Annotated in this window: 105 protein-coding genes and 1 other RNA gene (2 of these 106 running past the window's edge); 55 read left to right on the forward strand and 51 right to left on the reverse strand. The window is 64.0% G+C overall.

Going from position 1 to position 112,711, the window contains the following annotated elements; genetic code table 11:
* The 7 genes from ROH8110_RS15855 to ROH8110_RS15885 form a co-directional block, all read left to right on the forward strand.
* Positions 1-355, forward strand: the end of a protein-coding gene (locus ROH8110_RS15855) for a Zn-dependent hydrolase (RefSeq protein ID WP_085818730.1). It extends 896 nt beyond the left edge of the window; the window shows 355 of its 1,251 coding nt (coding positions 897-1,251); its start codon lies beyond the left edge, outside the window; the stop codon is at positions 353-355.
* Between the two features lie 97 nt (positions 356-452).
* A complete protein-coding gene (gene hydA / locus ROH8110_RS15860; protein ID WP_085818731.1) occupies positions 453-1,916 on the forward strand; it encodes a dihydropyrimidinase in 1,464 nt (487 codons plus the stop codon).
* A gap of 76 nt (positions 1,917-1,992) precedes the next feature.
* Positions 1,993-2,799: an ABC transporter ATP-binding protein gene (locus ROH8110_RS15865; RefSeq protein ID WP_170156535.1), complete on the forward strand. Its 807-nt coding sequence runs from the start codon at positions 1,993-1,995 to the stop codon at positions 2,797-2,799.
* Between the two features lie 198 nt (positions 2,800-2,997).
* Positions 2,998-3,873 (forward strand): ABC transporter permease, encoded by an 876-nt coding sequence (locus ROH8110_RS15870; RefSeq protein ID WP_085818732.1) that lies wholly within the window; start codon positions 2,998-3,000, stop codon positions 3,871-3,873.
* Positions 3,873-4,718, forward strand: a complete 846-nt coding sequence (locus ROH8110_RS15875) for an ABC transporter permease (protein ID WP_085818733.1) — start codon at positions 3,873-3,875, stop codon at positions 4,716-4,718. Before ROH8110_RS15870 ends, ROH8110_RS15875 begins: the two co-directional genes overlap by 1 nt.
* Before the next feature lie 40 nt (positions 4,719-4,758).
* Positions 4,759-5,751: an ABC transporter substrate-binding protein gene (locus tag ROH8110_RS15880; protein WP_085818734.1), complete on the forward strand. Its 993-nt coding sequence runs from the start codon at positions 4,759-4,761 to the stop codon at positions 5,749-5,751.
* A gap of 296 nt (positions 5,752-6,047) precedes the next feature.
* Positions 6,048-7,538, forward strand: coding sequence for a D-alanyl-D-alanine carboxypeptidase family protein (locus tag ROH8110_RS15885; RefSeq protein WP_085818735.1), 1,491 nt, complete (start codon positions 6,048-6,050; stop codon positions 7,536-7,538).
* Between the two features lie 280 nt (positions 7,539-7,818).
* Here ROH8110_RS15885 and ccoS read toward each other — a convergent pair whose 3' ends face one another.
* From ccoS to ROH8110_RS15910, 5 genes are all read right to left on the reverse strand, one after another.
* Entirely contained in the window at positions 7,819-7,977 is a 159-nt protein-coding gene (gene ccoS / locus ROH8110_RS15890) for a cbb3-type cytochrome oxidase assembly protein CcoS (protein ID WP_085818736.1), read from the reverse strand.
* Positions 7,978-7,981: 4 nt separating this feature from the next.
* The gene (locus tag ROH8110_RS15895) at positions 7,982-10,174 is read right to left on the reverse strand and encodes a heavy metal translocating P-type ATPase (RefSeq protein WP_085818737.1); all 2,193 of its coding nucleotides are present in this window, start codon (positions 10,172-10,174) and stop codon (positions 7,982-7,984) included.
* A gap of 4 nt (positions 10,175-10,178) precedes the next feature.
* Positions 10,179-10,637 carry a FixH family protein gene (locus tag ROH8110_RS15900; protein WP_085818738.1) on the reverse strand — a complete coding sequence of 153 codons (459 nt, stop codon included), beginning with the start codon at positions 10,635-10,637 and terminating at the stop codon, positions 10,179-10,181.
* The gene (gene ccoG / locus ROH8110_RS15905) at positions 10,637-12,100 is read right to left on the reverse strand and encodes a cytochrome c oxidase accessory protein CcoG (RefSeq protein ID WP_085818739.1); all 1,464 of its coding nucleotides are present in this window, start codon (positions 12,098-12,100) and stop codon (positions 10,637-10,639) included. The genes ROH8110_RS15900 and ccoG overlap by 1 nt, the downstream gene beginning before the upstream one ends.
* Before the next feature lie 71 nt (positions 12,101-12,171).
* Positions 12,172-13,059 (reverse strand): LysR family transcriptional regulator, encoded by an 888-nt coding sequence (locus ROH8110_RS15910; protein WP_085818740.1) that lies wholly within the window; start codon positions 13,057-13,059, stop codon positions 12,172-12,174.
* Positions 13,060-13,159: 100 nt separating this feature from the next.
* Between ROH8110_RS15910 and ROH8110_RS18840 the strand changes: the two genes are divergently transcribed.
* A complete protein-coding gene (locus ROH8110_RS18840; RefSeq protein WP_217808220.1) occupies positions 13,160-13,315 on the forward strand; it encodes a hypothetical protein in 156 nt (51 codons plus the stop codon).
* Between the two features lie 242 nt (positions 13,316-13,557).
* On the opposite strand, the gene ccoP is transcribed toward ROH8110_RS18840, so the two are convergent.
* The 4 genes from ccoP to ccoN are packed head-to-tail and all read right to left on the reverse strand — an operon-like array spanning position 13,558 to position 16,988.
* Entirely contained in the window at positions 13,558-14,427 is an 870-nt protein-coding gene (gene ccoP / locus ROH8110_RS15915; RefSeq protein ID WP_085818741.1) for a cytochrome-c oxidase, cbb3-type subunit III, read from the reverse strand.
* A gap of 5 nt (positions 14,428-14,432) precedes the next feature.
* Positions 14,433-14,627: a cbb3-type cytochrome c oxidase subunit 3 gene (locus ROH8110_RS15920; protein ID WP_085819053.1), complete on the reverse strand. Its 195-nt coding sequence runs from the start codon at positions 14,625-14,627 to the stop codon at positions 14,433-14,435.
* A gap of 11 nt (positions 14,628-14,638) precedes the next feature.
* Positions 14,639-15,367: a cytochrome-c oxidase, cbb3-type subunit II gene (gene ccoO, locus ROH8110_RS15925; protein ID WP_085818742.1), complete on the reverse strand. Its 729-nt coding sequence runs from the start codon at positions 15,365-15,367 to the stop codon at positions 14,639-14,641.
* Positions 15,368-15,383: 16 nt separating this feature from the next.
* Positions 15,384-16,988, reverse strand: a complete 1,605-nt coding sequence (gene ccoN, locus ROH8110_RS15930) for a cytochrome-c oxidase, cbb3-type subunit I (protein WP_085819054.1) — start codon at positions 16,986-16,988, stop codon at positions 15,384-15,386.
* A gap of 214 nt (positions 16,989-17,202) precedes the next feature.
* On the opposite strand from ccoN, the gene ROH8110_RS15935 reads away from it, so the two are divergent.
* The gene (locus tag ROH8110_RS15935) at positions 17,203-18,042 is read left to right on the forward strand and encodes a universal stress protein (protein WP_085818743.1); all 840 of its coding nucleotides are present in this window, start codon (positions 17,203-17,205) and stop codon (positions 18,040-18,042) included.
* A 133-nt stretch (positions 18,043-18,175) separates the two neighbouring features.
* On the opposite strand, the gene fnrL is transcribed toward ROH8110_RS15935, so the two are convergent.
* The gene (gene fnrL, locus ROH8110_RS15940; RefSeq protein WP_085818744.1) at positions 18,176-18,922 is read right to left on the reverse strand and encodes a transcriptional regulator FnrL; all 747 of its coding nucleotides are present in this window, start codon (positions 18,920-18,922) and stop codon (positions 18,176-18,178) included.
* Positions 18,923-18,990: 68 nt separating this feature from the next.
* Between fnrL and hemN the strand changes: the two genes are divergently transcribed.
* Entirely contained in the window at positions 18,991-20,346 is a 1,356-nt protein-coding gene (gene hemN / locus ROH8110_RS15945) for an oxygen-independent coproporphyrinogen III oxidase (protein WP_085818745.1), read from the forward strand.
* A gap of 11 nt (positions 20,347-20,357) precedes the next feature.
* On the forward strand, positions 20,358-21,263 hold the full coding sequence (locus tag ROH8110_RS15950) for an endonuclease/exonuclease/phosphatase family protein (RefSeq protein WP_085818746.1): 906 nt from the start codon (positions 20,358-20,360) through the stop codon (positions 21,261-21,263).
* A gap of 29 nt (positions 21,264-21,292) precedes the next feature.
* Here ROH8110_RS15950 and ROH8110_RS15955 read toward each other — a convergent pair whose 3' ends face one another.
* The 5 genes from ROH8110_RS15955 to ROH8110_RS15975 all read right to left on the reverse strand — a co-directional run bounded on the left by ROH8110_RS15955 (position 21,293) and on the right by ROH8110_RS15975 (position 28,454).
* The gene (locus tag ROH8110_RS15955) at positions 21,293-22,882 is read right to left on the reverse strand and encodes an ABC transporter ATP-binding protein (protein WP_085818747.1); all 1,590 of its coding nucleotides are present in this window, start codon (positions 22,880-22,882) and stop codon (positions 21,293-21,295) included.
* Positions 22,879-23,988, reverse strand: coding sequence for an ABC transporter permease (locus tag ROH8110_RS15960; protein ID WP_085818748.1), 1,110 nt, complete (start codon positions 23,986-23,988; stop codon positions 22,879-22,881). Before ROH8110_RS15960 ends, ROH8110_RS15955 begins: the two co-directional genes overlap by 4 nt.
* A 116-nt stretch (positions 23,989-24,104) precedes the next feature.
* The gene (locus ROH8110_RS15965) at positions 24,105-25,199 is read right to left on the reverse strand and encodes a microcin C ABC transporter permease YejB (protein WP_085818749.1); all 1,095 of its coding nucleotides are present in this window, start codon (positions 25,197-25,199) and stop codon (positions 24,105-24,107) included.
* A gap of 47 nt (positions 25,200-25,246) precedes the next feature.
* A complete protein-coding gene (locus ROH8110_RS15970; protein WP_176236626.1) occupies positions 25,247-27,193 on the reverse strand; it encodes an extracellular solute-binding protein in 1,947 nt (648 codons plus the stop codon).
* Positions 27,194-27,374: 181 nt separating this feature from the next.
* Positions 27,375-28,454 carry a c-type cytochrome gene (locus ROH8110_RS15975; protein ID WP_085818750.1) on the reverse strand — a complete coding sequence of 360 codons (1,080 nt, stop codon included), beginning with the start codon at positions 28,452-28,454 and terminating at the stop codon, positions 27,375-27,377.
* 122 nt (positions 28,455-28,576) lie between these two features.
* Here ROH8110_RS15975 and ROH8110_RS15980 point away from each other — a divergent pair, with 122 nt between their 5' ends.
* Complete coding sequence (locus tag ROH8110_RS15980) at positions 28,577-29,410, forward strand: prephenate dehydratase (protein ID WP_085818751.1); 834 nt, start codon at positions 28,577-28,579, stop codon at positions 29,408-29,410.
* Positions 29,411-29,416: 6 nt separating this feature from the next.
* On the opposite strand, the gene ROH8110_RS15985 is transcribed toward ROH8110_RS15980, so the two are convergent.
* Together ROH8110_RS15985 and nudC are read right to left on the reverse strand one after the other, a co-directional pair.
* The gene (locus ROH8110_RS15985) at positions 29,417-29,884 is read right to left on the reverse strand and encodes an SRPBCC family protein (RefSeq protein ID WP_085818752.1); all 468 of its coding nucleotides are present in this window, start codon (positions 29,882-29,884) and stop codon (positions 29,417-29,419) included.
* Between the two features lie 71 nt (positions 29,885-29,955).
* Positions 29,956-30,939 carry an NAD(+) diphosphatase gene (nudC, locus tag ROH8110_RS15990; protein WP_085818753.1) on the reverse strand — a complete coding sequence of 328 codons (984 nt, stop codon included), beginning with the start codon at positions 30,937-30,939 and terminating at the stop codon, positions 29,956-29,958.
* 216 nt (positions 30,940-31,155) lie between these two features.
* Here nudC and ROH8110_RS15995 point away from each other — a divergent pair, with 216 nt between their 5' ends.
* Positions 31,156-33,096: a bifunctional 2',3'-cyclic-nucleotide 2'-phosphodiesterase/3'-nucleotidase gene (locus ROH8110_RS15995; protein WP_170156525.1), complete on the forward strand. Its 1,941-nt coding sequence runs from the start codon at positions 31,156-31,158 to the stop codon at positions 33,094-33,096.
* Positions 33,097-33,134: 38 nt separating this feature from the next.
* Positions 33,135-33,233, forward strand: an RNA gene (ffs, locus tag ROH8110_RS16000) — signal recognition particle sRNA small type.
* Between the two features lie 191 nt (positions 33,234-33,424).
* Here the strand turns inward: ffs and ROH8110_RS18570 are convergent.
* On the reverse strand, positions 33,425-33,928 hold the full coding sequence (locus tag ROH8110_RS18570; protein ID WP_121143719.1) for a protein-tyrosine phosphatase family protein: 504 nt from the start codon (positions 33,926-33,928) through the stop codon (positions 33,425-33,427).
* 242 nt (positions 33,929-34,170) lie between these two features.
* Here ROH8110_RS18570 and ROH8110_RS16010 point away from each other — a divergent pair, with 242 nt between their 5' ends.
* The 3 genes from ROH8110_RS16010 (at position 34,171) to recR (ending at position 37,121) form a co-directional block, all read left to right on the forward strand.
* Complete coding sequence (locus ROH8110_RS16010) at positions 34,171-35,979, forward strand: DNA polymerase III subunit gamma/tau (protein ID WP_085818756.1); 1,809 nt, start codon at positions 34,171-34,173, stop codon at positions 35,977-35,979.
* Between the two features lie 121 nt (positions 35,980-36,100).
* Positions 36,101-36,445, forward strand: coding sequence for a YbaB/EbfC family nucleoid-associated protein (locus tag ROH8110_RS16015; RefSeq protein WP_085819056.1), 345 nt, complete (start codon positions 36,101-36,103; stop codon positions 36,443-36,445).
* 82 nt (positions 36,446-36,527) lie between these two features.
* Positions 36,528-37,121 carry a recombination mediator RecR gene (gene recR, locus ROH8110_RS16020; protein WP_085818757.1) on the forward strand — a complete coding sequence of 198 codons (594 nt, stop codon included), beginning with the start codon at positions 36,528-36,530 and terminating at the stop codon, positions 37,119-37,121.
* Between the two features lie 77 nt (positions 37,122-37,198).
* Here the strand turns inward: recR and ROH8110_RS16025 are convergent, their stop codons facing one another.
* The gene (locus ROH8110_RS16025) at positions 37,199-37,969 is read right to left on the reverse strand and encodes a DUF1013 domain-containing protein (protein WP_085818758.1); all 771 of its coding nucleotides are present in this window, start codon (positions 37,967-37,969) and stop codon (positions 37,199-37,201) included.
* A 133-nt stretch (positions 37,970-38,102) separates the two neighbouring features.
* On the opposite strand from ROH8110_RS16025, the gene ROH8110_RS16030 reads away from it, so the two are divergent.
* Positions 38,103-38,732 (forward strand): ribonuclease T2 family protein, encoded by a 630-nt coding sequence (locus ROH8110_RS16030; protein ID WP_085818759.1) that lies wholly within the window; start codon positions 38,103-38,105, stop codon positions 38,730-38,732.
* A gap of 9 nt (positions 38,733-38,741) precedes the next feature.
* On the opposite strand, the gene ROH8110_RS16035 is transcribed toward ROH8110_RS16030, so the two are convergent.
* The 4 genes from ROH8110_RS16035 to ROH8110_RS16050 are packed head-to-tail and all read right to left on the reverse strand — an operon-like array spanning position 38,742 to position 42,118.
* Positions 38,742-39,293, reverse strand: coding sequence for a hypothetical protein (locus ROH8110_RS16035; RefSeq protein ID WP_147430620.1), 552 nt, complete (start codon positions 39,291-39,293; stop codon positions 38,742-38,744).
* On the reverse strand, positions 39,290-40,387 hold the full coding sequence (locus tag ROH8110_RS16040) for an exo-alpha-sialidase (RefSeq protein ID WP_170156524.1): 1,098 nt from the start codon (positions 40,385-40,387) through the stop codon (positions 39,290-39,292). Before ROH8110_RS16040 ends, ROH8110_RS16035 begins: the two co-directional genes overlap by 4 nt.
* A gap of 34 nt (positions 40,388-40,421) precedes the next feature.
* Positions 40,422-41,405, reverse strand: a complete 984-nt coding sequence (locus tag ROH8110_RS16045) for an NAD(P)H-quinone oxidoreductase (RefSeq protein WP_085818762.1) — start codon at positions 41,403-41,405, stop codon at positions 40,422-40,424.
* A 14-nt stretch (positions 41,406-41,419) separates the two neighbouring features.
* Positions 41,420-42,118 (reverse strand): COQ9 family protein, encoded by a 699-nt coding sequence (locus ROH8110_RS16050; RefSeq protein ID WP_085818763.1) that lies wholly within the window; start codon positions 42,116-42,118, stop codon positions 41,420-41,422.
* Positions 42,119-42,228: 110 nt separating this feature from the next.
* On the opposite strand from ROH8110_RS16050, the gene rpsU reads away from it, so the two are divergent.
* Positions 42,229-42,435: a 30S ribosomal protein S21 gene (gene rpsU / locus ROH8110_RS16055; RefSeq protein ID WP_007818122.1), complete on the forward strand. Its 207-nt coding sequence runs from the start codon at positions 42,229-42,231 to the stop codon at positions 42,433-42,435.
* Positions 42,436-42,653: 218 nt separating this feature from the next.
* Positions 42,654-43,331, forward strand: coding sequence for a hypothetical protein (locus ROH8110_RS16060; protein WP_085818764.1), 678 nt, complete (start codon positions 42,654-42,656; stop codon positions 43,329-43,331).
* Positions 43,332-43,350: 19 nt separating this feature from the next.
* Here the strand turns inward: ROH8110_RS16060 and ROH8110_RS16065 are convergent, their stop codons facing one another.
* A complete protein-coding gene (locus ROH8110_RS16065; RefSeq protein ID WP_085818765.1) occupies positions 43,351-44,385 on the reverse strand; it encodes a succinylglutamate desuccinylase/aspartoacylase family protein in 1,035 nt (344 codons plus the stop codon).
* A 114-nt stretch (positions 44,386-44,499) separates the two neighbouring features.
* Between ROH8110_RS16065 and ROH8110_RS16070 the strand changes: the two genes are divergently transcribed.
* Together ROH8110_RS16070 and ROH8110_RS16075 are read left to right on the forward strand one after the other, a co-directional pair.
* Complete coding sequence (locus ROH8110_RS16070; RefSeq protein ID WP_170156523.1) at positions 44,500-45,363, forward strand: glycosyltransferase family 2 protein; 864 nt, start codon at positions 44,500-44,502, stop codon at positions 45,361-45,363.
* Entirely contained in the window at positions 45,360-46,526 is a 1,167-nt protein-coding gene (locus ROH8110_RS16075) for a rhamnan synthesis F family protein (RefSeq protein ID WP_085818766.1), read from the forward strand. The genes ROH8110_RS16070 and ROH8110_RS16075 overlap by 4 nt, the downstream gene beginning before the upstream one ends.
* A 59-nt stretch (positions 46,527-46,585) precedes the next feature.
* Here ROH8110_RS16075 and ROH8110_RS16080 read toward each other — a convergent pair whose 3' ends face one another.
* Positions 46,586-47,239 (reverse strand): peroxiredoxin, encoded by a 654-nt coding sequence (locus tag ROH8110_RS16080; RefSeq protein WP_085818767.1) that lies wholly within the window; start codon positions 47,237-47,239, stop codon positions 46,586-46,588.
* 130 nt (positions 47,240-47,369) lie between these two features.
* Here ROH8110_RS16080 and ROH8110_RS16085 point away from each other — a divergent pair, with 130 nt between their 5' ends.
* Genes ROH8110_RS16085 through ROH8110_RS16095 form a run of 3 tightly spaced genes read left to right on the forward strand, consistent with a single transcriptional unit; the run spans position 47,370 to position 50,665 of the window.
* Complete coding sequence (locus ROH8110_RS16085; protein WP_085818768.1) at positions 47,370-48,812, forward strand: aldehyde dehydrogenase family protein; 1,443 nt, start codon at positions 47,370-47,372, stop codon at positions 48,810-48,812.
* A 4-nt stretch (positions 48,813-48,816) separates the two neighbouring features.
* Positions 48,817-49,563, forward strand: a complete 747-nt coding sequence (locus ROH8110_RS16090; protein WP_085818769.1) for a glycosyltransferase family 25 protein — start codon at positions 48,817-48,819, stop codon at positions 49,561-49,563.
* A 55-nt stretch (positions 49,564-49,618) separates the two neighbouring features.
* Positions 49,619-50,665 carry a phosphotransferase gene (locus tag ROH8110_RS16095; RefSeq protein ID WP_085818770.1) on the forward strand — a complete coding sequence of 349 codons (1,047 nt, stop codon included), beginning with the start codon at positions 49,619-49,621 and terminating at the stop codon, positions 50,663-50,665.
* Positions 50,666-50,737: 72 nt separating this feature from the next.
* Here the strand turns inward: ROH8110_RS16095 and ROH8110_RS16100 are convergent, their stop codons facing one another.
* The 5 genes from ROH8110_RS16100 to ROH8110_RS16120 form a co-directional block, all read right to left on the reverse strand.
* Positions 50,738-51,481: an enoyl-CoA hydratase/isomerase family protein gene (locus ROH8110_RS16100; protein WP_085818771.1), complete on the reverse strand. Its 744-nt coding sequence runs from the start codon at positions 51,479-51,481 to the stop codon at positions 50,738-50,740.
* Positions 51,474-52,994 (reverse strand): tripartite tricarboxylate transporter permease, encoded by a 1,521-nt coding sequence (locus ROH8110_RS16105; protein WP_085818772.1) that lies wholly within the window; start codon positions 52,992-52,994, stop codon positions 51,474-51,476. The genes ROH8110_RS16100 and ROH8110_RS16105 overlap by 8 nt, the downstream gene beginning before the upstream one ends.
* 12 nt (positions 52,995-53,006) lie before the next feature.
* Positions 53,007-53,585 carry a tripartite tricarboxylate transporter TctB family protein gene (locus tag ROH8110_RS16110; RefSeq protein ID WP_085818773.1) on the reverse strand — a complete coding sequence of 193 codons (579 nt, stop codon included), beginning with the start codon at positions 53,583-53,585 and terminating at the stop codon, positions 53,007-53,009.
* A gap of 9 nt (positions 53,586-53,594) precedes the next feature.
* On the reverse strand, positions 53,595-54,578 hold the full coding sequence (locus ROH8110_RS16115; RefSeq protein WP_085818774.1) for a Bug family tripartite tricarboxylate transporter substrate binding protein: 984 nt from the start codon (positions 54,576-54,578) through the stop codon (positions 53,595-53,597).
* A gap of 70 nt (positions 54,579-54,648) precedes the next feature.
* A complete protein-coding gene (locus ROH8110_RS16120) occupies positions 54,649-55,407 on the reverse strand; it encodes a GntR family transcriptional regulator (protein ID WP_085818775.1) in 759 nt (252 codons plus the stop codon).
* 177 nt (positions 55,408-55,584) lie between these two features.
* Between ROH8110_RS16120 and ROH8110_RS16125 the strand changes: the two genes are divergently transcribed.
* From ROH8110_RS16125 to ROH8110_RS16150, 6 genes are read left to right on the forward strand one after another with little or no spacing between them, the layout of a single operon-like run.
* Positions 55,585-56,358, forward strand: a complete 774-nt coding sequence (locus ROH8110_RS16125; RefSeq protein WP_085818776.1) for an enoyl-CoA hydratase-related protein — start codon at positions 55,585-55,587, stop codon at positions 56,356-56,358.
* A gap of 2 nt (positions 56,359-56,360) precedes the next feature.
* Positions 56,361-57,884, forward strand: a complete 1,524-nt coding sequence (locus ROH8110_RS16130; protein ID WP_085818777.1) for a 3-hydroxyacyl-CoA dehydrogenase — start codon at positions 56,361-56,363, stop codon at positions 57,882-57,884.
* A 55-nt stretch (positions 57,885-57,939) separates the two neighbouring features.
* The gene (locus tag ROH8110_RS16135) at positions 57,940-59,142 is read left to right on the forward strand and encodes an acetyl-CoA C-acyltransferase (protein ID WP_085818778.1); all 1,203 of its coding nucleotides are present in this window, start codon (positions 57,940-57,942) and stop codon (positions 59,140-59,142) included.
* Positions 59,142-60,329: an acyl-CoA dehydrogenase gene (locus ROH8110_RS16140; protein ID WP_085818779.1), complete on the forward strand. Its 1,188-nt coding sequence runs from the start codon at positions 59,142-59,144 to the stop codon at positions 60,327-60,329. The genes ROH8110_RS16135 and ROH8110_RS16140 overlap by 1 nt, the downstream gene beginning before the upstream one ends.
* Before the next feature lie 16 nt (positions 60,330-60,345).
* Positions 60,346-61,749, forward strand: a complete 1,404-nt coding sequence (gene sauS / locus ROH8110_RS16145) for an acylating sulfoacetaldehyde dehydrogenase (RefSeq protein WP_085818780.1) — start codon at positions 60,346-60,348, stop codon at positions 61,747-61,749.
* A gap of 12 nt (positions 61,750-61,761) precedes the next feature.
* The gene (locus tag ROH8110_RS16150; protein ID WP_085818781.1) at positions 61,762-63,861 is read left to right on the forward strand and encodes an acetate--CoA ligase family protein; all 2,100 of its coding nucleotides are present in this window, start codon (positions 61,762-61,764) and stop codon (positions 63,859-63,861) included.
* A 51-nt stretch (positions 63,862-63,912) separates the two neighbouring features.
* Here the strand turns inward: ROH8110_RS16150 and ROH8110_RS16155 are convergent, their stop codons facing one another.
* Complete coding sequence (locus ROH8110_RS16155) at positions 63,913-65,880, reverse strand: metallophosphoesterase family protein (protein WP_085818782.1); 1,968 nt, start codon at positions 65,878-65,880, stop codon at positions 63,913-63,915.
* Positions 65,881-66,314: 434 nt separating this feature from the next.
* Between ROH8110_RS16155 and ROH8110_RS16160 the strand changes: the two genes are divergently transcribed.
* Complete coding sequence (locus ROH8110_RS16160) at positions 66,315-68,270, forward strand: acyltransferase family protein (RefSeq protein WP_085818783.1); 1,956 nt, start codon at positions 66,315-66,317, stop codon at positions 68,268-68,270.
* A 201-nt stretch (positions 68,271-68,471) separates the two neighbouring features.
* On the opposite strand, the gene ROH8110_RS16165 is transcribed toward ROH8110_RS16160, so the two are convergent.
* The gene (locus ROH8110_RS16165) at positions 68,472-69,119 is read right to left on the reverse strand and encodes an RluA family pseudouridine synthase (protein WP_085818784.1); all 648 of its coding nucleotides are present in this window, start codon (positions 69,117-69,119) and stop codon (positions 68,472-68,474) included.
* Between the two features lie 80 nt (positions 69,120-69,199).
* Here ROH8110_RS16165 and msrC point away from each other — a divergent pair, with 80 nt between their 5' ends.
* From msrC to ROH8110_RS16200, 7 genes are all read left to right on the forward strand, one after another.
* Positions 69,200-69,655, forward strand: coding sequence for a free L-methionine (R)-S-oxide reductase MsrC (gene msrC, locus ROH8110_RS16170; protein WP_085818785.1), 456 nt, complete (start codon positions 69,200-69,202; stop codon positions 69,653-69,655).
* A 133-nt stretch (positions 69,656-69,788) separates the two neighbouring features.
* Positions 69,789-70,361: a helix-turn-helix domain-containing protein gene (locus ROH8110_RS16175; protein WP_085818786.1), complete on the forward strand. Its 573-nt coding sequence runs from the start codon at positions 69,789-69,791 to the stop codon at positions 70,359-70,361.
* A gap of 7 nt (positions 70,362-70,368) precedes the next feature.
* Positions 70,369-70,992 (forward strand): LysE family translocator, encoded by a 624-nt coding sequence (locus tag ROH8110_RS16180; protein ID WP_085818787.1) that lies wholly within the window; start codon positions 70,369-70,371, stop codon positions 70,990-70,992.
* Positions 70,992-71,381, forward strand: a complete 390-nt coding sequence (locus ROH8110_RS16185; protein WP_085818788.1) for a GFA family protein — start codon at positions 70,992-70,994, stop codon at positions 71,379-71,381. Before ROH8110_RS16180 ends, ROH8110_RS16185 begins: the two co-directional genes overlap by 1 nt.
* Entirely contained in the window at positions 71,378-71,749 is a 372-nt protein-coding gene (locus ROH8110_RS16190) for a GFA family protein (RefSeq protein ID WP_085818789.1), read from the forward strand. The genes ROH8110_RS16185 and ROH8110_RS16190 overlap by 4 nt, the downstream gene beginning before the upstream one ends.
* Positions 71,750-71,763: 14 nt before the next feature.
* On the forward strand, positions 71,764-74,226 hold the full coding sequence (locus ROH8110_RS16195; RefSeq protein WP_085818790.1) for a GcvT family protein: 2,463 nt from the start codon (positions 71,764-71,766) through the stop codon (positions 74,224-74,226).
* Positions 74,227-74,347: 121 nt separating this feature from the next.
* Positions 74,348-76,795 (forward strand): GcvT family protein, encoded by a 2,448-nt coding sequence (locus ROH8110_RS16200; protein ID WP_085818791.1) that lies wholly within the window; start codon positions 74,348-74,350, stop codon positions 76,793-76,795.
* Positions 76,796-76,831: 36 nt separating this feature from the next.
* On the opposite strand, the gene ROH8110_RS16205 is transcribed toward ROH8110_RS16200, so the two are convergent.
* Positions 76,832-78,004: an acetyl-CoA C-acyltransferase gene (locus ROH8110_RS16205; protein ID WP_085818792.1), complete on the reverse strand. Its 1,173-nt coding sequence runs from the start codon at positions 78,002-78,004 to the stop codon at positions 76,832-76,834.
* A 96-nt stretch (positions 78,005-78,100) separates the two neighbouring features.
* Here ROH8110_RS16205 and ROH8110_RS16210 point away from each other — a divergent pair, with 96 nt between their 5' ends.
* From ROH8110_RS16210 to ROH8110_RS16220, 3 genes are all read left to right on the forward strand, one after another.
* A complete protein-coding gene (locus ROH8110_RS16210; protein WP_085818793.1) occupies positions 78,101-78,439 on the forward strand; it encodes an STAS domain-containing protein in 339 nt (112 codons plus the stop codon).
* A 10-nt stretch (positions 78,440-78,449) separates the two neighbouring features.
* Positions 78,450-78,917, forward strand: a complete 468-nt coding sequence (locus ROH8110_RS16215) for an ATP-binding protein (RefSeq protein ID WP_085818794.1) — start codon at positions 78,450-78,452, stop codon at positions 78,915-78,917.
* 238 nt (positions 78,918-79,155) lie between these two features.
* Positions 79,156-80,733, forward strand: a complete 1,578-nt coding sequence (locus ROH8110_RS16220) for a gamma-glutamyltransferase family protein (RefSeq protein ID WP_085818795.1) — start codon at positions 79,156-79,158, stop codon at positions 80,731-80,733.
* Between the two features lie 46 nt (positions 80,734-80,779).
* Here ROH8110_RS16220 and hspQ read toward each other — a convergent pair whose 3' ends face one another.
* Complete coding sequence (gene hspQ / locus ROH8110_RS16225; protein ID WP_085818796.1) at positions 80,780-81,106, reverse strand: heat shock protein HspQ; 327 nt, start codon at positions 81,104-81,106, stop codon at positions 80,780-80,782.
* 85 nt (positions 81,107-81,191) lie between these two features.
* Here hspQ and ROH8110_RS16230 point away from each other — a divergent pair, with 85 nt between their 5' ends.
* Positions 81,192-82,073 (forward strand): AEC family transporter, encoded by an 882-nt coding sequence (locus ROH8110_RS16230; RefSeq protein WP_085818797.1) that lies wholly within the window; start codon positions 81,192-81,194, stop codon positions 82,071-82,073.
* A 76-nt stretch (positions 82,074-82,149) separates the two neighbouring features.
* Positions 82,150-82,752 (forward strand): transglycosylase SLT domain-containing protein, encoded by a 603-nt coding sequence (locus ROH8110_RS16235; protein ID WP_085819058.1) that lies wholly within the window; start codon positions 82,150-82,152, stop codon positions 82,750-82,752.
* Between the two features lie 59 nt (positions 82,753-82,811).
* Here ROH8110_RS16235 and ROH8110_RS16240 read toward each other — a convergent pair whose 3' ends face one another.
* The 4 genes from ROH8110_RS16240 to ROH8110_RS16255 form a co-directional block, all read right to left on the reverse strand.
* Entirely contained in the window at positions 82,812-83,420 is a 609-nt protein-coding gene (locus ROH8110_RS16240) for a LolA family protein (RefSeq protein ID WP_085818798.1), read from the reverse strand.
* A gap of 181 nt (positions 83,421-83,601) precedes the next feature.
* Entirely contained in the window at positions 83,602-86,511 is a 2,910-nt protein-coding gene (locus ROH8110_RS16245; protein ID WP_085818799.1) for a DNA translocase FtsK, read from the reverse strand.
* Positions 86,512-86,530: 19 nt separating this feature from the next.
* Positions 86,531-87,709, reverse strand: a complete 1,179-nt coding sequence (locus ROH8110_RS16250) for an aminotransferase class I/II-fold pyridoxal phosphate-dependent enzyme (RefSeq protein ID WP_085818800.1) — start codon at positions 87,707-87,709, stop codon at positions 86,531-86,533.
* Between the two features lie 209 nt (positions 87,710-87,918).
* A complete protein-coding gene (locus tag ROH8110_RS16255; protein WP_085818801.1) occupies positions 87,919-89,253 on the reverse strand; it encodes an amidase in 1,335 nt (444 codons plus the stop codon).
* Between the two features lie 57 nt (positions 89,254-89,310).
* Here ROH8110_RS16255 and ROH8110_RS16260 point away from each other — a divergent pair, with 57 nt between their 5' ends.
* Complete coding sequence (locus ROH8110_RS16260) at positions 89,311-90,564, forward strand: UbiH/UbiF/VisC/COQ6 family ubiquinone biosynthesis hydroxylase (protein WP_085818802.1); 1,254 nt, start codon at positions 89,311-89,313, stop codon at positions 90,562-90,564.
* A gap of 140 nt (positions 90,565-90,704) precedes the next feature.
* On the opposite strand, the gene rsmD is transcribed toward ROH8110_RS16260, so the two are convergent.
* The gene (rsmD, locus tag ROH8110_RS16265) at positions 90,705-91,265 is read right to left on the reverse strand and encodes a 16S rRNA (guanine(966)-N(2))-methyltransferase RsmD (RefSeq protein WP_085818803.1); all 561 of its coding nucleotides are present in this window, start codon (positions 91,263-91,265) and stop codon (positions 90,705-90,707) included.
* Positions 91,262-92,473 carry an NAD(P)/FAD-dependent oxidoreductase gene (locus ROH8110_RS16270; RefSeq protein WP_085818804.1) on the reverse strand — a complete coding sequence of 404 codons (1,212 nt, stop codon included), beginning with the start codon at positions 92,471-92,473 and terminating at the stop codon, positions 91,262-91,264. Before ROH8110_RS16270 ends, rsmD begins: the two co-directional genes overlap by 4 nt.
* Positions 92,474-92,563: 90 nt before the next feature.
* On the opposite strand from ROH8110_RS16270, the gene ROH8110_RS16275 reads away from it, so the two are divergent.
* Positions 92,564-93,052, forward strand: a complete 489-nt coding sequence (locus tag ROH8110_RS16275; RefSeq protein ID WP_085818805.1) for a peroxiredoxin — start codon at positions 92,564-92,566, stop codon at positions 93,050-93,052.
* 79 nt (positions 93,053-93,131) lie between these two features.
* Here ROH8110_RS16275 and ROH8110_RS16280 read toward each other — a convergent pair whose 3' ends face one another.
* From ROH8110_RS16280 to ROH8110_RS16295, 4 genes are read right to left on the reverse strand one after another with little or no spacing between them, the layout of a single operon-like run.
* Positions 93,132-93,434: a 4a-hydroxytetrahydrobiopterin dehydratase gene (locus ROH8110_RS16280; protein ID WP_085818806.1), complete on the reverse strand. Its 303-nt coding sequence runs from the start codon at positions 93,432-93,434 to the stop codon at positions 93,132-93,134.
* Positions 93,431-94,618: a GNAT family N-acetyltransferase gene (locus tag ROH8110_RS16285; protein ID WP_085818807.1), complete on the reverse strand. Its 1,188-nt coding sequence runs from the start codon at positions 94,616-94,618 to the stop codon at positions 93,431-93,433. The genes ROH8110_RS16280 and ROH8110_RS16285 overlap by 4 nt, the downstream gene beginning before the upstream one ends.
* A gap of 52 nt (positions 94,619-94,670) precedes the next feature.
* A complete protein-coding gene (locus ROH8110_RS16290; RefSeq protein WP_085818808.1) occupies positions 94,671-95,438 on the reverse strand; it encodes a glycerophosphodiester phosphodiesterase family protein in 768 nt (255 codons plus the stop codon).
* On the reverse strand, positions 95,435-95,896 hold the full coding sequence (locus tag ROH8110_RS16295; protein ID WP_085818809.1) for a RidA family protein: 462 nt from the start codon (positions 95,894-95,896) through the stop codon (positions 95,435-95,437). The genes ROH8110_RS16290 and ROH8110_RS16295 overlap by 4 nt, the downstream gene beginning before the upstream one ends.
* Before the next feature lie 226 nt (positions 95,897-96,122).
* Between ROH8110_RS16295 and ROH8110_RS16300 the strand changes: the two genes are divergently transcribed.
* Together ROH8110_RS16300 and ROH8110_RS16305 are read left to right on the forward strand one after the other, a co-directional pair.
* Positions 96,123-96,896, forward strand: a complete 774-nt coding sequence (locus ROH8110_RS16300) for an MlaA family lipoprotein (protein ID WP_245962882.1) — start codon at positions 96,123-96,125, stop codon at positions 96,894-96,896.
* The gene (locus ROH8110_RS16305; RefSeq protein WP_085818810.1) at positions 96,886-97,491 is read left to right on the forward strand and encodes an MlaC/ttg2D family ABC transporter substrate-binding protein; all 606 of its coding nucleotides are present in this window, start codon (positions 96,886-96,888) and stop codon (positions 97,489-97,491) included. The genes ROH8110_RS16300 and ROH8110_RS16305 overlap by 11 nt, the downstream gene beginning before the upstream one ends.
* A gap of 143 nt (positions 97,492-97,634) precedes the next feature.
* Here ROH8110_RS16305 and ROH8110_RS16310 read toward each other — a convergent pair whose 3' ends face one another.
* Positions 97,635-99,797: a transglycosylase domain-containing protein gene (locus ROH8110_RS16310; protein ID WP_085818811.1), complete on the reverse strand. Its 2,163-nt coding sequence runs from the start codon at positions 99,795-99,797 to the stop codon at positions 97,635-97,637.
* A gap of 254 nt (positions 99,798-100,051) precedes the next feature.
* Here ROH8110_RS16310 and ROH8110_RS16315 point away from each other — a divergent pair, with 254 nt between their 5' ends.
* Together ROH8110_RS16315 and ROH8110_RS16320 are read left to right on the forward strand one after the other, a co-directional pair.
* Positions 100,052-100,390 carry a P-II family nitrogen regulator gene (locus ROH8110_RS16315; protein WP_085818812.1) on the forward strand — a complete coding sequence of 113 codons (339 nt, stop codon included), beginning with the start codon at positions 100,052-100,054 and terminating at the stop codon, positions 100,388-100,390.
* 20 nt (positions 100,391-100,410) lie between these two features.
* A complete protein-coding gene (locus tag ROH8110_RS16320) occupies positions 100,411-101,739 on the forward strand; it encodes an ammonium transporter AmtB (RefSeq protein WP_370738120.1) in 1,329 nt (442 codons plus the stop codon).
* Positions 101,740-101,810: 71 nt separating this feature from the next.
* On the opposite strand, the gene ROH8110_RS16325 is transcribed toward ROH8110_RS16320, so the two are convergent.
* The gene (locus tag ROH8110_RS16325) at positions 101,811-102,188 is read right to left on the reverse strand and encodes a rhodanese-like domain-containing protein (protein ID WP_085818813.1); all 378 of its coding nucleotides are present in this window, start codon (positions 102,186-102,188) and stop codon (positions 101,811-101,813) included.
* A 30-nt stretch (positions 102,189-102,218) separates the two neighbouring features.
* Positions 102,219-103,118: an MBL fold metallo-hydrolase gene (locus tag ROH8110_RS16330; RefSeq protein ID WP_121143718.1), complete on the reverse strand. Its 900-nt coding sequence runs from the start codon at positions 103,116-103,118 to the stop codon at positions 102,219-102,221.
* 148 nt (positions 103,119-103,266) lie between these two features.
* Here ROH8110_RS16330 and mutL point away from each other — a divergent pair, with 148 nt between their 5' ends.
* Both mutL and ROH8110_RS16340 read left to right on the forward strand, forming a co-directional pair.
* The gene (gene mutL, locus ROH8110_RS16335) at positions 103,267-105,135 is read left to right on the forward strand and encodes a DNA mismatch repair endonuclease MutL (RefSeq protein WP_085818815.1); all 1,869 of its coding nucleotides are present in this window, start codon (positions 103,267-103,269) and stop codon (positions 105,133-105,135) included.
* Positions 105,132-106,301 carry a DNA recombination protein RmuC gene (locus tag ROH8110_RS16340; protein ID WP_085818816.1) on the forward strand — a complete coding sequence of 390 codons (1,170 nt, stop codon included), beginning with the start codon at positions 105,132-105,134 and terminating at the stop codon, positions 106,299-106,301. Before mutL ends, ROH8110_RS16340 begins: the two co-directional genes overlap by 4 nt.
* 99 nt (positions 106,302-106,400) lie before the next feature.
* Here ROH8110_RS16340 and ROH8110_RS16345 read toward each other — a convergent pair whose 3' ends face one another.
* Genes ROH8110_RS16345 through ilvD form a run of 4 tightly spaced genes read right to left on the reverse strand, consistent with a single transcriptional unit; the run spans position 106,401 to position 110,041 of the window.
* Positions 106,401-106,778 (reverse strand): hypothetical protein, encoded by a 378-nt coding sequence (locus ROH8110_RS16345; RefSeq protein ID WP_085819061.1) that lies wholly within the window; start codon positions 106,776-106,778, stop codon positions 106,401-106,403.
* A gap of 11 nt (positions 106,779-106,789) precedes the next feature.
* Complete coding sequence (locus tag ROH8110_RS16350; RefSeq protein WP_085818817.1) at positions 106,790-107,563, reverse strand: DUF6478 family protein; 774 nt, start codon at positions 107,561-107,563, stop codon at positions 106,790-106,792.
* Positions 107,564-107,622: 59 nt separating this feature from the next.
* On the reverse strand, positions 107,623-108,237 hold the full coding sequence (locus tag ROH8110_RS16355; RefSeq protein WP_245962881.1) for a hypothetical protein: 615 nt from the start codon (positions 108,235-108,237) through the stop codon (positions 107,623-107,625).
* 46 nt (positions 108,238-108,283) lie between these two features.
* Positions 108,284-110,041 carry a dihydroxy-acid dehydratase gene (gene ilvD / locus ROH8110_RS16360; protein WP_085818819.1) on the reverse strand — a complete coding sequence of 586 codons (1,758 nt, stop codon included), beginning with the start codon at positions 110,039-110,041 and terminating at the stop codon, positions 108,284-108,286.
* 178 nt (positions 110,042-110,219) lie between these two features.
* Between ilvD and ROH8110_RS16365 the strand changes: the two genes are divergently transcribed.
* The 3 genes in view from ROH8110_RS16365 to ROH8110_RS16375 are tightly spaced (at most 60 nt apart) and all read left to right on the forward strand, a layout consistent with a single transcriptional unit that may run on beyond the window.
* On the forward strand, positions 110,220-111,107 hold the full coding sequence (locus tag ROH8110_RS16365; RefSeq protein WP_085818820.1) for a CPBP family intramembrane glutamic endopeptidase: 888 nt from the start codon (positions 110,220-110,222) through the stop codon (positions 111,105-111,107).
* Between the two features lie 60 nt (positions 111,108-111,167).
* Positions 111,168-112,157, forward strand: coding sequence for an acetyl-CoA carboxylase, carboxyltransferase subunit beta (gene accD, locus ROH8110_RS16370; RefSeq protein WP_085819062.1), 990 nt, complete (start codon positions 111,168-111,170; stop codon positions 112,155-112,157).
* Positions 112,154-112,711, forward strand: partial view of a bifunctional folylpolyglutamate synthase/dihydrofolate synthase gene (locus ROH8110_RS16375; protein ID WP_085818821.1) — the 5' portion only. The gene runs 717 nt beyond the window's last position; 558 of the gene's 1,275 nt are visible here — the first part of the coding sequence; the start codon lies at positions 112,154-112,156; the stop codon falls past the right edge of the window. Before accD ends, ROH8110_RS16375 begins: the two co-directional genes overlap by 4 nt.

Genomic DNA, 112,711 nt, shown 5'->3' on the forward strand with positions numbered 1-112,711 from the left:
CGAGGACATGGTGACGCGCATGAAAGAGGCCGCGCAGGCGATCTGCGCCGATATGGGCTGCGAGGTGGAATTCGAGAAGGCCGGCGGGTTCGACCCGGTGGAGTTCGATCCGGGCTGCGTCAAGGCGGTGCGCGACGCCGCCGAACGGCTGGGCTATTCGCATCGCGACCTGGTGTCGGGCGCGGGCCATGACGCCTGCTGGATCAACCGCGTCGCCCCCACGGCGATGGTGATGTGCCCCTGCGTTGACGGGCTGAGCCATAACGAGGCCGAGGAGATCAGCAAGGACTGGGCGACCGCCGGGGCGGATGTGCTGATGCATGCGGTGGTCGAGACCGCCGGGATCGTGGACTAGGGGGCGCTGCCCCCGTCGCCGCAAGCGGCGACTCCCCCGGGATATTTATGAACAGAAGAAGCGCCGGGGCCGGAAAAGACAGACAGGGAGACATGACATGACCACCAAAGTCATCAAGAACGGCACCGTCTGCACGGCGGACCGCACGTGGAAGGCCGATGTGCTGATCGAAGGCGAGACGATCAGGCAGATCGGCGAGGACCTGAAGGGCGATGAATATATCGACGCCGAGGGCGCCTATGTGATCCCCGGCGGGATCGATCCGCATACCCATCTGGAAATGCCCTTCATGGGCACCACCGCGGCCGAGACATTCGAGACCGGCACATGGGCCGCGGCCTGTGGCGGCACCACGATGCTGATCGATTTCTGCCTGCCGGGGGCGGATGGATCGATCAAGAACGCGATCAACGAATGGCACCGCAAATCCGCGCCCCAGATCTGCAGCGACATCGGCTATCACATGGCGGTCACCGGCTGGAACGAGAAGATCTTCGAAGAGATGAAAGACGCCGTCGAGATGGGCGTCAACTCGTTCAAACATTTCATGGCCTACAAGGGCGCACTGATGATCGAGGATGACGAGATGTTCGCCAGCTTCAAGCGCTGCAAGGAGCTGGGCGCGCTGCCGATGGTTCATGCCGAGAACGGCGACCTGGTGGCCGACATGCAGGCGCAGATGCTGGAGCGCGGGATCACCGGCCCCGAAGGCCATGCCTATTCGCGCCCTCCCGAATTCGAGGGCGAGGCGGCCAACCGCGCCATCACCATCGCCGATGCCGCCGGCGTGCCGCTTTATATCGTGCATGTGAGCTGCGAGCAGGCGCATGAGGCGATCCGGCGCGCGCGCCAGAAGGGGATGCGGGTTTACGGCGAGCCCTTGATCCAGTTCCTGACGCTCGACGAGAGCGAGTATTTCAACAAGGACTGGGATCACGCCGCACGCCGCGTGATGAGCCCGCCTTTCCGCTCCAAGGATCATCAGGACGGGCTTTGGGCCGGGCTTCAGGCGGGCAGCCTTCAGGTGGTGGCGACCGATCACGCGGCGTTCAGCACCGAGCAGAAGCGCATGGGCGTCGATGATTTCACCAAGATCCCCAACGGCTCGAACGGCCTTGAGGAGCGGCTCGCGGTGCTCTGGACGCAAGGGGTCGAAACCGGGCGGCTGACGCCCAATGAATTCGTCGCCGCGACCTCGACCAATGTCGCCAAGATCCTGAACATCTATCCCAAGAAGGGCGCCATCGTGGAGGGCGCGGATGCCGATATCGTGGTGTGGGACCCCAAGATCAGCAAGACGATCAGCGCGGGCAACCACCATTCCATCCTTGATTACAACGTCTTCGAGGGGTTCGAGGTGAGCGCGCAGGCGCGTTACACGATCAGCCGCGGCGAAGTGATCTGGGCCTGGGGACAGAACAGCCAGCCACAGCCCGGCCGCGGCCGCTTCGTGCCGCGCCCCGCCTTCCCTTCGGCGCATAAGGCGCTGAGCCGCTGGAAGGAGTTGACCTCGCCCAAGCAGATCCACCGCGATCCGATGAATATTCCGGCAGGAATCTGAAAAAAATCGCGCCGTGCCCGTATGATAGCGGGCGCGGCCATTGACATGAGAAAGCCAGCACGGCGCAATGGCGGCGATGCAAGCGGGGGAACACCGATTGACCAGCGACCGAGTGATCAGCGCCAAGGACCTGTCCCTGACATTCCAGACCAATGACGGGCCTGTCCATGCGCTCAAGGATGTGAACCTGGACGTCGAAAAGGGCGATTTCGTCAGTTTCATCGGCCCATCGGGCTGTGGCAAGACCACCTTCCTGCGCTGCATGGCGGATCTTGAGCATCCCACGGGTGGCAGCATCACCGTCAACGGCGCAAGCGCACAGGAGGCACGCCGGGCGCGCGCCTATGGCTATGTGTTCCAGGCGGCGGGGCTTTATCCCTGGCGCAGCATCGGCGGCAATATCCGCCTGCCCCTCGAGATCATGGGCTACAGCAAATCCGAACAGGACCGGCGGGTGCGCGAGGTGCTGGAACTGGTGGACCTGGCCGGATTCGAGAAGAAATTCCCCTGGCAATTGTCGGGAGGCATGCAGCAGCGCGCCAGCATCGCCCGCGCGCTGGCCTTCGATGCGGATATCCTGCTGATGGACGAACCCTTCGGCGCTCTCGATGAAATCGTGCGCGATCACCTCAACGAGCAGCTTCTGAGCCTGTGGGAGAGAACCCACAAGACGATCTGCTTCGTCACCCACTCGATCCCCGAGGCGGTTTATCTGAGCACGAGGATCGTGGTCATGAGCCCGCGGCCGGGCCGCATTACCGACGTGATCGAAAGCCCCCTGCCACGCGAGCGCCCACTGGAAATCCGCGACACGCCCGAATTCATCGAAATCGCCCATCGCGTCCGCGACGGGCTGCGCGCGGGGCATGGCGATGAGGTTTGAGGCACATCCCGAACACGAAGCCCCCGCCTGTATGACGGGGCGGGGGGCTTTCACCGTTCACGGTCATCGGCTCTCCAGCCTGTACCGCGCCATGAGGAAAACACGAAAGCCTTTCATCGTTCTTAAAATACTCACATCCGGCCGCCAGATCCTGGCGCTGCATTCGAGTATTTTCGGAACAGTGAAGGCAGGGAGGGCATGATGCGCAATCTCGTGCCCGTCCTGACCGTTGTCTGCGCCCTCTTCGCGATCTGGTATGCTGCGGCGGTGTGGCTGAATGCGCCCTGGGCCTATAACAAGGCCGAACGGGCCGGGACCGAGCTGGCATTCACCGAACTGGTGGCCGACACCTGGAGCCAGGAAAAACCCAAGCTGCCCGCGCCCCACCAGGTCGGCGCCGAAATCTGGAACACGACCGGCGCGATGGTGGCCTCGGGGCGCGGATTTTCCAAGCGCTCGCTGATCTTTCACAGCTGGGTCACATTCAGCGCCACGGCGCTTGGCTTCCTTCTGGGCACGGGGCTCGGGATCGCGCTGGCCATCGGCATCGTCTATAACCGCACCATGGACATGAGCGTCATGCCCTGGGTGATCGCCAGCCAGACGATCCCGATCCTGGCCATCGCGCCGATGATCATCGTGGTGCTCAACGCGGTGGGCATATCGGGGCTGCTGCCAAAGGCGATGATCTCGATGTATCTGTCGTTCTTCCCGGTCGTCGTGGGCATGGTGAAGGGGCTGCGCAGCCCCGGACCGATGCAGCTCGACCAGATGCGCACCTGGAACGCGACGCCTGCGCAGACCTTCTGGAAGCTGCGGCTGCCCTCCTCGATGCCTTACCTCTTCACCTCGCTCAAGATCGGCATGGCCGCAAGCCTGGTCGGCGCCATCGTGGGCGAATTGCCGACCGGCGCGGTGGCGGGGCTCGGCGCGCGGCTGCTGGCCGGGAGCTATTACGGACAGACCGTCCAGATATGGAGCGCCTTGATCATGGCCGCGACGCTGGCGGCCGTCCTGGTCGGGCTGATCGGGGTGATCCAGCGGATCGTTCTCAAGCGGATGGGGATGGCGTGATGGGCTGGCTGGCAGTTGGATTGGGGGCGTGGATCGGCGGCTGGTGGCTGAATCACGTGCTTTCGCACCGGCCCGCCACGCGGCTGACGCGCCTTGCGGTGCCGGTGATCTTCGGGCTGAGCATCGTGGTGATCTGGGAATCGCTGGTGCGCGGGCTCGAGATCTCTCCGGTGCTGCTGCCCCCGCCCACGCAGATCGCCGCGACCTTCGTCGCCAAGACCCACATCCTGTGGGAGGATTTCGTTCAGACCGTCATCAAGGGCGCGCTGACCGGCTATGTCATGGGATGCGGCGGCGCCTTCCTGATCGCGGTGGCGATCGACCGGTTTCCGTTCCTGCAACGGGGGCTCTTGCCGGTGGGCAATTTCGTGGCCGCGCTGCCGATCATCGGCATGGCGCCGATCCTGGTCATGTGGTTCGGCTTCGACTGGCAGTCCAAGGCGGCGGTGGTGGTGGTCATGGTGTTCTTTCCGATGCTGGTGAACACCGTGCAGGGCCTTCAGGATACCGACGCGATGCAGCGCGACCTCATGCGCACCTATGGCGCGGGCTACTGGACCACGCTGCTCAAGCTGCGGCTGCCGGCGGCGATGCCGTTCATCTTCAACGGGCTCAAGATCGCCTCGACACTGGCCCTGATCGGGGCGATCGTGGCAGAGTTCTTCGGCTCGCCCATCAAGGGCATGGGGTTTCGCATCTCCACATCGGTGGGGCAGCTCGCGCTCGACCTGGTCTGGGCCGAGATCGTCGTCGCCGCGATCGCGGGATCGGCCTTCTACGGCGGGGTTGCCCTGCTGGAGAAAGCGGTGACATTCTGGCACCCGTCGCAACGGGGTCGGGCATGAGAAGAACCACAAGAACCAAACACAACACGGGAGAAATGACATGAAGACATTCGCAACGACGATGGGCCTTGCCGTGGCGGGGCTCTGTGCGGGGATGGCGCAGGCCGCCGACGACCTGACGCTGCAGCTGAAATGGGTCACGCAGGCGCAGTTCGCCGGTTACTACGTCGCCCAGGACAAGGGGTTCTACGACGAGGAAGACCTGAACGTCACGATCAAGCCGGGCGGCCCCGACATCGCCCCGACACAGGTGATCGCCGGTGGCGGCGCGGATGTGACCGTGGAATGGATGCCCGCGGCGCTTTCGGCGCGCGAAAAGGGCCTGCCGCTGGTCAATATCGCCCAGCCCTTCAAGAGCTCTGGCATGATGCTGACCTGTCTCAAGAGCACCGGCGTGACCGGCCCCGAGGATTTCCCCGGCCGCACCCTTGGTGTCTGGTTCTTTGGCAATGAATTTCCCTTCCTCAGCTGGATGAGCCAGCTTGGCATTCCCACGAACGGCGGCGATGACGGGGTGACCGTCCTGAAGCAGGGGTTCAATGTCGACCCGCTTCTGCAGGGCCAGGCCGACTGCATCTCGACCATGACCTATAACGAATACTGGCAGGTGATCGACGCGGGCATCACGCCCGAGGAACTGATCACCTTCAAATACGAGGATCAGGGCGTCGCGACGCTGGAAGACGGGCTCTACGTGCTCGAAGACAAGCTGGACGACCCCGCCGAGGTGGACAAGCTGGCGCGCTTCGTGCGGGCCTCGATGAAAGGCTGGAAATGGGCCGAGGAGAACCCCGAAGAGGCAGCGATGATCGTGCTCGACAATGACGCGACCGGCGCACAGACCGAAAAGCACCAGGTCCGCATGATGACCGAAATCGCCAAGCTGACCGCGGGCTCCAACGGCGCGCTCGACCCGGCCGATTTCGAACGTACGGTCGAATCGCTCCTGTCGGGAGGCGAAAGCCCGGTGATCACCAAGCATCCCGGCGACGGGGCCTGGACCCATGAGATTTCCGACGCGGCCCTGAACTGACCGGCGACCGGGCCGGCAACTGAGCGGTCCCATCGGGCGGGGCGCGTGCCACATGCATGCGCCCCGTTTCGCGTTTGAGCGGGCATGCCTTTGGGCGTGCACCCGCTGCCTCATTTCCGCCACAATGGCCCATGTAGCGGTTAGCCGCAGATCAACCGCGAGATGTTGAAGAATGAAGTAAAACCCTTTGTAAAATGGACACTTTCCTAGAATTGGCCTCTGTGCTAGACTTAACCTCATAAGTAATGAAGCCAGTCGGATAACCGGCGGCGCGAGAGGCAGAAAAGAGTAGTTCCATGAAGGCTTGGAGCAAGCAGCAGATCCGCTGGGGTCTGATGGCATTCGCGACATTCTGGATGCTGGTCGTTGTCCCGCTGAGCGCGGCCGCAGCCCCCTATGCAGCGATGGTGATGGATGCACGATCCGGCGAGGTGGTTCACGCCCGCAACGCCGATACCCGCCTGCACCCCGCCTCGCTGACCAAGATGATGACGCTCTATATTGTGTTCGAGGCCGTCGAGAACGGCGAGATCGACCTCGACACGATGGTGACGATATCGCAGCACGCCGCCAGCGAACCGCCCAGCAAGCTCGGGTTGCGCGCCGGTCAGAAGATCCAGCTGCGCTATCTCATCCGCGCGGCGGCGGTGAAATCCGCCAATGACGCCGCAACCGCCCTTGGCGAAGCGATCGAGGGTTCCGAGGCGAGCTTTGCGCGCCGCATGAACCGCACCGCCAAGGCAATGGGCATGACGCGCACCACCTTCAAGAACGCCCACGGGCTGACCGAAAGCGGCCACCTGTCGACGGCGCGGGACATGACCATCCTGGGGCGGCACGTGTTCTACGACTATCCCGACTATTACAACCTGTTCTCGCGCATCACCGCCGATGCCGGCGGGCGCACGGTCTATCACACCAACCGCAAGCTGCTGCGCAGCTACCGCGGCGCCGATGGCATCAAGACGGGCTATACCCGCGCCGCCGGCTTCAACCTTGTCGCGAGCGCCGAGCGCGGCGGCAAGCGGGTCATCGCCACGGTGTTCGGCGGCCAGTCGACGGCCTCCCGCAACGCGAAGGTGGCCGAATTGCTGGACCTCGGCTTCAACCGCACCCCGACCCGCGTGGCCCTGCACCGCCCCCAACCCCCGGCCTATATGGGCAAGGTCTCCAACGGCGCGCCCGGCGCTTACGGCAAGACCGTGCGCCTCGCAACCGCCGCCGCCGTGAAACGCAGCCTGCGCCCGCAGGCACGCCGCCTGGCCGAAGAGGCCCCGGTTCTGCTGGCAGCGAAGGACGACATCGAACAGGCGGTGCTGGCCGCACAACAGGCCAGCCCGGCGGTCAGCCCCGTTGCAAAACCTGCTGTCGAAGCCGCCGCGCGGAACGACTCGCAGCTCGCCCAGGGCGCAGCGGCGGCGACCCCGCGCCTGCCCCGCGTCAATCCCGAGCCGCGCCCCGCCGATCTGGTGCTGGCCAGCGCGCAGGAACCGGCCAGCGATCCCATCCAGGAGGTCGTGACCCGCGTCTCCACATCGGGCGGGCGCAACTGGGGGATCAATGTCGGGCGCTATCCCAGCGAATACCAGGCCCGCAAGATCCTCTTGCAGACCGCTCTCAACGAGATCACCACGCTTGACGGATCGCTGCGCAAGGTGGTCAAGCGCCCCACCGGCTTTGACGCAAATTTCATGGGCATGAGCCGCGAGACCGCGGATCTGGCCTGTCGGCGGCTGCAGGCCAAGAAGGTCACCTGTTTCATGATCGAGCCAGGCGGCGGCGCCTGACGCCACGCGGAAGCACGGGGGCGCTGCCCCCGTCGCCGCAAGCGGCGACTCCCCCGGGATATTTCTGAACAGAAGACGGGGCGGGATTGGACCAGCCCGCCCCTGACCGGCGTGCCGGCCTTCTCCTGTTGCGGTCATCGGCGTCCCCGCCTGTACCGCCCGGTCATGATGGCGGCAAAAGGTTCAGGAACCGTTACTTCTTCTGTTTGAAAATATCCTGGGGGTGAGGCCGAAGGCCGAGGGGGCAAGGCCCCCTGCCCCGCCTGCGGCTGGCGCAGCTTCAGGGTTTGGGGTGGTCGTCGTATTCGTCGCTCAGGATGCGGCGTGAATCGCCCTCGGGATCATCATACTGGTTGCTTCTGACCGTGTAGACGAAGAACGCCAGCCCAAGTCCCCCCATGAACAGGGAAATCGGAATCAGATAGGCAAGGATGGTCATGAAGTCACCTGAGGCGCAAAGCGTTCAGCGACACCGTAATGGAACTTGCGGACATGGCCAAGGCCGCAATCAGCGGCGTCGCGAAACCGGCGATGGCCAGCGGCACGGCGACGACGTTGTAGACTGTGGCGATGTTGAAATTCTCGCGGATACGGCGGGTTGCGGACCGCGCGGTATCGCAGGCTGCGGCAATCGGCGACAGGTCGCTGCCGAGAAGCACGATATCCGAGGCGACGCGGGCCGCATCGAGCGCGCTGGCAGGCGAGATCGACACATGCGCCGCCGCGAGCGCGGCGGTGTCGTTGAGCCCGTCGCCCACCATCAGCACCTTCGCGCCCCCGGCGGTGAGGGCCTGGATGCGCTCGGCCTTGTCGGCGGGCAGCGCTTCGGCCATCCAGCGCTCGATGCCAAGCCGGGCGGCGAGCGCCTCGACCGCAGGCGTGGTGTCGCCGGACATGAGGTAAACCGTCTTGCCCGCCTCTTTGAGCGACTCCACCGCCTCGGCGGCGCCCTCGCGCAGCCGGTCGGCAAAGATAAACGCCCTGGGCGCGTCTCCGCCGCCGCGGCTGAGGAATGTGGCGGTCTCGGCCAGCCCATCGGCCCCGGTCCAGCTGGCGCGGCCAAGGCGCACTTCCTGACCCGCATGCATGGCGCTGGTGCCGAAACCGGGCCTTTCGGTCACATCACTGACGCGTGCGGGGGCGAAGCCCGCATCGCGCGCAGCGCGGGTGATCGCCTGCGCCAGCGGATGCGACGAGCCTTCGGCCAGCGCCAGCGCCAGTTCGATGTCGCGCCGCGGCAATTCGGCCATATTGGTCAGTTCCGGTGTCCCGGCCGTCAGCGTGCCGGTCTTGTCGAACACCACGGTATCGACCTCGGCCAGCCGCTCGAGCGCGGTTTCGTGCTTGATCAGCATACCACGGCGAAAGAGCCGACCGCTGGCTGCGGTGGTGACTGCGGGCACCGCAAGGCCCAGCGCACAGGGACAGGTGATGATCAGCACCGCCGCCGCGATATTGAGCGCCGTGCGCACATCGAATGTGTAGAGATACCAGCCCACGAATGCCAATGCGGACAGGATATGCACCCCCGGCGCATAGAGCTTGGCGGCCTTGTCCGCGAGCGATGTGTAGCGCGAGCGCCCGGATTCGGCGATCGCCACAAGGTCGGCCATACGGTGCAGCGATGTATCCGCCCCCACCGCGCTGGCGCGAATCGTGAGCGGTCCGGTCAGGTTGACCTCGCCCGCCGAAACGCCCTGCCCTTCGCCGGCGAAGACCGGCAGCGTCTCGCCGGTCAGAAGCGAGCGGTCGATCTCGGACGTGCCCGCAACGATCTCGCCATCGACGGGCATCCGCCCGCCGGGGCGCACCAGCACGAGGTCGCCCACCGCCAGTTCCGAGATATTGACGGTCTCCTCCTCGCCGTCGCGCAGACGGATCGCGCGCGGCACTTCCAGCGCCGTCAGTTCCTCGGCGGCCGAGCGCGCGATGGCGCGGGTGCGGTGATCGAGATAGCGTCCCGCCAGAAGGAAGAAGGTCAGCGCCAGCGCGGCATCGAAATAGGCATGCGCGCCCGACAGCGCGGTTTCCCAGAGCGAGGTCACCACCGCCAGCACGATCGCCAGCGTGATCGGCACGTCCATGTTGAGCTGCCGGTTGCTGAGCGCCGCCCAGGCATTGCGGAAGAACGGCTGGCCCGAGAAGGCGATCGTCGGCAGGGCGATCGCGGCGGAGAGCCAGTGGAAAAGGTCACGCGTGGCCTCGGCCGCGCCGGACCAGACCGACACCGACAAGAGCATCACGTTCATGCTGGCGAAACCGGCCACCGCCAGCCGCATCAGCAGTTCGCGCCCCGCACGGTCGTTTGCCGTGGCATTGAGCGTGCCGGGATCGAGCTCATGCGCCTCATAGCCAAGCGCCTCGACCAGGGTCTTCATGTCGGCGGCGGTGATATCGGATTCGGCCTCGATGCTGGCGCGCTTGAGCGTGAGGTTCACCCGGGCGGATTTGACGCCGGGATGGGCGTTCAGGGCCTTTTCGACCTTGGAGATACAGGCCGAGCAATGGATCGTGGGCAGCGACAGCGCGATCTGCGCCGACACATGCGCAGCCGCCTCCTCGGCCAGGCGCTCGGCCGAGGGCGCGGCCGCACAGGCCGGGCAGGCCGAGGGGGTGGGGCGCATGTTGCCGCTCATCGGTTCAATCCTTGATCAGAACGACACGCTGGGTAAAGGCGGTGCCATCGGCGGCTCGTGCATCCATGCGGATGTTCCAGTTGCCACCGCCCAGCGGCACGTCGGCCACATAGGCCTTGCCGTTGAAACGGAAATCGGGGCGCACATCATCCGCGATATGGGTGGCGCGCCCGACCGTCGCGTCCAGGGTTCCGACCTCGACGGGATCGCCGAACTGGTTGGTGATCGCCAGCACCAGCTGCCCGTCATGGTGATGCGCCGACACGTTCCAGCCCAGGGCCTCCTGCGCCGCCTTGCGCTCGTTGAAGGTCTGGCTGGCGACGTAGGAGTTCTTGACCTCGAGTCCGGGGAAGGTCTTGATCGCCGAATAGGCCAGCACGAGGTTGACGCTGATGATGACCCCGAACGCCCCCGCAAATATCATCAGCACGTGCTTGCCAGTGAGCTTGCGTTCCTTGCCCATCAATTCCCCCGTCCGTTGAAGACCGTGTCGGTATAGGTGCGCTCGCCGGAGGTTGTCTCCTCGACCCAGAGGCGCACATCGGTGCGCTCGGCGCGTGCGGCGTCGGATTTGGGCGGCGCCACCAGATAGACCCGCGCCAGTTGCGAGGTATCCGCAGGCACAGTGACCGTTTCATCGGTCTCGCCCTCGACCTGAAGGCGGATCGTCGGGTCGCCCTTGACCGTCAGGTGGAACGGGCGTTCCTCGCCATGCTTGTTGCGCAGGCGCACCTCATAGACGTTGCGGATCGAACCATCGGACATGGTGACAAAGGTCGGGTTGCGCACTGGCGCGACCGTCATGTCGATATCGGGCCGGATGAACAGCGCAAAGACCAGACCGAAGCCCACCAGCGACCAGAGCGCCGTATAGAGAATCGTGCGCGGGCGCAGGACGTGCTTGATGATCGGCTTGGGCGCACCCCCGGCGCGCTCTGAAACCTCATCGGTCAGCGCCATGTAGTCGATCAGGCCGCGCGGCTTGCCGATCTTGGCCATGATGTCGTCGCAGGCGTCGATGCACAGCGCGCAGGTGATGCATTCCAGCTGCTGCCCCTCGCGGATGTCGATCCCCACCGGGCAGACATTGACGCAGGCCATGCAGTCGATGCAGTCACCCTGCTCGGCCCCGGCTTTCACCTCGTCCGAGTTCTTGCGCGGCTCGCCGCGCCACTCGCGATAGGCGACGGTCAGCGTGTCCTCGTCCATCATGGCGGCCTGGATACGCGGCCAGGGACAGGCATAGATGCAGATCTGCTCGCGTGCGAAGCCGCCAAAGGCAAAGGTCGTCGCGGTCAGCACGCCGATCGTGGTATAGGCGATCGGATGCGCGTTGAGCGTGAAAAGATCGACCAGCAGCGTCGGCGCATCGGTGAAATAGAACACCCAGGCACCGCCCGTTGCAGCGGCGATCAACAGCCAGGTGACCCATTTGGTCAGCCGCAGCCGCGCCTTGCGGAAATCCAGCTTCTTCTGGCGGTGCAGGCGCAGGCGCGCGTTGCGGTCGCCCTCAATCCAGCGCTCCACCAGAACGAACAGGTCGGTCCACACCGTTTGCGGACAGGCGTAGCCGCACCACACCCGGCCAAGCGCCGAGGTGAACAGGAACAGGCCAAGCCCCGCCATAACCAAAAGGCCGGCGATGAAATAGAACTCATGTGGCCATATCTCGATCCAGAGGAAAAAGAATCGGCGGCTGCCAAGATCGATCAGCACCGCCTGATCGGGCAGATTCGGCCCACGGTCCCACCGGATCCACGGGGTGACATAATAGATTCCCAAGGTGAAGATCATGATGATCCACTTCAGGTTTCTGAATTTTCCATAGACTTTCTTGGGAAAGACCGGTTCGCGGGATGCATACAGGCTGGGTGCAGCGTCTGGCTGGGTTTGAGACAACGGAATCACTCCGGTATTCGCGTTCATTGACAAGGCTGTTGTTTCAGGCGAGGCAGGAAAGAGCCTTGATTTGCATCAAATTCTGACTCTTAAAGTGATCAATTTACAAGCGCCATATCCGCGGCTTGGCGCCGCAACCACCCGACGAACGCCTTGGCTTTAGGGCGCAGCGGGCCAGGTGCCGTGACAATGTGATAGGCGGTATCCTCGGGTTCCTCGAACAACAGGCACAGCCGTCCGGCGGCGATATCGTCCGCGACCCACTGGCGCACCGTCAGCGAGACCCCCTGCCCCTGGCGCACCCCTTCAAGCAGGAGGTTCCCCGGCACCTGCGTCAGCCCTCCGATCCGCACCGAAGCCAGCCCCTTCCGGCTCAGCCAGTCGGTCGATTCCGATGTGCCGTATTCCTGCACCCATGGCAGGTCCAACAGGTCGGCGGGCGTGGTGATCTCGCGCCCGGCCACCAGGCTCGGCGCAGCCACCACCACGAGCGGCGACAGGAACAGGCATTCGACCTCGACTCCCGGCCAGTCGCCCAGCCCGTGGCGGATCGCGATATCGATGCCTCCCGGCTCCAGCGGCACGCGGTCGGGGGTTGGGTTGATCATCACGTCCACATCCGGGTGCCGGTTGCGGAAATCCAGCAGCCGGGGCATCAGCCATTGCGCGGCAAAGCCCGGCGTCGTCGATATCTGAAGCGGCCGGTCGGCATCCGCGCCGGTCAGCGCGTCGATGGTGCGCGCAATGCTGCCGAACCCCGCCTTGAGGGAATCGGCAAGATTGCGCCCGGCATCCGTCAGCCGCAGCGCCCGGCCCGAGCGATCCACCAGCGACACGCCCATATGCACCTCGAGCGCCTTGACCTGCTGGCTGATCGCCGCGTGACTGACATTGAGCGCCGCACCCGCCGCGCTGGCCGAGCCGGTCTCGGCCAGGGCCGCGAAGGCCCGCAGCGCAGTCAGCGGGGGCATTGAAAGCCAATCCATCGTGTAATCCAAGCTTACAGGTTTCAAACATTCCTGAGTCGCATAATGGCAGCCTAAAGCGCATATTCACAGCACAAAACGCCCATCACAGGAGGCCACCATGTTCAGCGTATTCGCAAAATCTTTCATGACTGCAACCCGCAACAACCTTGCGCCGCGCCCCGACACGCCCAGCCACTGGCCACAGGGTGAACGGTTCGACAACCGCGCCCGCGCCGAGTTCGAGGCCCATCGCGAAGCCCGCAGGCGCGACTGAACCCTGGCCCGCAACATGGCCGCGTAACGTCAAGAAGCAGCGGCGGGGCCGCTGCGCTTGCGCCTCGTGCAAGCCGGTGAACTCGGGGGAAGGGGTGTGTTGCGCGGTAGACATGCGGGGGCGTCCCGCTTTAGATAGTTGGCACCGGCCCTCCCAGGAAACGCGCGAACAGGACGGAAGAGCCAGTGCCTAGCCCGCGGACGGCACGCCGCCCGCGGGTGTTCTTTATGCCGGTCGGGCGATCATTCGCCGCCCCCGAGCTGGTGGACATAGGTCGCCACGGCGCGGATCTTGGCTTCGGTCAGCTGTGCGCCGCCCATCGGGGGCATCACACCGAAGCGCGAGTTGATCACCGTCTCCTTGACCGTGTCGTAATCACCGCCATAGAGCCAGATGGCGTCGGTCAGGTTGGGCGCGCCCTGATAGATGTCGCCCGTGCCGTCATCGCCATGACAGACCGCGCAGTTGTCCGTGAAGACCTCCTCGCCAGCTGCAACCAGCGAAGCGTCCTGCGGATCATAGGTGGGCGACAGCGACATGACATAGTTCACGACCTGCTCGATCTGCGGCTCTTCCAGAATCTCGCCGAAGGCGGGCATCTCGGAGTAACGCGCATCCGGGTCATCCTCGTTCCGGATGCCGTGGCTGACGGTGTAATGGATATCTTCCATCGTGCCGCCCCAGAGCCATGCGTCATCCTGAAGGTTCGGATACCCTTTGGCGCCAGCCGCGCCCGAGCCGTGACACTGGGCACACCAGGTCTTGAACACGGCCGCGCCGGCCGAACGGGCATAACCGGCCAGTTCGGGATCGCTCGCGATCGCATTCAGGTCTGCCGAAGCCAGCCGGGCGTTGATCTCGGCATTGGCGGCCTCGGCTGTGGCGATCTCTTCTGCCACATTGGCCCGTGTGGACCAGCCCAGGTAGCCCTTGGTCGCACCCTGAACCATCGGCCACGCCGGATAGGCGATCGTGTACCAGATGCCCCAGATGATACAGGCGTAAAAGATCCACAGCCACCACGCCGGAAGGGGGTTGTTATACTCCTGGATCCCGTCCCATTCGTGGCCGGTCGTTTCGACCTTTGTCTTCTTGTTGGGTTGTTTTGCCATGTCAGTCACGCCTCCTTGGCGTCGGCTACGCCGCGCTGAGCGGGTTTGTCTTCATGCCGGAAGGGGATCCCGGACGGATCTTCGTAGGTCTTGGTGGATCCGGGTCGGAAGACCCAGATCACCATGCCGACGAAGAACGTGAACAGGAACAGCAGCATCCAGCTGTCGGCAAAAGCGCGAAGAAAGGTGTAGGTTTCCATCATGCCCTCCCTTACCGGCTCGCCACTGGCGTGAATGTCGAGAAGTCGACCAGCGTGCCCAGCATCTGCAGATAGGCGATGAGCGCGTCGGCTTCCGAGATTCCCGGCTGCCCGTCGAAGTTGCGCACGTTCACCTTGTCGCCGTAACGCTCGATCAGCCCGTCATAGTCGCCGAACGGATCGATCTGCGCCTCGAAATCGGCCGCCGCGTTCTCGATCATCTCCTCGGAGTAAGGCACACCGATCAGACGGTGGGTCTTGAGAAGATCCTCGATATGGGTCGGCTCGATCATCCGGTTTTCCAGGAAACCGTATTTCGGCATGACCGATTCCGGCACCACGGATTGCGGATTGCGCATGTGGTCCACATGCCACTCGTCCGAGTAGCGCCCACCGACGCGGGCAAGGTCAGGCCCTGTCCGCTTGGAGCCCCACTGGAACGGGTGGTCATACTGCGATTCCGCCGCGAGGCTGTAGTGGCCGTAACGTTCGACCTCGTCGCGCATGGGGCGGATCATCTGGCTGTGGCAGACATAGCAGCCTTCACGCACATAGATGTCGCGACCGGTCAGCTCCAGCGGGGTGTAGGGGCGCATGCCCTCTACATCCTCGATGGTGTTTTCCAGCCAGAACAGCGGTGCGATCTGCACAATGCCGCCAATCGTGACCACCAGGAAGGCAAAGATCGACAGAAGCGTGATGTTCTTCTCGAGGATCTTGTGTTTTTCAAGAATTGCCATTGGGTCAGTCCCTTTCTTATTCGGCCGGGACAACGGAGTTGGTGGCTTCGACAGCCGGGCTCCGTTTGACGGTCATGAACAGGTTGTAGCACATGATGATTGCGCCGGTGATGAAGAGCACCCCACCAAGACCCCGCACGACATACATCGGGAATTTGGCGGCCACGGTGTCGGCAAAGGCGTTCACGAGGAAGCCGTTCGCATCCACTTCGCGCCACATCAGGCCCTCCATGATGCCGGTCACCCACATGGATGCGGCGTAGAGGATGATGCCGATGGTCGCGAGCCAGAAGTGCCAGCTGACCAGCGAGAGCGAGTAGAGCCGCTCACGGTTCCACAGACGCGGCACCAGGAAGTAGAGCGCCCCGAAAGTGATCATGCCGTTCCAGCCAAGTGCGCCGGAGTGGACGTGACCGATGGTCCAGTCGGTATAGTGCGACAGCGAGTTCACCGCGCGGATCGACATCATCGGACCCTCGAAGGTGGACATCCCGTAGAAACCCACGGAAATCACCATCATCCGGATGATCGGATCGGTGCGCAGCTTGTCCCATGCCCCCGACAGGGTCATCAGGCCGTTGATCATCCCGCCCCAGGAGGGCATCCAGAGAACGATCGAGAACACCATGCCCAGCGTCGAGGCCCAGTCGGGCAGCGCCGTGTAGTGCAGGTGGTGCGGACCGGCCCAGATATAGATGAAGATCAGCGCCCAGAAGTGAACGATCGACAGCTTGTAGCTGTAGATCGGGCGTTCGGCCTGCTTGGGCACGAAATAGTACATCATCCCCAGGAAGCCTGCGGTCAGGAAGAAGCCCACGGCGTTATGGCCATACCACCACTGGGTCATGGCATCCTGCACACCGCTGAACACCTGCACCGATTTCGAACCGAAGATCGAGACAGGAATGCTGAGGTTGTTCACGATATGCAGCATCGCGATGGTCAGGATGAAGCTCAGGTAGAACCAGTTGGCCACGTAGATGTGGCGCTCCTTGCGCCTGACGATGGTGCCCAGGAACACGGCCAGGTAGGCCACCCAGACGATGGTCAGCCACCAGTCGACATACCACTCGGGCTCGGCGTATTCCTTGGACTGGGTCGCACCCAGCAGATAGCCGGTCGCCGCCAGGACGATGACCATCTGATAACCCCAGAAGACGAACCATGCGAGGTTGCCGCCCCAGAGCCGCGCCGCCGATGTCCGCTGCACCACGTAGAAGGATGTTGCGATCAGGGCGTTGCCGCCGAACGCGAAGATCACCGCGCTGGTGTGAAGAGGACGCAGCCGCCCGAAGTTCAGATAGCCCTGCGCCCACTCGAAGTTGAGCGTCGGAAAGGCCAACTGAAAGGCGATGAACGTGCCGACAAGGAAGCCCACGACCCCCCAAAGCGCCGTGGCGACCACCCCGGCGCGTACAACCCCGTCCATGTATTGGCCGGACAGGTCCACAGCGGGTACCGGCTCACCGGTCTTCCGCAATGTCCAGATAAACAGGCCTGCCGCGGCAAGCGCCACGGTCAGCGCATTGACCAGATAGGCCAGATCGCGCGCATAGTTGGCAGCAATCAACGCAAGCAGCGTGATCACCCCCAGCACGATCAACTTTAGATAGTTCGTCATGTTGCGTCCCTTCGTCTCCATTACAGCACCCATAGCAAAAAACGTCACAAGATTCGCAGGGCGCGTCTAGACATTTTGTTAATGGTCACAGGTGCGATGAACCGCCTTGATCTGTATCAAAACTCCGGCATCGTTTTTTTGATGCGCATCAAGGCATCGCCCTGCCGGTTACGCGTAGGTTATGATGCGAAGACATTTGAAAAGGAAATGCGACATGTCCTACAATTGCCTGTTTTCCGCCGTTACGGACGAAGATCTTGTCGAGGATGTCATCGCGCATGCGCTCGCGATGGCCAAGGCGCATGACGCTCATCTCGACGTGCTCTGCCTTGGCGTCGACCGCAGCCAGACCGGTTATTACTATGCCGGCGCCAGCGCCGTCGTCCTGCAAGAGACGATCACCCGCGCCCACGAAGAATCCGAAGCGATCGAAGCGCGCGTGAACAAGCTGCTCGAAGGTTCGGGTATCCGCTGGGCCAGCGAAGGCGGCGTCGCTCAGTTGGCCGACATGGGGCGCCACATTGCGGCGCGTGCGCGATTCTCCGACATGGCGATTCTCGCCCAGCCCTATGGCGAGGGGCGCGGCGCCGAACTCGAACCAGTGACCGAATCGGCCCTGTTCGAAGGCCATGTCCCGGCGCTGATCGTGCCCGCGGGCGCGGCGCCCGCGCCGATGCCGAAACGGGTGATGATCGGCTGGAACGAAAGCGCCGAGGCCCTGAGCGCCGTGCGCGCGGCCATGCCGCTTCTGGCTTCGGCCGACAGTGTGCATGTGGTGGTCATCGACCCGCCCCAGCACGGCCCCAACCGCTCGGATCCCGGCGGCCAGGTCTCGCAATTCTTGGCGCGCCACGGCGTGCAGGTGGAAATCGACGTGCTCTCCAAGACCATGCCGCGCGTCTCGGATGTGCTGATGCGCCACGCTTCGGACATGGATGCCGACATGATCGTGATGGGTGCCTACGGGCATTCGCGCTTTCGCGAGGCGGTGTTCGGCGGCGCGACGCGCTACATGCTGGAACAGGCCGGGCTGCCGGTCTTCATGGCTCACTGACCGCACGCGGCGTCCCTGTCCGGCCTTGTTCAAGGTGGGGACCGGCAGGGACCATGCTGCGTCAATGAAAAGGGCCTCGCGCAAGCGGGGCCCTTGGTCGTTCAGCCGGTTGTCGTCTCCGGGTTTCGCCGGATCAGGCCAGCATCCCTCCGTCGCTGTCATCGCCCGCCTCGTCCAAGAGGCGGTTGAAATCGGGCACCGTCACATGGCGCTTGCCCTCCAGCACGATCACCCCGTCACGCTTGAGCGCCGAAATCTGGCGGCTGACCGTTTCCAGCGTCAGGCCCAGGTAATCGGCCATCGCCTCCCGCGTCAGCGGCAGGATGAATACCATCGGCCCACGCCGCCCCGCCACGTTCAGCGCCGCGTCGCGCCGGGCGATGATCGACAGCAGGCTCGCGATCTTCTCGCGCGCCGTCTTGCGGCCCAGCACCAGCATCCATTCACGCGCGGCATCCAGCTCGTCCAGCGTCATTTCCAGCAGCCGCTGCGCGATGTGGGGCGTGCGGCTCATCATGTCCTCGAAAGGCTGCTTTCTGAAACAGCACATCACCATGTCGCTGGTCGCCACCACGTCATAGGCGGCGGTCTGACGCCCCGGACGGCCCACGAAATCGCTGGGCAGCAACAGGCCCACCATCTGCGTGCGCCCGTCTTCCATCGTCTGCGTCAGCGTCGCGATGCCCGACACGACCGAGCCCACGAAATCCATCTTGTCGCCTGCCCAGACCACGGTCTGACCCGCCTCGAAACTGCGGTAATACTTGATCTGGTCAAGCAGTTCCAACTCGTCAGCCTCACAGCGCGCGCATACGGCGCGATGCCGGATCGGGCAGTCGCCGCATTCGCGGGGGATGGCCTGTGTCTCAGGGTCGAGCATTATTGCGTCCGTAGCGATGTTGATCTGAATCAAGGTTGCGTTGTCCGCGCTACCATATCGCTTGGATCATGGCTATGAAAGCACAACTCGCTAAGCTGGGTCTCTTTGACGCGAGGGTTCCGCGCTATACCAGTTATCCGACCGCGCCGCATTTCGGCGGCGGCGTCGATTCGTCGCTGTTCGCGCGCTGGATATCCCTTGTGCCTCGGGGCGCTGAAATCTCTCTTTATGTCCATGTGCCCTTCTGCCGGCGGCTCTGCTGGTTCTGCGCCTGCCGCACGCAGGGCACCCAAAGCGATCGCCCCGTCGCCGCCTATGTCGACACCCTCAAATCCGAGCTCGACCTGCTCGCGCGCAACCTGCCCGAAGGCGTGCGCCTGTCGCGCCTGCACTGGGGCGGCGGCACGCCGACGCTGTTGCAACCGGATATGATCGAAGACCTCGCGCAGGCCATCAAGCAGGTCGTGCCCTTCACCGACCGCACCGAATTCTCCGTCGAGATCGACCCCAACGAGATCGACGCACCCCGCCTCGATGCGCTCGCATCGGCGGGCATGAACCGCGCGTCGGTCGGCGTCCAGGATTTCAACGAGGATATCCAGCGGTCCATCGGCCGCCTGCAGGGTTACGAGGTAACCCGCTGGGCCGTGGATGAAATCCGCGCCCGTGGCGTTGCAAGCCTCAATGCCGACATCCTTTACGGCCTGCCCCACCAAAGCAAGGCGCGCATCACCGAAAGCGTGCAGAAGCTCCTCTCGCTCAATCCCGACCGCGTCGCGCTTTATGGCTATGCCCATGTGCCTTGGATGGCCAAGCGCCAGCAGATGCTGCCCTCCGACGCCCTGCCCACCCCCGAAGAACGGCTCGAGCTGTTCGACACCGCGCGCCGGCTGTTCTTATGGGACAACTACGCCGAAATCGGCATCGACCATTTCGCCACCAAGGATGACGGGCTCAACATCGCCCTCAAGACCGGTCGGCTGCGGCGCAATTTCCAGGGCTACACCGACGATACCGCCGACGTGCTGATCGGCCTTGGCGCCTCGTCTATCTCGCGCTTCCCTCAGGGTTATGCGCAGAACGATCCCGGCACCGGCGCCCATACCGCCGCGATACGCGACGGGCGCTTCTCCACCTCGCGCGGGCATGTGTTCTCATCCGAGGATCGCCTGCGGGGCCGGATGATCGAACAGCTGATGTGCGAATTCCGAATCGATACGCCCGACCTTTGCCGGCGACTCGACATTTCCGCACAACAGGTTCACCGGATACTTCAGGCCAGCGCGGCGCAGTTCGGCGGGCTTCTGCAACTCGATGACCAGGGGCTTCGCGTCCCCCACGAGGCGCGCCCCCTGACCCGGATGATCGCGCGCAGCATCGACGCCTACGCGCTCAGCAAGGCAGGCCACAGCTCGGCCATCTGAAAGGGGCGGCGATGCGCATCGCCAGTTTCAACCTGCAACGCCTGCGCCTGCGCGACGGGCGCCTGAGCGGCGCGCGCGACGGCGACACGCCCGAAACCGGCGGCCCCGCGCTCGCGCGCCGCGACCGGGCGCTGAGCGCACAGGTCATCCGCGATCTCGACGCCGATCTCGTGGTCCTGCAGGAAGTGTTCGACCAGGCCACGCTCGATCATTTCCACGACAAGCTGCTCTTGCCCCTTGGCCTGCCCGCCTATCGGCATCGCAGCTGCCTGCCCGGCAATGACGGAAGCGGCTATGACCTTGCGCTGCTGGCGCGCCGCGCGCCGCTCGAGGTGGTCAGCAATGCCGCGCTGCGCCCGGCCGATCTTGGCCTGCACGCGCCCGAAGGCACCGCCGCCGACCTGCCCATCTTCCGCCGGGACTGCCTGCGCGTCGAACTGCCCGGCCTCACGCTCTTCGCCGTGCATTTCAAAGCCCCCTATCCGGACCCGGACACCGCCTTTCGCATCCGCGCCCTCGAAGCCGAGGCCACCCGCCGCCTGATCGCGCGCCGCTTCGCCGATCCCGACAGCGCCATGTGGCTGATCCTGGGCGATCTCAACGATCCCTGGCAGGCCGCCGGTCCCCCCGCCACCGCGCCGATCCGGCCACCCTTTTCCGTCGATCTGCTTGAACGCCTCGCACCCGCCGAGCGCTGGACCCGCCACGACCCCTGGTCAAACAGCTATGGCCGCCCCGACGCGATGCTCGCCAGCCCCGCGCTGGCGCGGGCCTGTCCTGCGGTACGCCCCGAGATCCACCGCCAGGGCCTTGGCCGCGAGGCCACGCGCGCACCGATCCATCTCTCCGGCACCGGGCAACACCGCCCTCATGCCAGCGATCACGCCGCATTGCTTGTCGACCTGCCCGGCCTCTGATGTAAGGCTCTTCGCCCGGCGCGCGCCGCTCAGGCGCCCACGTCCAGCGCCGCCTGCAACAGGGTCCTTGCATATTCGGTCTGCGGCGCCTCGAACAGATCGCGCGCGCTGCCGTATTCGACGATATCGCCCTGCTTCATCACCGCGACCCGATGGCTCATGGCGCGCACCACCGCCAGGTCATGGCTGATGAACAGATAGGCCAGCCCGTATTTCACCTGAAGACGCCGCAGCAGATCCACGATCTGCACCTGCACCGTCATGTCGAGCGCCGATGTCGGTTCGTCCAGCACCACCATCTTCGGGCGCAGGATCATGGCCCGCGCAATGGCGATCCGCTGGCGCTGCCCGCCCGAGAACTCATGCGGGTAACGATCCATCATCACCGGATCCAGATCGACCTCGTCCATCACCTCGGCCACAAGGTCGCGCGGCTTGCGCCCCTCCGGGTTGCCATGCACGCCCAGACCCTCGGCGATGATCTGTTCACAGGTCATGCGCGGCGAAAGGCTGCCATAGGGGTCCTGAAACACGATCTGCATGTCGCGCCGCCGCTTGCGCAAGCGCCGCGTCGACCAGCCGTTCACATCCTCGCCGTCAAAGGTGATTCCCCCTTGGGACTGGATCAGCCGCATGATCGCCAGCGCCAGCGTGGTCTTGCCGGACCCGCTTTCGCCCACGATCCCCAGGGTCTCTCCCGCGCGCACTTCGATGCTCGCCGCGTTCACCGCCTTCACATGGCCCACGGTCTTGCGCAGGAACCCCTTTTCAATCGGGAACCACACCCGCAGATCATTGGTGCTGACCACGGGTTTCGCACCCTCCGGCACCGGATCGGGCACCCCCGAGGGACGCGCCGCCAACAGCTTGCGGGTATAGTCATGGCGCGGATTGTCGAAAATCTCGCGGGTCGGGCCGCTTTCCACGATGCGCCCGTCCTTCATCACGCAGACCCGGTCGGCGATACGGCTCACCACGTTGAGGTCGTGGGTGATGAACAACAGGCCCATCCCCTCCTCGCGCTTGAGTTCCGCAAGCAGCTCCAGGATCTGCGCCTGGATGGTGACATCCAGCGCCGTCGTCGGCTCATCCGCGATCAGGATGCCAGGCTTGTTGGCCAGCGCCATCGCGATCATCACCCGCTGGCGCTGCCCGCCGCTCAATTGGTGGGGATAGGCGGTCAGCCGGCTGGCCGCGTCGCGGATGCCGACCCGCTCCAGCAGCGCGACGATCCGCTCGCGCGCCGCCTCGCCGCTCAGCCCCTGGTGCAGTGCCAGGCTCTCGGTGATCTGTTTCTCCAGCGTATGCAGCGGGTTGAGGCTCGTCATCGGCTCCTGAAAGATAAAGCTGATATCGTTGCCCCGGACCTGTCGCAGGCGCTTGGCGGGCGCGCCGATCAGCTCCTGGCCGTCAAAGGTGACACTGCCCTCCACCTCGGCCGACCCGCCCAGCAGCGACACGGTGCTCAGCGCCGTCACCGATTTGCCCGAGCCGCTCTCACCGACCAGGGCCACGGTCTCGCCCTGCTCCACAGTGAACGAGACGCCATGCACCGCCTGCAGGATCTGCCCGTCCTGGCGAAAACCCACCTTCAGATCCCTGACCGTCAGCTTGCTCATTGAAAGGTCTTTCTGGGATCGAACGCGTCGCGCACGCCTTCAAAGATGAAGACCAGCAGCGACAGCATGATGGCAAAGGCGAAGAATGCGGTGAAGGCCAGCCAGGGCGCCTGCAGGTTCTGCTTGGCCTGCAATGTCAGCTCGCCAAGGCTCGGCGCGCTCGACGGCAGCCCGAAGCCCAGGAAATCCAGCCCCGCCAGCAGTGAAATCGTGCCGGTGATGACAAAGGGCAGCATGGTCAGCGTCGCCACCATCGCATTGGGCAGCATGTGGCGGAACATGATCGTGAGGTTCCCCACCCCCAGCGCCTTCGCCGCGCGCACATATTCCAGGTTACGCGCGCGCAGGAACTCGGCCCGCACCACCCCCACCAGCGCCATCCAGCCGAACAGCACGGTGATCACCACCAAGAGCCAGAAACTGCGCGGCAGGATGGCGAACAGGATGATGATCACGTAGATCTGTGGCGTCGAGGCCCAGATCTCGATGATCCGCTGAAAGATCAGGTCCAGCCGCCCGCCGAAATAGCCCTGCAGCGCGCCCGCGAAAATCCCGATCACCGAAGACAGCGCGGTGACGATCAGCGTGAACATCACCGACAGGCGAAAACCATAGATCACCCGCGCCAGCACGTCGCGCTTGGTATCGTCGGTGCCCAGCCAGTTCTGCGCATTGGGCGGCAGGGGGGCCGCGCCGGGACGATCGACCGTGGTGTCGTAACTATAGGGGATCGGCGGCCAGATCATCCATCCCGCCTCGATCGCCTCGCCCTCCACGATCCCGTCCTCGGCATCCTCGATCACCGCCTCGGGATCGTCGAAACAGATATCCAGGCCCCCCGACGCGATCAGGCATTGCACCTCGATATCGCGATAGATCGCCTCGGTCTCGAAATCGCCGCCAAAGGCGGTCTCGGGATAGAACTTGAACACCGGCACATGATAGGCGCCGCGATACTGCACCAGGATCGGCTTATCGTTGGCCACGACCTCGGCGAACAGCGTGATCACGAAGATCACCGAGAAAATCAGCAAGGACCAGAACGCCCGCCGGTTGCGCTTGAAATTGCGCCAGCGGCGCTGGTTGAGCGGCGACAATGTCAGCATCCCCGCCCCCGGCCTTCATCTTGCCGCAAGTACTCCGGGGGAGTCGCCGCCTGCGGCGACGGGGGCAGCGCCCCCTTGCCTGCCCGGCGGGCCATGCGCGCGCATCCTTGCATCGCTCAGCCCTCCCGCTTCTCGAAATCGATGCGCGGATCGACCAGCACATACATGAGATCGCTCAGGATATTCACCACGAGGCCGATCAGCCCGAACAGGAACAGCGTGCCGAACATCACCGGGTAATCGCGCCCCACCGCCGCCTCGAAACCAAGCCGCCCCAGCCCGTCGAGCGAAAAGATCGTCTCGATCAGGACCGAGCCGCCAAAGAACACGCCGATGAACACCGTCGGAAAACCCGCGATCACGATCAGCATCGCGTTGCGGAACACATGCCCGTAAAGCACCCGCTTCTCGCTCAGCCCCTTGGCGCGGGCGGTCATCACATATTGCTTCTTGATCTCGTCCAGAAAGCTGTTCTTGGTCAGCAGCGTCAGCGTCGCAAAGGCCGAAATCGTCGATGCCGCGACCGGCAGCGCGATATGCCAGAAGTAATCCGCGATCTTGCCCGCCACGCTCAGCTGCTCCCAATTGTCGGATGTCAGCCCGCGTAGGGGGAAAATCTGCCAATAGCTCCCCCCGGCGAACAGCACCAGCAGCATGATCGCGAACAGGAAGGCCGGAATCGCATAGGCCACGATGATGATCCCGCTGGTCCAGGTGTCGAACGGCCCGCCATCCAGCACCGCCTTGCGGATGCCCAGCGGGATCGAGATCACGTAGGCGATCAGCGTCGACCACAGGCCCAGGCTGATACTCACCGGCATCTTCTCCAGCACCAGGTCAGTCACCTCGACCTTGCGGAAATAGCTCTCTCCGAAATCGAAGCGTATGTAGTTCCACATCATGTTGAGGAACCGCTCCAGCGGCGGCTTGTCCAGCCCGAACTGGCGCTCGAGATCCTTGATCAGCTCCGGCGGAAGGCCCCGCGCGCCGATATAGTCGGAATTACCGCCGCCCTGGGCGGTCATGTCGGTGCCCGCATCGCTGCCCGCGCCCGAAAAGCTCTCGAACACGTCGCCCTGGCCCTGCATGTTGGCGATCACCTGCTCGACCGGCCCGCCCGGCACGAACTGCACCAGCACGAAGTTGATCACCATGATCCCCAGCAATGTGGGCACGATCAAGAGCAGCCTGCGCAGGATATAGGCGCCCATTCAGACGCCCCTTTCCGTGCTTTGCGTGGTCACCGCCCCGGCCCTCGTCACAGCGCGCCCGCCTCCTTGAGCGCCTTGGCCTTGTCCTCGTTGTACCACCAGAAATCCAGCACCCCCAGCGCATAGGGCGGCAGCGTGTCGGGATGCTCGTACATGTCCCAATAGGCCACCCAGTTGCTGTCATTGTACCAGACCGGCACCATGAAGAACTCGTGGCGCAGCGCCCGGTCCAGCGCGGTCAGCGCGGTGCGCTCCTCTTCGCGGGTCTCCGCGTCAAGCGCGGCATCGATGATCGCATCCACCATCGGGCTGGCCAGCCCGGCGGGGTTGAACAGGCTGAACGCCGCCTCCTGGCTGCCGAAACGCTGCATCAGCCCCGTGCCCGCCCCAAGGAAACTGGTGTAGCTGTCAAAGACCAGATCGTAATCGCGGTCCCGGCTGCGCAGCGTGTATTGCGACGGGTCCACCTTTTCCTGGCGCGCGTCGATCCCCATCAGCTTGAGGTTGCTCACGAAACTCTCGACCACCGCGCTCAGCGTCGCAGACCCCGATGACGGGATCGGGAAATCGAGGCTCAGCAGGTCGCCTTGCGCATTGCGCCGCATGCCGTCGTCGCCCACGCTCCAGCCCGCCTCATCCAGAAGCTTCATCGCGCGCCGCAGGTTGCGCCGGTCATTGAGCCGGCTGCCGTCGGATTCATGCGCGCGCCGCGCCGGTTCGCTCAGCATCGCCTCGGGCACCACATCCCCCAGCGATTTCAGCAGCTCCAGCTCCGCGCCCTCGGGCACGCCCTCGGCCTGCAACGGCGTATCCTGCACAAAGGAATGCCGCTGCTTGAACAGCCCGTATTGCAGCGATTCGTTGGTCCATTCAAAATTGAAGGCCAGCGCCACCGCCTCGCGCACGCGCTTGTCCTTCAGCGGCTCGCGCGCCAGGTTGAAGACGATGCCATTGGGTGTGGGCGGCGTGCCGTCGGGCAGCTCCTCCAGCCTGACCCAGCCCTTGTCCACCGCCGGAAACTGGTAACCCGTCGCCCAGGTCTTGGAATTGGTCTCGGCGCGGAACGTGTATTCCCCCGCCTTGAACGCCTCGAAGGCGGCGCTGTCATCGGCGAAATACTCGATCCGGATGCGGTCGAAATTATGCCGCCCCCGGTTGATCGGCAGGTCCTTGCCCCAGTAATCGGGATTGCGCTCATAGACGACGCGCCGGTTCACGTCATAGCTCGCCACCTGGTAGGGGCCGGACCCCGGTGCCGCCTCCAGGCGCGGCTCGTCAAGGCGCGCCTCGTTTTCGTCATACCAGGCCTTCGGGAAAACCGGCGTGCTGCCCACCTGGTCGATCAGCGAGCGGCGCGAAATGCCCTCTGCGAAGGTGAACTTGACCCGGTGATCGTCCAGCGCCTCGGCCCCGGTGATCCGGCGGCTGACCGCCTGCGCATAGGATGGCAGCCCCTGCTCCAGGAACAGGTTGTGCGAAAACACCACGTCATGCGCCGTCACCGGCGTGCCATCGGCAAACCGCGCCTCGGGGCGCATGTTGAAAATGACCCAGGTCTTGCCCTCGTCATATTCCAGGCTCTCCGCCAGCAGGCCATACATCTCGCCGTAGACATCCGCCGGGGCGGGGCCGCCGCTCGCGGGCATCTCGCCCAGCAGGCTTTCATAGACCATCCACGACAGACGACCGGCGCGGCCCTTGCGCGAATAGGGGTTCATCGAATCGAACGTCCCCGGCGCGTAAAGCGAGATTTCCCCGCCCTTGGGCGCATCGGGATTGACGTAGTCGAAATGCTCGTAATCCGCCGGATAGGTCAGATCGCCGTAATAGGAATAGCCATGCGACCGGATCACCTGATCCTTGTCCTGATCCTGCGCCAATGCGCTCTGGGCGCATAGCGCGGCGATCATCAGTCCCATCAGGGCCAGCATCGCCTTGCGCGGGGTGCTCAGGGGCATCGCGCGGGCCTTGGCCCGGCTGCGCTGTCCGGTCATGCCGATCTCCTTGTCAGCCATCATGAGGCGCGGCGCATGCGCCGCATTGCGCAGGCTAATGGACGCGCCCGCCCATGTTCAAGCGCCGATGCGGTGCGGGGCGGCTTTTCACCCCTCACAAATGCGTAAGGCCGCCCACCGGAACCCGGCAGGCGGCCTTTTCATGCGATTGTCTGCGCGCTTACTCGGATGCGGCCTGAATATAGGCGATGAGCGCGGCGCGATCCTCTTCCTTTTTCAACCCGCCATAGGCCATCTTGTTGCCCGGCAGGTATTCCTTCGGATTTTCCAGCCACGCGTTAAGCTCGTCCACCGTCCAGGTGCCGCCCAGCTCTTGCATCGGCTTGGAATAGCGGAAGCCATCGACGCTGCCGATCTCGCGACCAACGACGCCGTAAAGATGCGGACCGACGCCGTTCTTGCCCTCTTCCAGCTTGTGGCAGGCCCGGCAGAAGCGCCATACGCCTTCGCCATCCTCGGGATTGGCGGCAGCGACCATCGCGGCAAAATCCGATCCGTCGCCACCGGCAGCGGCGGCCTCAGTCTCGGTTGCGGCTTCGGCTTCAGCGGGGGCCGCTTCGGCCTCCGGAGCGGCTTCGGCGTTGGCCTCGGGGGCCGCTTCTGCTTCGGCGGGTGCTTCCTCGGTTGCGGCAGCTTCGGCTGTGGCTTCGCCCTCGGCAGGTGCCTCGGCAGCGGCTTCCTCCGTGGAGGCGCCCTCTGCGGCGGCCACCTCGGTCATGTCGCCATCGCTCATGTCCAGATAGGCGATCACGTTCACCCGGTCCTCGGACTTGCCCAGACCGGCAAAGCTCATCGTCGTGCCCGGCGCGAAACCCTGCGGGTTCTCAAGGAAGTGATAGAGGTTCTCGGGCGTCCAGACCTCGACGACCTGTTCAAGCGCCCCCGAATATCCGTAACCCTCGGCGGTATCCACCGTGCGCCCGACGACACCATAAAGATACGGGCCGGTGCTGTTCACACCTTCCTCGAGCTTGTGGCAGGCCTTGCACTTGTTGAACACGCGTTCGCCCTTGCCGGGATCGGCCGAAGCGTAACGTTCGGCAAAGCTGGGGCCTTCCTCGGCCTCAGCCGCGTCACCCTCGTCGCCGCCTGTCTCGATCACATAGCCGGCCTGGTGGTCCTCGCCGTGGCCGCCACCGGTGTGATAGATCAGCTCGGACGCCCAACCGCCCAGCAGAAAGATCAGAAGCGTGCCGCACAGGGCGCCAACGACCTTCGTGAATGTCATCGTATCGAACATGAGCCCGTTTCCCGTTAGTATCTGTCGCGCGGTATCTATCCGCTTCCCCTTGTCCGGCGCAAGGTGTAGTTTGCGCGACCAAACGCCCCGACCTTCGGGTATTCTGACAGGAAAAGCCATCCATGACCAAACGCATTGCCTTCCAGGGCGAGCCCGGAGCCTATTCGCACCAGGCCTGCCACGAAACCTATCCTCACCTGGAAGCAATGCCCTGCCGCACGTTCGAGGATGCCATCGACGCGGTGCGCGAAGGCCGTGCAGAACTGGCCATGCTCCCGGTCGAGAATTCCACCTTCGGGCGAGTCGCGGACATCCACCACCTCCTGCCCGAATCCGGGCTGCACATCATCGCCGAGGCCTTCGTGCGGGTGCATATCAACCTTCTGGCGCTGCCCGGCACCCGCCTTGAATCGGTGAAACGCGCCATGAGCCACACCATGCTGCTGGGCCAGTGCCGCAACTTTCTCAGCCAGCACGACATCCGCCGCGTGACCGGCGCAGACACCGCCGGTTCGGCCCGCCACGTCGCCGAACTCGAGGAACCCGACCTCGCCGCCCTCGCCAGCGAACTCGCCGGCGAGATCTACGGCCTCGACGTGCTGGCCCGCAACATCGAGGACGAGGGCAACAACACCACCCGATTCCTGGTGATGGCGCGCGAACCCGACATGACCCGGCGCGGCGATGACGGCATGATGACCTCTTTCGTCTTCGAGGTGCGCAACATCCCGGCGGCGCTCTACAAGGCGATGGGTGGCTTCGCCACCAATGGGGTGAACATGACCAAGCTCGAAAGCTACATGGTCGACGGCTCCTTCACCGCGACCCGCTTCTATGCCGATATCGAGGGCCATCCTGACGATCCGGGCGTGCGCCGCGCGCTCGACGAGCTGGATTACTTCACCTCCGAGGTGAACCTGCTGGGCGTCTACCCCGCCGATCCCCGGCGCCACTGACGCCGCTCAGGCGGTCCGCTTGAACCGCTCTTCCATGTCGGTGGCATATTCCGTCACGCGCTTGCGCATCCGCCGGGTCAGGTTCTTTCGCGCCAGCTTCATCGACTGCACCATCAACCGCCCCGACAGGGTTTTCGGCTCCATCGACATGGCGATATTGATGCGGGTGCGGTTGCGCGACAGCGCCACCAGGTCGATCACCATTTCCCCGCCGATCGACGGCGCGCGCGAGGCGATGACCAGCCCGTTGGGCGGATCGAGCCGCGTCACCTCGATCTGGACCTTTCGCAGCTTGCCGCGCAGCTTGAAGCTTACGTCCCAGGCCAGATCGGGCGCCAACGCGGTCGGGCTGTTGACGCTCACCACCTCGGCGCCGCGCCGCAGCGCCTGACGCTCGAATCCCGGGAAATCGGTGACCTGCTCGTAAACGAACGCGATCGGTGCCTCGATATCCTCTTGGGCGCTCATCTTCATTCCGGTGACCCTTCTTTCCGGCGCTGGTTACACCCGGCGCGAACTGGTGAGATACGGCGCATATAGTTCCCTCAAACCAGCGTATCCGCAAGCCAGTTGCGCAGCAGGAAATGCGCGATCGCACCCTTGCGGGCGGGGGAAAGGAACGGATGCTCGCCTGCAAAGGCCTGCATGATGTCTTCGCGACTCAACCATAGGGCGTCGTCGATCTCGACCGGGTCGATGATGATCTCGTCGCTCAGCGCCTCGCCCCGGCACCCGATCATCAACGACGCCGGAAACGCCCAGGGCTGGCTGGCAAGATATCCGACCTCTCCGACCCTGACGCCGGTCTCCTCGAGAACCTCGCGCCGCACCGCCGCCTCGATGGTCTCGCCCGGCTCCACGAACCCCGCCAGCAACGAATACATGCCCTCGGGCCAGCCATGCGAGCGCCCCATCAGCACCCGGTTGCCGCGGGTGATCAGCATGATCACCACCGGATCGGTGCGGGGAAAATGCTGCCCGCCGCAGGCGCCGCAGATCCGCGTCCAGCCCGATTGCTCCATGCGGCTTTCCGCGCCGCAACGCGCACAGAAACGATGCGTCCCATGCCAGCCCAGAATGGCCTTGCCGGTCGCCGCCAGCTCGGCATCCCGCACATCGAGCCACGTCATCACCCGCCGCAATTCAGCGAAAACACAGTCCTCGGGCAGGTCGGGATGGCGCTGCTCGCTGAGGTCCACAAACTGCCCCAGCGCAGCATCGTCCAGCCCCTCTGGCACCCAGCCCGAAATGTCGTGGATGAACACCAGCCGCCCCGCGTCGCGCCCCAACAGGACCGGCGGCGCGACCGACTGCATCAGAACCGGATGATCCATCGCCAACCGCACAAGACGGGCCGCGCCCGGCGCGCCCTGCTCCAGCCCGTTGACCAGCGGCTTGCCGCGCCAGCTCACCAGCGTTTCGGCCTTGCCCGCCGCGATCCAGTCGTCCAGCGTCGCCGCATCGCCGCGCAGCTCCGCCGCCCGATCCAGGCCCGATCCCCCGAACGTCACCGTCTCGGCATGTCTCATCGCGCATCTCCCTCGCCCAATCAGGTGCCACGTTCCGCGCATGGCGGCAAGCCTCGGATGCAGGCGCCCGGATAGCGAATTCTCGTTAAAGTTGTTTGCAACACTTCCAAAGCAGTGCATACTCCGGGCGTTGACCAGTTGTTTGTCGCTGCGGCACCCTGCCGCGGTCCTGTCCGAGTTTCACCATGCCCCAGTTCCCAAAACAACGAACTCCAAGTGACCCGACCGTTCAATCACCGGACGGGGCCTGACGCCCCGTCCTCTGCCACCCTGCATCTGCGGCTGCTGGAAACGACCGATCTTCACGGGCACGTCATGCCGTTCGATTACCACTCCGGACAGGACGGCAGGCCGCTCGGCCTGGCGCGCCTTGCCACGCTCATCCGCGAGGCCCGCGCCGAGGCCGACAATTGCCTGCTCTTCGACAATGGCGATTTTCTTCAGGGCACCCCGCTCAGCGACATGACCGGCCAGTCAGATGACTGGGACGGCCCGAACCCCGTGATCGCGGCGATGAACGCGCTGGATTATGACGCCGTCGGACTGGGCAACCATGAATTCAACTTCGGACTGCCCGCCCTTGCCCGCGCGCTGGCATCAGCGCGCTTTCCGGCCACATGCGCCAATGTCGCTGCGCTTGACGGCGTATCGCTCCCCTTCGCGCCCACGCTGATGCTGCAACGCCGCCTCACCGACACCGCCGGGCAGGCGCATGATCTGCGGATCGGCGTGATCGGGCTGGTGCCACCGCAGATCGCTATCTGGGACCGCCACCACCTGCAGGGGCGCCTAAACTGCGCAGGCATCACGCAGACCGCCCGCCGCCTCGTGCCGGGCCTGCGCGCCGCCGGGGCCGACCTGGTAATCGCCCTGGCCCATACCGGCATTGACGACGGCCCCGACCATCCCGGCCTTGAAAACGCCGCCCTGCCGCTCTCACGGGTGCCCGGCATCGACGCGGTGCTGGCCGGTCACAGCCACCGCCTGTTTCCCGGCCCCGATCACGAGGGCATCCCCGGTGTCAGCGCCGAACATGGCAGCCTGAACGGCGTGCCCGCGATCATGGCGGGTTTTGCAGGTTCGCATCTCGGGGTGCTCGACCTCATGCTGACGCATGGCCGCGACGGCTGGCGCATCCGCTCCCATCACGCTGCGCTGCGCCCCCTGCACCCCGGCAGCGGCGCACCGCCCGCCGCCGCCGATCCCGCCGTGGTCCATTCCGTGGCGGGCGCGCATCGCACGACCGTGCAGCTCGTCGATCGCCCGCTTGGCACCACCTCGTCAGCATTGCACACCTACCTTGCCCTTGTGCGCGACGATCCCGCCCTCCGTCTCGTCAACGCCGCCCAGACCGGCGCGCTCGCCCGCGCCGTGGCGGGCACGCCCGACAGCGCCCTGCAGATCCTTTCGGCCACCGCACCTTTCCGCACGGGCGGGCGCGCCGGGCCGCATCACTTCACGGATATTCCCGCCGGCCCTGTGCGGCTTCGCAATGTGGCCGATCTTTATGCCTTTCCCAATACGTTGGTCGGCGCACGCATTACCGGCGCGGACCTCCTGGAATGGCTCGAACGCGCCGCAAGCTGTTTTCACCGCCTGCTGCCGGGGATCGCCGATCAACCGATTGTCGATCCGGTCTCCCCCGGCCACGCCTTTGACGTGATCTCAGGCGTCTCCTATCGCATCGACCTGTCTCAGCCCCCACGCTACGCCCCTGGCGGAGAGATCCTGAATCCCGACTCCCATCGCCTGCGGGAGCTTCGCCACCAGGGGCGCCCCGTCACCAGCGATGACCGCTTCCTCATTGCCACCAATGAATACCGCGCCGCGGGCGGCGGACCTTACCGGGCGCTGCCAGAGGCCGCGATCGTCCATCGCTCCAAGACCCCGGTGCGTGATCTGCTGGCGCGCCATATCCGCAAAGGCACCACGCCGCTGACCTTGCCCTTGTCGCTGTCCTGCGATCCGGGCTGGGCCTTCTGTCCGATGCCGCCGGGCACCAGCGCCCTCGCCCAGACCGGCCCCGGCCTGCGCAACCACCCAGCCGACATCGATGCGCTTGCGGCTACCGACCTTGGCGACACGCCCGATGGCTTTCTCAGCCTGCGCGTGCCGCTCGGCCCCGAAAGCCCCGCCACACGCGCGCCACGCGCCTGACCCCTTGCGAATCCGCTTCAGGACGCCTAGGTAGGCCTCGAGAGGTTGGCGCGGGCAGGCACCTCGCCAACCCGGTCAGGTCCGGAAGGAAGCAGCCGTAACGAGCCACGCTTGGGTCGTTGTCCAACCTCTCACCTTTCCTTTTTCCCCGTCGTTCTGTCATGCCGCCCCATCACGGCGCGATCCTTCTGTACGGATCAGGCGGGCATTTTGTACCGAATGCAACGCACGCCCTGTTCATCCGGTGGGTTTCAGTGCGCGATACCGATGCGATACCGACGTGATCCCGATGCGATACAGATCGCCGTTTTGGTTGTTTACCAATACCTTAGGGCTGATTCGGCCCCTCCGCGGCCCGAAGCGCCCACGCATGCTGCTCCGCCGTCTCGACCGCACATGGCCGGATCGCCCGCAACCGCGCCAGCGCTGCCTCCGGCGCCTCTCCCGCCTCGATCATCAACCGCAGCGCCGCCATCCCCGAGCGCCCACAGCCGCCCAAGCAATGCACCAGCACCCGCCCCCGCCCCTGCAAAGCCGCCAGCGCGGCATGGCTGGCCGCGTGCCAGGCCTCGGTGGCCTCGGGGCCGGGGATGTCCATATCCGTGACCGGCACATGCGCCCAGCGCGTGCCCATGTCCTGAACATCGCCTGCCAGATTGCCCGCCCCGTGTCCGGCCAGCTCCGGCTGCGTGACCATCGAGATCACCAGCGCCGGCTTCCAGTCGCGCAGATGCGCAAGGTCCTCGACGTAATGACCACCGCGCCCCGGCATCGGCGCAATCGCCAGAATCCCGTCCGAGACCTTGAGGGCGTGAATAATGAAACCCGTCATCTTTTCAATACTTTACAGGCGTGTGGCCGCATGAATGATTGCCGCCGCCCATGTCCTCCCCGCTTCCTTACTGCCGTTTCGCGCGTGGGTCGATATCGGCAGGTATCCCTGAAAGCAGCTTTGCCGCAGTGCGCTTCAAAAGCAAGTTGCGCGCATGATGCCGCGTCGCGTCCTTACTGGTGGACGCCCCCCGCCCCCGGCTTTAGGCTGACACGCGACCTTGCGAATCCCAAAGGCCATAAATGACCGACGCTCCCCTTGATGCAGCCGCCCCCGACGCGCCTGCCCGCCCCTATCAGGTTCTGGCCCGGAAATACCGGCCCGAGACCTTCGCCGATCTGGTGGGCCAGGACGCGATGGTGCGCACGCTCAAGAACGCGTTTCTCGCCGACCGGATCGCGCAGGCCTTCATCATGACCGGCATCCGTGGCACCGGCAAGACCACCACCGCCCGGATCATCGCCAAGGGCATGAACTGCATCGGCCCAGACGGCCAGGGCGGCCCCACCACCGAACCCTGCGGCCAATGCGAACACTGCCGCGCGATTATGGAAGGCCGCCATGTGGACGTTCTCGAGATGGACGCCGCTAGCCGCACAGGCGTCGGCGATATCCGGGAAATCATTGATTCCGTTCACTATCGTGCCGCCAGCGCCCGCTACAAGATCTACATCATCGACGAGGTGCACATGCTCTCGACCAGCGCATTTAACGCGCTGCTCAAGACGCTTGAGGAACCCCCCGAGCATGTTAAGTTCATCTTCGCCACCACCGAGATCCGCAAGGTACCGGTGACCGTGCTCAGCCGCTGCCAGCGCTTCGATCTGCGCCGCATCGAACCCGAGTCGATGATCGCCCTACTGCGCCGCATCGCCGATGCCGAAAGCGCCTCCATCAGCGACGACGCCCTCGCGCTCATTACCCGCGCCGCCGAAGGCTCGGCCCGCGATGCCACCTCGCTGCTCGATCAGGCGATTTCCCACGGCGCAGGCGAGACCGGCGCCGACCAGGTGCGCGCCATGCTGGGCCTTGCCGACCGCGGTCGCGTGCTCGACCTTTTCGACCTTATCATGAAGGGCGATCCTGCCGGCGCCCTGACCGAACTTTCCTCCCAATATGCCGGTGGCGCCGATCCGATGGCGGTGATGCGTGACCTTGCCGAAATCACCCACTGGGTCTCGGTGGTCAAGATCACCCCCGAAGCGGCCGAAGATCCCACCATCGGCCCCGACGAGCGCGCCCGTGGCCGCGCGATGGCCGAAGCGCTGCCGATGCGGGTGCTGACGCGCATGTGGCAGATGCTTCTGAAGGCGCTCGACGAGGTGGCCGAGGCCCCCAACGCCATGATGGCCGCTGAAATGGCGGTGATCCGCCTCACCCATGTGGCCGACCTGCCCAGCCCCGAAGAACTCGTGCGCAAGCTGCGCGACACGCCCCCGCCGCCCGCGACGCCGCCCTCCGGCCCAGGTGGCGCGCCCAGCGCAGGCAATGGCGCGGGCACCGCGCAAGGCGGCACCAGCGCCCAGGGAGCGCCCGCTCCCACCCATCGCGGCCCCTCCGGGCCGAGCGCCTCAAGCGGCAACCAGGCGCTCGCCCTCGCCCCCGAACAGGCGCTCGCCCATTACCCCAGCTTCACCCATGTGGTCGAACTGATCCGCGCCAACCGCGACGTGAAACTGCTGGTCGAGGTCGAGGCCCATCTGCGCCTCGCCTCCTATCGTCCGGGCCGGATCGAGTTCCAGCCCACCGCCGACGCGCCCGCCGACCTCGCGCAGCGCCTCGGCGCGGCGCTGCAGCGCTGGACCGGGACGCGGTGGGGCGTCAGTCTGGTCAACGAGGGCGGCGGCGACACCATCGCCGAAACCCGCGACGCCGCCGACACCGCCCTGCGTGACGAAGCCGCCGGCCATCCGCTGGTTCAGGCGGTGCTCGCGGCTTTCCCCAGGGCGAAGATCACCAGCATCCGCACCGAAGAGGAAATCGCCGCCGATGCCGGTGCCGACGCCCTGCCCGAGGTCGAAGACGAATGGGACCCTTTCGAGGAAGACTGAAAAACCGGCAGCAGCGCATAGCGCCTTGCCTGTCGCCGCGAACGACCCGATATGACCTGACGAGACACCACACACCGACATGCCGGGCCACAAGACAGCCCGCCGAGCCAAGGAGACAGCAATGTTCAAAGGATTGGGCCAGATGGGCGACATGGCCAAGATGATGAAGGCCGCCCAGGACATGCAGCAGAAGATGGCCGAGCTGCAGGAAGACATGCACAACATCATCGTCGAGGGCGAATCCGGCGCCGGTCTGGTCAAGGCCAGCTGCACCGCCAAGGGCGAGCTGAAGGGGCTTGATATCGACCCGTCGATCTTCAATTCCGACGACAAGGAAGTCGTCGAAGACCTGATCCTCGCCGCTATCAAGGACGCGCAGGCCAAGGCCAGCGCCCGTGCCCAGGACGAAATGAACAAGCTCACCGAAGGTCTCGGCCTGCCCAAGGATATGAAACTGCCCTTCTGACCCGGCCTTCATCTTGCCCTCAATACTCCGGGGGCGTGGGGGCTGGCCCCCACGCCTGCCGCCAGCCACAGGCGCCTGACGTATGAGTTCCAACCGCGACATCGACGCTCTGATCGACATGATGGCCCGGCTTCCCGGCCTCGGCCCGCGCTCGGCGCGCCGTGCGGTTCTGCACCTGATCGCCAAGCGCGAGATGCAGCTCATGCCGCTGGCGGACCTCATGCACAAGGTCGCCGCCACCGCCCGCGAATGCCTCAATTGCGGCAATCTGGGCACCACCGACATCTGTGATATCTGCCTGTCCGAGAAACGTGCCAACGGCCAGATCTGCGTGGTCGAGGACGTGGCCGATCTCTGGGCGATGGAACGCGGCCATGCCTTCAAGGGGCGCTACCATGTGCTCGGCGGCACGCTGAGCGCGCTCGATCAGATCGGCCCGGAGGACCTGCGCATTCCGCAACTGGTGAACCGAATCGATGCCGAATCCGTCACCGAGGTGATCCTTGCCCTCAATGCCACGGTCGACGGCCAGACCACGGCGCATTACATCGCTGATCAGCTCGAGGGACGGGTGACGCTGAGCTCGCTCGCGCAGGGCGTGCCGATCGGCGGCGAGCTCGATTATCTCGACGACGGCACGATCAGCGCCGCGCTCGCTGCGCGCAAACATCTCTGAAAGCCATCAAAAAACCCGACCACCCCTGGGGGCAGCCGGGTCATGATCCTGGCGTGGCGCGGAACGTGCGTCCGGCCTCAGCGGCGCCCGCCCGTATCGTCGTCATCCTCGTCGTCATCGTCATCCGACCCTGCGGGCAGATTGAAGAAGCTCTCGGCATCCAGCGGCTCTTCCTTCACGCGGCTGGTGTCGGAGCCGCTCAGGCTGAAGGTCTCGAGACCCTCGATCGCGGTCGGGATGCGTGGCTCGTTCTCGGCCTCGAGGCTCTGCTCGGTGCTCAGCAGCTTGCGGCGCTCGTCGTCGCTCATTGCCTCGCCTTCCTTGGCGCGCTTGGCGGCGGCTTTCTGCACGGCGGCATCCAGCTCGGACTGCTTGCAAAGGCCCAGGGCGACCGGGTCGATCGGCTGCATATTCGAGATGTTCCAATGGGTGCGCTCGCGGATCGTCTGGATGGTCGGCTTGGTGGTACCGACCAGCTTGGCGATCTGCGCATCGGCCAGTTCGGGGTGGAACTTCACCAGCCACAGGATCGCATTGGGCCGGTCCTGACGCTTGCTGAGCGGCGTGTAACGCGGGCCGCGACGCTTTTCCTCGCCCACGGCGGCGGGGTTGAACTTCAGCGACAGCCGGTGCGTCGGGTCCTTCTCGGCCGCGTCGATCTCGGACTGGGTCAGCTGATTATTGGCGATCGGGTCGAAGCCCTTCACCCCGGAGGCAACATCGCCATCCGCGATTCCCTGAATCTCCAGTTCATGCAAGCCGCAGAAATCGGCGATCTGCTTGAAACTGAGCGTCGTGTTGTCCACCAGCCAGACGGCGGTGGCCTTTGCCATAAGCGGTTTAGCCATATCTCACGGGCCTCCTTAACGCATATCTTCCCCGTCGCCTGAATCGGCGGCACCTGTCTGAGGTGCGGGTTACCGTTGTCGGGGAACTTGGGCGCTATATAGTGGCCCGCAAAACAAATTGGAAGTCCAAAGAATGCGCGTCCTGATGATCCTCTTCCTGCTCACCGGCATGGCCCGCGCAGATGGCGGACGTGCGGGAGAGTTCGACTACTACGTGCTCGCACTCAGCTGGTCGCCAACCTGGTGTGCACTCGAAGGCGATGCCCGCGGCTCGCCGCAATGCGATGCTGCACGCGATCACGGCTGGGTTCTGCATGGGCTCTGGCCACAATATCATCGCGGCTGGCCGTCGCATTGCCAGACCGCCGAGCGCCCGCCCTCGCGCACCATGACCTCCGCAATGGAGGATATCATGGGCACCCCGGGACTTGCCTGGTATCAGTGGAAGAAGCACGGCGCCTGCTCGGGCCTGTCGGCTCCCGCATATTACGCCCTCTCGCGCGAAGCCTACGCCTCGGTCACGCGCCCCGAAGTGTTTCGCAAGCTGAAAGACCCGGTGAAACTGCCCGCTTCGGTGGTGGAACAGGCGTTTCTCAAGGCCAATCCCGGCCTCGAGCCCGACATGCTGACCGTCACCTGCCGCGCAGGGCGTATCCAGGAGGTCCGCCTCTGCCTTTCAAGAACGCTCGATCCGGTGCCTTGCGGGCGCGACACGGTGCGTGATTGCACGCTTAAGGACGCGCTCCTGGCACCGATCCGATAACGAACGCCTTCAGATCACACGCACGACCAGGACGATCAGCGCGACCGGCACCAGAAGCACATGGGTCACATGATCGAACCAGTTGCTGCTGCCCCATCGCGATAGCCACAATGCCTGCCCCAGCACCGCCACCAGCGGCAGGAACCAGTTGCCCGTCAGGTATCCGTAGACGCAGACCGACAGCACCATCGCCGCCACCGGCAGGGGCGCATAGCCGACCCGGTAGACATCCACAGGCACCACCCCGATCGCGCTGACCAGGAAGGCGACATATAGCAGCAGGAACACCAGGATCTCGAACGTTGCGAAAGGCACCACCGGCGCGCCCAGTTCTGCCGCCATCTGCCGCAGCGCGATCGCCGGCAGCATCACCCCGAACGGGGCCAACAGCGCCACGAACCCCCGCAGTATCATCGTGTTGCGCGCGACCAGAACCAACAGGCCGCCAATGGCCCCGCCGATCCAGACCGACAGCGGCGGCGAAACCACCCATCCCAGAATGGCGAAAGCCACCCAGCCGAGGAGGGTCGCCATGCCAAGCCCTGCCAGAACACCGCTCATCGTGCTGCCACCCATGCTTCATTGAACATCACCACCCGCACGCCTTGCTTGCTGTGATGCGAATAGGCCAGCAGGATGCGCCCATCCGCCAGCCGCCGCAGCATCGGATAGCGCGCCTCACCCGCCTCGCTGTCGATGCGGTGGATCACCTGCCAGCTTTCTCCCTCGTCCGCCGATACCGCCAGCTCCAGGCGGTCGGCATCATTGCCGCTGCCATTGCGCGCCATCAGGATCCGCCCGCCGGACAGCGACAGCGCCGCAACCGGAGCATTCGGGTGTGGAATATCCGTCGCCTCGGCCCGCGTCCAATGCCGCCCGCCATCCTCTGTGCGACTCAGGTAAAGCCGTCCGCTATCATCGAAATCGCGCAAGAAGGCCAGCGCCCGCGTCTCGTCCAGCACCACGATCATCGGCTGGATCGGCTTGACGCCGGTGCCGGTCATACGGCGCTGATCGCGCACCCGCCCCTCCGCATCCAGTCGCACCAGCGCGCCATAAGTGGTGCCCATCTCGAAATAGGCGGGCAATGCGTGGCTGCCATCGGCATAGGCAACCATCGGCGAGCGCACGAGAAACGAGCGGTTGAGGAAGGGCGAAAGGTCCAGCTTGCGCACCCGCACCGGCTTGGCCCTGTCCATTAGCACCTCGGCAATCGACGCCATCGCCCATCCGCCCACCGACACGACCGTCGCATAAAGCGAGCTTTCGATGGCGTCGTTCTGAATGGTGTTGCCCAGCGTCACCACCAACTGTCCCGGCACAAATGCCCTTCCCAATGCCCCGCTGGTCAGGAACGTCTCCGGGTCGCCAGCGCGCCCGCCCTCCGGCCCTGTCTCCAGCACCGCACGGCGGATCTCGATATCGGGCTGCGCCTCGGAGGAACCCTCGAACCAGAGGGTCGACAGGGTCTCGCCATGCTTCACGATGGCCGGCGAATGCGCCACGCCCTTTTTCGGGCGATAGTCGAACAGCGTCTCGAACAGAGGCGCTTCGCCGGGGTCCGGCGCCGGCAGGCGCGGCACCGCGAAGACCCAGTTCAGCGTCTCGTCGCGCCACAAGGCATAGCCGCTCAGCACCACGCTGATGAGCGCCAACGCAAGAATGAAAATGTCCCCCGACCCCACCGGCTCAGTTCACTTTCAACACGATTTTCCCGATATGTGCGCTTTGCTCCATGCGGGCATGGGCCTTGGCGGCATCCGCCAACGGGTATTCGGAATCCATCACCGGCGCGACCTTGCCCGCATCCAGAAGCGGCCAGACATGGGTCCGCAGCGCCTCGGCGATATCAGCCTTGGCCTTGTCGCTTTGCGGGCGCAGCGTCGAGCCCGTGATCGTCAGTCGCCGCATCATCATCTGTGCAAAATTCAGCTCGACCTTCGGCCCCATCAGGAACGCGATCTGCACCAGACGCCCGTCATCGGCCAGCGACTTGACGTTGCGCGGAAGGTAATCGCCCCCCACCATGTCGAGGATCAGGTCGGCATCGCCTTCGGCGCGCATCACCTCGACGAAATCCTCCTCTCGATAGTTGATGGCGCGCTCGGCACCCAACTCCCGGCATTTGGCGCATTTCTCATCCGATCCGGCCGTGGCAAAGACCCGCGCACCGAATTCATGCGCCAGCTGGATCGCGGTCGTTCCGATGCCGCTCGAACCGCCATGCACCAGGAACCTTTCGCCGCCGCGCAGCGCGCCGCGCTGAAACACGTTCGACCAGACGGTAAAGAAGGTTTCGGGCAGACAGGCGGCCTCGCGCAGACCCATTCCCTCGGGGATCGGCAGACAATGCGCTGCCGGGGTGGCCACATATTGCGCATAGCCACCGCCCGGCAACAGCGCACAGACCATGTCTCCCATCGACCAGTCGCTCACCCCCTCGCCCAGGGCGACGATCTCACCGGCGGCCTCGAGCCCCGGCAGGTCGCTGGCGGTCGGCGGCGGCGCGTACAGCCCCGCGCGCTGCAACGCATCGGGGCGGTTCACCCCTGCATAGGCGACTTTGATCACCACTTCGCCCGCGCCCGGCACCGGGATATCACGGGTCGTCGCGACCAACACCTCGGGGCCGCCGGGCGCGGTGATTTCCACCGCCGTCATCGTCTTGCTCATTCCTGTCGTTCTCCTCAGCCCTGCATGGTCCAGCGACCCGGCATTCCGGTCTGTTGCCGCTTGGCGTCAGCGCGCGGCGCGCGCACCCCGTCAAGAACCTTCAGCGGCCCGGCAAGCAATCCGCTCAACAGCTTGTTGTCGCGAATCTGCGCCTTGAACTTCTCAAAGCGCATCACATCGTCGATCCGCCGGTCCAGGAACGCCCAGGTATCGGCATGTTCGGGACTTTCATCGCCCAGCCAGAACAGCAAGGTCGCACTGTAGACGCCTGACAGCGTGGCGCGCTTGGTATACCAGTTCACATCATCCGATGTATCGCCCAGGGCCGTCCAAATCTTGTCGCAGGTATTCCAGATCGCGCGCGCGCCCTCGGCACCGTGGCTCGGCAGCGAGAACAGCGTCACACCCCGGCGCACCAGTTCCTTGTCGTCGGGCGCTTCGAGGCGAAACCGCACTGCGGCAGCGATCCGGTCGCGAAACCGCATCTGACTCATGTCTTCGGTGGTCAGGCGCTCCAGCATCAGCTGGTCGCCCTCCTCGTGATAGGTCAGCGCGAGGTCGGTCGCGCCCCCCGGACAAGCGGCCCGCGCTAACCCCGGTTCGATCCCGGTGTCCCGGATGGCGGCCTGAAAGCTGGCGTCGCTCCAGCCGTCAAAGGGCACATGCATTTTCGCCGCTTCCAGCAGTTTTGCCCTGATTTCGAGGTCGGTCATCACGTGCCTCCGTCCATTTTGCGCCACCCTAGACAAAACAATGACGCTTTGCTATACGGCCCTCTCCTGCAATCTGATGCAACTTCAACTTGGAAAGGTGGTGACACCACATGCAGGTTAGTGTTCGCGACAACAATGTCGATCAGGCGCTTCGTGCCCTGAAGAAAAAGCTGCAGCGCGAAGGCGTTTTCCGCGAAATGAAGCTTCGGCAGCATTTCGAGAAACCGTCCGAAAAGAAAGCACGCGAAAAGGCCGAGGCGATTCGCCGGGCCCGCAAGCTGGCGCGCAAGAAAGCCCAACGCGAAGGCCTTCTCTGAGGCCTGCGCCGCAGCGGCGCGACATGAAGAACACCAAAAGTCAGACGACCCCCGGGCACCCGCTTCGGGGGTTTGTCATTTCCGGGACACGGATCATTCCATTCGGGGCGCATCCTGACGTAGTGAAACCTGCTCAAAATAACGTGTAGAGCTTGTCTCCCCCAATGCGCTGCGATACGTCAGCGCCGTGTATGACAAAAGTATGACAGGCAACACGCATGCGCAACTTCAGCATTCCCGACCAGTTTCTGTTCGGTCTCATGAACGCAACGCTTCTGTTCACGTTGGCCTATTCAATTCTGGGCCTTCACGACCAGTTCGAAACCGGCTTGGGAGTCGAAGACGGGCCGATCGAGTACGGCACCGCGATAGGGCTTCTTCTCTCCTGTTTCATCCTGACCTGGCGCGCGACCACGTTGGCGCGCTTCGGGCGCTACGCTTCGGCGGCACTGATTGGCCTCTACGCGCTGGCCTTCTTTTTCGGCGCGGGCGAGGAAGTCTCCTGGGGTCAGCGCATCTTCGGCTGGCAAACCGGCGAGTTCTTCATGGAGCATAACCGTCAGCTCGAAACCAATTTTCACAACCTCGTCGTTGGTGATCAGCAACTTGCCAAGACCCTGTTCGGCAGTATCCTGACCGTCGTGATCCTGCTTTATCTCGTGGTGCTTCCGCTGCTCTACACGCGCGTAACCTTCATCGCGCGCATTGCCGATGCATTGATGGTGCCACTTCCGGGGACGCGCCACGCGGTCATGGCTCTGGTCGCCAGCATCCTGATCGCCACGCTGATCACTGTGCCCCGCAAATGGGAAGCCTATGAATTCATCTTCAGCATGATCACGATGTCGATCTTCCTGGCACCGGGCAATCTCCACCGCTTCGGCACATCGCGCTAGGCCTGCACGCAAGCAGACGTCAGATGATTTCGTCCTCGTCGAACATCGGCACCGGCGCCAAATGTGCGCTGATGCCACGCGCGGCTTCATCGGGGCTGCTGATCCGCGCCACATGGAACAGCGCATCGCCCTCATAGACCACCGGCATGTTGCTGCGCCCGATGATGATGCCCGGCTCGTCCGCCACCAGTTCGGCCTCGACCTCGCCGAACGGATCCGAAATCGCCCCCAGCACCGAACCCGGCTCGACCATGTCGCCCGATGTCAGGTAGCCGCGCAAGAGCCCCCCGGCAGGCGCGCGATACCAGGTCGTTTCCCCGCAATAGAGCGGCTCAGCCCGCTTCTTGGGTACGCCCTTGGAACCGATCATGCCCAGATGGTTCATCACCCGCAGGATTCCGGCCACCCCTGTGCGGGCGGCGAACTCGTCAAAGCGCAGACCCTCTCCGGCCTCGTAGAGCAAAACGTCGACGCCGGCATCCTCAGCCGCCATGCGCAGTGATCCGTCCCGCAGGTTGGAGTTCACCACCACCGGCGCCGCGAACACATCCGCCATTTCCTTCAGCCGATCATTCCCCGCGGTCAGCCGCAACTGCGGCAGGTTGGTGCGCCGGATCGCCGCCGAATGCAGGTCAATGCCGATATCCGAGCGCTTCACCACCTCGCTCAGAAAGATATGCGCCAACCGCGACGCCATCGAACCGGTCGCATGGCCCGGAAAGCAGCGATTGAGGTCGCGCCGGTCCGGCAGATAGCGTGAATGGTTCAGAAACCCGAACGTGTTGACGATCGGCACCGCCAGAAGCGTGCCCGACAGCTTTGACAGCGCCCGCGCATTCAGCAACCGGCGCACGATCTCGACCCCGATCACCTCGTCGCCATGCACCGCCGCCGATACGAACATCACCGGCCCCGGCTTGCGCCCATGCATAACGTGCACCGACAGGTGCACCGGCGTATGATCCGACAGGGCACTGACAGGCACATCCACCGTGCGTCGTGCACCGGGCGGCACGGTGACTCCGGCAATGTCGAAAGGTTTTCGTTTGGCCATTTGCTGCCCCTCCCGGCCGCCCGCGCCTGCGCGGGCTTCCCCTGACGCGGCGCAGTTGCTATTCACGCGGCCATGTTTCGTGTTTCCCCGCCAAAAGGCTGATTTCGGGTCCAGATGTCAATTCCCACCGCTCCAGAACGCGTCACGGTGGTGACGGTCGCGCATAACAGCCTTGCGGTGCTGCCCGCGATGCTGGCCTCGCTGCCGCGGTCCGCCGGGACCGTGATCGTCGACAACGCCTCGCAGGATCGCGCAGCACTGGCCGCGCTGGCCGCAGAGCATGGCGCACAGCTGATCTGCAACGACGACAATCTCGGCTTCGGTGCCGCGTGCAATATCGGCGCAAGCGAAGCCAGGACCGAATTCCTGTTCTTCCTCAACCCCGATGCCCGGCTCGCCCTCGGCGCGCTCGAGGCGCTGGTCACGGCCGCCGACAATCACCCCGAGGCCTCGGCCTTCAACCCCGCGATCACCGACGGACGCGGCCGCCCCTATTTCAAACGCGGCAGCGTGCTGTTGCCGCGCACCGAAAAACTGCCCTCGGGCTGGCCCGAAACCGACCGCGAACTGCCCGTATTGACCGGCGCGGCCTTTTTCGTGCGCCGCGCCGCCTTCGAGGCCGCGGGCGGCTTCGATCCCGAGATATTCCTCTATCACGAGGATGACGACCTCGCCCTGCGCCTCAAGGCGGGCGCCGGACCTCTCAGGTTCGTGCGCGCCGCCCATGTCACTCATGATGCGGGCAATTCCACCCTGCGCTCTCCCGCCTCGGCGGCATTCAAGGCATTTCACATGGGTCGCTCGCGGGTCTATGCGACGCGCAAACATGGTCTGCCCGGCGCCGGGTGCAAGGCATTCACCTCGGCGCTGTTGCAGCTTCTTTCGCCGCTCACACTCCTTTCCGCCCGCAAACGCGCCAAGCAGGCAGCGTTCCTGCGTGGCATTGTCTCTGGCCTGAAGCACGAGTCCTCCCGATGAAAAAGATTCCGCTGTGGAAACTGAAACGCGAGATCCTGCGCCTGGGGCGCACCATCTGGAATCTGCCCGGTATCGCCTGGGAATATCTCAGCCTGCGTCCGCGCTATGACAGGTCCGCGCCGCACAGCCGCAAGATTCATCACGGTGCCAAGCCGCTCACCGGCGAGGTCGCGATCTACCTGATCTTTCCCGCACAGGGCGTCCTGCCCTCGCATATGCACATGCTGGAGCATCTTGAAACGCAGGACATCAACCCGGTGGTGGTCTCCAACCTGCCGCTCTCTCAGGCCGATATGGACCGCATCCTGCCGCTGAGCGCGATGGTGATCGAGCGCCCCAATGTAGGCTATGATTTCGGCGGCTATCGCGATGCCGTGCTGCAACTGGGCGACAGGCTGCCAACGCTCGAGCGGCTATATATCCTCAACGATTCCGTCTGGATGATCGACGCGCCGCGCAGCTGGTTCGACGATGTGCGCGCCAAGGATGCTGATTTCTGCGGCGCCACCTCGAATTACGGCATCAAGCGTTGCGACGCCCGCGATTTTCGCGAACTGGTCTGGGAATACACGATCGAGCATCCCAATTTCCACTATGCCTCATATGCGCTGGCCATCGGCCCCGATATCCTTCGCGATCCAGGCTTTCTGCGCTACTGGAAACGCTTCCGGCTCTCCAACGACAAGAAGCGCACCGTGCGACGGGGCGAAATCGGGCTGACCCAATGGGTCCACAAGAATGGCTACAAACACACCGCCACCTGCCCGGTCACGGGTCTTGATGCTGAAATCGCCGCCCTTGGCGATGATGAACTCGATGCGCTCACCCGCAACCTCGTGATCCCCGAATCCCCTCGCCTGCTCGCGATGCGCGATGAGGTCCTCCAAAGCGACCCGCACACGCCCGAGGGGCGCTCGGATCGAATACAGATCGTGCTGGCCACGGTGTCGGGACAGGCGATCGGATACGCGATGCCCTATTACACCACCCGCCGCAGGGGTTTTCAGTTCCTCAAGAAATCGCCGCTTTGGCTGTCGCGCGACTCATCCGACAAGATGCTCGAACTGATGTCCGGGCTTGACGGGCCACTGGGCCGACAGGCTGCGCAAGAGGCCCGCGACCTGCGTGCCACCCGTGGCGCGGCCCTTGATGCAGGCGACTGACCCGCAAAACTGAAAAAGGCCCCACCTCGCGGCAGGGCCATTCGCAGGCGTCCCGGCAATCAGCCCGGCAGCTTCGTCATCCGCAGATAGGGCAGGACCGTCTCGAAGGCGCCGTATTTCGCCTTTGCGTCCTCGTCGCTGACGGCGGTCGGGATCACCACGTCATCGCCGACATTCCAGTTCGCCGGGGTCGCCACGTTCTCGCGCGCCGCCGTCTGCAAACCGTCAAGCGCCCGCAACACCTCGGCGAAGTTGCGCCCCACATTCATCGGATAGGTCATGCTCAGCTTCAGCTTCTTGTCCGGCCCGATGATGAAAACCGCGCGCACCGTCGCGCTGTCCGCAGGGGTGCGCCCGTCGGGCAGATAGGCCTCGGCGGGCAGCATGTCGAACGCCTTGGATACCTCCAGGCCGTCATCCGCGATGATCGGGAACCCGGCCTTCGCGCCGCCGACCTTCTCGATGTCGCCCTTCCACTTGCGGTGATCCTCGGCACTGTCGACCGAGACGCCAATCACCTTGCAGCCGCGCTTTTCCCATTCATCGGCCAGCTGCGCCACCGCGCCGAACTCGGTGGTGCAGACCGGCGTGAAATCCTTCGGATGCGAGAACAGGATCGCCCAGCTGTCGCCGATCCAGTCATGCAGCGAGAATTCGCCCTGATCGGTCTCGACCTTCAGGTCCGGTATCGTGTCGTTGATGCGCAGTGCCATTTTCAGTGTCCTTTCCACTTGAAATCAGTTGAGATCCAGAATTTGATCAAATTCCGGGGCAAAACCTTTTCCTGTCTTGCAGGTGATCATCCACACTGACAAGGTGCCATCAAATCGACGGAGGTCAACCATGATCGAGAAACGTGAATTCTATATCGACGGCGCTTGGGTAAAACCTCGGGCGGGCACCGACCACAAGGTCATCAACCCATCCAACGAAGAGCCCTGCGCGGTTATTTCCCTTGGTGGTCAGGCGGATACCGACGCCGCGGTCGCGGCTGCGCGCACCGCCTTTCCCGCCTGGATGCGCACATCCAAGGCCGAACGTATCGCGCTGGTGGAGAAGCTCTACGAGATCTACGAATCCCGCATCGAAGAGATGGCGCAGGCGATCAGCCTCGAGATGGGCGCCCCGATCGACCTGGCGCGTCAGGCCCAGGCCGCAGCCGGGCTTGGACATCTCAAGGCCTTCCTGAAGGTCGCCAAGGATTTCGACTTCATCGAACCCCTGGGCGATCATGCGCCGCAAGACCGTATCGTGCATGAAGCGATCGGCGTCGTGGCGATGATCACGCCCTGGAACTGGCCGATGAACCAGATCAGCCTCAAGGTCGGCGCCGGTCTGATCGCGGGCTGCACGATGGTGCTAAAACCCTCTGAGGAATCGCCCCTGTCGGCGCTGCTCTTTGCCGAAATGGTCGATCAGGCAGGCTTCCCGAAAGGGGTCTTCAACCTCGTGAACGGCGATGGCGCGGGCGTTGGCTCTCAGCTTTCGGCACATGAGGACGTCGACATGGTGTCCTTCACCGGCTCCTCGCGGGCCGGCAAGCTGATCTCCAAATCCGCCGCCGATACGCTCAAGCGCGTCAGCCTTGAACTGGGCGGCAAGGGCGCGAACCTGGTGTTCGCCGATGCCGATGACGCAGCCGTCAAACGCGGCGTCCTGCATTGCATGAACAACTCGGGCCAGTCCTGCAACGCTCCCACCCGGATGCTGGTGCAGCGCGACATCTACGATCGCGCCGTCGAAACCGCCGCCGAGGTGGCGAAATCGGTTCAGGTCGGCCCCGCCGACCAGGAGGGGCGCCATATCGGGCCCGTCGTCAACGAGGTTCAGTTCAACAAGATCCAGGACCTGATCCAGAAGGGCATCGACGAAGGTGCGCGCCTTGTTGCCGGTGGAACCGGGCGGCCCGACGGCCTCAACCGCGGCTTCTTCGTCAAACCCACGGTGTTTGCCGATGTGAATAACGACATGACCATCGCGCGCGAGGAAATCTTCGGCCCGGTGCTGTCGATCATCCCCTTCGGAACCGAGGAAGAAGGGATCGCGATTGCCAACGACACGCCCTATGGCCTGACCAATTATGTCCAGACCCAGGACGGCGCGCGTGCCAACCGCTGCGCGCTGGCGCTGCGTTCGGGTATGGTCGAGATGAATGGTCAGAGCCGCGGCATGGGTTCGCCTTTCGGCGGCATGAAACAGTCCGGCAACGGGCGTGAAGGCGGCAAATGGGGCATCGAGGATTTCCTCGAGGTCAAGGCCGTCTCGGGCTGGACCGAAGGCGTCTGACAGGATGGAACTGCGCGCCTTTGTCCTCCATGCCGACCGCGATGGGGACGCACGGGCACAGGCGCGCAGGGTTCTCGATGCCTGCGGGGTGGATGGAGAGCTCTGGCCGATGGTGCAGGGCGCGGGCCTGTCGGTCTCAGATCTTGAGCAGACCGTGGGCGCCGACCTTTTCGAGCCCGCCTACCCGCTGTCGCTCGATACAGGCGAGATCGGCCGCTTCCTGACCCACCGCCAGATATGGGCTGAAATCGAGCGCCGCGGCCTCGATGCGGCGCTGGTTCTCGACGGCGCCACGGGGATCGACCCCGACCCGTTCGACGACGCGCTTGATCTGGGTCTCTCCCATGTGACTGCACTTGGTTATATCGAGCTGCGCGACCACCCCTGCCCCGGCCCCTCGGCCCTGATCGACACGCAGCGCCATGCCACCCTGACCGTGCCGCAACAGGCCACCGGGCGCACCGCCGCGCAGCTTGTGGGGCACGAGGCAGCCGCGCATCTTCTGGCGCTCTCCGATCTTTTCGACCGGCCAATGGAAACCTTCGTTCACAGCCACTGGCACACAGGTCTTCGCCCCGCTTCGATCCAGCCCTGCGGCGTGATCGCGCCGCCGCCCCTTGCGCAGGCAACACCGCCCAGCGGTGTCTGGCCACGGATGCGCTATGACCTTGCACAGCGGCGCTACCTGCACCTGATCTCGCAACGAGCACAGGTCAGCGCCGCCCCCGCCACCGGCGGCTTCATCAGCTAGACACGAGCGGCGCGCGCTCTTCCCCTGTCAACGGAAAGCCACTAAGACGGGCGCGATGCAGATCGACGCTCATATCACCCGCGCCCCTTTCGCGCCCGAGACCGTGCACAAGCGCGACATCTTTTCGGAGACCGTGTCGGGCCGCCTCGACGGAATCGAGGACTTCCCCGTCGTCTTGCGCAAGCTCGACGGCGTGCCGCTCTATGCACGTCCCATCGCCTGGGCGCTGGCGCGCCGCGAGATCCGCGCCCTGCGCGCCGTGCAGGGGATCGAGGGCTGCCCGGTGCTGGTGCGCGTCGACAAGACCGGCCTCCTGCGCAGCTGGACGCGCGGCACACCGCTGCAACTGGCGCGCCCCAACGAGGCCCTCTGGTATCGCGACGCAAGGCGTCTCCTGCGCCAGATGCGCCGCGCCGGAGTCACCCATAACGACATCGCCAAACCGCAGAACTGGCTGATGACCCCGGATGGCCGCGCCGCCGTGATCGACTTTCAGCTCGCTTCGGTCCATCGCCGCCGGGGCAAGCTCTTTCGGATCATGGCGCGCGAAGACCTGCGCCACCTGCTCAAACAGAAACGCGCCTATGCGCCGCACCTGCTGACCCCCGCCGAGCAGACGATGCTGGCGCAAAAGGCCCTGCCCGCCCGTATCTGGATGGCCACGGGCAAACGACTCTACAATTTCGTCACACGGCGACTGATGAACTGGTCCGACGGCGAAGGCACCGAGGACCGCGTCGAACGTGACGGCCCCGCGCTGCGCGCGGCTTTGCTGGCGCACCCGCAGATCAGCGACCTCGCGCTCTGCACCTATGCGCTGCCCGCAAAGGGCGTGGGACTCTACGCATTCGTGGAAACGTCACTGTCCCGCGCCGATCTTTCGGCCCTTGCCCCTGACCCTGCCCCGGAACTCATGCAACCGGTCGCCGCGCTGCCGCGCGACGCGGCTGGCGCGGTCCGCCATGACGCGCTGCAACTGGTGGCGACAAACCGTCTTGATGAACTCGAACAGATGCAGGGCGGCGACCCCGATCTCGCCCGATGCCTGGCCCCGGTCATCGCGAACCGTCTCAACCTCACGGACCGCGTGCTGCGCCGCTGAAACGTCGGCCTCGGACAAGCGGGGTATTCCAATGCCCGGGCCTTCGTCCTGCCGCAGTCCGCATCAAATCCGCTAGCGCCCGCTGAACTCCGCCTGGCGCTTTTCTCGGAAAGCGGCGAGTCCCTCTTGCCGGTCCTCGCTGCTTTCGACCCGATCGAGGTCTCGCATGGTGCGCCCCATGCGTTCCGCGGGTGCCGGTGTCAACATTTCCGACACAACCGTTTGTTTCAGCGTCTGCAGAACCAAAGGCGCCATCGCCGCCATCTCGGCAGCCATTGCGCGCGCCGCGTTCAGGTGCTGACCCGGTTCGACGACTTCGTTCACGAGCCCCATTTCATATGCCCGTTCCGCACTGACCGCGCGCCCCAGAAGCATGATCTCCATGGCCACCTTGTGCGGCAGTCGGGCGGCAAGCGATGCGATCAGGCCGCCGGTCATGCCGACCTTGCCCTCGGGATAAAGGAACTTGCTACGCCGCGTCGCCACACAAAGATCGCAAAGCGCCGCAAGCACGATACCCCCGCCAATACAATGGCCATCAATGGCGCAGATTACGGGCTTCGTCGTGGTAATGCCCATTCCGGGCATACAGCGCCACAACTCGGGAAAGTCCTCCAGATCGGCGCCTGCGGTAAATGCCTTTTCCCCCGCGCCGGTCAGGATCGCGACCCGCTGATCCTCGCATTCATCGAACTCGGCGAACCCATCCTGAATCCGCCGCGCAAGATCCTTGTCGATCGCGTTCATCTTCTCGGGCCGGTTGATCGTGAAGATCGTGACGCGCTCCTCCCTCGTGATGTCCAGACTCTCAGACATCGCGCTTCTCCTCTTGAACCTTCGGCAGAGCCACATCGGGCGAACGTCCTGCCAGATGCCTGCGCACCATCAACACGACCGAAAGGATGGTAAGCGACCAGAAAACCCACGTGATCCAGCTTCTCATGAAAATGGTCAGGCTGCCCTGGGACATCAGCAGCGATTGGCGGAAACTGTCTTCAAGCATCGGACCGAGGATGAACGCGATCAGGAAAGGTGCCGAGGGGATATGCATCCTCATCATCAAGAAACCGACAATGCCGAAGCCGACCATCACGTAGATGTCGAAGAAGGAATTGTTGACCGCATATGCACCGAAGACGCACAGCACCATGACCACGGGATAAAGATAGCTTCTTGGTATCGAAGCGATGTGCTTGAACATGTGGATCGCCGCCTTGCCGATGATCAGCAGGAACAGCGAGCTGATCGAGATGCCGATGAACAGGGCATAGATCAGGTCGATATTCTGTTCGAACAGCATCGGCCCCGGACGCAACCCATGGACCATGAACGCACCCAGGATGACGGCGGTGATCACGTCCCCCGGAATTCCCAGCGCAAGAAGCGGAATCATCGTCGAACCGGCAACGCCGTTGTTCCCGGCCTCAGCAGCGGCCACGCCTTCCAACTCGCCCTTGCCGAAATTCTTCCGGTTGGGCGAGCGCCGCATCGCTTCGGAATAGGATACGAAAGCTGACGGCGCGCCGCCGATGCCGGGGATCGCGCCCAGCACGACACCGATCAGACTGCCGCGCAGAATCGACCGGAAGCAGTAGCGGAAATCGGCGAATGTCGCCCTCGAACCACTCGGATCCGCGGCGATCTTTCCGGTTTCGCCACGCTTGGCATAGCCGTTGAGGATTTCGGGAATCGCGAAAAGTCCGATCAGAAGCGGGATGAACGCCAGCCCCCCTAGCAGGTCGGTGTTTCCGAAGGTGAAACGGTCGGTCCCATAAATCAGATCCAGCCCCACCGTCGCCAGCAACAGCCCGGCGCCCGCCGAAATGAAGCCGCGCAGCAGGCTGTCGCCCGAAACCGAAGCGATGATCGTCAGGGAAAAGAAAATCAGGGTGAAGTTCTCGGGCGGGCCGAAGCTTGTCACGAGCTGGGCGAGGTATCCGACCAAGAGGATCAGCGACAGGTTGGACACGAGATCAGCGAAACAAGATGCGTAGAGCGCGATATCAAGGGCCCTGCCCGCTTGCCCCTTCTGTGCCAGCGGATAGCCATCCAGCACCGAACAGGACGCCGCCGGGGTGCCGGGCGTCTTGACGAGGATGGCCGGGATGGACCCGCCATAGACCCCGCCTTTGTAGACCCCCAGAAGCAGCAATATGCCCGTGACGGGCGGAAGCGTGAACGTGAAAGGAAGCGTCAGGGCCACCGCCATCGTCGAGGTCATGCCGGGAATGGCCCCGACGATGACACCGATCGCGATCCCACCTGCCAGCGCGATCATGTTGTAGACGTTCAGGAAAAGTACGAGGGCGTCCGAAAGGTTCTCGATCATGGTGTCAGCACCTCAAAGCAATCCATTCAAAGGCCCAAGCGGCACCGGGACCTTGGCGACGTACCGAAAGAACATGTACAGAATGAGCACCGTTGCGACCGACACGCCTATGGCTTTCGGCCATTCCCCGCGGCCATGCATCAGGATCATGCCCAAAAGCATTGCGATGGACGGCAACACCACACCAAAGGGCTTGAGCGCGGCACAAAACAGCACCATGAGCAATGCCGTCGGAATCACGCGAAGATCGCTCATGTCGAAAGGCTGTTCTTCGCTTTCGACGGGATCGCCGTCCTGCGATTTGATACCACTGTAATAAGCCTGGATCGCAAGAAGCGCACTCAGCCCCGCCATGCTGACAAGAATGATGCGCGGCCAGAATGTTGGCGAAAGCGCCAGGTTGGGGATCACCTTGGGCGTCTTGACAGCCCAGGGAAGTATCCCGAAGAGGACGAACAACGCCAAGGCGCAAACCACAAGCCCTAGCACGAAGTCGCGCTTGTTGACGGTCTTCAAGGACAGTCCCTCCGGCTGAAACGGATTGATGATCAGGATCAGGGCGTGCGGCCGGCTGACCGGCCGCACAGTCATGGAATGGCTTCAGTCGATCTGAAGACCCAGCTCTTCGACGAGACCCCGGAACGTGGTGTACTGGTTCTCCACGAAGGCAACGGTCTCTTCGGGCGACAGCATCATCGGAACCGAACCCAGCGACTTGGTCTGATTGACCCAGCGTTCGTCGGCGGCAACCTCCTGAAGAACTTCGACCCAGGTCGCGATCGTTTCATCGCTCAGGCCCGGCGGACCGACGAGACCCGACCAGCCGACAAGCGCCTCAAGCGCGGGATGGCCCAGTTCGGACGCGGTCGGCACATCCGGAAGCGAGTCCACGCGCTCCGGAGTCGTCACGACCAGCGGACGCAACTGACCGCCCTCGATCTGACTGATGATGGCCGAGATGTTCGAACACACGAAATCGACCTGCCCCGTCGCAGCCGCCGCCGCGGCCGCCCCGCCGCTCTGGAACGGAATATGCGTTGCAGCGGTGCCCGGATCCTCGAAGCCCATCTCGTCCAGCAGCATGATACCGCCCAGATGGTGAAGCGTGCCGACACCTGCCGAACTATATGTCACGGCACCGGGGCTTGCCTCGATCGCCGCTCGAAGATCTTCGAGCGACTGATATGGCTTGGACGTCGCCGTCGCGCAGGCCGCCGGGTTGATCTCGAGAAGACTCAAGTAAGTGAAATCATCCCACTCATAGGGCATGCTCGACTTGAGCGCCGGCGAAATGCTGTGCGAGCCAATTCTGGCCAACAGCAGATTGTAGCCATCCGGGTCCGAGTTCTTCACATATGCAGACCCGGTCGCACCACCCGCGCCGGCCCGGTTGGTCACCAGAACCGGCTGACCCAGGTAATCCGGTGCGACATTGGCCAGGTTGCGCGCCGCAAGGTCAGAAGCACCGCCAGGCCCGTAGGGCGCGGTCAACTGCACCGGCTGCGAAGGATAGTCCTGCGCTGCCACCGGCATGGCGGTCACCGCCGCAAGAGCAATTCCTGCGAGAAGTTTCATCTTGGTCATTTGTATCCTCCCAATACATTTGCGTGGGCGTTTTTTCACGCCCTGTTCCGCGGATCGCCGAAGCGTCCGCTTATTTCCGCACAGGCACGACTTTCTCCTGATCTGCGGTCAAATCGAGACTGATCTCGAATTTCACCATGTCCCCGCGATAGGAGACATCGTTGAAATAAAGCACGGTTCCGTCAGGGGCCGTCAGGATGCGTTGAATATCTCCGAGCGGCGCGCTGAGCGGCAAACCCAGAAGGGATGCCTTCTCCACGTCGGCCTGCCCGATCGTCAGCGTTTGATGGCACTGCGCGATGGTTACCCCCGGCAGGGACTCGATCACGGGAATGATGGTTTCGTGGTCAAAGCGCTCCGGACACTGGGCGTAAAGATCCGAGGCGATGTAGGCGTCGGCCAGAAGACAATCGAGCCCCTTGAGTGAATTGACCCTGCGAAGAAAGACATAGGATGGCGCAGCCTTCCCGCCCTTCAGATCCGCAGCCTTCAGCGCAACCCCCTCGCGTTTCTCGATGAGGCGCGGATCGGTCTTGGTCACCATGTCCAGCAGCTCGGGCCAGTCCAGCCCGACGGCGAAAGTATCGCTTCCCGTCGCGCCCTCCGTGACGAACGTGCCCGCACCCTGCTGGCGAACAAGCCGCCCCTCCCCCTCAAGGATGGCGACGGCCTGACGGATGGTCACCGTTGCAACCCCGAACTCCTCGGCAAGCTCGGAAATCGGCTTCACCCGATCACCCGGCGCAAGGTGGCCCAAGCGCAGACGCTGTCGCAGTATGTCCGCGATATGGAGATACAATTTACCGGGACTCTTCCTCAGAACGTCCATCTTATCGATCCCTTTTCAGCGCTCGGAGCATCGCCCCACCAAGGCACAAAAGCCCCGGTATTTCATGGATGCTAGCAAACAAGGGCTCAATCCGTCCAGAAAATTGTTATTGTTTTTGTATCATTCTAATCATAGGATGATTTTGTTCGAAAATCACTCACTTTGGGAAGAGGCTTTATGTCAGATCTGATTCTCGAAGAGCGCCGCGAGACCGGGACGGTGCTTCTGCAACTGAACCGTCCCGATTCGCGCAATGCTCTCAGCACCGAGCTTCGCAAGGCCCTGACCGACCGATTCGCAGCCCTCTACGATGACCCCGACGCACGATGCGTCGTCGTGACAGGCGATGAACGCGCCTTTGTCGCCGGGGCTGACATCAAGGCGATGGCCCGGATGGGCACCGCCGAAATCACCCGCAGCAACGTGCGCCGGATGTGGCAGGTCATCGCCCAATGCCCCATTCCGTTCATCGCTGCGGTTCGAGGCGTTGCCTTTGGCGGCGGATGCGAACTTGCAATGCATGCCGACATCATCATCGCCGGTGAAAATGCGAAATTCGGTCAGCCCGAGATCAAGGTCGGCATCATGCCCGGCGGAGGCGGGACGCAGCGCCTTCCAAGAGCGATCGGCAAGTTCAAGGCGATGAAGATGATGCTGACGGGAGATCCTATATCGGGGCGCGAGGCGTTCGATATGGGCCTCGCGAGCGAATGCGTGCCCGACGCGGATGTGCTCGACAGGGCACTGGAAATGGCCGACCAGATCGCGGCCATGCCGCCACTCGCCGTGCGCCGCATCAAGGAAGTCGTGCTTGCCGGCCAGGATTCCTCGCTCGAGGCCGGTCTGATGCTCGAACGGCGGACCTTCGACACCCTGTTCGACACCGAGGACAAGACAGAGGGCATGACGGCCTTCATCGAGAAACGAAAGCCTGAATTCAAAGGAAAATAACGATGGGTGACAACGGAACCTCACGCATAGGGATCGTGGGCGCAGGCGCCATGGGACGCGGCATCGCACAGGTTGCGGCAGCCGGAGGCTGCAGCGTTCTGCTTTACGATGCCCGCTCCGAGGCCACAGCCGAAGCCATCGCGTTCATCGGGGGGATGCTGGACCGCGCGGTCGAGAAAGGCCGGATGGAGTCCGAAGATGCCGAAGCCGCCAAGAGCCGGCTGGCCGCAGCCGATGATCTTGCCGCCTTTGCCGACGCCGACGTCGTCATCGAGGCGGTGAGCGAGGATATCGAGCTCAAGTCCAAGGTGTTCAGCGCTCTTGAAGAGGCGACACGGCCCGACTGCATCCTCGCAAGCAATACCTCGTCGCTGTCGATAACCCGTCTCGCGGCCGCTTGTGACCACCCCGAAAGGGTCGCGGGCTTCCATTTCTTCAATCCGGTGCCGCTGATGCCGCTGGTGGAAGTGATCGCCGGGATCAGAACCGACCAGAAGGTGATCGACAGGCTCGTGGCCCTCGGCAAGGTCATGGGCCGGACCCCGGTTCGCGTCGCCGACGCGCCCGGTTTCCTGGTGAACCAGGTTGGGCGGGGTTACACGCTGGAGGCCACCAATCTGGTGGCCGAGGGTGTCACGGATTTCGCCTCGGTGGATCGGATCATGCGCGAAGCCGCGGGTTTCCGCATGGGGCCTTTCGAACTCCTCGACCTGACAGCGCTGGATGTGACGCATCCCGCAACCATCGAAATCTATGAACAGTCCTACCATGAACCGCGCTTCCGCCCCGCCATGCTGATGGGGCAGCGCATGCAGGCAGGTCTGCTCGGGCGCAAGACGCAACAGGGCCACTACACCTACCTCGAGGGCAAGCAGCAGCGCCCCGAAGAGCCCGACGCCCCGCCATTCGAGGGCGGCATGTTCTGGGTGGAACCCGGCGAAGATTGCGCCGCCCTGCAAGAGATCGTTCGCTCATCAGGCGCCGAACTCGATGAAGGCGCGCAGCCGGGCGACGAGTCCATCATTCTCATCGCCCCGCTGGGAACGGACGCCAGCACCCATGCGGCGCAGGCCGGGCTTGATCCGGAACGCACCGTCGCCATCGACCCGTTGTTCGGCTTCGCAGGCCGTCGCACGGCCATGAAAACCATCGTGACCCGCCCCGAGGTGATGACGAAAACACATGCGATGCTGACCAGCGACGGAACCCCCGTCACACCTATTCAGGACAGCCCCGGCTTCGTTGCGCAACGCATCGTGGCGATGATTACCGCGATCGGCTCCGGCGTGGCCCAGAACAGAATAGCGACGCCCGACGATATCGACCGCGCCGTGAAACTCGGCCTTAACTACCCCAACGGCCCGCTCGAGTTCGCTGACAAGCTCGGGATCGCCCGCGTTCTGAAAATCCTCGAAGGGATGAGCACCTGCACCGGTGATCCCCGCTACAGGACCGGTCCGTGGCTGCGCCGGCGCGCCGCGCTCGGTCTTTCGGCGAAAACGCCAGAGACCCCGACGCACAGCTAAGTCGCCCCCTGACGCAAAGACATAAGAAAACGACGCCTATCGAAAGGAATGAACCATGCTCGATGCCTATATCTATGACGGCCTGCGCAGCCCCTTCGGACGCTCGGGCGGCGCGCTGTCCGGCATCCGGCCCGATGACCTTCTTGCCGAGGTGATCCGGCCGCTCATGAACCGCTCGCAACTGGACGGAAGCGCCATCGATGACGTCATCATCGGCTGCGGGAACCAGGCCGGCGAAGACAGCCGCTGCGTCGCGCGCCACGCCGCATTGCGCGCCGGACTGCCCATCGAAGTGCCAGGCACCGTGATCCAGCGCAACTGCGGCAGCGGGTTGGGCGCCATGATCTCGGCCGCGCACGCACTGACCTGCGGCGAGGGTGATGTGGTGATCTCGGGCGGCGTCGAAAGCATGAGCCGCTCGCCCTTCGTGATCGCCAAACACGCCAGGCCCTTCGCCCGTCAGCTCGACTGGTATGACAGCGCCGTTGGCGCGCGCTTCCCGAACCCGCAACTGGAAAAGGAATTCGGAAGCGACTCGATGCCCCAGACCGCCGACAATCTCGCGCAGGAACACGGGATCAGCCGCGAAGAAAGCGACGCGTTCGCGCTGCGCTCACAGCAAGGTTGGGCCCGCGCGCACGAAAACAACCTGTTCGCCGACGAGATCACCCCGGTTTCCGTTCCCGGCGGTCGCGGGCGCGATGACATCACCGTGGATACCGATGAACACCCCCGCCCCAAGACGGACCTCGAGGGGCTCTCGCGGCTCCGCGCCCTGAACCCCGACGGCGTCACCACCGCCGGCAGCGCCTCTGGCCTCAACGACGGCGCGGTGGCGCTGATGATGGGCAGCCGTGCCGCGGGCGACAAGATCGGCCGCGAGCCCATTGCCCGCATCCTTGCCAGCGGCGTGGCAGGCGTCCCCCCGAGGACGATGGGCTACGGCCCGGTTCCGGCCTCCAGTCTGGCGCTGGAGCGCGCCGGGCTTTCACTGTCGGATATGGCGGTGATCGAGATCAACGAGGCCTTCGCCGCCCAGGTTCTCGCCTGCATGAAGGGCCTCGATATCGCGGACGGGGATGACCGGGTGAACCCGAATGGCGGCGCCATTGCGCTTGGCCATCCCCTCGGCGCCTCAGGCCCGCGCATTGCCCTGACGGCCATCCACGAAACCAAGCGCCGCGGCGGGAAATATGCGCTGGCCACCATGTGCATCGGCATGGGCCAGGGCATCGCGATCGTCATGGAAGTGTTCTGATGTCCGATAGGCGAAAACCTGACTTCGATTGGCGCGATCCGCTGTTCATCGAGGACCTCCTCGACGAGGAAGAGCGGATGATCCGCGACGCGGCCCGCGACTTCGCGCAAAAACGGCTCATGCCGCTGATCCGTGACTGGCACCGGCACGAAACCTTCGACCCCGATATCATGCGCGAACTCGGCGACATGGGTTTCCTCGGCATGCAGATCGAAGGTTACGGCTGCGCCGGGGCCAGCTATACCGCCTATGGCCTCGTCGCGCGCGAACTGGAACGCGTCGACGCCGCCTTCCGTTCGGCTTGTGGTGTGCAGGGCGGTCTGGCGATGACGCCGATCCACCTCTTCGGCAGCGAGGAGCAGAAGCAGAAATACCTGCCGCCAATGGCGCGCGGGGAACGCATCGGCTGTTTCGGCCTGACCGAACCCGATGCCGGATCGGATCCGTCGCGCATGCGCGCCCGCGCCCGCACGGTGGATGGCGGCTATCGTCTGAGCGGCAACAAGGTCTGGATCACGCATGCCTCCATCGCGGATGTCTTCGTGGTCTGGGCGCGCGACGACGAGGGGACCGTGCGCGGCTTCATCCTCGAACGTGGGCAAAGCGGCCTCGAGACGCGCAAGATCGAGGGCAAGTTCTCTGTCCGGGCCTCACCGACCGGCGAAATCTTCATGGACGATGTCTTCGTCCCGCAAGACCAGGTTCTGCCCTCGGCAAAAGGGCTGTCAGCACCGCTCACCTGCCTGAACCGCGCACGTCTGGCGATCTGCTGGGGCGCGATGGGGGCAGCCGAGTTCTGCTGGCAGGCCTCCCGCGACTATGTCCTGGAACGCCATCAGTTCGGGCGCCCGCTCGCCGCAAGCCAATTGGTGCAGGCGAAGCTCGCCGAAATGCAAAGCGAGATCGCGCTTTCACTGCACGCGACCCTGCGGCTCAGTCGGCTGCAGGACGAAGGCCGCGCAACCCCGGAAATGTTCTCGCTCGTCAAACGCAACGCGGCCCGCAAGGCGCTTGAAATATGCCGGACAGCCCGGGACATGCATGGCGGCAACGGCATATCCGACGAATATCACGTCGTCCGCCACATGCTGAATCTCGAGGTCGAGAACACGCTTGAGGGCACGTACGACATTCACTCGCTGGTGCTGGGCGCCGCGCAGACAGGCATTCGCGCCTTCGCCGGCTGACAGGAAGGATCTCAACATGACTTCAACAGAACCGCGAACGACGATACAGGGCCTTGTCGAAAAAGCCCGCAACGCGATGGCGCAGTTCGCAGACGCGACGCAGGCACAGGCCGACGAGGCCGTCACCGCCCTGGCCTGGGCGATCTATGAACCCGGCCGCGCAAGAGCCTTGGCCGAAATGGCCGTGGCGCAGACCGGCCTTGGCGATATCGAAAGCAAGATCGTCAAGAACCAGCGCAAGACCTTCGGATGCCTGCGCGACCTCAGCCGCGTGCGAAGCGTCGGCGTGATCGAGGACATGCCCGCGAAAGGCATGGTGAAATACGCCAAGCCGGTGGGGGTCGTCGCTGCCGTGACGCCTTCCACCAACCCGACGGCCACGCCCGTCAACAAGGCCATGTTCGCAATCAAGAGCCGCAACGCTGTCATCATCGCGCCCTCTCCGTCCGGATGGGGCGCGACCTCGGCTGCCGTGGATTATATGCGCGCGGAACTCGAGAAATGCGGCTATCCGGCGGATCTGGTGCAGATCCTTCCAAAGCCCGTCAACAAGGCTCTGACGCAGGAACTGATGGAACAGGCCGACCTCGTCGTCGTGACCGGCTCGCAGAACAACGTGCGGCGCGCCTATTCCTCGGGAACGCCAGCCATCGGGGTCGGCGCAGGGAACGTCCCCGTCGTCATCGACGCGGATGCGGATCTTGACGATGCCGCGGTCAAGATCTGCCGCTCCAAGACCTTCGACAACGCCACCTCCTGTTCCTCCGAGAACTCGCTCCTGATCCACGACTCCGTCTATGATGACGCCATCGCCGCGCTGCGCCGGGCGGGTGGCCATCTCTGTTCGCGCGAAGAGAAAGAGCGCATCCGCGAAAGGCTCTGGACAGACGGCAAGCTGAACCGCCAGGTCATCGCCAAGGACGCCGACACGCTCAGGGACATCTTTGAACTCGGCCCCGAGGCGCAGGGCGCACGCTTCTTCATGGTCGAGGAAGACCGGCCCGACCCCGACAGCCCGTTCACCGACGAAAAGCTGTCTCTGGTGCTGACGGTCTACCGTGTGCGCGACATCGACGACGCCAAGGCGCAGCTCGATACGATCCTCGACGTCTGCGGCAAGGGCCATTCCATCGGTATTCACACCAACACCCCTGCACATGCCGAACAACTGGCCGAATCCATCGATGTCGTGCGCGTCCTGGTCAATCAGGCGCACACCATGGGCAATGGCGGCAGCTTCGACAACGCGCTCGAATTCACCCTCTCGATGGGCGGCGGGACCTGGGCCGGCAACTCGATCACCGAGAACCTCAACGCCCGTCATTTCATGAATGTCACCCACCTCGTGCGAACCATTCCGCTGGATCAGCCACCAGAGGAAGAGCTGTTCGGGGCATACTGGAAGCAGCACGGAAGATAAGGAAACGAACGCATGAAGGACTGCAACGGGCGCGACGCCCTCGACTGCCTGCTCTCACCTAGATCCATCGCCATCGTCGGCGTCTCAAGCGACTTCAACAAGCTCAATGGCCGGGTGATGAAATTCCTGCTGGAAAAGGGCTACAACGGTAAGATCTTCCCCGTGAACCCGAAATACGAGGAGGTCGGCGGCCACCGTTGCTTCGCCGCGATCGGCGATATCGGCGAGGCCCCCGAACTTGCCGTCATCTCCGTTCCGGCAAAGGTCGTTCCCGAGCAGCTCGAAGCCGCCGGCAAGGCCGGTGTCCGTGCGGTCATTGTCTTCAGCTCGGGCTTCGGCGAAATGGGCGAGGAAGGCCTCGAAAAAGAGCGGCAGGTGGTCGAAATCGCAAGGCGCCACGGAATGCGGCTCTGCGGTCCGAACACGCTGGGGGTGATCAACGCGTTCGAGGGGGCCTTCGCCACCTTCACGCAATACGGCATGGGCAGCACCAATCCGGGCCCGGTCGGCTTTGTCACGCAGTCGGGCGCATTCGGCACCGCCATCGCGGCACTGGCGCGCAAGCGCGGGCTTGGCCTTGGCTACTTCGCGAATACCGGGAACGAGACCGACGTGACCTTCGCGGATTGCCTCGGCCGTATCGTCGAAGACCCGCGCATCACCACGCTCGCGGGCTATATCGAGGGAATCACCGACGGCCCCGGCTTCGTTTCGGTCGCACGCCGCGCGATGGAACTGGGCAAACCGCTGGTTGTCACGAAGGTCGGGCGCACCGCATCCGGCGCACGGGCCGCATCATCCCATACCGGGGCACTTGCCGGCGAAGACGCGGTTTTCGACGGCATCGCGCGCCAGCACGGCGTGATCCGCGCCCGCAACGAGGAACACATGCTCGACATCGTGGACATGTCCACGACCACCGCCTGCCCGGCGGGTCGCGGCGTCGGTATCGTCACCCAGTCCGGCGGCGCGGGTGTCCTGATGAGCGACCGCGCCGAAGAGGTCGGCCTGAACGTGCCGCAACTCTCCGAAGAAACGGTTGCGCGCCTGCGCGATATCCTGCCCGCCTTCGGCGCCGCCGGGAACCCGGTGGATGTCACGGCGCAATTCATCGCCGATCCTTCGATGCTCAAGGAAAGCGTGAAGGCGGTGCTGGACGATCCCAATGTGCATGTGGCCGCCGTCTGGTTGCAGCTCATGGATGGCTTCGTCGACACCCTCACCCGGACATTCCGCGAACTGAAGGAAGAGACCGACAAGCCCTTCGTGGTCTCCTGGGTCGCCGCACCCGAAGAAGGCCTGCGCGCGCTGCGCGAACTCGGCATCTGCGCCCTGCGCGGGGCCGAGCCGACCATCGATGCAATCGCGGCGCTGGTCGACTGGGAAGAGGCCCGACAGGCCCGCCTCGCCGATACAGCCGCACCATCCGATCCCCCCGCCCTGCCCGCGCCCGGCCCCGGCTTCGTCCCCACTGAGAAATCCGTCAGCCTTCTTCATGATGCCGGCGTGCCGGTGGCCCGTGTAGGGCTTGCAACCACATGCGAGCAGGCGATCGAACATGCCGAGCGGATCGGCTGGCCCGTCGCGCTCAAGATCGAGTCGCCGGACATCCTCCACAAGACCGAGATCGGCGGCGTCGAGATCGGGCTCAAGGATGCCGAAAGCCTGCGCGCCGCCTACGAACGCATCACCGGACGCGCGGCCAAGGCCGCGCCCCAGGCCCGTATCGACGGTGTCATCGTTCAGGAAATGGGCAGCGGCACGGTCGAAATGGTGATCGGCCTGCGCCGGGATCCCGGCTTCGGTCCCGTCGTCATGGTGGGCATGGGCGGCATCCTGATCGAGGTGCAAAAGGACGTGGTCTTCAACCGCGCCCCCGTCACCGAGGCCGAGGCGTCGCGGATGCTCGACAAGCTGAAAGGGAAGGTGATGCTCGATGGCGTGCGTGGCGCACCGCCCGTCGACCGCGCGGCGCTCTGCCGGATGATCAGCGCCGTGTCGCGCTTTGGGGCCGCATCGGCAGACTGGCTTGAAGAGCTGGACCTGAACCCGGTCCTGGCCGGGCCAGACGGCGTGATCGCCGTGGATTGCCTGCTTATCTCAGAGAACTGAGCCGCCAAATGCACGTGCCGCCCGGATAAATCCGGGCGGCCCGATCAGAAATCAGCCCGCGCCGGACCCGATCCGCAGGATCAATTCGGTTTGCGGGGTATCGCCCGGCGCCGCGCGCAAGCCGCTACGCGGGCAGATCCAATCGCCATCCGAAGCCTCGCACGCCTCTCCCACCCAAAGACGCTGCCCCGCCTTTTCAAGAACCGGGCTGTCACCGGATGCAGCCGTCCAGCCGCCCTCGACGGTTTCCAGCGCAATAGCCGAGATCAGCTCCCCGGCCAGCCTCGGATTGAACCGGCGATCGACCAGGCCGGTGCGCGTGAAATACCCGCGATCGGCATCGTCCATCGTGTCGAGGACGACATCGATGCCAAAACCAATCCCCGCCAAGGTCGTTTCCGCGAAGCGTTTCGCATTCTCGACCGGGTCATTGAATTCTTCCGCCGGGCTGGCCTCGGTGGATTTCGCGTAAAGCACCGGCGCGCAGCCTGTCTGCGCCGCAAAGCCGGAAAGGCTGCGGGCCGTTGACCAGGACGAGACGCTGCGCGCAATGGTGAACTGCGCACCATCGATCAGATCGGGATGCTGGCGCATGAAGGCGTCAAGCTCGTCACTCTCGGCCAGCGTGAAACCGTGGCTGATCAAGTGATTGAAACGCGCTCCGGTATGCTTGGCGCCGTCCTTGCGATTGACCCTCGAAAGGATGATCCGCAGATCGGCCTCGGCCTTCAGTGCCAGGATATCCTTCGCAAGTTCGTCGGCCTCTTCCCAGTTCAGGACCAGTTCAAGGCGGTCCAACAGGCCGCCATGCCGGACCAGAAGCGCCCTTTCGGCCTCATCCGGCATTCCGTAAAGGTAGACTTGGAATAGATGGCCAAGCCCCACCATGATCTCCATGCGGCGGCGGATGCGCGGATCAGCCAGGTCCTGAATCGGAACCCGCAGACCCTTGAGCCCCATTTCCCACATCGCCATCAACGGGTAATCGTTGCGCGCCCGCTTGCGGCGAAACTCGTCGACGGCACCGGACGGGGCAACCACCAGTTCCTCGGCCCAGGCGTGGCGCATATCCACGAAAGCATGGCTCAGACCGCCCGTCTTGACATGCGGGCGCGGCGCGACCGGCCTGGCCGCCCCGCCCTTCGGCGCAAGCGTCGCGCCATAGCTGCGATGATACTTCGCGACATGCCCGTTCTCGCGGATTTCCAATGTCAGGAAACCCAGCTTCGCGGCATCGTTGCGCCCCTTCTGATCGCCGCCATCTATTCGGTACATCTCTGAATAATCGTGACGCACGAAACAGGTGGACGGGGTGATGTAATATGCCGTTTCCCCGATCTCGTCATACCAGAAATTATGGACATGCGCACTGAACAGGGCCTCTGGCTTGTATGTCCGGATGAGGTCCAGGAACCAGCTGCGCGCAGGTTCCTCGATATTGTCATAGCTGCCGGGTTCATCGGGGTCGCTGATATAGGGCGGGTAATGGCTGAAGACGAAGATCCGCTCGCCCTGGTGCTTCGCCAGGTAACCTTCAAGCCACGCGGCCTGCTCGGCCTCGGCTGGATCGCCTGAGTTCATCAAAGGCGCGTTGACGATCACGAAATGGCAGCCATTGCTGACGACCGCATAATAGTCCTTACCGAAATGCTTGCGATAAAGCGCGATGAAGTCGCTGTTCACCATGCCTGCGGGCATCCATTTCACGGGTTTGTCCCCGATGTCGTGATTCCCCGGCACCAGGTGGATCGGCGCCTTCAGATCTGCGGCAATCGCATGGAAATTATCCGCCGCCGGCCCGTAACTCTCGAGTTCCGGCACGGGGTTCACCATGTCGCCCAGATGAATCGTCAATTCCGGCGCGATCTGGTTGACCTGCGAGAAGACATGCCGCGCCCGCGGGTTCGCCTCCGCGTTGGCCGGGTAAGGCGAGGCCGAGAAATCCTCTTTTTCATTCACATGCGTGTCCGAGACGATCGCAACTTTGAACAGGATCTCGCCGAGCGGGTTTTTGGTCATATTGCTTCTGCCTGAAAATTGAATTCAGAACTCAGTTATCACAATATTAGCATGATAGAAAGAATTGATCCGCCCATCCACGATGCGCCCGCCCCCTCAACCAGGCGCGATGCCGGCCCGGACACCGACGCGATACCGACGTGATACAGACGCCATGCCGAAGGCGTTTTTCCATGTTAATCAGTTTGTTGAGCAGATTCGCTGCTCAACATTTCGGCTTGCCCCCAAACCGCACCCCCACAAACCCCGCCCCAGGTCGCTCAGGCGAAACCCGCATTCGGGGCGCCATTCTGCTGAACAGCATTTACAGACCCACGCGAATTTCCTAGATCCAGCGAGCACTCGAAGATCGCTGCCGCCCTTGACGCGGCTTCGCTGCCCCGCTCAATCGCGACAGTCGACGTCGCTCCAAACCACATAGCGACGCATGTAACATGACGAGTTCAAGCCTTTACCGCCCCGAAGTCGACGGCCTTCGGACAATCGCTGTCCTCAGCGTCATCCTCTTCCATGCCGATTTCGTTCTGTTCGACCATTCGCTTTTGCCGGGCGGCTTCATCGGGGTGGACGTGTTCTTCGTGATCTCCGGCTACCTCATCTCACGCCTGATCATGAACGATCTCGACCGTGGCCGCTTCTCGTTTGCGGATTTCTATGAAAGACGCATCCGCCGCATCCTCCCGGTGCTTCTGCTTGTCCTTCTCGCTTCGACGCCCTTCGCCTATTTCTGGCTGATGCCGCGCGCGACCGAGGAATTCGGCCTGTCGGTCCTGACCTCAATCTTCTTCAGCTCGAACATCCTGTTCTGGTCGCAGGATCCCTACTGGGCGGTCGAAAGCAGCCTGAAACCCCTGCTGCATACATGGTCCCTTGCCGTGGAAGAGCAGTTCTATCTCGTCACGCCCTTCCTTCTGATCGTGCTGCACAAACGCGATTCACGTATCGTGCTCGCCATTCTCGCCCTGCTTTTCGCCGCCTCTCTGGCGCTTGCTCATGTGACCGCGCGCAGCCATCCCAGCTTTGCCTTCTACATGCTGCCCACACGGTTCTGGGAAATGCTCGCAGGCGTGATCCTCGCCGTGGCTGAACGCAATACTGGCCGCGCCACGCATGGTGCGCTTGCCCGGATCATGCCGTCCCTCGGAATCGCGATGATCCTGCTCAGCTGCGTGGTCTTCGATGAAGCCACCCGCCATCCCTCGCTGCTCACCCTTCTGCCTGTGGTCGGCACCATGCTGGTGATCCGCTTCGGCTCGTCGCAGGACGCAGGCTCCCGCCTCCTGTCCAGCAAGGTGTTCGTCGGGATCGGCCTCATCTCCTATGGGCTTTATGTCTGGCACTTCCCGATCTTCGTCTTCGGCGAGATCATCGCCGAAGGTGCCTCCAACGCGCGGCGGCTGAGCTGGGTTGTTCTGACATTCGTGCTGGCCACAGCCTCGTATTTCCTTGTGGAAACGCCGCTGCGCCGCCGCCAATCACTGTCCTTCGGCAAGGCCGCGGGCATAATGACCGCACTGGCCCTGCCATCCTTGGCGCTGGCCGTCCTGGCCATGTCGACCAATGGGCTCAATGCACGGTTTCAAAAGGTCTATGCGCTCTATGGCGATGCGGAAATCGACAATACGCTGCTGCAGGCGGAAAGCCGGGTGGCCCTGGCCCGACCCCGTAACTGGACTAGCCCCGACCGCACCCGTATCCTGATCACCGGCGACAGTCACTCGATGGATACTTACAGCATGATCGTCCAGCATGCTGAAAGCTATCCGGACATGACATTCCTCCGGCGGCCTTTCACGGTCACGCCATCCGACAACAGCTGTTTTCTGGACGATCACGCCAAAGCGGCGCGCCTGTTCCGAAGCGCTGAATACGAAACCGCTGAAATCGTGCTGATCTCCGAGAGGTTCCGTGTCATCAAAGCTCAGCTCGACTGCCTTGAAAGATACATCCAGCGGCTCAAGGCGGACGGCAAAGACGTGGTGCTGGCCTCCCTTGGCAATCTCTACGGATTCCCTAAGATCGATTTGGACGGCTCTGACCATTTCCTGAAACTGCATCTGCGCGAGACATACCTGACGGCGGCTGATGAATATTTCCTCGAGGGCGGGACACCACAGACGCTCCCGACCTACGAGCGCCGGTATTTCGATCTGCTCTGGGAGGAAATGATCACACCCGTGAATGCCGCTCTGACGGAAATCGCCGCGCGCCACGACATCCGCTTCCTTGCGAAGCAGGATTATCAATGCGACGCCGAGGCCCGCCGTTGCCCGCTCATCACACCCGAAGGGCGCAAGATCTATTACGACAACAACCACCTCACAGTCGCCGGCGCGCACTACCTTGGCGGAATCGCCGCCAAGATGGGCTGGCTCGATATCAAGGACTGAGCCGGTCCAGGACAACCCCGGCCGATTACCCGGATGAAACTGAGGCTTCATCTTGCCCGAAATACTCCCGCCGGAGGCACCCGACCACCCGGCTGGCCCGGCACATCGCCGCCCGCAATACCGACGCGATACCGACGTGATGCAGATGCGATACCGAAATCTGTTTTTGTTTCTTTACAGTGGCTTACGCTGAGCTGCCGTTCAAAACGGCGGTTTGGCCCGAAACCGCATCCCCGCACCCCCATCCGGATGGCGCAGGCGTAACTCCTCGGAATGCAGCATCAAACGCGGATGTTGAGCCGCCAAGCCCGTGGCGTAAAGCGGATCGCCCAGGATGGGATGCCCCATCGCCAGCATATGCACCCGCAACTGATGGCTGCGCCCGGTGCGCGGCATCAGGCGAACGCGGCTTTCGTCCGCGTTCTGGCGCAGGACCCGCCAGTCGGTCACCGCTTCGCGGCCGGTCTCGTGGCAGACTTTTTGGCGCGGGCGGTTCGGCCAATCGACTATGAGCGGCAGGTCCACAATGCCGGACTTGGGCGAAAGCTTCCCCCAAACCCTTGCGATATATGTCTTTTTTACCTGGCGCTTTTCGAATTGCAGCCCCAGGTGTCGTTGTGCATGCGGGCTGAGGCCAAATACCATCACGCCCGATGTGTCCCGGTCCAGCCGATGCACCAACAACGCGGTCGGGAACGCCTCCTGCGCGCGCGCCAGCAGACAATCGGCCAGATGCGCGCCCTTGCCCGGCACGCTCAACAGGCCGGCGGGCTTGTTGAGCACAAGGATCTCATGGTCCTCGTGCAGTACCTCCAGAGGGTCCTGCGGCGGGTTGTATTCGCTCTCCATGCGCCGCCCATTACACCAGCACCGCGCCCGGTGCCACACCCCTCTGGCGCGGCAGCGCACGCTGTGGCAAGACATCGGTCATGCGCATTGATTATGACAGCACACTGAAAACCATCGCTTCGCTGACCAGCGACGAAACCGACGTCATTTCCCTGATGGCGACAGTCGTTTGCGAATTGCATCACGCAGATGACCGCTTCGACTGGACGGGTTTTTATCGCGTCACCGAGCCGGGGATGCTCAGGATCGGCCCCTACCAGGGCACGCATGGCTGTCTGGTGATCCCGTTTTCGCGCGGGGTCTGCGGTGCGGCGGCCAGTAGCGGCACGGTGCAGCTTGTCGATGATGTCGATGCCTTTCCGGGCCATATCGCCTGCGCCAGTTCGACCCGCTCCGAGATCGTCTTGCCGGTCTGTGATGCGGAACGGCAGCTGATCGCGGTGCTCGATATTGACAGCGACCAGCCCGCCGCCTTCGATCAGTCCGACGCGACGGGGCTTGCGCGGATATTGAATGATGTTTTCTGCAGATCGTAAGATTTTGAAATAGTTCAGTAATTATTCCAGCCAGCGAGCGCCCCACAACTCAAGTGAAATTTTGTTTGATTTTTTCACGGAATCATCCCACCGTGAAATTGTAGCCAAAATTTTCACGGGGACGCGCGCAGCGATGCACCAATCCAATCCCGACCGCCCCCCGACGCTTGGCGCCGACCTGCGCACCCTGCGCAAGGCACGTGGCCTGACCCTGTCGGAGATGGCCGAGCAGCTCGATCGCTCGGTCGGTTGGCTCAGCCAGGTGGAGCGCGACCTTTCGGACCCCTCCATCACAGATTTGCGCCATATCGCCGCCGCGCTTGGCGTTCCCGTCTCGATGCTGTTCGGCCAGCCCACTGCCCCGGCGCATGAGGCCGGCCATGTGGTGCGCCAGGGCGCGCGCCGGCGGATCGGTTCGGGCGCCGCTGGGCTGATCGAAGAGCTGCTCTCGCCCGACCTCACCGACGATTTCGAGATGGTCCACTGCACCTTCGAACCCCATAGCCGCATTGGCGAAACCGTCACCCGCCCCACGCAGGAGGTGGGCTATCTTCTGTCCGGCAAGCTAGACCTCGAGATCGGCAACGACACCTTCACCATCCATCCGGGCGACAGCTTCCGCATCCGCGAAGAGCCCTTTGCCTGGATCAACCCCTATGACGAACCGGCCGTGGCGATCTGGGCGATCGCCCCGCCGGTCTATTGAGGCCGCCATGAGCTGGGACGCCTGGACCGTTTTCGCGCTGTTCTGGGTGATCTTCGTGACTACGCCGGGGCCAAACCACTTGAATTGCATCCGCACCGGCATGGGCCATGGCTTTCGCCGCGGGCTTTGGTGCGTGGCCGCCATCCTGCTGCAGGCGACGCTGTTCCTGGCGCTGTCGGCGGCGGGCATCACCGCCCTCATCGCCGCCTCTCCGGCGGCGTTCACCGCTGCCAAACTGCTGGGCGCGGGGGTGCTTATCTGGCTGGGCGTGCGGGGCTGGATCATGGCACGGCGGCCGATCCGGGCCGAGGAAACCGCGCGCGGTTCGATCTTCTGGCGCGCCTTCATGATTGCAACCATCAACCCCAAGAGCGTTGCAGGCTACCTTGCCGCCTTCAGCCAGTTCGTGCAGCCCGATGTGCCGATCTGGACCCAGATGTGGGTGATCTTCCCCACCGCCCTCAGCATCACCGCGATCAGCTATACCTCCTTCACCGCGCTTGGCGCGGGACTGGGTCGCGCCGCTCTTGGCGCGGTGTTCAACATCTGGCTGCGCCGCGCGATGGCGGTCTGCTTCATCCTTTACGGCATCGCGCTTGGCAGCGCCACGGCACCGGCGGGAGGGTCGTGATGTTTCACGGATCTTGCCTCTGTGGCGCCATCGGCCTGACCATTGACGCCCCGCTCAAAGACCCGATCGCCTGCCATTGCGAGCAGTGCCGCCAGCAATCGGGCCATTACTTCAGCGCCGTTCCCGCCCCCAAATTCGCCCTGCACGTCACCGGCGACACCAACCTCAAGTGGTTCCGCGCCAGCGACATCGCCAGCCGCGGTTTTTGCAAGGTCTGCGGCTCGACACTGTTCTGGCGCCCCGATGACGGCCCCACAATCATGGTGGCCTCGGCCGCGCTCGACACGCCGACCGGCCTGCGCCTCTCGGGCCATTACTGGTGCGATCACAAGGGCGATTACTACGCCATCCCCGACGCCCTCCCCCGATACCAAGGAGACAGCAAATGACCACCGGAAGATGCCTCTGCGGCGATATCACCTTCACGGTTCACGCCACCCCCGAGGGTGCCTCGGTCTGCCATTGCAGCCAGTGCCGCAAGCAATCGGGGCATTTGTGGGCCTCGGCCTATGCACCGAAAGACGAGGTCGAGATCAACGGCCCGGTGCAGTGGTTCGAGGCGACGCCAGCCGCCAAGCGCGGCTTCTGCCCACGCTGCGGTTCATCCCTGTTCTGGACCGCCCATGACGAGGGCACGATCAGCTTCGCGCTTGGTGCGCTCGACGAACCAACCGGGCTCAGGCTCGAAAAGCATATCTTCACCGCCGACAAGGGCGACTATTATGACATCGCGGACGGTGTGCCGCAAAAGCCCTGAACGGAGCATCTCACATGGCCGAATTTCCGACAACAGCCCGCGTGGTCATCATTGGTGGCGGAGCCGTGGGGGCGTCCTGCCTCTATCACCTCGCAAAGGCGGGCTGGCACGATTGCGTTCTCTTGGAAAAGAACGAACTGACCGCCGGCAGCACCTGGCACGCGGCGGGCAACGTGCCCACCTTCTCGACCTCCTGGTCGGTAATGAACATGCAGCGCTACTCGACCGAGCTTTATGCCCGTCTCGGAGCCGAGGTCGACTATCCCATGAACTACCACCAGACCGGCTCGATCCGCCTTGGGCACAGCATCGAGCGAATGCAGGAATTCGAGCGCGCCCGCGGCATGGGGCTCTATCAGGGCATGGATCTCGAGATACTCGCCACAGACGAGATCAAGGCACGCTATCCCTTCATCGAAACCCACGATCTGCAGGGCGCGCTTTTCGACCCCAATGATGGCGATATCGACCCCGCGCAGCTGACACAGGCGCTGGCCAAGGGCGCGCGCGATCTGGGTGCGAGGGTGCTGCGTTTCTGCCCCGCAACCGGCATTGACCGGAGCGGCGACGAATGGATCGTCAAGACCGACAAGGGCGATATCCGCTGCGAACACGTCGTCAACGCCGCGGGCTATTACGCACAGCGCGTCGGCGAATGGTTCAAGCCCTTTGGCGGGCGGACCGTGCCAATGATGGTGATGAGCCATCAATACCTGTTGACCGATGAGATCCCCGAACTCGAAGCCTGGTCGCGCGAGGTGGGCCACAAACTGCCGCTCCTGCGCGACGTGGACAGCTCCTATTACCTCAGGCAGGAAAAGCACGGGCTCAATCTCGGCCCCTACGAGGGCAATTGCCGCGCCCACTGGATCGAACCCGGCGATCCCATGCCCGAGGATTTCAGCTTTCAGCTCTATCCCGACGATCTCGAGCGCCTGGAATGGCATATCGACGACGCCATCGCCCGGGTGCCGATCCTCGGCGCCGGGGGCGTGAACAAGGTGATCAACGGCCCCATACCCTATGCGCCGGACGGCTTGCCGCTGCTTGGCCCGATGCCTGGCGTGCCCAATGCCTTCGAGGCCTGCGTCTTCACCTTCGGCATCGCCCAGGCCGGCGGCGCGGGCAAGGTGCTGGCCGAATGGATCACAGAAGGCGGCACCGAATGGGACATGTGGGCCTGCGATCCGCGCCGCTATACCGACTACACGGATCCCGACTACTGCATCGCCAAGGGGATGGAGGTCTATGGCCACGAATATGCCATGCATTTCCCGCGCCATGAATGGCCCGCAGGGCGCGATCGCAAACTCTCACCCGTGCATGACAGGATCAGGGCGCTCGGCGGCGTCATGGGTGCGTATAACGGCTGGGAGCGCGCAAACTGGTTCGCTCGGCCCGGTGACGACACCTCCGAAGCGGCCACCCGGACCTGGAACCGCGCTGGACCTTGGGAGCCCCGCATCCGCGAAGAATGCGAAGCCGTGCGCGACGCCTGCGGCATCCTCGACCTGCCCGGATTTTCCCGCTTCAACATCGAAGGCCCGAACGCAGCTGATTGGCTTGCCTCCCGGATCACCGGCGTCGTGCCGCGTGTCGGGCGTATCGGCCTCGTCTATTTCGCCGATGAGCGCGGGCGGGTCCTGACCGAGATGTCGGTCGTACGCCACCGTGACGACCTCATGACCCTGATCACCGCCGCCGCTGCCGAATGGCATGATTTCGACCTGCTCGCCTCGGCGCTTGCAGGGGTCGACGGCGTCACCCTCACCAACCGCACCCGGGATTACATGACGCAGATTCTTGCCGGGCCCGGATCGCGCGCGCTGCTTGGGGACCTGTGCGACGCGGATCTTGCACAGCCCTGGCTGACCCACCAGGCGACCGAGATCGCCGGGCGTTGGGCACGGCTCGTGCGGGTCTCCTTTACCGGCGAACTGGGCTGGGAAATCCACACGAAGACCGAGGACACCGCCACCGTATTCGACGCCGTCTGGCAGGCGGGGCAGGCGCATGGCCTCAAACCCTTCGGCATGTATGCGCTCGACAGCCTGCGCATGGAAAAGGCCTACCGCGCTTGGAAGGGGGATCTGAGCACCGATTACACCATGCTCGAAGCCGGGCTCGAACGTTTCGTGAAATTCGACAAGCCACAGGACTTCCCTGGTAAATCCGCCCTCCTCGCCGAGCGACAACGCGGCCCGGCCAAACGCTTTGTCACGCTCAAGGTCGAAACCGGCGCTGCAGATGCCCCTTACATGTCAACCATCCGCCACGACGGACAGATCGTGGGCGAAACCACCAGCGGTGCCTGGGGCTACCGGGTGAACGCCTCGCTCGCCCTTGCCATGATCCGCGCCGATCTCGCCACGCAAGGCACCGTGCTCGAAATTGACATCTACGGCACGCCCCACCGCGCCACGGTTCAGCCCGATGGCCCGCTCTGGGACCCCGCCAATGAAAGGCTCAAGGCATGATATCCCCGCCCCTCTTCTTCTGTTTCGAAATATCCCGGGGGGTCCGGGGGGCAGCGCCCCCCGTCCAGTCGGACGCTTCTGCGTCCAAAACCGCCCCATCCAGGTATAACGAGGCCCACGCATGACCGTTCTTCCCAATCAGGCCCGCGCCGTCATCATCGGCGGCGGCGTGGTCGGCTGTTCCGTCGCCTATCACCTCACCCGGCTGGGCTGGCGCGACGTGGTGCTGCTGGAACGCAAGCAGCTCACCTCCGGCACCACCTGGCACGCGGCGGGCCTGATCGCGCAACTGCGCGCCACCGCCAACATGACGAAACTGGCCAAATACAGCCAGGAGCTCTACGGCAGTCTCGAACAGGAGACCGGGGTCGCCACCGGCTTCAGGCGGGTGGGTTCGATCACCGTGGCCCTCACCGACGAGCGACGCGAGGAAATCCTGCGTCAAGCCGCCATGGCCCGTGCCTTCGGCGTCGATGTCGACGAGATCAGCCCGACTGAGGTCAAGGCGCGATACCCCCATCTCAACATCGACGGGGTGCGCGGCGCGGTCTATCTCGACAAGGATGGTCAGGGCGATCCGGGCAATATCGCGCTCGCCCTGGCCAAAGGCGCACGCCAGCGCGGCGCGGTGATCGCAGAGCGCACCAAGGTTACCGGCGTTACCCGCGCGGATCGCCGCATCACCGGCGTGGACTGGCAGCGCGAAGACGGCAGCCATGGCCATATCGCCGCCGAACATGTGGTCAATTGCGCCGGGATGTGGGGGCGTGAGCTGGGTGCGATGCTGGGCGTGAACGTGCCCCTGCAGGCCTGCGAGCATTTCTACATCCTGTCCGAGCCGATCGAAGGTCTCGGCCCGCTGCCGGTGCTGCGGGTGCCGGACGAGTGCGCCTATTACAAGCAGGACGCCGGCAAGATGATGCTGGGCGCCTTCGAGCCGGTCGCGAAACCCTGGGCGCTTGGCGGCATCCCCGAGGATTTCGAATTCGACCAGCTGCCGGAGGATCTGGACCATTTCGAGCCCATCTTGGAATGGGCCGTGAACCGCATGCCGATGCTGGGCGAGGCGGGCATTCACACTTTCTTCAACGGACCGGAATCCTTTACGCCCGATGACGCCTATCATCTTGGCCTTGCTCCCGAGATGGACAATGTCTGGGTCGCCGCTGGCTTCAACTCCATCGGCATCCAGTCGGCGGGTGGCGCGGGCATGGCGCTGGCGCAATGGATGGAGGACGGCGAAAAGCCGTTCGATCTGGGCGATGTCGATGTCGCCCGGATGCAGCCATTCCAGGGCAATCGCACCTATCTTGCGCGCCGTTCGACCGAAACGCTCGGGCTGCTTTACGCCGATCATTTCCCCTATCGCCAGAAGGCCACCGCGCGCGGCGTGCGCCGCAGCCCGCTGCATGCGCACCTGCTGGACCATGGCGCCGTCATGGGTGAGACCGCCGGCTGGGAGCGCGCCAACTGGTTCGCTCTGCCGGGGCAGGACCGCGCCTATGCCTATTCCTGGGGGCGGCAGAACTGGTTTGCCAACGCCGCCGCCGAACACGCCGCGATCCGCACGGGCGTCGGCATGTATGACATGTCCTCATTCGGCAAACTGCGCGTCGAAGGCCCCGATGCCGAGGCGTTCCTGAACCATGTCTGCGGCGCGGATATCTCGGCGCCGGTGGGGCGAATCGTCTATACCCAATTCCTCAATCCCCGCGGGGGGATTGAGGCCGACGTGACCGTCACGCGCCTGTCCGAAACTGCCTGGCTCGTCGTCACACCCGCCGCCACAAGGCTGGCCGACGAAACTTGGCTGCGCCGCAACCTCAGCGAACGGATCGCCGTCATCACCGATGTCACCGCAGCCGAGGCCGTTCTGGCCGTGATGGGCCCGGAGGCGCGCGCATTGATGCAGGCGGTGTCACCCGATGATCTATCGAATGCGGCGCATCCTTTCGGCACCGCCCGCCAGATCGAGATCGGCATGGCCCTCGCGCGTGCGCACCGTGTCTCCTATGTGGGCGAGCTGGGCTGGGAGATCTATGTCTCGGCGGACATGGCCGCACATGTGTTTGAAACCCTGTTCGAGGCGGGTGCGGATCACGGGCTGAAACTGTGCGGGATGCACGTGATGGACAGCTGCCGCATCGAAAAAGGATTTCGTCACTTCGGCCATGACATTACCTGCGAGGATCATGTTCTCGAGGCGGGCCTTGGCTTTGCCGTATCCAAAACCAAACCCGCCTTCATCGGTCGTGACGCCGTGCAGCGCAAGCGAGACGAGGGGCTTGGCGCCCGCATGATGCAGTTCCGGCTGACCGACCCCGAGCCGCTGCTCTATCACAACGAGCCGATCCTGCGTGACGGGCAGATCGTGGGTTATCTCTCGTCTGGCAATTACGGCCATCACCTGGGCGCGGCGATCGGAATGGGCTATGTGCCCTGCAAGGGCGAAACCGTAGACGGCCTGCTGGCCTCCAGCTACGAGATCGACATCGCCGGAACGCGGGTGCGCGCCGAGGCAAGCCTCAAGCCACTTTATGATCCGACGGGCGCACGCATGAAGGCATAGCCGCGCCCGACAGGCGCACGGCAGCGGCGCGCGCGGTCACGCCAGCTCGATCGCGATCGCCGTGCCTTCGCCGCCACCGATGCAGATCGCCGCGACGCCGCGCCTGAGCCCGCGCTTTTCAAGCGCGTTCAGCAGCGTCACCATGATGCGCGCGCCGCTGGCGCCGATCGGGTGGCCGAGCGCGCAGGCGCCGCCATTCACGTTCACCTTGTCGCGCGACAGGCCCATTTCATGCATGAAGGCCATAGGGACAACGGCAAAGGCCTCGTTCACCTCCCATAGGTCCACATCGTCCTTGCTCCAGCCGATGCTGCTCAGCAGTTTCTGTGCCGCGGGAACGGGCGCAGTCGTGAACCAGCCGGGTGCCTGCGCGTGGCTTGCGTGCCCCATGATGCGGGCACGCACCGTCAACCCCTGCGCCTCGGCCGCTGCGCGCGAGGCCAGCACAAGCGCCGCGGCACCATCGCTGATCGAACTGGAATTCGCCGCAGTCACCGTACCATCCTTGCGGAAGGCCGGTTTCAGATGAGGGATCTTGTCGGGCCGCGCCTTGGCCGGTTGCTCATCGGCGCTGATCGTCACCTCGCCCTTGCGGGTGGTAATGGTGACCGGCGCGATCTCGCCATCGAAGGCGCCCGATTTCTGCGCCGCCAGCGCCCCCTCCAGCGAGCCGATGGCATACTCGTCCTGCGCCTGCCGGGTAAACTGGAAGTGTTCGGCGCAATCCTCGGCGAAGGTGCCCATCAGGCGGCCCTTGTCATAGGCATCCTCAAGCCCGTCGAGAAACATATGGTCGATGACCTGCCCATGGCCCAGACGGGCGCCGCCGCGCATCTTGGGCAAAAGGTATGGCGCCATCGACATGCTTTCCATTCCGCCCGCGATCATCGTATCGGCCTGGCCAAGGGCGATCTGGTCGAAGGCCACCATCGCCGCCTTCATACCCGAGCCGCACATCTTGTTGAGCGTCGTGGCTGGAACGTCCTCGCCAAGACCGCCGGCAAATCCGGCCTGCCGTGCGGGGGCCTGGCCTTGGCCTGCAGGCAGGACACAGCCCATCAGAACCTCGTCGACGCTTTGAGCGCCCGCGCCGTCCAGCGCCGCGCGAATGGCCGCGCCACCCAGAACTGCGGCTTCGACTCCGTCGAAATCGCCCTGGAACCCGCCCATCGGCGTGCGTGCAGCACCTGCGATGACCACCTCTTTCATGGCTCGTCCTCCCTTTTCAAGACACCTGCATACCGAATGGTAAGGAATGCGGTCTAGCCTCAGCCGTATTTCTACCTATCGCCCGAAGGAGGCAACATGAACCTGCACAGCACCCATGGCAACGGCATCAATCTGATCACCGTCACCGATACCCGCATCGATTCAAGCGTCGCCATCAGTTTCAAGGACACAATGCGCACCCTGACCGAACAGGGCCCCGACCATATCCTGCTGGATCTCTCCAATGTCGCTTTCATCGATTCCAGCGGCCTTGGTGCCATCGTTGCCTCGATGAAGCAGCTTGGGCGCGGCAAACAGTTGGATCTCGCAGGGCTGACGCCCGATGTCGCCAAGGTGTTTCGCCTGACCCGGATGGAGACCGTGTTCAACATTCACAAGAATGCCGCCAGCCTTGTCCCTCGCCCGGTCAGCTGAAGGGGTCTTCATGGTCCGCTCGCGCCCACCCACTGTCGTCTCCCCGGTTTCGCCCCCTGGCTCCCTGTCGCTGCAATTCGACGGCTGCGTGGCCGATATCCGGGGGGCACTGGACTCCGTTCGCAGCCATCTGGCCGCTCTCGGACTGGGCGACGAACGGTGTGGCGCTGTGGAAATCGCTTTGGCCGAGGCGCTCAACAACATCGCCGAACATGCCTTTGCCAGGCGCCCCCCCGGCCCGGTTTACCTCGACGCAGAGGTCGAAGGCACGTGTTTGAGAATCAACCTTGTTGATCTGGGATGCCCGCTGCCGGGCCAAACCCTCCCGACGGGACTGCATCACGATCTCGACGTGGCACCAGACGCGCTGCCCGAAGGGGGCTTTGGCTGGCTTCTGATTCGTGAACTGACAGAGGAAGTATCTTACATCCGTTCCGGAGCCGAAAACCGGCTGACTCTTGTTTTCAGCCTCGAATAATCCCTCGGCAGGGGCCGCGCGGGCGACGAGGACACTGTATTGCCGCATTCAATGCTAAAAAGCGCCTGAAACGGTCCGTATCTAAGAATTGTAGCTGCATATAGCTTCCCTCGGCGCCGCGTTAAACAGCCCCCACCCAGTGCGCGGCGTCGAGGTTTTCCTTCTCCTTCATCGCATTGGCATTCAGTCGGCTAGCGCCTAGTGTGTCGGGCGCGTGACAGATGAAGGATACCCCCCCATGCGCGATTTCCACCTGCCCGGCCGTTCAGCCACCTTTGCCAGCAACGGCATGTGCGCGACATCCCATCCTTTGGCCGCGAAAACGGCAGTGGATATCCTGGAGCGTGGCGGCAACGCTATGGATGCGGCTATCGCGGGTGCCATCCTTCTGGGTATCTGCGAGCCGCAGATGACCGGAATCGGCGGTGATTGCTTTGCGCTTTTCACCAAGCCCGGCAGCGACGAGATTCATGCGCTCAACGGCTCGGGGCGCGCCCCGGCCGGTGCTGATTCCGCAGCGCTGCGCGCGCGCGGGCATGACACTGTGCCACTCAACAGCCCCGACGCGGTGACTGTTCCCGGCGCGATCGACGCCTTTTGCCGCCTCTCTGCAGATCACGGCAAGCTGGGCCTTGATACGCTGCTTGCACCGGCAATCCATTATGCCGAAGCAGGGGTACCCGTCGCGCCGCGGGTAGCATTCGATTGGCCCGTCGCCGCGAAGGCGCTTCAGGGTCACGCCATCGGCTACTTCACCAAGGACGGTGCCGCCTTGAAGACCGGCGATCTTTTCCGCGCGCCGGGTCAGGCCGAGGTGCTGCGCCGCATCGCCGCCAAGGGGCGCGACGGGTTCTACACCGGCGAGGTGGCCGAGGACATGATCGCCGCGCTCAACGCGCAAGGCGGGGGGCATACGGCAGATGATTTCGCTGCCACCGAATGCGACTACACGACGCCCGTCGCCGGTGATTACAAGGGCGTCGATCTGGTCGAGCACCCGCCCAACGGCCACGGCGCCACGGCGATCCTGATGCTCAATATACTCAAGCATTTCGACATTTCCCTGATGGACCCGGCGGGCAGCCAGCGCGCCCATATCGAGGCAGAAGCCGCCAAGCTGGCCTATGACGCGCGCAATCGCATCATCGCCGACCCCGATCACACAACGCGCCTCGAGCACATGCTCGCACCCGAAACCGCGGCGAAACTGGCCGCGCTGATCGACCCGCAAAACGCCATGCCCGCCGCCGCACCGCTGGCCGATGCGGTGCATCGGGAAACCGTCTATATCACCGTTGTCGACCGTGACCGCATGGCGGTGTCGCTGATCTATTCGATCTTTCATGGCTTCGGGTCGGGGATCGCGTCGGAAAAGTTCGGCGTGCTGTTTCAGAATCGCGGCGCGGGCTTCTGCCTGACACCGGGGCACCCCAATGAAATGGCCGGCGGCAAGCGACCGATGCATACGATCATTCCCGGTATGCTGTGCGAAAATGGTCGCGCCACCATGCCATTCGGGGTGATGGGCGGCGCCTATCAACCCAATGGCCATGCCCGGCTGGTATCGAATCTGCGCGATTTCGGGATGGATGCGCAAACTGCGCTCGACGCCCCGCGCAGCTATGCCGAGGCCGGAAAGTTGAAAGTCGAGCGCGGCTATAGCGAGGCGGTGCGCGCCGAACTGGCCGGAATGGGCCATGACGTGATCGTGCCCGAGGGTCCGATTGGCGGCGGCCAGGCCATCGTGATCCGGCCCGACGGTGTGTTGGAAGGCGCCAGCGACCCCCGCAAGGACGGTTGCGCACTTGGCTATTGAGGGCGAATGCCGCGCCTTGCGGGGCAGGCGCTCGTTCGCACGCGCCCTAGTTCAGCTGGAAATGGAGCGGATAATGGCCGTCCTCGAACGGACCGAACAGATCCGGGATATCGGGGTGATCCACCGGTTCTCCCGAATAGTCCGCGATCAGGTTCTGCTCGGAGACATAAGCCACGTAATAGCTTTGGTCGTTCTCGGCCAGAAGATGATAGAACGGTTGTTCCTTGGAGGGGCGGCTATCCTCGGGGATCGAGTGATACCATTCCTCGCTGTTGGAAAATTCCGGATCGACATCGAAAACAACCCCGCGAAACGGGTGTTTCTTGTGCCGGACGACTTGGCCCAACGAATATTTCGCTCTTGTTTTCAACATCACATTGCAGCCCCTAGCCCTCAAGACTAATGGTTTCAAGGGTCGTTTGTCCAACCCCAGAGCATAAAAACACGGGAAACAGTCTGTGAACCTTGCCTTGACAGTGCTCGAGATCGTCGCGCCGGTTTTTCTGCTGGCGGCTGTCGGATTTGCCTGGGTGAAAATGGGATTCGAATACCGGGTTCAGTTCGTCACGCAGATGGCGATGACCCTATCGGTGCCCTGCCTGATCTTCGTGTCGTTGATGCAGACCGAGATCGATCCGGGCGCGTTGACGGCGCTTTCAGCGGCGGCGATCGTCGGCTATGGCGCGCTGACAGTTGTGATGTGGCTGATTACCCGCACCTCCGGGCTGGAAACGCGGACCTATACCGCGCCGCTGATTTTCGGCAATACCGGCAACCTTGGCCTGCCGCTTGCGCTCTTCGCCTTCGGCGAGACTGGTCTGGGCTATGCCGTCGTGGTGTTCGCGATCATGGCGATCTGGTCCTTCACCTACGGAATCTGGCTGGTTTCGGGCGGCGGATCCCTGCTCAAGGTTCTCAAGGAGCCGCTTGTCGCCGCCACGCTTCTGGGCGGGCTGTTTTTGTGGCAGGGATGGGAAACGCCAACCTTCCTGACCAATACGCTGAAACTGACCGGCCAGATGGCCATCCCGCTCATGCTGATTACGCTTGGGGTCGCGGTGGCGCGGCTGACCCCGGGGCGTGTCGGGCAGGCGGCGATACTGTCCTTCGTCAAGGTGTGCATTTGTGCCGGGATCGGCTGGGCCGTCGGTGCCTGGTTCGGCCTCGACAGGACCGCCTTTGCCGTGCTGGTGCTGCAACTTGCGACCCCCGTGGCGGTCACATCTTACCTGCTGGCCGAGAAATACGGCGCCGATTCCGATGCGGTGGCCGGGCTGGTTGTCGCCTCGACGCTGATGTCGGTCGTGGCTCTGCCGGTGCTTCTTGCCGTTCTGCTGTGAGTCACTGCGATTTCTTGATTCCCCCGCGCGCCTGTTTCCGCTAAAGTTGCAGAAAACAAACGAAAGCGAGAGGCAGATGAGCAGAACTCTTCGCGCATTCCTGATCGTCCTTCTGGCGGCGTCCTGCGGCGGCGGGCCAAGCGGCCCACCCCCGAGCAATCTGGACAATGCCTGTTCGATCCTGGACCAGCGCCCGCAATACAAGCGCGCCTTCAACGCGGCCGAGCGCCGCTGGGGCGTCCCCGTGCATGTGCAGATGGCCACGATCCATCAGGAAAGCAGCTTTGACGGCAATGCCCGCACCCCGTTCCGCTGGACACTCGGCATCATCCCGATGGGGAGGCAAAGCTCGGCCTATGGCTACAGCCAGGCACTTGATGGCACATGGGACGAATACAAGCGTGAAACCCGTCGCTTCGGAGCACGGCGCAACGACATCTCGGACGCCACCGATTTCATGGGCTGGTACATGGCGAAATCCAGCCAGAGCCTCGGCATTTCGCTCAGCGATACACGCAACCAGTATCTGGCCTATCACGAAGGGCGCACCGGATTTTCGCGGCGCAGCTACAACAGCAAGCCTTGGCTCTTGCGCGTCGCCGACAAGGTCGAGTCGCGCTCGCGGATGTATGAGGCGCAGCTGCGCACCTGTAACGGTCGGGGTTTCGGCCTGTTCTGAGGTGCCTGTCCCGGCCGTGTCGCAAAGAAAGAAGGCGCCGCGCTGACGCGGCGCCGCTCTTACTTGTCGCGGCGCTCTATCGGGCCAACGCCGGGAATCACGAAACGGTCATCCGCCAGCTGCATCCCCGTGCGCAGATCGCCTAGGACCACCGTCGTGCGTGCGCCCGCGCTGTCATTGATGACCCACTGGCGCAGCTCAACCGGGTCGGCAGTGAAGACCAGTTCGATATTGCCGTATTCGGGATTTTCGGGATCCTGCGCCTGAATGGTGGTGGTCTTGCCGTCGCTGGCATGGCCGGTCACCATCCGCTCACGGGTGAGGTCGACATTGCGCGCCAGCACGATCTTCAAGGGGGTGCGGTGCAGCGGATAGGCCTCGGGGCCCGTGTTCGACTTGGGATCGACAACGCCAACCCGGTCGCCATCGGCCACAACCAGCGTGCGTTCAGGCGGATCGTATTCGAAGCGCACCCGCCCCGGCCGCTTGATATAGATGCGCCCGGTGCTGATCGTGCCGTCATCGTTGATCTGGGTGAATTCACCCTCAGCGGTCTTCAATCCATTGAGATAGCCCGAGATCGCGCCGAGCGACAATTTCTCCGCCGCTGCCGGCATTGCCAAAGCGGCACTCAGCACGGCGGCCGACAGAATCGAAAGAGGTTTCATGGCGCGGGCTCCTTCATCAGTTAAACGCAGGGTTGCTTTACCCTGAAGGCGTCCTGATATGCGATAACGGTCATCTAACACCTGATATCAGCAGGCACGGGCCGGTTATCAAGCCCGACCTCGCGCAGAGAGACCCTGCTCACATCAAAACCCCGTCATCAGCGACGATTGTGTGTCGACCCTACTGCTCCGGCACCAGAATATCGCGCTTACCGACGTGGTTGGCGGGGCTGACGATGCCCTGCTCCTCCATCTGCTCCACCAGACGCGCGGCCTTGTTGTAGCCGATCGCCAGCTTGCGCTGGATGTAGGATGTGCTGCATTTGCGATCCTTGATCACAATTGCCACCGCCTGATCATAGAGCGCATCCTCGCCGTCGGTATTGCCACCCGTCGACAGCCCCAGCACCGCATCAATGCTGTCGGCCTTCTCGTCGTCCGGGCCATCCTGCACGCCATTCACATAGGTCGGCGGGCCATAGGCCTTGAGGTGGTTCACAACCTCCTCGACCTCTTCGTCGCTGACGAAGGGGCCGTGGCAACGGGTGATCTTGCCGCCGCCAGCCATGTAAAGCATGTCGCCCATGCCCAGAAGCTGCTCTGCGCCCATCTCGCCCAGGATGGTGCGGCTGTCGATCTTGCTGGTCACCTGGAAACTGATCCGGGTGGGGAAGTTCGCCTTGATGGTACCGGTGATCACATCGACCGAGGGGCGCTGCGTGGCCATGATCAGGTGAATCCCCGATGCCCGCGCCATCTGTGCAAGGCGCTGGATGCAGGCCTCGATCTCCTTGCCCGCGACCATCATCAGGTCGGCCATCTCGTCTACGATCACGACGATGTAAGGCATCTTCTCGGGCGCGAACTCCTCGGTCTCAAACACCGGTTCGCCGGTTTCGTCGTCAAAGCCCGTCTGCACAGTGCGCGAGAACATCTCGCCCTTGCGCTGCGCATCCGCGACACGGCCATTATAGCCGTCGATGTTGCGCACGCCCATCTTGGACATCTTGCGATAGCGCTCTTCCATCTCGGCCACGACCCATTTGAGGGCCACGACCGCCTTCTTGGGGTCGGTAACCACCGGGCTCAGAAGATGCGGAATGCCATCATAAACCGAAAGTTCCAGCATCTTGGGGTCGATCATGATCAGGCGGCACTCGTCCGGCGTCAGCTTGTAAAGCAGGCTCAGGATCATGGTGTTGATCGCCACCGACTTGCCCGACCCAGTCGTGCCCGCGATCAGCAAGTGAGGCATCTTCGCCAGGTTCTGGACCACCGGATCGCCGCCGATATCCTTACCAAGCGCCAACGGCAGCTTCTGGTTGCCGTCGCCATAGTCGCGGCTCGAAAGGATTTCGCGGAAGCTGACCATTTCACGGTTGTCATTGGGCAGTTCGATACCGATCACGCTGCGCCCCGGCACCGTGCTGACGCGCGCCGACAGCGCAGACATCGAGCGCGCAATATCATCCGCCAGCCCGATAACCCGGCTTGCCTTGAGGCCCGGCGCGGGCTCCAGTTCATACATGGTGACGACCGGCCCGGGACGGACACTCACGATCTCGCCCTTCACGCCGTAATCATCCAGCACGTTCTCCAGCATCCGCGCATTTTCCTCAAGCGCGTCATCGCTCAGGTGATGCCGGGTGATATTGGCGGGATTGTTCAGCAGGCTGAGCGGCGGCAAATCGTATTCCACCTGTGCGCTTTCCTCGAATTGCAGCGCAGGCTGTGCCTCGGCGATGGCCCGGCTCGACGGTTGCGGCGCACGGCGCTGCGTGTGCTGCACCACCTTCTTGGGCTCGGCCACCGGAATCCGCGGCTGTATCGCCTGAGGCTGCGGTTCGGGCTGCGGCAGATCTGGCTGCTCGAAGCTGTCGTACCGCGCCTCTGGCTCGACCAGCGGCGGCTCCTCGGACCACTCCTGCCGCTTCGCTGCGGTCAGGGGCGGCTCGGGAGGCAATGTTCCACGCATGCCGGAATTCAGGATCAACGGATCGGGGCCACGCCCCCGCCCACGAGTCAGCGGCGCAACGCTTTCGACTTGAATCGCGGGGCTCTGGCGCACGCGGGTCTTGATCACATCGGCGATCTTGGCGCGAATGCGGTCATCGCCAGGGGCCTGCACATCGCCCTCGGGACCGGTTGACTCGATCAGCTCCGGCTCGGGGTCGGGTTCGGGTTCGGGGCGACGCATGAGCGACGGCATCCGCGACAGCAGACCGTCGGCGCGTTCATCAGGGCCGGGGGCCTGCGCTGCGGCAGAAGGCTGGGACGCGCTGATCGGCGGCACCTGCGCGCGGCGCACCACCGGCTGCGCCGGAACGCTGGCCTCGGCACGGGCATATTCCTCGGCTTCAGCGCGATCGGCCAAGCGCCGCGCGCGCGCTTCTCCGGCCTTCGTCTGGACCCGCTGCGCGGCGTTCAGCGCACCCGATGCACCCCGCCCCGCCAGCGCCATGACCCAGGCATAGGTCAGGATGACGCCGACCAGCAGGAATCGCCCGAGGCGCATCAGTTCGGGCCAGGTCGAACCCAGCACGAAGGCACCAAACCCGAGCACGCCGATCCCCAGAGCCAGCGACAGAACCTTGAGCCCAAGGCTCGCACCCAGTGGCAGGATACCCAGAACAGTACCCAGGACGGCGTCGCCGAACATGCCGCCAAGACCGAAACTATGCGTCGCCGACCACACCGCGCCCGGCGTCAAGGATGCAGCATAAAGCGCCAGCAGCGCGATCCAGATGGGCGCGAAGATCAGACGGCTTACCGCGCGCTCAGCCCCGCGATGCAGAGCGAAACGCGTGCCCCAGACACCCAGCACGATGGCCAGACCCCAGGCACCCCAGCCCACGATCATGAACAGCGGCGCGGCAATCGAGGCCCCAAACCGTCCCATCCAGTTCTGGACCGGTGCGTCGGTAGCAGACATCCAGCTTGGATCATCAGGATGATAGGAAACGATCATCGCAGCGGCCATCGCCCCCATAATCAGCAGGACCAGCCCCATCAACTCCTTGCCGCGCTTCTCGATCGCCTCGGCCATGGTGCTGTCAAGCAGCGGTTCGCGCCCGCGTGTCTGGTATGCCATCTTATCCCTCGTCCTCAAATCATGCGTAAAGACAGTCGCGCAGCCGCGTCAGCCCGCGCACCATCTCGTCTTTCGGGGCCACCATGGCGACCCGTATATACCCCGCGCCCGGGTTCGCACCCGCAACCTCGCGGCTCAGATAGGCGCCGGGCAGAACCCGCACCCCGGTCTGCGTCCAGAGCTTCAGCGCCGCCGCCTCGCCATCGTCGACAGGTAGCCACAAGAAGAACCCGGCCTGCGGGCTTTCATAGCCCGCCACACCCGCCATGATCTCGTCGGCCAGCGCGTATTTTTCGGCATAAAGTCGGCGGTTTTCGTCGACATGCACCTCGTCGTCCCAGGCCCTTTCGGCCACGTGCTGCAATGGCAACGGCAGGGGTGCGCCCGCATAGTTACGCAACTGCTTGAGACGCAGCAAAGTCTCGGGTCCGCCAGCCACGAAACCGCTGCGCAGCCCCGGCAGGTTCGACCGCTTCGAGAGCGAATGGAAGGCGACAACACGCTCAGCACTCGCCCCCATCTCTTGCGCCACATCCAGCGCACCCACGGGTGCCGTGCCGCGATAGATTTCGCTATAACATTCATCGGCGAATATCTGAAAATCGAACCGCTCGCCCAGTGCGATCAACTCGCGCCAATAAGACCGACTCGCAACCGCGCCCTGCGGGTTGCTCGGTGAGCAGAGGTAAACCGCCGCCGTGCGTTCCAGAACGCCTTGCGGCACCGCGCCGAAATCAGGCAGATGGCCTGTGTCTCGTGTCGCTGGCAACAGGACAGGTTCGGCGCCAACGCTCAGTGCCGCCACCATGTAGACCTGATAGAATGGGTTGGGCAGCAACACCACCGGCGTCTTGCCCGCCTTGGTCTCGGGGCAAAGCGCCATCATCGCGTTGTAAAGCCCTTCGCGCGTTCCGTTCAGCGCCATCACCTGCCGCTCCGGGTCCATCTGGACGCCATACCGCCGCTTGATCCAACCACAGACCGACCGGCGCAATCCGATCGCGCCCTCATTCGCCGGGTATTGTCCGAACCCCGCCGCATGTTCGGCCACGACATCCGCAACCCATGCCGGGAACGGATGCTTGGGTTCGCCGATGGTCATATGCAAGACCTCGCCACCGGGCGCATGGGCGTCCAGAAGGCTCCGCAGGCGCGGAAACGCATAGGCCGGTAGGTTCGAAAACCGCTCGGGAAACATCAATACTGCCTCAAGGTTCGGGATCGTTGCGTCCCGTTTTGCCTGAATCTACCCAAGCCCCCGGCCTGCGTCCAGCAAAAGCAAAGGCTTGACAGACGGATTGTGACATTTTGGCAGAAGGGACACAGGCCCCCTGCCCTTCTTCTGTTCCGAAATATCCCGGGGGAGTCGCGCTTTGAGCGACGGGGGCAGCGCCCCCGCAGCCAGTTTTACCGCCCCAACGCCTCTTCCGCAGCCGTGCTCAGACGCAAAAGCCGCTCGTCCTGCATCGGCTTGCCACAGAGCATGATACCGCAGCTTGGCACACCGGTCGGCAGCGTCACGGCGGGCAGGCCCATCAAGTTACCCACGCGCGTATTGCGCAGCGTCAGCAGGTTCTCGGTGACATAATAGGCATCGTCGCACATCAGCTTCGCGGCATCCGGCGGCATGTTGGGTGCGCTCGGCATGATGACCGCGTCATATCCTGCCACCCGCGCATGCCAGGCACGTCGCATCTCCTCCAACCGCCGCCAGGCAGTCACGTAATCGGCCGCACTCACATCGCGCCCGCCGCGGAACCGCTCAAGAATGGCCGGGAACATCTTTTCGGGCGCGGCCTCGATCGCATCTCGCCAGATGCCATAGGCCTCGCCGGTATAAAGCGTGCCCGACATCGCCATCGCATCGGACAGTTCCGGCCAGTCCAGCGGCTCGACATGCGCCCCCGCCGCGCAGAGCCGCTCCACAGCGCTCTCATAAGCCTTGAGCGGCTGCTCGCGGATGTCATCGAGCACGACGCTGCGCAACGCCGCAAGCCGCACCCCGCTCAACGAGGCCCCGCGCAGATCGGCACCGCCCGAATGCCCCTCCAGCACCGACAGCACCAGAGCGGCATCCTCGACATTGCGCGTGAGCGGGCCGACCGTATCGAACCGCGCCGCCAGCGGCACGACACCATCCAGTGACAGGCGTCCGGCGGTGGTCTTGAGCCCCACCAGATCGTTCCACGCTGCCGGAATGCGCACCGACCCGCCCGTGTCGCTGCCGATCCCGCAGGCGGCCAGGCCGAAAGCCACCGAGGCCGCCGCGCCAGAACTCGACCCGCCCGGCACAGCCTGCGGATCGTTGACACAGGGCGGCGTCGCCGTCATCGGGTTCAGCCCCAACCCCGAAAACGCCAGTTCGCTCATATGCGTCTTACCAAGGCAAACCGTGCCCATCATCGTCGCGCTGCGCAAAACGCGCGCGTCCCGCTGCGGCACCCTGCCTTTCAACAGCTTCGTTCCCGCCTCGGTGGCGATGCCACTGCTGTCAAAGAGGTCCTTCCAGCTCATCGGCACCCCGTCCAGCGGACTCAGCCTTTGTCCGGCCCGCGCTCGCATGGCGGCGGCACGGGCCTCGGCACGGGCGCGCTCGGGGGTCACCCTGGAATAGATGCGCGCGTGGTCGGGATGCGCGGCGATCGCATCGAGAAACGATTCCGTCAGTTCGACCGGGTCGATCCTGCCCGCCCCGATCCCGCGCCCCAGATTCGCCGCGCTCATGTTCAGCCAGTCGTTCATCTCACCCCGCCTTCCCGCTTGGTCCCTGCGCCCGCGACGGTAGCGGCAGCGCGGCGCATGGACAATCCCGTGCAAACCGCCATATTGCCGGGCATGACACATGATACCGATATCGCGATTGTCGGCGGCGGCCTGAACGGCCCTGCCCTTGCGCTGGCGCTGGCGCAGGCCGGCTTCTCTGTCACGGTGATCGACCCGCTGACACAGGCCGCGCGCAAAAATGCCGCGTTTGACGGGCGCGCCTATGCTCTTTCACTTTCATCCATGCGGCTGCTGCGCGCCATCGGTATCTGGACCCGTGTCGAAAGCAACACCCAGCCGATGCTGGAAATCAAGGTCAGCGACGGGCGCGCTGGTCAGGGGCCGCTGTCACCCTTCTTCCTGCATTTCGACCATGCCGAGATCGAGGAAGGTCCGATGGGCCACATGCTCGAGGACCGCTACCTGCGCCGCGCCTTTCTCGATGCCATGAAGGAAGACCCGCACATCACCCAGCTCCGCGACAGCGTGATCGGGCAGAAACCTGATACCGGCGGCATGATGCTGAAACTCGAATCGGGCCGCTCGCTTTCGGCGCGCCTCCTCGTGGGCAGCGACGGGCGCGCCTCGGGGACGGCGGCGCGCGCCGGTATCCGGCGCACCGGCTGGGGGTACGGACAGACCGCACTCGTTGCAGCCATCGAACACGAGCTGCCCCATCATGGCATCGCGCATCAGTTCTTCATGCCCCCCGGCCCGCTGGCGATCCTGCCGCTGCCGGGTAATGTCAGTTCGATTGTCTGGAGCGAGACCGATGACACCGCGCGGCGCTTCGCTGCCCTGTCTGATGCGGACTTCATGAATGTCCTGCGCCCCCGCTTCGGCGACTTCCTCGGCGCGATCAAGCTCAAGGGGAAGCGTTTCACCTACCCGCTGAACCTGACCCTCGCCAACAGCTTCATCGCCGAGCGGCTCGCGCTGATCGGCGACGCAGCCCATGGGATGCACCCGATCGCGGGCCAGGGCCTCAATGCGGGGCTGCGCGACGTGGCCGCGCTGGCACAGGTGCTGGACGAGGCGCAACGCCGCGGCGAGGACATAGCATCGAGCGACGTGCTGGCGCGCTTCCAGCAATGGCGCCGCTTCGACACCGCCACGCTCGCACTGGTAACCGACGCGACCAACCGGCTGTTCTCGAACGACAACCCTCTGCTGCGGCTGGGGCGTGACCTTGGTATGGGCGCGATCAACGCGATGCCGCGTCTCAGACGCGGCTTCATCCGCGAGGCTGCGGGCCTGACAGGCGAACTGCCCGACCTGATGAAAGGTTAGAAAGGGGGCGCTGCCCCCGCCGCAGCAAAGCTGCGACTCCCCCGGGATATTTCAGAACAGAAGAAGGCACGGATCCGGGCTTCATCTTGCCCGAAATACGCCCGCCTGAGGCACAAGTCCCGTGCCCAGCGGCTGGCCGGTCAGTCCGAGCGTTCCAGCATATGGACCACGGTATCGCCATAACGCCGCGCATCAAGCAGGCGAAGCCCCTCTGGCGGCGCGATCGCGGCGCTTTCTTCCCAGACGATCAGCGCCCCTGGAGCGATCCAGCCACCCGCCAGAAGCCCGTTGAGCGCCGCCTCCCCCATGCGCTTGCCATAGGGCGGGTCGAGAAAGACCAGTGTTGCGGGATCGCCCGCAGGTATCCCAAGCTTGCGCGCATCGCGCTGGATCACGCGGGCGCGGTCCTCTGCGCGACAGATATCGATATTCCTGTTGAGCAGGCGCAACGCCGTGCGGCCGTTCTCGACGAAGACCGCCTTGGCCGCACCGCGTGAGAGTGCCTCGAGACCGAGCGCGCCGGTACCGGCGAAAACATCCAGCACGATGGCGCCCTTGCAGGGATCTCCGAAGCCCCCTGCGAGCCGGTTGAACAGGCTCTCGCGCACCCGGTCGGCCGTCGGGCGCAGATGCGCGCCCGCATCGCCCTTGCCGACATTCGCGAGCCTGCGGCCCCGGAAATCTCCGCCGATGATCCTCACGCCTTCAAAAGCGCCTTGAGGTCGCTTTCGGGGTCACCCACCACTGCAGGATCGGCGGTCTTGCCGGCATCAATCAGGCGTTTGCCGACCATATAGGCGCGTGGCTCGTTCATCGCGTCCACCGCCAACAGGGTCTCGCCCTTGTAATACCAGAACGAGACATGGCCGTCGCTGTCGCCGGGGCGGGTCACGATCCGGTCATAGCCGCTGTTCAGCCCGGCGATCTGGAGTTTCACGTCGTATTGATCCGACCAGAACCACGGCTGGGGCACATAGGCCTTGTTCGCGCCCATGATATTCTCGGCCACGCATTCGGCCATGTCGATGGCATTGGGCACGCTTTCCAGCCTGAGGCGCTGCCCGCGCCAGGGGAAGGATGCGCAATCGCCCGCAGCCCAGATATGGGGATCGCTGGTACGGCCCGTCTCGTCAGTGCTGATACCGTTGTCGATGGTCAGTCCCGCGGCTTCGGCGAGATCAGTGTCAGGCGTGATCCCGACTCCTGCAATCACGAAATCAACGGCGATCTCGTTGCCGTCGCTCAGCCGGGCGCCATTCACACGAGTCTCGCCGGTCAATCGCTCGAGTCCCACGCCCTCGCGGATATCGACCCCGTGGCGGGCATGCAGCGCGCGAAAATAATCAGAGGTCTCCTTCGCCGCGACCCGTTGCAGGATTCGGTCTGCCATTTCCACCAGGGTCACCTTGAGACCCCGGTGCGCGGCCACCGCCGCCGCCTCGAGCCCGATATAGCCACCGCCGATCACCAGGAGCTGACGTCCGGCCTGAAACTCGGGGGCCATCGCGTCGACATCGCGCAGATCGCGCACCACATGAACGCCCTGCAGATCGCCGCCGATCTGGGCGGGCAAGCGGCGCGGCACCGACCCCGTGGTCAGCACCAGTTCATCATAGCGCAACGGCGCGCTCCCGACGGTCACCTGACGTGCACCGGGCTCTATCGCGGTAACCTCCTGGTTCAAGCGCAGGTCTATTCCTTGTTCGCCGTAATAACTTTCGGGGCGCAGGAACAGGCGCTCAAGCTCCATTTCCCCCAAGAGGTATTTCTTGGACAGGGGCGGGCGCTGATAGGGTGGCACCGGTTCCGACCCGATAAGCGTAATTCTGCCCTCAAAGCCAAGGCTGCGCAGCTTGGCCACACAGGACGATCCCGCCTGCCCGGCCCCGACGACGACAATACCGCTCATCTCAATGCTCCTGATTTTTCATGGTCACGCCGCGGCACTGACCCTATATCTATCGCCATCGGAAACGCAATTGATAGACAGGGACCGACTATGACCATTTCCAAAGGCGACAAACTTCCCGACGCGACGCTTCTGCAACTCGGTGCGAACGGCCCCGAAGAGGTGTCGCTCGGCGAGCGCATCAAGGGCCGCAAGGTTGTCATCTTCGCCGTGCCGGGCGCCTATACGCCCACCTGCCATTCAGCACATGTGCCCAGTTTCCTGCGCACCAAGGACCAATTCGCCGACAAGGGCGTGGATGAAATCCTCTGCGTGTCGGTCAATGATCCCTTCGTTCTCGGAGCCTGGGCCAAGGATACCGGCGCTGATGAGGCGGGCATCACCATGTTGGGCGATCCCGAATCGAGCTTCACCAAGGCGATCGGCATGGATTTTACCGCCCCGCCCGCCGGTTTGGTGGCACGTTCCAAGCGTTACGCGATGCTGGTTGATGATGGAACCGTCACCGTGCTGCATCTCGAAGAAAGCCCCGGCACCTGCGAGGTTTCGGGCGGCGAGGCACTTCTGGCCGCAATGTAGCCAGAGCGGGCGATAAGACAGGAAGCGGCGGCCCCAGAGGCCGCCGTTTTCGTTTCTGCGCAACCGATTGGCGCGAGGCTCAGTCGTGAGCGGCCAGCACGTCCATCTTGCGCGCCAGTTTCACGTCAAGCGCGCTCAGCCCGTTCACGTCATGCGTGGTGAGGGTCACGTCGACGCGATTATAGACATTCGACCATTCGGGGTGATGGTTCCATTTCTCGGCCCAGATCGCCGCGCGGGTCATAAAACCGACCGCTTCGACAAAATCGGCAAATTTGTAAGTCTTGCGGATCGCATCGCGCGACTCGTCATGGCTCCAGCCTGCGTCCAAAAGTGGGTTGAGCGTGGTTTCGCGTCCGGTATCGCTGAGTTTCTCGGTCATTCGTGATCCTCCATCTGCGTTTTCCTGAACGGGCCGTAACCGGTCAGGATTTCAATGTCTTCCTCGACAGCGGCCCGCTCTGCCCGAAGATAATTCTCGACTGCCTCGCGAAACCCCGGATCAGCGATCCAGTGCAGCGAGTGGGTCGGCACGGGCAGGTAGCCACGCGCCAGCTTGTGTTCGCCCTGCGCACCGGCCTCGACGGTTTCAAGCCTGTTTGCGATCGCAAAATCCATCGCCTGATAATAACATAGCTCGAAATGCAGGCAGGGATGATGCTCGCGGCAACCCCAGTATCGGCCATATAACGTATCGCGCCCGATAAGGTTCATCGCACCCGCGACAGGCTCACCATTCCGCTCGGCCAACACCAAGAGGATATCATCTCGCAGATCGGCCTGCGCGATATCGAAAAAGGCCCGCGTGAGGTACGGCGTGCCCCATTTGCGCGCGCCGGTATCCTGGTAGAAATCCCACATGGCATCCCAATGGCGCGTCTCCACGGCCGCGCCCGTCACCATCGTGATATCGCCACCGAAGCCCTGCGCCGTCCGGCGTTCCTTGCGGATCATCTTGCGCTTGCGGGAACTGAGCGAGGCGAGGAAATCGTCAAAACTGCCATAGCCGCGATTGACCCAGTGATACTGCTGCGTGCGCCGCGCCATCAGCCCCATCGCCGCACCCGCCTCGACCTCGGTTTCTGTGCAAAATGTGACGTGAAGCGATGATATCCCGTTGTTATCCGCAAGCTGCACCGCGCCTTGCACCAAGGCCGCCTGCCCCGCTTCTTCGAATCCGGGGCGGGTCAGAAAGCGCCGCCCGGTCACCGGGGTGAATGGCACAGCGATCTGGAACTTCGGGTAATAGCGCCCGCCAGCCCGTTCGTAGGCATGCGCCCAGTTATGGTCAAAGATGTATTCACCCTGACTGTGGGATTTCAGGAAAAGCGGAGCGCATGCAATAGTCTGGCCGCCCATGATTGCCTGCAAGTAGTAGGGTTTCCATCCCGTTCCCGGACCGACCGAGCCGCTATCCTCGAGCGCCTTCAGAAACCGGTAGGTGGTAAAGGGATCGGCGGGGCGGCCGCCATCCGACGCCTCTGGACAGGCGCACGCGTCCCATTCCGTCGCGTCGATGCGCGACAGGCTCTCGTGAACGGTGATTTCCACTTCCTGCTCTGCCATGCCTGTCCGCATCCCGGCCTCAGGACTTAATCTGTGGCCACCCGTGAGCGGTTCAAGGCCGTATCTTGGGTAAATAGCCCTCGAAGGTGATGTTGTCGGCGATCCTGCGTGCCTGGGCCTCCTGATTGGCGGAACGCACCGTCCAGCACAGGATCGCGGCGCCTTGAGCCTGCAGTTCGGCGATGCGGGGTATATCCAGCGCCTTGACCTGATGGCTGACGAAACAGGCACCGACATCATCGTAATCGGGGATGTCGCGCAGGCGGTGGCGCACCTCGCGCTTCAGCATCATCCAGTCGATGCGCCGGTAGGAACAGGTGGTCAGGCCGCGCGGCACGTCGGGTGCAAGATCGCGTAGCAATGCCACCGAATGCGGGTTGAAGGACATCACGGCCAGCGGCCCGTCATAGCCTGAGAGCGCCGCCGCCACTGCGCCTTCCAGCCGCCCGTCGGTAGGACCCATTTGCCCGTGCTGGTCCTTGAGTTCGACCAGCAGCGGCACCTGCCCTGCCACGAGATCAAGCACCTCGGCAAAGCCCGGCACGCCCTCGGTTCCGCCCAGGAGCGCAATCTGTTCAAGGTCTTGCGCCGCGCGCTGACGGATCGCGCCTTTCTGCCCGGTCAGGCGGGCAAGGTCATAGTCGTGAAAGACCATCGCGCACCCGTCGGACGAAAGCTGAAGGTCGATCTCGATCCCATACCCCGCAGCGATCGCTGCACGGATCGAGGCGCGCGAGTTCTCGGGACGACCGTCTTTCACGTCGTGCAGGCCACGATGCGCCAGCGGAAGTCGGCAGAAATCCGGGTGAAGGCTGGTCATCCGATCTGGAAAACCCCATCGATTTCAACAGCTACGCCGAATGGAAGCGACGCGGCAGACACTGCGGCGCGCGCGTGTTTGCCGGTTTCGCCCAGGGCCTCGCCAAGGAAATCCGAGGCGCCGTTGATCACCTGGGGCTGCTCAGAGAAATCGGCGGTGGAATTGACGAAGCCAGTCAGTTTCACGACCCGTTTGAGACGGTCGAGATCGCCGCCGCAGGCGGCCTTGACCTGCGCAAGAAGGGCGATCGCGCAAACCTTCGCGGCCTCGGCGCCGGCAGGGGTGTCCATGTCGTCGCCCAGCTTGCCGGTGATCAGCCTGTCGCCATCCTTGGAAATCTGACCCGACACATAGAGCATGTCACCCACCTGCACGTAGGGCACGTAATTCGCCGCAGGTGCGGGCGCGTCAGGCAATGTCACGCCGAGATTCGCCAGCTTTTCCTCGAAATTTCCCATGATCCTATCCTCGCGCTTTCGGTTGTCGCGCGGACGCTAGCCCCTGTCGATACGGAAGTGAAACGAAAAATCCAGTCGCGAGGGGTGCGAAGGAATGTCACCAATCTGCCACAGAAAAAAGGACTCTCTCCCTCTCATTCTGGGCAGCAGACTGTGATAGGTTATGTAGGCATTCATAAGTTTACAAAGTCTGGTTTGATCGTTGCCCGCTGCCCGCATCACATCCTTGTCCCGCATTGCTCGTCTTGGCGCCGCCATTGCGCTTGGCGTGCTTGTCACCGCCTGCGCCAAACCTGGCCCCGACCATCCGCCGGGCGAGCCGTTCGACCCTTACGAGAACACCAACCGCAAGATCCACGAATTCAACCGGTCCGTGGATCGGGCGCTGATTCGCCCTGCTGGCAAAGGCTATAGCAACTTCCTGCCGGACGACATCGAGACACTGATCGGCCGGTTCGCCTTCAACCTGTCGCTGCCGGGGTCGATCGTGAACAACATATTGCAGGGCAATGGAAGAGGCGCGACCGAGGACACGTATCGGTTTGTCGTCAACAGCACTATGGGGCTGGGCGGGTTCTTCGATCCGGCCAGCGAAATCGGGATGCCCAAGCCCACCAAGGCCGATTTCGGCCAGACGCTTTATGCGTGGGGTGTGCGCGAGGGGGCCTATGTGGAGCTGCCGCTTCTGGGGCCGTCGACAGAGCGGGCGACGGTGGGCAAGGTGGTGGACCTGTTCACCAACCCGCTGACCTATGCGCTTGAATCACCACAGAATTATTACGGCACCATCGCCTCTGCCTCGTCGCGGCTGAGCGACAGGGGGCGGTATTCGGAAACGATCGATTCGATTCTCTACCAGAGCGCCGACAGCTATTCGCAGGCTCAATCACTTTATCTGCAGAATCGCCGGTTCAAACTGGGCAATCGCAGTGGCGACACCTATCTTGATCCCTATGACGATCCCTATGGCGAAAAAGGTGAGGACCCTTATGACCAGTAGTGTATCACGCCGTTATTTTATTGGGGTTTCAGCGGCTTTTGCGGGGGTGCTCGCGGGGCGGGGGCCGGCGTTTGCGCTGAGCGATCAGAGCGCGAGAACCTTGATCGACCGGGTGGTCAGCGACATCAACAAGGTGATCGCATCGGGCCGCTCGCAAAGCGCGATGATCAGCGATTTCGAGAAGATATTCGCGCGTTACGCGGATGTGAACATCATCGCGCAATCCACGCTTGGCGCCGATTCACGGCGCCTCAGCCCGGCGCAGATGCGGGCCTTCGTCGACGCGTTCCGCGGCTATATCGCGCGGAAATATGGAAAGAGATTCAATGAGTTCGTCGGCGGCAAGATCGAAGTCGAAGGCGTGCGCGAGGTCAAGTCCTGGCACGAGGTCGCATCGACGGTCTACCTGCGCGGCGAGTCACCGTTCCAGGTTCTGTTCCTTGTCTCGGACCGGTCGGGGAAGGATCTGTTTTTCGACATGGTGATCGAGGGCGTCAGCCTGCGGCTGAGCGAACGCACCGAGATCGGGTCCATGCTGGACCGCCGCAAAGGCAATGTCGACGCGCTGATCCAGGACCTTCGCAGCGCCGGGTGAACCGTACAAAACGTCCGTTTTGTACGCCGGTTTTGTACTGAAACCGGCCCTGCCCCGGTGAGTTCGGTACAGAACCCCAAGAACCGCCCGGTGAGCCCCTCGAGACTCCCCCGCGCGGGCCATTCCGAACCGGGCGGGGCGGTCTACTGACCGCCCCCGAAAATGCCGCGAAGGATGTCTTCAATCGGGTTCGTGGTCCCGCGCTGGCGACGCTGGGGCTGCGCGGGCTGAGGCGCGGGTTCGGGCGGCGGGGGCTTCAGCATCGGGAGCGGATGCGGATCGATACCCTCATGCACCCGCAACATGGTCTCGTGCCAGATCTCGGCGGGGAGGCCGCCGCCGGTGACGCCCGTGAGGGGCGTATTGTCATCATAGCCCATCCAGACCCCGGCGACGTAATCGGCGGTGAAGCCGAGGAACCAGGCATCGCGTGCCGCCTGGGTCGTGCCGGTCTTGCCCGCCGCCTGACGGTCGGGCAGTTTTGCGCGCCTGCCTGAGCCGTCCTCGACCACCTGATACATCATCCAGGTGAGCTGCCGCGCGGCATCTTCGCGGATCACACGCTCGCCGATGCCGCCGCCGGAGCCCATGAGCGGCTCGTCATCGCCAAGGAGCTTCAGTTCGACAAGGCCATAGGGCGTCACCGACGAGCCGCCATTGAGGATGCCCGCATAGGCGCCGGTCATTTCGATCAGGGTGCTTTCGGATGCGCCGAGCGCCAGCGCCGGACCATCGGCGAGATCGCTTTCGATGCCGAAATCGCTGGCGACCCGGCGCACGAGGTCGCGCCCGACGCTTTCCGAGATCTTGACCGCCGGAATGTTCAGCGAATCCTTGAGCGCCTGCGTCAGGGTCACGCGGCCATAGTGCTTGCGGGTGTAGTTTTCCGGGCACCAGCGGCCCGAACCGGGCACATCGAGACAGTAGGGTTCATCCACAACGGTCGAATTCGGGCCATGACCCAGTTCAAGCGCGGTGGCATAGACAAAGGGCTTGAAGGCCGACCCGGTCTGGCGCTTGGCCTGGGTGGCGCGGTTGAAGGCGCCCGATACCTTGGTCTTGCGCCCGCCGACCATTGCCCGCACAGCGCCATCGGCGGACATCACGACGATCGCCGCCTGCGCCTTGGAACCTTCACGCACCTTGTTTTCAAAGATGACTTTCAGCGCGTCCTCGGCGGCCTTTTGCAGGCGCTGATCCATCGTGGTCTTGATGATCACGTCCTCGGTGGTGTCGCGGGTAAAGAATTCCGGCCCCGACGCCATGACCCAATCGGCGAAATAGCCGCCTGCCTGGCGTTCGGCCGCCTCGCTGAGCTCGGCCGGGCGCGCGAGGGCTGTGGCGGCGTCCGAGGCTGATATATAGCCCTGATCGCGCATCAGCCGCACCACGACCGAGGCGCGGTTCTGCGAGCGTTCCAGATTCGCGGTGGGGGCCAGGGTGGATGGCGCGGTCAGAAGACCCGCCAGCATGGCCCCTTCGGAGATCGACAGTTGCGAGGCACCCTTGCCGAAATAACGCTGCGCGGCGGCCTCGGCACCATAGGCCCCACCGCCAAGGTAGGCGCGGTTGAGATAGACCGAGAGGATCTCATCCTTGGTATACTTGGCCTCCATCGCCAGCGCATAGACCGCTTCCTTGATCTTGCGCCAGAGCGAGGTCTGGCGGCAGTCGGCGATATAGGCCTTTTCGCTTTCCCATTGGGTTTTGTCATAGGCGACGCCCAGACAGAGGAGTTTGGCCGTCTGCTGGGTGATGGTCGAGCCGCCATGCCCCGAAAGCGGGCCGCGCCCTTCGCTCAGGTTGATGCGGATGGCGCTGAGCACGCCGATGGGATCGACGCCGGGATGCCAGTAGAATCGCTTGTCCTCGGTGGCGATGACGGCGTTTTTCAGGTTTTCGCTGACGGTTTCGGCACTGACAACACCGCCGAACTGGTCGCCGCGCCAGGCAAAGACATCGCCCGAACGGTCCAGAAGCGTGACCGATCCGCGCGCGCGCGCATCCTGAAGTTCGGCCAAGCCGGGCAAGGTGGCATAGGTATAGGCCACGGCAAGCCCGAGACAGATGAGGACGATGGCCATCACGCGCCAGCCGATTCCCCAGACCAGGCGGAACGCCCAGCCGAACAGCCCGAGCACCAGCGCCACCAGAGGGTTGCGACGGGTCGATTTGCGGCGAGCGGGTTTGCGGCTGGATTTGCGCGGGGATTTGCGGGAGCCACCGCCGGAGCCGGAGCCCTTTTGCGGCGCGCTATAGCGCTTGTCCGCCACCAGACGGGATTTGCTGCGACCTGAATTGCTCATGATTGCCCTGCCCGGCACCTGTTTGTTTTGGTCAGTCTATCCTGCGTCGCGGCAAAAGTAGACCCCCGCTGAGTCGCCGAAGCGGCTTTACGTTGTGCATATTTTATGTGCGTATCGCAAAATCTGCCCATTTTTTAATCATTCAATCCCCGGAATCGGGATCGCCCTGCATCATCCACCTTCCGCGGAGGCGATACAGCGCCTTTGCTGCAGGTGCAAACCGCACAGGGTGACAGAAACCGAAAGGGACATCAGTGAAACTCATCATTGCGACAATCAAACCGTTCAAGCTGGAGGAGGTCCGCGAGGCGCTGACCGAAATCGGCGTGCGCGGGATGATGGTGACGGAGATCAAGGGCTTCGGCTCTCAATCGGGGCACACGGAAATCTATCGCGGCGCGGAATATGCCGTGAACTTCGTGCCCAAGGTCAAACTGGAAATCGCGGTGTCGGCGTCAATGGTCGACCAGGTGATCGAGGCGATCACCAAGACCGCACGCACCGGCAAGATCGGTGACGGCAAGATTTTCGTTCTCGACATCCAACAGGCCGTGCGCGTGCGCACCGGCGAAACCAACGAAGACGCGCTTTGAGACGCGTGGGGGAAAGGACTATGGACATGAATCGCATTACCAAGACCGGCCTGGCCGCAGCGGCACTGACCGCGCTGCCGTCGCTGGCACTTGCGCAGGACGCCGCGGCGCCGGGCTTCGACGAGATCGGCCCGTATATCATGACGACCCTGCTGTTCTGCATGGCGGGTTTCCTCGTTTTCTTCATGGCGGCGGGTTTCGCGATGCTGGAAGGCGGGCTGGTGCGCTCGAAGAACGTCACCATGCAGATGACCAAGAACATCGCGCTCTATTCCATCGCGGCCATCATGTATTGGTTCATGGGGTTCAACCTGATGTATCCGGGCGAATTCAACGGCTATGTCGGCACGTTCTTCTCGCCGACGGTGCTGGACCCGGTGGGTGTGGCGGCGGCGGATGCGGCGCTGGATTATGCCTCGGTCGGGTCGGATTTCTTCTTCCAGCTGGTGTTCGTCGCCGCGACTGCGTCGATCGTGTCGGGCGCGCTCGCCGAGCGGATCAAGCTGTGGCCGTTCCTGGTGTTCGTGGTGCTGCTGACCGGCGTCATGTACCCGATCTCGGGTTCCTGGCAGTGGGGCGGCGGCTGGCTGTCTGAAGCCGGGTTCTCGGATTTCGCGGGTTCGACCGTGGTGCACTCGGTCGGTGGCTGGGCTGCCTTGGCGGGGGCCATCGTGCTGGGGCCGCGTCTTGGCAAATACGACAAGGAAGGCAAGGTCCACCCGATGCCCGGTTCCAACCTGGCGCTGGCAACATTGGGCACGTTCATCCTGTGGCTGGGCTGGTTCGGCTTCAACGGCGGGTCGCAGCTGGCGATGGGCACCGTGGGCGACGTTTCGGACGTGTCGCGCATCTTTGCCAACACCAACATGGCCGCCGCGGCCGGTGCGGTGACCGCGCTGATCCTGACGCAGGTGATGTACAAGAAGCCTGACCTTACGATGGTGCTGAACGGCGCGCTGGCCGGTCTGGTCTCGATCACTGCCGAGCCGCTGGCGCCGAGCCTGTTCGGGTCGCTTTGGATCGGTGCCGTGGGTGGCGTGATCGTGGTCTTCACGGTGCCGCTTCTGGACAAGCTGAAGATCGACGACGTGGTCGGCGCTATCCCGGTGCACCTGTTCGCGGGGATCTGGGGCACGATTGCGGTGGTGTTCTACAATGGCGACGCAAGCCTTGGCACGCAGCTTCTGGGGATCGCGGCCTACGGCGTGTTCACCTTCGTCGGCAGCCTGGTGGTGTGGTTCATCCTCAAGGCGGTCATGGGCATCCGTGTCGACGAAGAGGCCGAGATCAACGGCCTGGACATCGCGGAAATGGGGATGGAAGCCTATCCCGAATTCTCCAAGGGCTGATCCCGCCTGAACGGGACAAGCCAGAGAAAAATGGCCCGGGCGTTCGCGCCCGGGCCTTTTTCATGTGCCGGTCAGCTGTTGACCTGCTGCGGCGCGCCGGTGGCGAGGTTGGTGCCGATATAGGGCTTCCGGGCCTGTTTCCACGCCGCGAAACCGCCCTCCATATGGGCGATCCGGTCGATCCCGGCCTCGATGGCGGCGCGCGACACCTTTTCCGAGCGCACGCCCGAGCCGCAATGGAAGATGATCTGCTTGTCCTTCTGTCCCGGAAGCTTGTGCGCGTTGAAGAACGGCATCGGCAGGAGCAGCGCGCCCTCGACATGCTCGAACATGTATTCCTGGGGTGTGCGCACGTCGATCAGCACGATCTCGTCACGCGCCCATGCCTCGGCCACCTCTTCGACGGTCCATGTCTGGAATTCGGCAGAGCCGATCTTTTCGGTTTTCATCGCGTTTCCTTTCAGTCCTTGTCCGGCGGTTCAGAACCGGTTGGCGGGAATCTTGAAATAGCTGTTCCCATCGCTCTCGGCATCGGGCAGGCGCCCGCCGCGCAGGTTGAACTGCAACGCATAGAGGATGCGGGCGGGCATTCCGAGCGTGGCATCGCGGTCATCGCGGGTCTTCATGAAGGCCTCGCGGCTGACGCCGCCGCCCACATGCGGGTTGTTGGCCCGGTGATCGGCGGCGGTGGCCTCCCATGCGGGCTCTTGCCGCTCACCCACGGGCGGATAATCATGGCCGATGAAGAGGCGCGTGCGGTCGGGCAGCGCGAGGATCGCCTGAAGGCTGTCGTAAAGCTCGCTGGAGGAGCCGCCGGGGAAATCGGCGCGCGAGGTGCCGACATCGACATGCATGAAGGTGTCATGCACGAAGGCCGCGTCATCCCCCACGACATAGGTGATCGAGCCGAGGGTATGGCCCGAAGAGAGCATCACCCGCACATCGAGATCACCGAGCTTGAAGCTGTCGCCATCCCTGAACAGGCGGTCGAAATCGCGGTCGGGATCGAAGGCGCCGGGTGTATTGTAAAGCCGCTCCCAAAGCTTGGCGATGTCGCGCACGCGCGAGCCGATGGCGGTGGGCGCACCCAGTTGCTCCTTGAGCCATGCCGAGGCCATGAGGTGATCGGCGTGGGGGTGGGTATCGAGAATCCACTCGACGGTCAGTCCCTCGTCGCGCACGAAATCGACGATCTCCTGCGCGCTGTCGGTCGTGGTGCGCGCCGAGGCCGGGTCGAAATCGAGCACCACGTCGATCAGAGCCGCCTTGCGGGTGGATTCGTCAACGACGACATACTGGATCGAGCCGGTGGCCGGGTCGTGAAACCCCGTCACGGTCGGCGAGTGCGGCCCCTGCGAGGCGCTGGTTCGGCTGAACATTGCATTTCCCTTCTGTCGTTGCGTTAGCATTCACATAATTGAATGCGATGCCATGCCAAGCCATGACAGTCAAATTTTTGCCACTGGCGGGCTCCTGCGCCAACAGGGTTCTGGCAGAATCGGAGCTACACATGCTAGGTATTGCGGCATGAACACGCCCCGCCCCAATATAAGCCAATCCGCGCCCGTCATCCGCCAGCTTGACGATGCCGCGATCAATCGCATCGCCGCCGGCGAGGTGGTGGAGCGCCCTGCCTCGGCGGTCAAGGAACTGGTGGAAAACGCGCTGGATGCGGGGGCGCGGCGGATCACGGTCGATTACGCGGATGGCGGCAAGACGCTGATCCGGGTCACCGATGACGGCTGCGGAATCGCGCCCGATGACCTGCCGCTGGCGCTGTCGCGCCATGCCACGTCGAAGATCGACGGATCGGACCTGCTCAATATCCACAGTTTCGGCTTTCGCGGCGAGGCCTTGCCCAGCCTTGGGGCGGTGGGGCGGCTGAGCATCGCATCGCGCGTCGCGGGCGGCGAGGCCGGTGAAATCACGGTGAGCGGCGGGCAGATGGGCAAGGTGAGGCCCGCGGCGCTGAATGGCGGCACCATCGTCACGCTGCGCGACCTGTTTCATGCCACGCCTGCGCGGCTGAAATTCATGCGCACGGACAGGGCCGAGGCGCAGGCGATAAGCGACGTGCTCAAGCGGCTGGCGATGGCGGAGCCATATGTGGGCTTTACCCTGCGCGACATATCGGGTGGCGGCGAGGGGCGCGTGACATTTCGCGCCGACGCGGAGTCGGGCGATATGTTCGACGCGCTGCACGGGCGGCTGGCGCGCATCCTGGGCAGTGACTTCGCGGATAACGCGCTCAGGATCGACGCGACGCGCGAGGGGCTGCACATGACGGGTTATGCCGCGCTGCCGACCTATTCGCGCGGCTCGGCGGTAGCGCAATACCTGTTCGTGAATGGCCGCCCGGTGCGCGACCGGATGATGATCGGCGCGCTGCGTGCGGCCTATATGGATGTGCTGAGCCGTGACCGGCACCCGGCGGCGGCGCTGTTCATCGATTGCGATCCGGTGCTGGTGGATGTGAATGTGCATCCGGCGAAATCCGAAGTGCGGTTCCGCGATCCGGGGCTGGCGCGCGGACTGATCGTGTCGGGGCTGCGCCATGCGCTGGCCGAGGCCGGACACCGGGCGTCATCGACCGTGGGGCACGCAACGCTGGGCGCGATGCGCCCCGAACAGGATAGCAGCGACGGCAGCGATGGCGCGGCGCGGGTTTACCAGATGGATCGCCCGTCAGGCGCGGCGCGGGCGATGACCTATCGTGCACAGGCGCCCGGTTTCGCCGAGATGGCGCAGGAATACAGCGCACGGGTCGAGCCGGTGGTCGAAGACGCGCCGCAGGCCGAGGAGACCCCGGCGCAGGACCTGCCGCTCGGCGCGGCGCGCGCGCATCTGCATGAGAATTACATCCTGGCGCAGACCGCCGACGGCATGGTGATCGTCGATGCCCATGCGGCGCATGAGCGGCTGGTTTACGAGAAGCTTAAACGCCAGATGGCGGAAAACGGCGTTGCGGCGCAGGCGCTGCTGATCCCCGAGATCGTCGAGGTGGCCGAAGGCGACGCCGCGCGTCTGCTGGAACTGGCGGATGAACTGGCGCAGCTGGGCCTGGTGATCGAGCCGTTCGGCGGCGGCGCGGTGGCGGTGCGCGAGACCCCGGCGATCCTTGGCCAGTGCGATGCGCGGGCGATGGTTCTGGATATCCTGGACGAGCTGGCCGACCAGGGCGACAGCATGACCATACGCGCCCGTATAGAAGCGATCCTGAGCCGTGTCGCCTGTCATGGTTCGGTGCGCACGGGGCGGCGGCTTCAGGCCGACGAGATGAACGCACTGTTGCGCGAGATGGAAGCGACCCCCCATTCGGGCCAGTGCAATCACGGGCGGCCCACCTATGTGGAACTCAAGCTGGCCGATATCGAACGGCTGTTCGGACGCACATGATCCAGATCGGCGACCATATCTATTCCCTTGGCGATCCGCTGGTGATCGCCGCGCTGGCCGGCGCGGGGTTCCTGCTGCTGGTGCTGGTCCTGCTGGTGATGACGGTGCGGGCCTCGGCGCGCTCGGTGCGTCTGGCGGCGCCGCTCGCGCAGCAGGTCACCCAGCTGGGCCAGAGCGTGCAAAGCCTGAGCGACGGGCAGCATCAGCTGGCTGGCGGGCTGAACCACGTTTCCGAGGCACAGGCGGCGGCGCAGTCCAACATGCTGCAACTGATGGAGAAACGGCTGGCGCAGGTGTCGGGACAGATGAGCGAGAACCTGCACGGTTCGGCCCGGCGCACGGCGCAGTCGCTGGGCGATCTGCAGCAAAGGCTGGCGGCGATCGACAAGGCGCAGGAGAATATCACCAAGCTGTCTGGCGATGTGCTGTCGTTGCAGGATATCCTGAGCAACAAGCAGACGCGCGGCGCGTTCGGGGAAATCCAGCTCAACGATATCGTGTCCAAGGCGCTGCCCTCGGACAGCTATACGATGCAGGCGACGCTGTCGAACGGGCGGCGGGCCGATTGCCTGATCCACCTGCCCAACCCGCCGGGACCGATCGCGATCGACAGCAAGTTCCCGCTCGAGGCCTACGAGGCGCTGCGCCGTGCGGCGACCGACTGGGAGCTGAACGAGGCGGCGAAGTTTCTGCGCACATCCGTGCGCAAGCATATCAAGGACATTTCAGAGAAATACATCCTCGATGGCGAGACCGCCGATGGCGCGCTGATGTTCCTGCCCTCGGAGGCGGTCTATGCCGAGCTGCACGCCAATTTCCCCGAACTGGTGCGCGACGGGTTCGCGGCGCGGGTCTGGATCGTGTCGCCGACCACCTGCATGGCTACGCTCAATACGATGCGTGCGATCCTCAAGGATGCGAGGATGCGCGAACAGGCGGGGGCGATCCGGCGCGAACTGGGGCTGCTGTTCGGGGATGTGGAGCGGCTGGGGACGCGGGTCGAGAACCTGGACAGGCATTTCAGCCAGGCGGCCAAGGATATCAGCGACATCAAGATTTCCGCGGACAAGGCCGGACGGCGCGCGCGGCGGCTGGATAATTTCGACTTCGAGGAGCTGGCGCCCGAGAGCGAGCCGACCATCGTGAAGCTGGGCAAGGACGGCTGACGCGGATCTTCTGACGGGCCTTGCATTTCGCGGCGAGGCCGGGGGGCCAGCCCCCCGGACCCCCCGAGGTATTTGAGGCCAGATGAAGGGCCGGGCGGGTTACATCGTTTCCAGGCAATGGCGGCGGAAGGCGCGTTTGAGCATGTCGAGCTCTTCGCGCAGGAGCGTGACTTCGGCGCGGATGTCGTAGCTGAGCGCATCGCCCGAAAGCAGGGCGAAGCTGTTGAGCGTGTCGCCTGTCTTGCGGTCGCGGATCAGGAAGGTCTGCACCCCGTCGGCGATGAGGTCGGCCGGGATCGGCACCCGCAGCACCCACATGGAATGGTCGGGATGTTCGGTCACTTCGATCCCGGAGAGCTGTTGGTTGAGGTGGGTCACTTCGATGTCCGGCTGATAATTGCCTTCGCCCTCGCGGGTCAGAACGCCTTCCCATACGCCTTCGTATAGTCGCGTCTTGGTCAATGTCAGATTGGTCATTCGGGGCTCCGTCACAGCTCGGCGCGGGGGTGGCGGCAAAGGGTCAGGTCGCGCAGCGTGACCTGGCTCATTTGCGGATTGTCGAAGATCAGGTCGATCCAGGCGCGCTCGACCCGTTTCTCGTTGATATTGGAATAGGCGAGGTCGAATTCGACGGCAATGTTTTCCTCGTGAAGGGGCAGTTCGCGCACCAGCTGTTCGGTATTGGGGCCGTGCATGATGTTGAGGCGCACGAAGATTTCCAGCGGCTTTTCCAGTTCGAGAATCGTGTCGACGCGGATCAGGTGGCGCCGTTGCAGGCCCTGCACCGCGGCGTCGGGCAGCGAGAGCACCAGCGAGAGGAAGGAGCCGTCGAAATTGAACACGTCCATGGAGAGGCCGAAGGGTGCGAGATCAGCCTCGCGCAGGTTGCGGATCTGGCGCAGGGTCAGTTCCGAGTGCTGGCAGTCGTGGAACAGGGTCACCTCGTCGCCGAGCTGTGACTTGCTCTGGACGGTGGAGCGGCCCGGCACCGGGAGGGACGTGCTCCAGAGGGAAGGGCGCCAGGCCCAGTCGGTGCCATGCGGTTTGGGAAAGGCATGCGAGCCGATCATCGGCAGGGCCAGCCGGTTGTCGGCGGTCGAGATCACCTCGTTGAGGGAATGGCGCAGGTTGCGGGCGCGGGCCCGCTGCGCGCGCAGGAGCGACAGATGGGCGCGCGATGCCTCGCGTGCGGCCTTGCGCCAGTAGCGCAGGGCGCGCCGATACAGGAACCAGTCCAGGAAGGAACTGCGCATTTCAATCATGTGGGATTCGCTTTACCTCAAACCGTTCCGATACTGACCTGTCCGTGCCTGTCATAGCATTAACCCGGAAACAGAAACAATCCATAGGCTTGCGACGCGGCGGCGCGGGATACGCTGTCGGCGGCGGGGTCCGGGCTGGCGCGATAGAGCGCATCGGCGAGGGCCGAGATGAGGTCGAACCCCTCGTCGCCGGCGAGCGGGCTGCCAGCGGGCGCATAGACGGCGAGCCCGATCAGGTGACCGTTGATCACCATGCCGGCGCGCCAGTGTCCCGGATCGCCCCCCGGCAGGATGTCGCCGCCGCCGCTGGCGAAATGCACGAAGGAGGCGCGCGGCCTGTCGATCTGGCGCAGGGGCTGGGCGGGCGCAAGCGAGGCGGCGATCTCGGCGGCGAGGGGGCGCGCGGGCGGCGCGGCGCCCCGGCGCGGCAGAACCGATACGGAGATGAGCGCGGGCAGAACCGCGATCCCGCTCTTGCCCGTGAGGCTTTCGCAGCTGGCCATCGGCACCACCGCCCCGGAGGCGCGGCGGCGCAGATTGGACGCGTCCACGCAGTAGCCGCGCGGCGCGGCCACCACCACCTCGCCGTCATAAAGCGAGAGCTGGCGCAGGGGCGCGCCATTGTCGGGCCCCCCGGAGGCGGTGCCGATACATCCGGCAAGCAGCACACACATACACAAGAGCGCGGCCCGGCGCGGCAGGCGCCGGACCCCTGCCCTGTCAGAGATCCATGTAGACATGGCGCTCGGCCTTGCCACCGGGATGGGTGACAGCGCCCTTGTAGGTTTCGCCGACAAGCTGCGCGTATTTCCAGAGCGCCCCGCTGGCATAGATCGTTTCGCGCGGCCCGGCCCAGTCGGCCTTGCGCGCGGCCAGTTCCTCGTCGGTGAGGTCGACGCTCAGCACGCCATCGACCGCGTCGATGGTGATCACGTCGCCGGTCCTGATCATGGCGATGGGACCGCCATGTGCCGCCTCGGGGCCGACATGGCCGACGCAGAAGCCGCGCGTCGCGCCGGAGAAGCGGCCATCGGTGATGAGCGCGACCTTCTTGCCCATCCCCTGCCCCGAAAGCGCGGCGGTGGTGGCGAGCATTTCACGCATGCCGGGGCCGCCTGCGGGGCCTTCGTTGCGGATGACGATGACCTCGCCTTCGTTGTATTCACGCGCCTTGACGGCGTCGAAGGCGTCTTCCTCGCATTCAAAGACGCGCGCGGGGCCGGTGAAGCGCTGGTGTTCCTCGGCGATGCCAGCGACCTTGACGATGGCGCCTGCCGGGGCAAGGTTGCCCTTGAGTCCGACCACGCCGCCGGTCTTGGTGATCGGCGTCTCGATGGGGAAGATCACCTTGCCGTCGGCCTCGCGTTCGATCAGGTCCAGTTCCTCGCCGATGGAGCGGCCGGTGGCGGTCATGCAATCCTCGTGGATCAGGCCGGCCTTGCGCAGCTCCTTCATCACCACGGGAATGCCGCCCGCGTCGTAGAGATCCTTGGCGACATAGGTGCCGCCCGGTTTCAGATCGACGAAATAGGGGGTGTCGCGGAAGATGTCGCAGACATCCTCGAGATAGAACTCGATCCCCGCCTCGTGGGCGATGGCGGGCAGATGCAGACCGGCATTGGTGGAGCCGCCGGTGCAGGCCACGACGCGCGCGGCGTTCTCGAGGCTCTGGCGGGTCACCACGTCACGGGCACGGATGTTCTTTTCCAGCAGGTCCATCACCGCGCGGCCCGAGGCCTCGGCATATTGGTCGCGCGATTCATAGGGTGCGGGCATGCCCGAACTGTTCATCAGCGCAAGGCCGATCGCCTCGGAGACGCAGGCCATGGTATTGGCGGTGAACTGGCCGCCGCAGGCGCCCGCGGAAGGGCAAGCCACACGTTCGAGCGCATCGAGCGCCTTGTCGGACATCTGCTTGTTCTGGTGCCAGCCGACCGCCTCGAACATGTCCTGAACGGTCAGGTCACGGGTGCGGAATTCTTCGGGAATCTCGTCGATCTGGGGTGCCTTGCCGGGCAGGATCGAGCCGCCATAGATGAACACGGAGGGCACGTTGAGCCGCACCATCGCCATCATCATCCCCGGCAGCGACTTGTCGCAGCCCGCAAGCCCGACCAGCGCGTCATAGCAATGGCCGCGCATGGTGAGTTCGACGGTGTCGGCGATCGCCTCGCGGCTGGCCAGCGAAGAGCGCATCCCCTCGTGGCCCATGGCGATGCCGTCGGTCACGGTGATGGTGGTGAATTCGCGCGGGGTGCCGTGGGCTTCCTTGACGCCGCCCTTGACGGCCTGGGCCTGACGGCTGAGCGAAATGTTGCAGGGCGCGGCCTCGTTCCAGCAGGTCGCCACGCCGACCAGCGGCTGGTGGATTTCCTGCTCGGTCATCCCCATCGCGTAGTAATAGGAGCGATGCGGTGCGCGCGCCGGACCTTCGGTCACATAGCGGCTGGGCAGTTTGGATTTGTCGAACTTGGTCATGTGGGCCTCCCCGTGATCGTCAGGATCGGGTTTAAGTGACCGCGCCGCGAGGAACAAGGGCCAGTTGGCCGCGGGCGAGCGGGACGCGGGCCGGGGTATGAGCGGCCAGAGCGCGCGCTGCGCGCCGCCCGATGCGATGGCGGTTTCCCGCCCCGGTGCGATGCACTAGCGTAGCGCCATGAGTTACGCACCATATGAAGGGCTTGTTGCCCCGGCACGCGCATCTGCGCATCCCGCGCGGCTGCTGGTGGGCAGCGCGCTGACGCTGCTGTTGTTCCTTGGTTTCGGCTTCGTCTATTCGCGGCTGCACCGGGCACTGGTGACGCCCGAAACCTGGGCGGGGATCATCGACGAGTCGGCGAACGGGTCGAGCGCGGCCGGGGTCCTGATCAACCTTTACCTTTTCGTGCCGCTGATCGCCGCGCTGGGCATCGCGATGGCGCTGGTGCATGGGCGCCGCATCGCGGGGCTGATCGGGCCGCCGCGCCTGGCGCTCGTGCAGTTCCGCAAGGTGGCGGTGGCGATCATCCTGCTGATGGCGGCGTTGACCCTTGTGCCCACGGGCGGCGGCCCCGAGCCGGTGCTCAACATGGCGCCGGGGCGGTGGCTGTTGCTATTGCCGCTGGGACTGGCCGGGCTGGTGATACAGACCGGCGCCGAGGAGCTGGTGTTTCGCGGTTATCTCCAGAGCCAGCTGGCGGCGCGGTTCCGGCATCCGGCGATCTGGCTGGGCGTGCCGGCGGCGGCGTTCGGGCTGTTGCACCTGGATCCGGTGATGCATGGGGCGGATAGCTGGCTGGTGGTGATATGGGCCTGCGGATTCGGGCTGGCGGCGGGGGACCTGACGGCGCGCAGCGGCACGCTTGGCCCGGCGATCGCGCTGCACCTCGTGAACAACCTGGGCGCGGTGCTGATCGCCGCGCCAGAAGGCATCTTCGACGGGCTGGCGCTTTATGTCTATCCGCTTTCGCTGGGGGATGGCGGCGGGCTGACAAGCTGGCTGGCACTCGATCTGATGATGCTGGCCTGCAGTTGGCTGGCGGCGCGGCTGGTATTGCGGCGCTGATTGCATTTCGTGGCGCGTCCCATTATCTGGGAGGCGCAAGGCAACAAGGGATCACGGGGCATGAACTGGATCACCAACTACGTGCGTCCGCGCATCAATTCGATCTTCTCGCGCCGCGAGATGCCCGAGAACCTATGGTCCAAATGCGATGAATGCGGCACCATGCTGTTTCACCGCGAGTTGAGCGAGAACCAGTATGTCTGCACCTCCTGCGGGCATCACATGCCGATCACCCCGCGCAACCGTTTCAACGCGCTGTTCGATGGTGGCGTGTTCACCGAGATCGACGTGCCCGCGCCCGTCGCCGACCCGCTGAATTTCCGTGATCAGAAGCGGTATCCCGACCGGATGAAGGCCGCGCAGCGCGCCACCGGCGAAAAGGAGGCGATGCTGGTCGTCTCGGGCGAGATCGGCCGCACGCCCGTCGTGGCGGCGGCGCAGGATTTCAGCTTCATGGCCGGTTCGATGGGGATGTATGTGGGCAACGCCATCATCGCCGCCGCACAGGCGGCGGTGAAGCGCAAATGTCCGCTGATCCTGTTTTCCGCCGCCGGGGGCGCGCGGATGCAGGAAGGCATCCTGAGCCTGATGCAGATGCCGCGCACCACGGTCGCGGTACAGATGCTCAAGGAAGCGGGCCTGCCCTATATCGTCGTGCTGACTCATCCCACAACCGGGGGCGTCACGGCGTCCTATGCGATGCTGGGGGATGTGCATATCGCCGAACCCAACGCGCTGATCTGCTTTGCCGGGCCGCGCGTGATCGAGCAGACCATCCGCGAGAAGCTGCCCGAGGGGTTCCAGCGCGCCGAATACCTGCTGGATCACGGGATGCTGGACCGTGTCACGCCGCGCACCAAGATGCGTGACGAGTTGATCACCATCACGAGGATGCTTCTGGGTCTGCCGCCCGAGGTGAAGGGCGACCTGCCCGCCCCCGAAGCCACCCCGGATACGGCCCCCGAAGCCGGAGACAAGCCCGAAGCCGAGAAGGCCAAGCCCGAGGCGGCCAAGAAGGCATCCGACAGCGGCACATCGCCCAAGACATGAGCGGCGCGACATCGGACATCATCCTTGAGCGGATGATGTCGCTTCATCCCAAGATCATCGACCTGACTCTGGACCGTGTCTGGCGCCTGCTGGAGTCGCTGGGCAATCCGCAGAACGACCTGCCGCCCGTGATCCATGTGGCGGGGACCAATGGCAAGGGATCGACCCTTGCGATGATCCGCGCCGGTCTGGAGGGCGCGGGGCTGACCTGTCACGCCTATACCTCGCCGCATCTGGCGCGGTTTCACGAGCGTATCCGGCTGGCGGGGGAACTGATCTCGGAACCGGACCTGGCGGCGGTGCTGGATGAGTGTCACGCGGCCAATGGCGATGCGCCGATCACCTATTTCGAGATCACCACCTGCGCCGCCTTGCTGGCGATGTCGCGGATCAAGGCGGATTACACGCTGCTGGAGGTCGGGCTTGGCGGGCGTCTGGATGCGACCAACGTGATCGAGGCCCCGGCGCTGACGATCATCACGCCGGTTTCGATCGACCATGAGCAATATCTGGGGGATACGCTGGCCAAGATCGCCGGTGAGAAGGCCGGGATC

It is taken from the genome of Roseovarius halotolerans (assembly GCF_900172255.1).
In the GTDB taxonomy this organism is placed as follows: Bacteria; Pseudomonadota; Alphaproteobacteria; order Rhodobacterales; family Rhodobacteraceae; genus Roseovarius; species Roseovarius halotolerans.

Bases quoted from the DNA above. Each gene is read 5' to 3' on its own strand.
- ROH8110_RS16200 (WP_085818791.1), top strand. From the start codon at position 74,348: ATGACCGTTCTTCCCAATCAGGCCCGCGCCGTCATCATCGGCGGCGGC.
- ROH8110_RS16190 (WP_085818789.1), top strand. From the start codon at position 71,378: ATGACCACCGGAAGATGCCTCTGCGGCGATATCACCTTCACGGTTCAC.
- ccoP (WP_085818741.1), bottom strand. From the start codon at position 14,427: ATGGCAAAACAACCCAACAAGAAGACAAAGGTCGAAACGACCGGCCAC.
- ROH8110_RS15900 (WP_085818738.1), bottom strand. From the start codon at position 10,637: ATGGGCAAGGAACGCAAGCTCACTGGCAAGCACGTGCTGATGATATTT.
- ROH8110_RS16125 (WP_085818776.1), top strand. From the start codon at position 55,585: ATGTCAGATCTGATTCTCGAAGAGCGCCGCGAGACCGGGACGGTGCTT.
- ROH8110_RS16135 (WP_085818778.1), top strand. From the start codon at position 57,940: ATGCTCGATGCCTATATCTATGACGGCCTGCGCAGCCCCTTCGGACGC.
- ROH8110_RS16160 (WP_085818783.1), top strand. From the start codon at position 66,315: ATGACGAGTTCAAGCCTTTACCGCCCCGAAGTCGACGGCCTTCGGACA.
- ROH8110_RS16150 (WP_085818781.1), top strand. From the start codon at position 61,762: ATGAAGGACTGCAACGGGCGCGACGCCCTCGACTGCCTGCTCTCACCT.
- ROH8110_RS16285 (WP_085818807.1), bottom strand. From the start codon at position 94,618: ATGGCAGAGCAGGAAGTGGAAATCACCGTTCACGAGAGCCTGTCGCGC.
- msrC (WP_085818785.1), top strand. From the start codon at position 69,200: ATGCGCATTGATTATGACAGCACACTGAAAACCATCGCTTCGCTGACC.
- ROH8110_RS16095 (WP_085818770.1), top strand. From the start codon at position 49,619: ATGCAGATCGACGCTCATATCACCCGCGCCCCTTTCGCGCCCGAGACC.
- ccoG (WP_085818739.1), bottom strand. From the start codon at position 12,100: ATGAACGCGAATACCGGAGTGATTCCGTTGTCTCAAACCCAGCCAGAC.
- ROH8110_RS16355 (WP_245962881.1), bottom strand. From the start codon at position 108,237: ATGTGTGTGCTGCTTGCCGGATGTATCGGCACCGCCTCCGGGGGGCCC.
- ROH8110_RS16060 (WP_085818764.1), top strand. From the start codon at position 42,654: ATGCGCAACTTCAGCATTCCCGACCAGTTTCTGTTCGGTCTCATGAAC.
- ROH8110_RS16075 (WP_085818766.1), top strand. From the start codon at position 45,360: ATGAAAAAGATTCCGCTGTGGAAACTGAAACGCGAGATCCTGCGCCTG.
- ROH8110_RS16185 (WP_085818788.1), top strand. From the start codon at position 70,992: ATGTTTCACGGATCTTGCCTCTGTGGCGCCATCGGCCTGACCATTGAC.
- ROH8110_RS16065 (WP_085818765.1), bottom strand. From the start codon at position 44,385: ATGGCCAAACGAAAACCTTTCGACATTGCCGGAGTCACCGTGCCGCCC.
- ROH8110_RS15935 (WP_085818743.1), top strand. From the start codon at position 17,203: ATGTCCTACAATTGCCTGTTTTCCGCCGTTACGGACGAAGATCTTGTC.
- ROH8110_RS16345 (WP_085819061.1), bottom strand. From the start codon at position 106,778: ATGACCAATCTGACATTGACCAAGACGCGACTATACGAAGGCGTATGG.
- ROH8110_RS16115 (WP_085818774.1), bottom strand. From the start codon at position 54,578: ATGACCAAGATGAAACTTCTCGCAGGAATTGCTCTTGCGGCGGTGACC.
- mutL (WP_085818815.1), top strand. From the start codon at position 103,267: ATGAACACGCCCCGCCCCAATATAAGCCAATCCGCGCCCGTCATCCGC.
- ROH8110_RS16105 (WP_085818772.1), bottom strand. From the start codon at position 52,994: ATGATCGAGAACCTTTCGGACGCCCTCGTACTTTTCCTGAACGTCTAC.
- ROH8110_RS16215 (WP_085818794.1), top strand. From the start codon at position 78,450: ATGGTCCGCTCGCGCCCACCCACTGTCGTCTCCCCGGTTTCGCCCCCT.
- accD (WP_085819062.1), top strand. From the start codon at position 111,168: ATGAACTGGATCACCAACTACGTGCGTCCGCGCATCAATTCGATCTTC.
- ROH8110_RS15985 (WP_085818752.1), bottom strand. From the start codon at position 29,884: ATGAAGATGAGCGCCCAAGAGGATATCGAGGCACCGATCGCGTTCGTT.
- rpsU (WP_007818122.1), top strand. From the start codon at position 42,229: ATGCAGGTTAGTGTTCGCGACAACAATGTCGATCAGGCGCTTCGTGCC.
- ROH8110_RS16195 (WP_085818790.1), top strand. From the start codon at position 71,764: ATGGCCGAATTTCCGACAACAGCCCGCGTGGTCATCATTGGTGGCGGA.
- ROH8110_RS15880 (WP_085818734.1), top strand. From the start codon at position 4,759: ATGAAGACATTCGCAACGACGATGGGCCTTGCCGTGGCGGGGCTCTGT.
- sauS (WP_085818780.1), top strand. From the start codon at position 60,346: ATGACTTCAACAGAACCGCGAACGACGATACAGGGCCTTGTCGAAAAA.
- ROH8110_RS16280 (WP_085818806.1), bottom strand. From the start codon at position 93,434: ATGACCGAGAAACTCAGCGATACCGGACGCGAAACCACGCTCAACCCA.
- ROH8110_RS16180 (WP_085818787.1), top strand. From the start codon at position 70,369: ATGAGCTGGGACGCCTGGACCGTTTTCGCGCTGTTCTGGGTGATCTTC.
- ROH8110_RS16220 (WP_085818795.1), top strand. From the start codon at position 79,156: ATGCGCGATTTCCACCTGCCCGGCCGTTCAGCCACCTTTGCCAGCAAC.
- ROH8110_RS15885 (WP_085818735.1), top strand. From the start codon at position 6,048: ATGAAGGCTTGGAGCAAGCAGCAGATCCGCTGGGGTCTGATGGCATTC.
- ROH8110_RS16080 (WP_085818767.1), bottom strand. From the start codon at position 47,239: ATGGCACTGCGCATCAACGACACGATACCGGACCTGAAGGTCGAGACC.
- ROH8110_RS16210 (WP_085818793.1), top strand. From the start codon at position 78,101: ATGAACCTGCACAGCACCCATGGCAACGGCATCAATCTGATCACCGTC.
- ROH8110_RS15895 (WP_085818737.1), bottom strand. From the start codon at position 10,174: ATGAGCGGCAACATGCGCCCCACCCCCTCGGCCTGCCCGGCCTGTGCG.
- ROH8110_RS16305 (WP_085818810.1), top strand. From the start codon at position 96,886: ATGACCAGTAGTGTATCACGCCGTTATTTTATTGGGGTTTCAGCGGCT.
- ROH8110_RS16295 (WP_085818809.1), bottom strand. From the start codon at position 95,896: ATGGGAAATTTCGAGGAAAAGCTGGCGAATCTCGGCGTGACATTGCCT.
- ROH8110_RS16085 (WP_085818768.1), top strand. From the start codon at position 47,370: ATGATCGAGAAACGTGAATTCTATATCGACGGCGCTTGGGTAAAACCT.
- ROH8110_RS16090 (WP_085818769.1), top strand. From the start codon at position 48,817: ATGGAACTGCGCGCCTTTGTCCTCCATGCCGACCGCGATGGGGACGCA.
- ROH8110_RS16320 (WP_370738120.1), top strand. From the start codon at position 100,411: ATGGACATGAATCGCATTACCAAGACCGGCCTGGCCGCAGCGGCACTG.
- ROH8110_RS16340 (WP_085818816.1), top strand. From the start codon at position 105,132: ATGATCCAGATCGGCGACCATATCTATTCCCTTGGCGATCCGCTGGTG.
- ilvD (WP_085818819.1), bottom strand. From the start codon at position 110,041: ATGACCAAGTTCGACAAATCCAAACTGCCCAGCCGCTATGTGACCGAA.
- ROH8110_RS16030 (WP_085818759.1), top strand. From the start codon at position 38,103: ATGCGCGTCCTGATGATCCTCTTCCTGCTCACCGGCATGGCCCGCGCA.
- ROH8110_RS16120 (WP_085818775.1), bottom strand. From the start codon at position 55,407: ATGGACGTTCTGAGGAAGAGTCCCGGTAAATTGTATCTCCATATCGCG.
- ROH8110_RS16350 (WP_085818817.1), bottom strand. From the start codon at position 107,563: ATGATTGAAATGCGCAGTTCCTTCCTGGACTGGTTCCTGTATCGGCGC.
- ROH8110_RS16325 (WP_085818813.1), bottom strand. From the start codon at position 102,188: ATGAAAACCGAAAAGATCGGCTCTGCCGAATTCCAGACATGGACCGTC.
- hemN (WP_085818745.1), top strand. From the start codon at position 18,991: ATGGCTATGAAAGCACAACTCGCTAAGCTGGGTCTCTTTGACGCGAGG.
- ROH8110_RS16155 (WP_085818782.1), bottom strand. From the start codon at position 65,880: ATGACCAAAAACCCGCTCGGCGAGATCCTGTTCAAAGTTGCGATCGTC.
- ROH8110_RS16365 (WP_085818820.1), top strand. From the start codon at position 110,220: ATGAGTTACGCACCATATGAAGGGCTTGTTGCCCCGGCACGCGCATCT.
- ROH8110_RS16165 (WP_085818784.1), bottom strand. From the start codon at position 69,119: ATGGAGAGCGAATACAACCCGCCGCAGGACCCTCTGGAGGTACTGCAC.
- ROH8110_RS16290 (WP_085818808.1), bottom strand. From the start codon at position 95,438: ATGACCAGCCTTCACCCGGATTTCTGCCGACTTCCGCTGGCGCATCGT.
- ROH8110_RS16330 (WP_121143718.1), bottom strand. From the start codon at position 103,118: ATGTTCAGCCGAACCAGCGCCTCGCAGGGGCCGCACTCGCCGACCGTG.
- recR (WP_085818757.1), top strand. From the start codon at position 36,528: ATGAGTTCCAACCGCGACATCGACGCTCTGATCGACATGATGGCCCGG.
- ROH8110_RS16175 (WP_085818786.1), top strand. From the start codon at position 69,789: ATGCACCAATCCAATCCCGACCGCCCCCCGACGCTTGGCGCCGACCTG.
- ROH8110_RS15980 (WP_085818751.1), top strand. From the start codon at position 28,577: ATGACCAAACGCATTGCCTTCCAGGGCGAGCCCGGAGCCTATTCGCAC.
- ROH8110_RS16140 (WP_085818779.1), top strand. From the start codon at position 59,142: ATGTCCGATAGGCGAAAACCTGACTTCGATTGGCGCGATCCGCTGTTC.
- ROH8110_RS15975 (WP_085818750.1), bottom strand. From the start codon at position 28,454: ATGTTCGATACGATGACATTCACGAAGGTCGTTGGCGCCCTGTGCGGC.
- ROH8110_RS15950 (WP_085818746.1), top strand. From the start codon at position 20,358: ATGCGCATCGCCAGTTTCAACCTGCAACGCCTGCGCCTGCGCGACGGG.
- ROH8110_RS15970 (WP_176236626.1), bottom strand. From the start codon at position 27,193: ATGACCGGACAGCGCAGCCGGGCCAAGGCCCGCGCGATGCCCCTGAGC.
- ROH8110_RS16275 (WP_085818805.1), top strand. From the start codon at position 92,564: ATGACCATTTCCAAAGGCGACAAACTTCCCGACGCGACGCTTCTGCAA.
- ROH8110_RS15965 (WP_085818749.1), bottom strand. From the start codon at position 25,199: ATGGGCGCCTATATCCTGCGCAGGCTGCTCTTGATCGTGCCCACATTG.
- ROH8110_RS16260 (WP_085818802.1), top strand. From the start codon at position 89,311: ATGGACAATCCCGTGCAAACCGCCATATTGCCGGGCATGACACATGAT.
- hydA (WP_085818731.1), top strand. From the start codon at position 453: ATGACCACCAAAGTCATCAAGAACGGCACCGTCTGCACGGCGGACCGC.
- ROH8110_RS15910 (WP_085818740.1), bottom strand. From the start codon at position 13,059: ATGGATTGGCTTTCAATGCCCCCGCTGACTGCGCTGCGGGCCTTCGCG.
- ROH8110_RS15865 (WP_170156535.1), top strand. From the start codon at position 1,993: ATGCAAGCGGGGGAACACCGATTGACCAGCGACCGAGTGATCAGCGCC.
- ROH8110_RS16100 (WP_085818771.1), bottom strand. From the start codon at position 51,481: ATGTCTGAGAGTCTGGACATCACGAGGGAGGAGCGCGTCACGATCTTC.
- ROH8110_RS16235 (WP_085819058.1), top strand. From the start codon at position 82,150: ATGAGCAGAACTCTTCGCGCATTCCTGATCGTCCTTCTGGCGGCGTCC.
- ROH8110_RS16245 (WP_085818799.1), bottom strand. From the start codon at position 86,511: ATGGCATACCAGACACGCGGGCGCGAACCGCTGCTTGACAGCACCATG.
- ROH8110_RS16130 (WP_085818777.1), top strand. From the start codon at position 56,361: ATGGGTGACAACGGAACCTCACGCATAGGGATCGTGGGCGCAGGCGCC.
- ROH8110_RS16010 (WP_085818756.1), top strand. From the start codon at position 34,171: ATGACCGACGCTCCCCTTGATGCAGCCGCCCCCGACGCGCCTGCCCGC.
- ROH8110_RS16045 (WP_085818762.1), bottom strand. From the start codon at position 41,405: ATGAGCAAGACGATGACGGCGGTGGAAATCACCGCGCCCGGCGGCCCC.
- ROH8110_RS16205 (WP_085818792.1), bottom strand. From the start codon at position 78,004: ATGAAAGAGGTGGTCATCGCAGGTGCTGCACGCACGCCGATGGGCGGG.
- ROH8110_RS16110 (WP_085818773.1), bottom strand. From the start codon at position 53,585: ATGACTGTGCGGCCGGTCAGCCGGCCGCACGCCCTGATCCTGATCATC.
- ROH8110_RS16270 (WP_085818804.1), bottom strand. From the start codon at position 92,473: ATGAGCGGTATTGTCGTCGTCGGGGCCGGGCAGGCGGGATCGTCCTGT.
- ROH8110_RS15960 (WP_085818748.1), bottom strand. From the start codon at position 23,988: ATGCTGACATTGTCGCCGCTCAACCAGCGCCGCTGGCGCAATTTCAAG.
- ccoS (WP_085818736.1), bottom strand. From the start codon at position 7,977: ATGACCATCCTTGCCTATCTGATTCCGATTTCCCTGTTCATGGGGGGA.
- ROH8110_RS18840 (WP_217808220.1), top strand. From the start codon at position 13,160: ATGTTCAGCGTATTCGCAAAATCTTTCATGACTGCAACCCGCAACAAC.
- fnrL (WP_085818744.1), bottom strand. From the start codon at position 18,922: ATGCTCGACCCTGAGACACAGGCCATCCCCCGCGAATGCGGCGACTGC.
- ROH8110_RS18570 (WP_121143719.1), bottom strand. From the start codon at position 33,928: ATGACGGGTTTCATTATTCACGCCCTCAAGGTCTCGGACGGGATTCTG.
- nudC (WP_085818753.1), bottom strand. From the start codon at position 30,939: ATGAGACATGCCGAGACGGTGACGTTCGGGGGATCGGGCCTGGATCGG.
- ROH8110_RS16240 (WP_085818798.1), bottom strand. From the start codon at position 83,420: ATGAAACCTCTTTCGATTCTGTCGGCCGCCGTGCTGAGTGCCGCTTTG.
- ROH8110_RS16035 (WP_147430620.1), bottom strand. From the start codon at position 39,293: ATGAGCGGTGTTCTGGCAGGGCTTGGCATGGCGACCCTCCTCGGCTGG.
- ROH8110_RS15875 (WP_085818733.1), top strand. From the start codon at position 3,873: ATGGGCTGGCTGGCAGTTGGATTGGGGGCGTGGATCGGCGGCTGGTGG.
- ROH8110_RS15955 (WP_085818747.1), bottom strand. From the start codon at position 22,882: ATGAGCAAGCTGACGGTCAGGGATCTGAAGGTGGGTTTTCGCCAGGAC.
- ROH8110_RS15920 (WP_085819053.1), bottom strand. From the start codon at position 14,627: ATGGAAACCTACACCTTTCTTCGCGCTTTTGCCGACAGCTGGATGCTG.
- ROH8110_RS16025 (WP_085818758.1), bottom strand. From the start codon at position 37,969: ATGGCTAAACCGCTTATGGCAAAGGCCACCGCCGTCTGGCTGGTGGAC.
- ROH8110_RS15870 (WP_085818732.1), top strand. From the start codon at position 2,998: ATGATGCGCAATCTCGTGCCCGTCCTGACCGTTGTCTGCGCCCTCTTC.
- ROH8110_RS16255 (WP_085818801.1), bottom strand. From the start codon at position 89,253: ATGAACGACTGGCTGAACATGAGCGCGGCGAATCTGGGGCGCGGGATC.
- ccoO (WP_085818742.1), bottom strand. From the start codon at position 15,367: ATGGCAATTCTTGAAAAACACAAGATCCTCGAGAAGAACATCACGCTT.
- ROH8110_RS16310 (WP_085818811.1), bottom strand. From the start codon at position 99,797: ATGAGCAATTCAGGTCGCAGCAAATCCCGTCTGGTGGCGGACAAGCGC.
- ROH8110_RS16050 (WP_085818763.1), bottom strand. From the start codon at position 42,118: ATGACCGACCTCGAAATCAGGGCAAAACTGCTGGAAGCGGCGAAAATG.
- ROH8110_RS16015 (WP_085819056.1), top strand. From the start codon at position 36,101: ATGTTCAAAGGATTGGGCCAGATGGGCGACATGGCCAAGATGATGAAG.
- ROH8110_RS16070 (WP_170156523.1), top strand. From the start codon at position 44,500: ATGTCAATTCCCACCGCTCCAGAACGCGTCACGGTGGTGACGGTCGCG.
- ROH8110_RS16250 (WP_085818800.1), bottom strand. From the start codon at position 87,709: ATGTTTCCCGAGCGGTTTTCGAACCTACCGGCCTATGCGTTTCCGCGC.
- ccoN (WP_085819054.1), bottom strand. From the start codon at position 16,988: ATGACGAACTATCTAAAGTTGATCGTGCTGGGGGTGATCACGCTGCTT.
- hspQ (WP_085818796.1), bottom strand. From the start codon at position 81,106: ATGTTGAAAACAAGAGCGAAATATTCGTTGGGCCAAGTCGTCCGGCAC.